At 70.7% G+C, this 98696-nt stretch carries 77 protein-coding genes and 1 pseudogene; 35 read left to right on the top strand and 43 right to left on the bottom strand.

Annotated elements, in window-relative coordinates; translation table 11 throughout:
* From GCN81_RS16055 to GCN81_RS16045, 3 genes are all read right to left on the bottom strand, one after another.
* Positions 1 to 437, bottom strand: a 437-nt coding sequence (locus tag GCN81_RS16055; RefSeq protein ID WP_156725297.1) for a reverse transcriptase-like protein, incomplete at its 3' end; no start/stop codon positions are given.
* Positions 437 to 1180 carry a zinc ribbon domain-containing protein gene (locus GCN81_RS16050; protein WP_197287667.1) on the bottom strand — a complete coding sequence of 248 codons (744 nt, stop codon included), beginning with the start codon at positions 1178 to 1180 and terminating at the stop codon, positions 437 to 439. The genes GCN81_RS16055 and GCN81_RS16050, both read right to left, overlap by 1 nt.
* On the bottom strand, positions 1177 to 2049 hold the full coding sequence (locus GCN81_RS16045; protein ID WP_156725296.1) for a Nif3-like dinuclear metal center hexameric protein: 873 nt from the start codon (positions 2047 to 2049) through the stop codon (positions 1177 to 1179). Before GCN81_RS16045 ends, GCN81_RS16050 begins: the two co-directional genes overlap by 4 nt.
* A 109-nt stretch (positions 2050 to 2158) precedes the next feature.
* On the opposite strand from GCN81_RS16045, the gene GCN81_RS16040 reads away from it, so the two are divergent.
* A complete protein-coding gene (locus GCN81_RS16040; RefSeq protein WP_197287665.1) occupies positions 2159 to 2491 on the top strand; it encodes a GPI anchored serine-threonine rich family protein in 333 nt (110 codons plus the stop codon).
* 56 nt (positions 2492 to 2547) lie between these two features.
* Here GCN81_RS16040 and GCN81_RS16035 read toward each other — a convergent pair whose 3' ends face one another.
* Positions 2548 to 3108: a rhodanese-like domain-containing protein gene (locus GCN81_RS16035; protein ID WP_156725294.1), complete on the bottom strand. Its 561-nt coding sequence runs from the start codon at positions 3106 to 3108 to the stop codon at positions 2548 to 2550.
* Positions 3109 to 3251: 143 nt separating this feature from the next.
* Between GCN81_RS16035 and GCN81_RS16030 the strand changes: the two genes are divergently transcribed.
* Positions 3252 to 5207, top strand: a complete 1956-nt coding sequence (locus tag GCN81_RS16030) for a PhoX family protein (protein ID WP_156725293.1) — start codon at positions 3252 to 3254, stop codon at positions 5205 to 5207.
* Between the two features lie 61 nt (positions 5208 to 5268).
* Here GCN81_RS16030 and GCN81_RS16025 read toward each other — a convergent pair whose 3' ends face one another.
* The 3 genes from GCN81_RS16025 to GCN81_RS16015 are packed head-to-tail and all read right to left on the bottom strand — an operon-like array spanning position 5269 to position 8022.
* Positions 5269 to 6144 carry a PhzF family phenazine biosynthesis protein gene (locus GCN81_RS16025; RefSeq protein ID WP_156725292.1) on the bottom strand — a complete coding sequence of 292 codons (876 nt, stop codon included), beginning with the start codon at positions 6142 to 6144 and terminating at the stop codon, positions 5269 to 5271.
* 42 nt (positions 6145 to 6186) lie between these two features.
* The gene (locus tag GCN81_RS16020) at positions 6187 to 7002 is read right to left on the bottom strand and encodes an SDR family oxidoreductase (RefSeq protein WP_156725291.1); all 816 of its coding nucleotides are present in this window, start codon (positions 7000 to 7002) and stop codon (positions 6187 to 6189) included.
* Positions 7003 to 7035: 33 nt separating this feature from the next.
* The gene (locus GCN81_RS16015; RefSeq protein ID WP_197287664.1) at positions 7036 to 8022 is read right to left on the bottom strand and encodes a Gfo/Idh/MocA family protein; all 987 of its coding nucleotides are present in this window, start codon (positions 8020 to 8022) and stop codon (positions 7036 to 7038) included.
* Between the two features lie 124 nt (positions 8023 to 8146).
* Here GCN81_RS16015 and GCN81_RS16010 point away from each other — a divergent pair, with 124 nt between their 5' ends.
* Both GCN81_RS16010 and GCN81_RS16005 read left to right on the top strand, forming a co-directional pair.
* On the top strand, positions 8147 to 9493 hold the full coding sequence (locus GCN81_RS16010) for a Bcr/CflA family multidrug efflux MFS transporter (protein WP_156725290.1): 1347 nt from the start codon (positions 8147 to 8149) through the stop codon (positions 9491 to 9493).
* On the top strand, positions 9490 to 10596 hold the full coding sequence (locus GCN81_RS16005) for a serine hydrolase domain-containing protein (RefSeq protein WP_156725289.1): 1107 nt from the start codon (positions 9490 to 9492) through the stop codon (positions 10594 to 10596). The genes GCN81_RS16010 and GCN81_RS16005 overlap by 4 nt, the downstream gene beginning before the upstream one ends.
* Here GCN81_RS16005 and GCN81_RS16000 read toward each other — a convergent pair.
* On the bottom strand, positions 10571 to 11908 hold the full coding sequence (locus GCN81_RS16000; protein ID WP_156725288.1) for a hypothetical protein: 1338 nt from the start codon (positions 11906 to 11908) through the stop codon (positions 10571 to 10573). The two genes, GCN81_RS16005 and GCN81_RS16000, sit on opposite strands and share 26 nt — an antisense overlap.
* A 223-nt stretch (positions 11909 to 12131) precedes the next feature.
* On the opposite strand from GCN81_RS16000, the gene GCN81_RS15995 reads away from it, so the two are divergent.
* Positions 12132 to 13118, top strand: coding sequence for a small ribosomal subunit Rsm22 family protein (locus GCN81_RS15995; protein ID WP_156725310.1), 987 nt, complete (start codon positions 12132 to 12134; stop codon positions 13116 to 13118).
* An 87-nt stretch (positions 13119 to 13205) separates the two neighbouring features.
* On the opposite strand, the gene ddaH is transcribed toward GCN81_RS15995, so the two are convergent.
* The gene (ddaH, locus tag GCN81_RS15990; protein WP_407697976.1) at positions 13206 to 14129 is read right to left on the bottom strand and encodes a dimethylargininase; all 924 of its coding nucleotides are present in this window, start codon (positions 14127 to 14129) and stop codon (positions 13206 to 13208) included.
* A 150-nt stretch (positions 14130 to 14279) separates the two neighbouring features.
* Between ddaH and GCN81_RS15985 the strand changes: the two genes are divergently transcribed.
* Entirely contained in the window at positions 14280 to 14915 is a 636-nt protein-coding gene (locus GCN81_RS15985; protein WP_156725287.1) for a TetR/AcrR family transcriptional regulator, read from the top strand.
* Here the strand turns inward: GCN81_RS15985 and GCN81_RS15980 are convergent.
* The gene (locus GCN81_RS15980) at positions 14902 to 15744 is read right to left on the bottom strand and encodes a glycerophosphodiester phosphodiesterase (protein ID WP_156725286.1); all 843 of its coding nucleotides are present in this window, start codon (positions 15742 to 15744) and stop codon (positions 14902 to 14904) included. The genes GCN81_RS15985 and GCN81_RS15980 overlap by 14 nt on opposite strands.
* 150 nt (positions 15745 to 15894) lie before the next feature.
* Between GCN81_RS15980 and GCN81_RS15975 the strand changes: the two genes are divergently transcribed.
* Positions 15895 to 16635, top strand: a complete 741-nt coding sequence (locus GCN81_RS15975) for a bifunctional DNA primase/polymerase (protein ID WP_156725285.1) — start codon at positions 15895 to 15897, stop codon at positions 16633 to 16635.
* Positions 16636 to 16687: 52 nt separating this feature from the next.
* Here the strand turns inward: GCN81_RS15975 and GCN81_RS15970 are convergent, their stop codons facing one another.
* From GCN81_RS15970 to GCN81_RS15955, 4 genes are read right to left on the bottom strand one after another with little or no spacing between them, the layout of a single operon-like run.
* Positions 16688 to 17656, bottom strand: a complete 969-nt coding sequence (locus tag GCN81_RS15970) for a hypothetical protein (RefSeq protein ID WP_231626757.1) — start codon at positions 17654 to 17656, stop codon at positions 16688 to 16690.
* Positions 17653 to 18531, bottom strand: a complete 879-nt coding sequence (locus GCN81_RS15965) for a heme ABC transporter ATP-binding protein (protein ID WP_407697975.1) — start codon at positions 18529 to 18531, stop codon at positions 17653 to 17655. The genes GCN81_RS15970 and GCN81_RS15965 overlap by 4 nt, the downstream gene beginning before the upstream one ends.
* Complete coding sequence (locus GCN81_RS15960) at positions 18528 to 19664, bottom strand: FecCD family ABC transporter permease (RefSeq protein WP_407697974.1); 1137 nt, start codon at positions 19662 to 19664, stop codon at positions 18528 to 18530. The genes GCN81_RS15965 and GCN81_RS15960 overlap by 4 nt, the downstream gene beginning before the upstream one ends.
* Positions 19661 to 20728, bottom strand: coding sequence for a heme/hemin ABC transporter substrate-binding protein (locus tag GCN81_RS15955; RefSeq protein ID WP_231626756.1), 1068 nt, complete (start codon positions 20726 to 20728; stop codon positions 19661 to 19663). The genes GCN81_RS15960 and GCN81_RS15955 overlap by 4 nt, the downstream gene beginning before the upstream one ends.
* A gap of 116 nt (positions 20729 to 20844) precedes the next feature.
* Between GCN81_RS15955 and GCN81_RS15950 the strand changes: the two genes are divergently transcribed.
* The 3 genes from GCN81_RS15950 to GCN81_RS15940 all read left to right on the top strand — a co-directional run bounded on the left by GCN81_RS15950 (position 20845) and on the right by GCN81_RS15940 (position 24890).
* Complete coding sequence (locus tag GCN81_RS15950; RefSeq protein WP_156725283.1) at positions 20845 to 22308, top strand: HtaA domain-containing protein; 1464 nt, start codon at positions 20845 to 20847, stop codon at positions 22306 to 22308.
* Between the two features lie 45 nt (positions 22309 to 22353).
* Positions 22354 to 23961, top strand: coding sequence for an HtaA domain-containing protein (locus GCN81_RS15945; RefSeq protein ID WP_156725282.1), 1608 nt, complete (start codon positions 22354 to 22356; stop codon positions 23959 to 23961).
* Between the two features lie 122 nt (positions 23962 to 24083).
* Positions 24084 to 24890, top strand: a complete 807-nt coding sequence (locus GCN81_RS15940; protein ID WP_156725281.1) for a site-2 protease family protein — start codon at positions 24084 to 24086, stop codon at positions 24888 to 24890.
* Here GCN81_RS15940 and GCN81_RS15935 read toward each other — a convergent pair.
* From GCN81_RS15935 to GCN81_RS15925, 3 genes are all read right to left on the bottom strand, one after another.
* Positions 24880 to 25089, bottom strand: a complete 210-nt coding sequence (locus tag GCN81_RS15935; protein WP_156725280.1) for a hypothetical protein — start codon at positions 25087 to 25089, stop codon at positions 24880 to 24882. The genes GCN81_RS15940 and GCN81_RS15935 overlap by 11 nt on opposite strands.
* 92 nt (positions 25090 to 25181) lie before the next feature.
* Entirely contained in the window at positions 25182 to 25895 is a 714-nt protein-coding gene (gene npdG / locus GCN81_RS15930; protein ID WP_156725279.1) for an NADPH-dependent F420 reductase, read from the bottom strand.
* 19 nt (positions 25896 to 25914) lie between these two features.
* Entirely contained in the window at positions 25915 to 26991 is a 1077-nt protein-coding gene (locus tag GCN81_RS15925) for a sialidase family protein (protein ID WP_156725305.1), read from the bottom strand.
* A 122-nt stretch (positions 26992 to 27113) separates the two neighbouring features.
* On the opposite strand from GCN81_RS15925, the gene GCN81_RS15920 reads away from it, so the two are divergent.
* Positions 27114 to 27725, top strand: coding sequence for a hypothetical protein (locus GCN81_RS15920; protein WP_156725278.1), 612 nt, complete (start codon positions 27114 to 27116; stop codon positions 27723 to 27725).
* A 93-nt stretch (positions 27726 to 27818) separates the two neighbouring features.
* Here GCN81_RS15920 and GCN81_RS15915 read toward each other — a convergent pair.
* Positions 27819 to 28040: pseudogene (locus tag GCN81_RS15915) on the bottom strand (hypothetical protein); the annotation flags it as partial.
* A gap of 67 nt (positions 28041 to 28107) precedes the next feature.
* On the opposite strand from GCN81_RS15915, the gene map reads away from it, so the two are divergent.
* From map to GCN81_RS15900, 3 genes are all read left to right on the top strand, one after another.
* Complete coding sequence (map, locus tag GCN81_RS15910) at positions 28108 to 28965, top strand: type I methionyl aminopeptidase (RefSeq protein WP_156725277.1); 858 nt, start codon at positions 28108 to 28110, stop codon at positions 28963 to 28965.
* Positions 28966 to 29091: 126 nt separating this feature from the next.
* The gene (locus GCN81_RS15905) at positions 29092 to 29742 is read left to right on the top strand and encodes a biliverdin-producing heme oxygenase (RefSeq protein ID WP_156725276.1); all 651 of its coding nucleotides are present in this window, start codon (positions 29092 to 29094) and stop codon (positions 29740 to 29742) included.
* Positions 29743 to 29842: 100 nt separating this feature from the next.
* The gene (locus GCN81_RS15900; RefSeq protein ID WP_156725275.1) at positions 29843 to 33250 is read left to right on the top strand and encodes an ATP-binding protein; all 3408 of its coding nucleotides are present in this window, start codon (positions 29843 to 29845) and stop codon (positions 33248 to 33250) included.
* 20 nt (positions 33251 to 33270) lie between these two features.
* On the opposite strand, the gene GCN81_RS15895 is transcribed toward GCN81_RS15900, so the two are convergent.
* The 4 genes from GCN81_RS15895 to panB all read right to left on the bottom strand — a co-directional run bounded on the left by GCN81_RS15895 (position 33271) and on the right by panB (position 38089).
* A complete protein-coding gene (locus GCN81_RS15895; protein WP_156725274.1) occupies positions 33271 to 34128 on the bottom strand; it encodes an ABC transporter permease in 858 nt (285 codons plus the stop codon).
* Entirely contained in the window at positions 34125 to 35144 is a 1020-nt protein-coding gene (locus tag GCN81_RS15890; protein ID WP_156725273.1) for an ATP-binding cassette domain-containing protein, read from the bottom strand. Before GCN81_RS15890 ends, GCN81_RS15895 begins: the two co-directional genes overlap by 4 nt.
* A gap of 102 nt (positions 35145 to 35246) precedes the next feature.
* On the bottom strand, positions 35247 to 36938 hold the full coding sequence (locus GCN81_RS15885; protein ID WP_156725272.1) for a hypothetical protein: 1692 nt from the start codon (positions 36936 to 36938) through the stop codon (positions 35247 to 35249).
* Positions 36939 to 37162: 224 nt separating this feature from the next.
* Positions 37163 to 38089 (bottom strand): 3-methyl-2-oxobutanoate hydroxymethyltransferase, encoded by a 927-nt coding sequence (gene panB / locus GCN81_RS15880; RefSeq protein WP_156725271.1) that lies wholly within the window; start codon positions 38087 to 38089, stop codon positions 37163 to 37165.
* Between the two features lie 379 nt (positions 38090 to 38468).
* Here panB and GCN81_RS15875 point away from each other — a divergent pair, with 379 nt between their 5' ends.
* Positions 38469 to 39503 (top strand): endonuclease/exonuclease/phosphatase family protein, encoded by a 1035-nt coding sequence (locus GCN81_RS15875; RefSeq protein WP_156725270.1) that lies wholly within the window; start codon positions 38469 to 38471, stop codon positions 39501 to 39503.
* Positions 39504 to 39609: 106 nt separating this feature from the next.
* A complete protein-coding gene (locus tag GCN81_RS15870) occupies positions 39610 to 40830 on the top strand; it encodes an MFS transporter (protein WP_156725269.1) in 1221 nt (406 codons plus the stop codon).
* A gap of 63 nt (positions 40831 to 40893) precedes the next feature.
* On the opposite strand, the gene GCN81_RS15865 is transcribed toward GCN81_RS15870, so the two are convergent.
* The 3 genes from GCN81_RS15865 to GCN81_RS15855 all read right to left on the bottom strand — a co-directional run bounded on the left by GCN81_RS15865 (position 40894) and on the right by GCN81_RS15855 (position 44855).
* Complete coding sequence (locus GCN81_RS15865) at positions 40894 to 42645, bottom strand: NAD+ synthase (protein WP_156725268.1); 1752 nt, start codon at positions 42643 to 42645, stop codon at positions 40894 to 40896.
* A 128-nt stretch (positions 42646 to 42773) separates the two neighbouring features.
* Positions 42774 to 44375, bottom strand: coding sequence for a multicopper oxidase family protein (locus GCN81_RS15860; RefSeq protein WP_156725267.1), 1602 nt, complete (start codon positions 44373 to 44375; stop codon positions 42774 to 42776).
* Between the two features lie 66 nt (positions 44376 to 44441).
* Positions 44442 to 44855, bottom strand: a complete 414-nt coding sequence (locus tag GCN81_RS15855) for a DUF6153 family protein (RefSeq protein WP_231626754.1) — start codon at positions 44853 to 44855, stop codon at positions 44442 to 44444.
* A gap of 65 nt (positions 44856 to 44920) precedes the next feature.
* On the opposite strand from GCN81_RS15855, the gene GCN81_RS15850 reads away from it, so the two are divergent.
* Together GCN81_RS15850 and GCN81_RS15845 are read left to right on the top strand one after the other, a co-directional pair.
* Positions 44921 to 45673, top strand: coding sequence for a DUF998 domain-containing protein (locus tag GCN81_RS15850; protein WP_407697973.1), 753 nt, complete (start codon positions 44921 to 44923; stop codon positions 45671 to 45673).
* On the top strand, positions 45670 to 46584 hold the full coding sequence (locus GCN81_RS15845) for an alpha/beta fold hydrolase (protein ID WP_156725265.1): 915 nt from the start codon (positions 45670 to 45672) through the stop codon (positions 46582 to 46584). The genes GCN81_RS15850 and GCN81_RS15845 overlap by 4 nt, the downstream gene beginning before the upstream one ends.
* A gap of 17 nt (positions 46585 to 46601) precedes the next feature.
* Here GCN81_RS15845 and GCN81_RS15840 read toward each other — a convergent pair whose 3' ends face one another.
* Both GCN81_RS15840 and GCN81_RS15835 read right to left on the bottom strand, forming a co-directional pair.
* Positions 46602 to 47276: a DUF305 domain-containing protein gene (locus tag GCN81_RS15840; protein ID WP_156725264.1), complete on the bottom strand. Its 675-nt coding sequence runs from the start codon at positions 47274 to 47276 to the stop codon at positions 46602 to 46604.
* Positions 47273 to 47956 carry a DUF3105 domain-containing protein gene (locus GCN81_RS15835; protein WP_156725263.1) on the bottom strand — a complete coding sequence of 228 codons (684 nt, stop codon included), beginning with the start codon at positions 47954 to 47956 and terminating at the stop codon, positions 47273 to 47275. Before GCN81_RS15835 ends, GCN81_RS15840 begins: the two co-directional genes overlap by 4 nt.
* A 300-nt stretch (positions 47957 to 48256) precedes the next feature.
* Here GCN81_RS15835 and GCN81_RS15830 point away from each other — a divergent pair, with 300 nt between their 5' ends.
* From GCN81_RS15830 to GCN81_RS15820, 3 genes are all read left to right on the top strand, one after another.
* Positions 48257 to 49618 carry a glutamine synthetase family protein gene (locus tag GCN81_RS15830; RefSeq protein WP_156725262.1) on the top strand — a complete coding sequence of 454 codons (1362 nt, stop codon included), beginning with the start codon at positions 48257 to 48259 and terminating at the stop codon, positions 49616 to 49618.
* 209 nt (positions 49619 to 49827) lie between these two features.
* Positions 49828 to 53124: a DISARM system SNF2-like helicase DrmD gene (gene drmD, locus GCN81_RS15825; protein WP_156725261.1), complete on the top strand. Its 3297-nt coding sequence runs from the start codon at positions 49828 to 49830 to the stop codon at positions 53122 to 53124.
* Complete coding sequence (locus tag GCN81_RS15820; RefSeq protein ID WP_156725260.1) at positions 53124 to 57263, top strand: Eco57I restriction-modification methylase domain-containing protein; 4140 nt, start codon at positions 53124 to 53126, stop codon at positions 57261 to 57263. The genes drmD and GCN81_RS15820 overlap by 1 nt, the downstream gene beginning before the upstream one ends.
* A 57-nt stretch (positions 57264 to 57320) precedes the next feature.
* On the opposite strand, the gene GCN81_RS15815 is transcribed toward GCN81_RS15820, so the two are convergent.
* Both GCN81_RS15815 and GCN81_RS15810 read right to left on the bottom strand, forming a co-directional pair.
* Positions 57321 to 57530 (bottom strand): DUF397 domain-containing protein, encoded by a 210-nt coding sequence (locus GCN81_RS15815; protein ID WP_156725259.1) that lies wholly within the window; start codon positions 57528 to 57530, stop codon positions 57321 to 57323.
* Positions 57527 to 58420 (bottom strand): helix-turn-helix domain-containing protein, encoded by an 894-nt coding sequence (locus GCN81_RS15810; RefSeq protein ID WP_156725303.1) that lies wholly within the window; start codon positions 58418 to 58420, stop codon positions 57527 to 57529. The genes GCN81_RS15815 and GCN81_RS15810 overlap by 4 nt, the downstream gene beginning before the upstream one ends.
* Before the next feature lie 197 nt (positions 58421 to 58617).
* On the opposite strand from GCN81_RS15810, the gene GCN81_RS15805 reads away from it, so the two are divergent.
* Entirely contained in the window at positions 58618 to 60723 is a 2106-nt protein-coding gene (locus tag GCN81_RS15805; RefSeq protein ID WP_156725258.1) for a DUF262 domain-containing protein, read from the top strand.
* Between the two features lie 47 nt (positions 60724 to 60770).
* On the opposite strand, the gene GCN81_RS15800 is transcribed toward GCN81_RS15805, so the two are convergent.
* From GCN81_RS15800 to GCN81_RS15785, 4 genes are all read right to left on the bottom strand, one after another.
* A complete protein-coding gene (locus GCN81_RS15800) occupies positions 60771 to 61277 on the bottom strand; it encodes a PIN domain-containing protein (protein ID WP_156725257.1) in 507 nt (168 codons plus the stop codon).
* A 4-nt stretch (positions 61278 to 61281) separates the two neighbouring features.
* Positions 61282 to 62613, bottom strand: a complete 1332-nt coding sequence (locus GCN81_RS15795; protein WP_231626753.1) for an AAA family ATPase — start codon at positions 62611 to 62613, stop codon at positions 61282 to 61284.
* A 106-nt stretch (positions 62614 to 62719) separates the two neighbouring features.
* Positions 62720 to 63901 carry a hypothetical protein gene (locus GCN81_RS15790; protein WP_231626752.1) on the bottom strand — a complete coding sequence of 394 codons (1182 nt, stop codon included), beginning with the start codon at positions 63899 to 63901 and terminating at the stop codon, positions 62720 to 62722.
* Between the two features lie 5 nt (positions 63902 to 63906).
* Positions 63907 to 64497 (bottom strand): DUF4365 domain-containing protein, encoded by a 591-nt coding sequence (locus GCN81_RS15785; protein ID WP_156725255.1) that lies wholly within the window; start codon positions 64495 to 64497, stop codon positions 63907 to 63909.
* 132 nt (positions 64498 to 64629) lie between these two features.
* Here GCN81_RS15785 and drmA point away from each other — a divergent pair, with 132 nt between their 5' ends.
* The 3 genes from drmA to drmC are packed head-to-tail and all read left to right on the top strand — an operon-like array spanning position 64630 to position 70804.
* Positions 64630 to 68205, top strand: coding sequence for a DISARM system helicase DrmA (drmA, locus tag GCN81_RS15780; protein ID WP_197287662.1), 3576 nt, complete (start codon positions 64630 to 64632; stop codon positions 68203 to 68205).
* Positions 68202 to 70058 (top strand): DUF1998 domain-containing protein, encoded by a 1857-nt coding sequence (gene drmB / locus GCN81_RS15775; protein ID WP_156725254.1) that lies wholly within the window; start codon positions 68202 to 68204, stop codon positions 70056 to 70058. Before drmA ends, drmB begins: the two co-directional genes overlap by 4 nt.
* Entirely contained in the window at positions 70055 to 70804 is a 750-nt protein-coding gene (drmC, locus tag GCN81_RS15770; RefSeq protein WP_156725253.1) for a DISARM system phospholipase D-like protein DrmC, read from the top strand. The genes drmB and drmC overlap by 4 nt, the downstream gene beginning before the upstream one ends.
* Before the next feature lie 38 nt (positions 70805 to 70842).
* Here drmC and GCN81_RS15765 read toward each other — a convergent pair whose 3' ends face one another.
* Positions 70843 to 71271, bottom strand: coding sequence for a VOC family protein (locus GCN81_RS15765; RefSeq protein WP_156725252.1), 429 nt, complete (start codon positions 71269 to 71271; stop codon positions 70843 to 70845).
* A gap of 159 nt (positions 71272 to 71430) precedes the next feature.
* On the opposite strand from GCN81_RS15765, the gene GCN81_RS15760 reads away from it, so the two are divergent.
* The gene (locus GCN81_RS15760) at positions 71431 to 74418 is read left to right on the top strand and encodes a bifunctional [glutamine synthetase] adenylyltransferase/[glutamine synthetase]-adenylyl-L-tyrosine phosphorylase (RefSeq protein ID WP_156725300.1); all 2988 of its coding nucleotides are present in this window, start codon (positions 71431 to 71433) and stop codon (positions 74416 to 74418) included.
* A 56-nt stretch (positions 74419 to 74474) separates the two neighbouring features.
* On the opposite strand, the gene GCN81_RS15755 is transcribed toward GCN81_RS15760, so the two are convergent.
* A complete protein-coding gene (locus GCN81_RS15755; RefSeq protein WP_156725251.1) occupies positions 74475 to 75389 on the bottom strand; it encodes a phosphatase PAP2 family protein in 915 nt (304 codons plus the stop codon).
* A 151-nt stretch (positions 75390 to 75540) separates the two neighbouring features.
* Complete coding sequence (locus tag GCN81_RS15750) at positions 75541 to 76575, bottom strand: LacI family DNA-binding transcriptional regulator (protein ID WP_156725250.1); 1035 nt, start codon at positions 76573 to 76575, stop codon at positions 75541 to 75543.
* Between the two features lie 376 nt (positions 76576 to 76951).
* On the opposite strand from GCN81_RS15750, the gene GCN81_RS15745 reads away from it, so the two are divergent.
* The 7 genes from GCN81_RS15745 to pulA all read left to right on the top strand — a co-directional run bounded on the left by GCN81_RS15745 (position 76952) and on the right by pulA (position 90758).
* Positions 76952 to 78232 carry an extracellular solute-binding protein gene (locus tag GCN81_RS15745; protein ID WP_156725249.1) on the top strand — a complete coding sequence of 427 codons (1281 nt, stop codon included), beginning with the start codon at positions 76952 to 76954 and terminating at the stop codon, positions 78230 to 78232.
* A gap of 198 nt (positions 78233 to 78430) precedes the next feature.
* Positions 78431 to 79351, top strand: coding sequence for a carbohydrate ABC transporter permease (locus tag GCN81_RS15740; protein WP_231626751.1), 921 nt, complete (start codon positions 78431 to 78433; stop codon positions 79349 to 79351).
* 5 nt (positions 79352 to 79356) lie between these two features.
* A complete protein-coding gene (locus GCN81_RS15735) occupies positions 79357 to 80274 on the top strand; it encodes a sugar ABC transporter permease (protein WP_156725299.1) in 918 nt (305 codons plus the stop codon).
* A gap of 111 nt (positions 80275 to 80385) precedes the next feature.
* Positions 80386 to 82089 (top strand): glycoside hydrolase family 13 protein, encoded by a 1704-nt coding sequence (locus GCN81_RS15730; protein WP_156725247.1) that lies wholly within the window; start codon positions 80386 to 80388, stop codon positions 82087 to 82089.
* Positions 82077 to 83150, top strand: a complete 1074-nt coding sequence (locus GCN81_RS15725) for a LacI family DNA-binding transcriptional regulator (RefSeq protein ID WP_156725246.1) — start codon at positions 82077 to 82079, stop codon at positions 83148 to 83150. Before GCN81_RS15730 ends, GCN81_RS15725 begins: the two co-directional genes overlap by 13 nt.
* Positions 83151 to 83479: 329 nt before the next feature.
* Entirely contained in the window at positions 83480 to 85198 is a 1719-nt protein-coding gene (locus tag GCN81_RS15720; RefSeq protein ID WP_156725245.1) for a carbohydrate-binding module family 20 domain-containing protein, read from the top strand.
* Positions 85199 to 85304: 106 nt separating this feature from the next.
* Positions 85305 to 90758 carry a pullulanase-type alpha-1,6-glucosidase gene (gene pulA, locus GCN81_RS15715; RefSeq protein WP_156725244.1) on the top strand — a complete coding sequence of 1818 codons (5454 nt, stop codon included), beginning with the start codon at positions 85305 to 85307 and terminating at the stop codon, positions 90756 to 90758.
* A gap of 81 nt (positions 90759 to 90839) precedes the next feature.
* Here pulA and GCN81_RS15710 read toward each other — a convergent pair whose 3' ends face one another.
* The 4 genes from GCN81_RS15710 to GCN81_RS15695 all read right to left on the bottom strand — a co-directional run bounded on the left by GCN81_RS15710 (position 90840) and on the right by GCN81_RS15695 (position 94309).
* Positions 90840 to 91448, bottom strand: a complete 609-nt coding sequence (locus GCN81_RS15710; protein WP_156725243.1) for a 3'-5' exonuclease — start codon at positions 91446 to 91448, stop codon at positions 90840 to 90842.
* A complete protein-coding gene (locus tag GCN81_RS15705) occupies positions 91445 to 92635 on the bottom strand; it encodes a radical SAM protein (RefSeq protein ID WP_156725242.1) in 1191 nt (396 codons plus the stop codon). The genes GCN81_RS15710 and GCN81_RS15705 overlap by 4 nt, the downstream gene beginning before the upstream one ends.
* A gap of 79 nt (positions 92636 to 92714) precedes the next feature.
* Positions 92715 to 93221 carry a nucleoside-diphosphate kinase gene (locus GCN81_RS15700; RefSeq protein WP_231626749.1) on the bottom strand — a complete coding sequence of 169 codons (507 nt, stop codon included), beginning with the start codon at positions 93219 to 93221 and terminating at the stop codon, positions 92715 to 92717.
* Positions 93222 to 93247: 26 nt separating this feature from the next.
* Positions 93248 to 94309: a thymidylate synthase gene (locus GCN81_RS15695; protein WP_231626748.1), complete on the bottom strand. Its 1062-nt coding sequence runs from the start codon at positions 94307 to 94309 to the stop codon at positions 93248 to 93250.
* A gap of 403 nt (positions 94310 to 94712) precedes the next feature.
* Here GCN81_RS15695 and GCN81_RS15690 point away from each other — a divergent pair, with 403 nt between their 5' ends.
* Positions 94713 to 95096, top strand: coding sequence for an ATP-binding protein (locus GCN81_RS15690; RefSeq protein ID WP_231626747.1), 384 nt, complete (start codon positions 94713 to 94715; stop codon positions 95094 to 95096).
* A gap of 23 nt (positions 95097 to 95119) precedes the next feature.
* Positions 95120 to 95599, top strand: a complete 480-nt coding sequence (locus GCN81_RS15685; protein WP_156725239.1) for a diadenosine tetraphosphate hydrolase — start codon at positions 95120 to 95122, stop codon at positions 95597 to 95599.
* Positions 95600 to 95677: 78 nt separating this feature from the next.
* On the opposite strand, the gene GCN81_RS15680 is transcribed toward GCN81_RS15685, so the two are convergent.
* From GCN81_RS15680 to GCN81_RS15670, 3 genes are all read right to left on the bottom strand, one after another.
* Positions 95678 to 96382, bottom strand: a complete 705-nt coding sequence (locus GCN81_RS15680; RefSeq protein WP_156725238.1) for a 2'-5' RNA ligase family protein — start codon at positions 96380 to 96382, stop codon at positions 95678 to 95680.
* A gap of 28 nt (positions 96383 to 96410) precedes the next feature.
* On the bottom strand, positions 96411 to 97751 hold the full coding sequence (locus GCN81_RS15675) for a hypothetical protein (RefSeq protein WP_156725237.1): 1341 nt from the start codon (positions 97749 to 97751) through the stop codon (positions 96411 to 96413).
* A gap of 200 nt (positions 97752 to 97951) precedes the next feature.
* The coding region (locus GCN81_RS15670) for a transposase (RefSeq protein WP_156721852.1) at positions 97952 to 98696 on the bottom strand (745 nt) is incomplete at its 5' end.

Here is a 98696-nt window from a genome sequence, read left to right as displayed (position 1 = left end):
GTGCTCGCCGACGGCGACCACTGCTTGCCCCGCTTGCCCGCGTCCATCGCCTCGTTGGCCAGCCGGTCCGCGTGCTTGTTCTCCCCACGCGGAATCCACTGGTACGTCACCTGCGCGGGGGAAAAGACCCGCGCGGCCTCGGCGGCCAGTGGCTTCATGTCCGGGTGCTTGATCTTCCAGCGGCCCGACATCTGCTCGACGACCAGCTTGGAGTCCATCCGGACGTGGATCTCAGCCTCGGGGTCGAGGGCCTTCGCCGCCTTCAGACCGGCGACCAGGCCCTTGTACTCGGCGACGTTGTTCGTGGCGACCCCGATGTACTCGGCGGCCTCGGCCAGCGCCTCACCCGACACCGGGTCGATGACGACAGCGCCATAGCCCGCGGGCCCCGGGTTGCCCCGGGACCCGCCGTCCGCCTCGACGATGAACTTCCGCATTACAGGCCGGACTCCGACGTACGGACCAGAATGCGGCGGCAGTTCTCGCAGCGCAGCACCGCGTCCCGGGCCGCGGCCTTGACCTCGTTGACCTCGGTGATGTTCAGCTCCAGCTGGCAGCCCTCGCAGCGCCGCTGGTAGAGGCGGGCCGCGCCGACGCCGCCCTGCTGCTCGCGGAGCTTCTCGTACAGCTTCAGCAGGTCGGCCGGGACCGAACCCGCGACGACCTCGCGCTCCTTGGTGACCGCGGCGGCCTCACCGTCCAGCTCCTGGTACGCGGCCGTCCTGCGCTCCGTCGCGCTGTCGATCTTCGACTGGACGGAGGAGACCCGCTCGGTCAGCTCGGAGACCCGCTCCTGCGCGGACTCGCGGCGCTCCATGATCTCGAGCACCACGTCCTCCAGGTTGCCCTGGCGCTTGGCGAGCGAGGTGATCTCGTGCTGCAGGTTCTCCAGGTCCTTGGGCGAGGTGATCGCGCCGGAGTCCAGCCGCTGCTGGTCGCGGGCCGCGCGCTGCCGCACCTGGTCCACGTCCTGCTCCGCCTTGGTCTGCTCGCGGGCGCAGTCGCTTTCCTCGGTCTGCGCGGCCACCAGCAGGTCGCGCAGCTGGGTGAGGTCCTTGTTCAGCGACTCGATCTCGGCGTGCTCGGGCAGCGACTCGCGCTTGTGCGCGAGCTGCGACAGACGGACGTCGAGGGCCTGGACGTCGAGAAGTCGGATCTGGTCGGCGGGCTCGGCGTTCAGTTGGGGGCTCCAGATGAAGAAGAAGGGGAAGAGGACACAGTAAAGGTGGACGCGGCGTGGGCGGTCCAGGGGTCGGTGGCCGTCGTCGACACATGGACCCGCAGGTCCCAGGCGTGCCGGTCGGAGATCTCGTCGAGCTGCGCGGCGGCCTGCTCGCACCAGGGCCACTCGGTGGCCCAGTGGGCGGCGTCGAGCAGCGCCAGCGGGGAGTGCTGGGTCGCCTCGGAGGCCGGGTGGTGGCGCAGGTCCGCGGTCAGGAACGCGTCCACGCCCGCCGCCCGTACGGCGCCGAAGAGGCTGTCGCCCGAGCCGCCGCTGACCGCGACCGTACGGATCAGGGCGTCCGGGTCGCCCGCGGCGCGGATGCCCTGCGCGGTGGCGGGCAGCCGCTTCGCCGCGTACGTGGCCAGCTCCCGCAGCGGCAGCGGGTGGTCGAGCTCGCAGATCCGGCCGAGGCCTCGGCGGCCGTTCGGGTCCGAGGTGTCGGGGACGAGCGGGCCGACGATCCGCAGGTCAAGGGCGCCCGCGAGAGCGTCGGACACGCCGGGGTCGGCGGTGTCGGCGTTGGTGTGGGCGACGTGCAGCGCGATGTCGTTCTTGATCAGGTCGTGGACGACACGGCCCTTGAAGTGTGAGGCCGCGACGGTCGTCGTACCGCGCAGATAGAGCGGGTGGTGGGTGACCAGCAGATCGGCACTGAGCCGTACCGCCTCGTCGACGATCTCCTGGACCGGGTCGACGGCGAACAGCACACGGGAGACCTGGGCGTCCGGATCTCCGCAGACCGTCCCGACGGCGTCCCATTCCTCGGCCCGCTCGGGGGGCCACAGGGCATCTAGCGCGGCGATGACTTCAGACAGGCGGGGCACGCAGGCAAGGCTACCGCCAGATGGGGCGGCTGCCGGAATCGCTTCCTGGCCCGCCGGGGGGTGGACGCTCGCCGCGCGGGCGGTACCCGGGTGCGCCTACCGTGGACGCATGACCGAGCCCGCGCCCGTACAGGTCCTGAGCCCCGCCGCGGGGGACGCCTGGCGGGTCGGCCAGGATGTGTGCGTCACCTGGCGGCTCACCGGGACGACCGGGGCCACCGGGACGACCGGGGCCACCGGGCACCCCTGCGACATCGTCCTCGTGCGTGGGGAGGGCGCCCAGCTCGAAGGGGTCGCCGAGCTGGCGGTCGGCGTGGACCCTGGCGATCTGTCGACATGGGTGACCGTGCCCGACGTACCGCTGGGCGACGACTACGCGGTGGCGCTCACATCGAGCGAGCCGATGACCGTGTACAGCGGGCGGCTGACGATCGTCCGCTGACGTGCGTCGACCTGCGCTGACGTGCGTCGACCCATGCTGACGTGCGCCGACGTCCGTCAGCCGCGCAGGGCGCGCCGGGCCGAGTCGAGTGCGCTGGCGTCCGGACGGTTGAGGGGGAGCTTGCCGAGGACGCGTGCGAGGCCGCAGGTGTTGCTGAGCCCTGAGTAGACCAGCCCCGCGGCCACCCCGGCGGACAGCAGCCGGGCGCGCGGTGCGCGCCGTCCGAGCGCCAGCCCGAGCAGCACCAGCGACCCGGCGGTGAAGCGCACTTGGCGGTCCATGGCCCACACGGCGCGCTCGGGGTGCGGAGCGGTGGCGACGGGAAGCCCGGTGGCCCGCCACGCGTCGGTTCCGCCCGCCAGGGTGCGGGCCCGTACGCCCGCGAAGGTCAGCCGCTCGCGTGCGATGCCCGCGCGCTGGCCGGTGGCGCAGACGACGACCAGTTCGCATGCCGTGGCGGCCGTACGCAGCTCGGGCAGCAGTGCGTCCAGGCTCTCCAGCGGCACGCAGATCGCGCCGGGTACATGGCCGGTGGCGTACTCACCGGGGGTGCGGACGTCGACGACGACCGTCTTGGCGGTGTCGCGGGCGTCGAGTTCGGCGGGGGTGAACGTCATGGCTGGTGCTCTCCGGATGTGCCGTGGGGGTGTCGCGCGTAGATCCGCCGACCTAGTATCGCCGGACCGTAACTTCTGAGCTACTGTCAGGCGCCTCAGAGGGGCCGGACAGTTGGGTGCATTCTCGACACTGAGGACGGGACATGACTGCTGATCCTTCCGCGCTCCCCGTGGCCGACCCCGACGACGTGAGCTCGAACACCTCCGGAAACCGGCCGTTCAAGGACGTGGTGGCGACGCGGATGTCGCGTCGTGCCGCGCTGCGTGGCGGCACCGCGGCCGCCGTCGGGTTCATGGCGCTCGGAGCGACCCAGGCGGCCGCGGCGGCGGAGCCCGGCAAGGCGGCCGCTGGCCGTGGACCCCATCACGGGGGCGGCCACAGACCGCTGCTCGGCTTCAAGCCGGTCCCCCTCCATGACGTCGATCAGCTGACCGTCCCCGAGGGCTACGAGGCGCAGGTGCTCATCCCGTGGGGCACCCCGATCCGGCCGGGCGGCCCGCAGTGGCACAAGGACGCCTCCAACACCGCCGCCGAGCAGGCCCAGCAGCTCGGCATGAACCACGACGGTATGCACTTCTTCCCGCTGGGGCACGGCAGAAGAGGCAGCCAGCGCGGCATGCTCGTGCTCAACCACGAGTACGTGGACCAGGCGCTGCTCTTCCCCGACGGCCCCGCCGACATGACGCCCGAGAAGGTGGAAAAGGCGCTCGCCGCCCATGGCGTCAGCATCGTCGAGGTCGCGAGGAAGGCGGACGGTTCCTGGGAACGCGTCGCCTCCCGCCGGGCCCGCAAGGTGCATGGCGCGACCCCGGTCACCTTCTCCGGTCCTGTCCCCGCGCACCACCCCGAGCTCCAGGCCAACAACCCGCCCATGGGCACGCTCAACAACTGCTCGATGGGCGTCACCCCCTGGGGGACGTATCTGGCCTGCGAGGAGAACTGGAACTCCTACTTCGGCACCGAGGACGCCTCCTGGCAGCCCACCGAGGCGCAGGCCCGGTACGGCCTGAACACGTTCGGCTTCGGCTACCGCTGGCACCTCGCCAGCCCGCGCTGGGACGTGGCCGTCAACGGCAAGGAGGCCAATCGTTTCGGCTGGGTTGTCGAGATCGACCCGATGAACCCCCGGCACACCCCCGTCAAGCGCACCGCCCTGGGCCGGATCAAGCACGAGGGCTGCGTCACCACCGAGTGCCGTGGCCGGGTCGTCGGCTACATGGGCGATGACCAGAACGGCGACTACATCTACAAGTTCGTCGGCAGGCGGCCGTGGCGCAGCTACCGGCGTGGCCAGAGCCCCCTCGACGACGGCACGCTCTACGTCGCCCGCTTCGACGACGACGGCAAGGGCTGCTGGCTGCCGCTGGTGTTCGGCAAGGGCCCGCTGACGGCCGCAGGAGGCTGGAAGGACCAGGCCGACGTCCTGCTCCGTACCCGCGAGGCGGCGGACGCCCTCGGCGCGACCCCGATGGACCGTCCGGAATGGCTCGCCGTCAACCCGAAGAACAAGGACGTCTACTGCACCCTCACCAACGGCAGCGGCGAGGGCGGCGCGGCCAACCCTCGTACCCCCAACCCGTACGGGCACATCATCCGCTGGCGGGAGAACGGCGGGGACAACACGGCCACCGCCTTCTGCTGGGACATCTTCCAGCTCGCCGGTGACCCGGCGTACGACGACGCGGTCGACCTGACCGAGGAGACCATGTTCGGCTCGCCCGACGGCCTCTGGTTCGACGCCGACGCCCGGCTGTGGATCCAGACCGACATCTCCAACTCCGCGCAGAACCTGCCGCAGAAGGGATACGACCGGCTCGGCAACAACGCCATGCTGGCCGCTGACCCGAGGACCGGCGAGATCCGCCGCTTCCTGGTCGGGCCGCGCGGCTGTGAGATCACCGGTGTGGTCACCACACCGGACCAGCGGACGATGTTCGTCAACATCCAGCATCCGGGCGAGGCCACCGTCGCCTGGGGCGCGCCGACCCCGGAGAATCCGCGGGCGGTCAGCAACTGGCCGGACTACGACCCCGATGGCCGTCCGCGCTCGGCCACCGTGGTGATCCGCAGGACGGACGGCGGGAAGATCGGCGCCTGAGCCCTGGAGAGCGTGGCCCCCGCCGCCCGAGTGGATTCGGGAGGCGGGGGCCACGCGCGTGTCAGGCGCTGATCGGCACGGCCGTACCCGAGACATGGACCCGCGGGTCGCCCGCCCGCAGCGTCACCGTCAGCTCGCCCGGGCGCCCCATGTCCTCGCCCTGGTGCAGCGTGAGCACCGCCTCTTCCTTCGCCAGGCCGAGTTCGCGCGCGTACGCCCCGAACGCGGCCGCGGCGGCACCGGTGGCCGGGTCCTCGACCACGCCGCCCACCGGGAACGGGTCACGGACGTGGAACACGGACTCCGAGGCCCGGTACACCAGTTGCAGGGTGGTCAGGTTCAGCCGCCGCATCAACGCCTCAAGGCGGTCGAAGTCGTACGACAGGTCCGCCAGCCGCTCCCGGGTACCCGCCGCGATGACCAGGTGGCTGGCGCCCGCGAACGCGATGCGCGGCGGCAGCGCCGGGTCCAGGTCGGCGGCGGGCCAGTCCAGGGCGGCCAGCGCCTCGGTGAGGTCGGCGTCGTCGACCGGCTTGACCTGGGGTTCGACGCTGCTCAGCGTGGCCCGCAGCGCGCCGTTCACCTCGGCGACGGTCACCGGGACGGTCCCGGCCGGGGTCGCGAAGAGGTAGTCGCCGGGTCCGCCCGCGTGCTCGGCCAGCGCCACCGATGTGGCCACGGTGGCGTGCCCGCAGAAGGAGACCTCCGCCTTCGGGCTGAAGAACCGCAGCGTGTACGCGCGGCCGGTTTGGCCGCCCAGCCCCTCGGGCGGCGCCGTGAGGAACGCCGACTCGCTGTAGCCGAGTTCGGCCGCGATACCGAGCATCGCCGCGTCGTCGAGCCCGGACGCGTCCAGGACGACTCCGGCGGGGTTGCCGCCGTCCGGGTCGCTGGAGAAGGCGGTGTAGCGCAGGATCTCGGTGCTGTTCTGTGTCATGCCCGCACCTAACCATGGTGCTGGCTCACGCATTCCCTGACGTCAGCCCCGCCCGATGTACGGCATGTTGGTGGCCATCACGGTCGCGAACTGCACGTTGGCCTCCAGCGGCAGTTCCGCCATGTGCCGTACGGTGCGCGCCACATCGGCCACGTCCATCACCGGCTCCACGGCCAGCTGACCGTTCGCCTGGAGGATGCCCTGCCGCATCCGCTCGGTCATGTCGGTGGCGGCGTTGCCGATGTCGATCTGGCTGGCGGCGATGCGGTACGGGCGACCGTCCAGGGACAGGGACTTCGTCAGGCCCGTCATGGCGTGCTTGGTCGCGGTGTACGCGACCGACTGCGGGCGCGGCACATGGGCGGAGATCGAACCGTTGTTGATGATCCGCCCGCCCTGCGGGTCCTGGTTCTTCATCTGCCGGAACGCGGCCTGGGCGCAGAGGAAGGCGCCGTTGAGGTTGGTGTCGACGACGTGCCGCCACGCGTCGTAGTCGAGGTCCTCCAGCGGTACACCGCCGGGGCCGAACGTGCCCGCGTTGTTGAAGAGCAGGTCAAGGTGGCCGAATCGTTCACGCGCGGTGGCGAAGAGGGCGGCCACCTCGTCCTGCCGCACCACGTCGGTGCGTACGCAGCACACCTCACCGGCACCGGCACCGGCACCGGTACCGGCACTGGCGTCGGCACCGGCTTCGGCGGCCGCGGCTTTCGCCAGGGCCGCGGACTCCTCCAGCGTCTCGACGCGGCGCCCGGCGAGAGCCAGCGACCAGCCGCCGCGCGCCAGCTCCACCGCGACCGCCCGGCCGATACCGGAGCCCGCTCCCGTCACTACCGCCGTCTTCGTCCGCAGATCACTCATGAGCCGCAGCGTACCCACCTGGCGGTTACCGCCCTACCCTTCGCCCGGGTAGCGCACCCCGATCCGCTCCCGGACCGCGTCCAGGGTGCGCATGACCGCGAGCGTGCTCTCCCACGGGACCATCGGCGACTGGGTCTCCCCCGCGCGCAGGCAGCGCATCACCTCGGCCGCCTCGTGCCGGAGGGAGTCGCGGGGGCCCTCGCCGGTGAACACCTCCGGCTCGTGGCCAGGCCGGTGCAGGACGAGGCGGTCAGGGAAGAAGAAGCCGTCCGGGAGGTCGAGCCGGCCCTTGGTGCCGGTCACCGAGGCGGAAACCGGAGTCCCGCCTTCTATAGAGCAGTGCAACACGGCGTGAGCACCGCTCTCCCAAGAGAGCAGCATTCCCGTTTGGAGATCGATGCTCTCTTCCGAGAGCGTCGCACTCGCCGCCACGGCGGACGGCTCCCCGAGCAGGAGCTGAGCGAACGACACCGGATAGACCCCCAGGTCGAGCAGCGCACCCCCGCCCTGCGCCGGGTCCCGCAGACGGTGCCCCTGGGCGAACGGACCCGCGAGCCCGAAGTCCGCGTGAACCGTGCGGACGTCCCCGATCGCGCCGCCGCGCACCAGCGCGGTCAGCCGCCGGATCAGCGGATGGCAGTACATCCACATCGCTTCCATCAGGAAGCGGTCGTGCCGCTCGGCCAGTGCGATCAGCTCCGCCGCCTCCCGCGCGTTGAGCGTGAACGCCTTCTCGCACAGGACCGCGCGCCCTGCCTCCAGACACATTCCGGCCGCCACCCGGTGCGTCGAGTGCGGAGTGGCGACGTACACCACATCCACGGCGTCATCTGCCGCGAGCGCGGCCCAGTCGCCGTACGCCCGCTCGATCCCGAACCGCCCGGCGAACGCCCCCGCCGCCCGCTCGGTACGCGAGCCGACCGCCACGACCTGGGCATCCTCGCCCATCGTCAGCAACTCCGCCGTGAACCGCTCGGCGATCCAGCCGGTCCCCAGCACACCCCACCGCACCTGCCCCATACCTGTTCCCCACCTGTCCCTTGATCGGGTTCGCCGGTCCTGCGGCCGCACTCGAACATATGGTCTCGGCCACCGTGGTCAAGCTGAGAACATAGGGGCAGACGTGACCCACAGGGGAGGGCTAATGCCGAAGCGCGGCAAACAGGGAACAGCCGTGCCTACGGCGCCTTCGACCACCCCGGCCGTCACCGCCGCCGCCCGGCGCCGTACCGCCCGGACCGGCCTGCTCGTCACCCTGGTGCTCGGTGGCCTGACCGCTATGCCGCCGCTCTCCATGGACATGTATCTCCCGGCCCTGCCGGAAGTCACCCGCTCGCTGAGCGCGCCCGCCGCGACCGTGCAGCTCACGCTCACCGCCTGCCTCGCGGGGATGGCGCTCGGCCAGCTCGTCGTCGGTCCGATGAGTGACAAGTGGGGGCGCCGTCGCCCGCTTCTGGCCGGACTGCTCATCTACATACTCGCCACCGCGATCTGCGCCTTCGCCCCCACCGTCGAACTGCTCATCGGCTTCCGGCTGCTTCAGGGCCTGGCGGGCTCGGCCGGGATCGTCATCGCTCGCGCGGTCGTCCGCGACCTCTACGACGGCATGGAGATGGCCAGATTCTTCTCCACGCTGATGCTCATATCCGGCGTCGCGCCCATCATCGCGCCGCTGATCGGCGGCCAGGTCCTGCGCGTCACCGACTGGCGCGGCGTCTTCTACGTCCTCACCGGGATCGGCATCGCGCTGACCGTCCTGGTCTGGCGCAAGCTGCCGGAGACCCTGGCGCCCGAAGCCCGGCAGGACGGCGGTGTCGGCGCGGCGCTGCGCACCATGCGCGGACTGCTCTCGGACCGGGTCTTCACCGGCTACACGCTGGCCGGTGGCTTCGCGTTCGCCGCGCTCTTCGCGTATATCTCCGCCTCGCCGTTCGTGATCCAGGAGATCTACGGGGCGTCGCCGCAGACCTTCTCGCTGCTCTTCGGCATCAACTCGGTCGGGCTGATCGTGGCCGGGCAGATCAACGGCAAGGTACTGGTCGGCCGGGTCAGTCTGGACAAGGTGCTCGGCGCGGGGCTCGCGGTGACCACCCTCGCCGCCACCGCGCTGCTGCTGATGGCCAGCGGGGTCTTCGGTGACGTCGGGCTGGTCCCGATGGCGACCGGGCTGTTCTTCCTGATGTCGGCGATGGGCCTGACGCTGCCCAACACCAACGCCCTGGCCCTGATGCGTACCCCGCACGCCGCTGGCTCCGCCTCCGCGCTGATCGGCAGCTCGTCCTTCCTGGTCGGCGCGATCGCCTCGCCGCTCGTCGGGATCGCGGGCGAGGGGACGGCCGTGCCGATGGCGGTGGTGCAGCTGACGAGCGCGCTGGTGGCCGTGGGCTGTTTTGTGGGACTGTGCCGACCTTGGAGCGGAAAGGCGAGCGCGAGCGCGACCGCGACCGCGAAGGTCACGACGGACACTGAGACGGAGGGAGCGGAGCGCTGAGAGCGGCACGACTGCGCAACGGACCCCCGAGCAGGGCCGGACTCGACCCCGAGGAGCTGCGACTGCTCGCGCGGGAGGTGAGCCGACTGCCGGATCACTGGTGCGCGGGCGCCGTCGTCATCGCCGGGCGCGGCCCGGTGATCGCCGTCGAGGAGGCGGTCGGCTGGGCGGTGCGCTACCGGTCCCACGACGAGGAGCTGCCCGAGCACCGCCGGGTGCCGATGGCCACCGGCACCCCCTTCGACCTGGCGTCCCTGACCAAGCTGTTCACCACGGTCGCAGCCGTCCAGCAGGTGGAGCGCGGCAGCCTGGAGCTCGACGCGGGCATCGGCAGGTACGTCCCCGACTTCACGGCCGCCGCCGAGTACGGCCTCACCCTGCGCCAGCTGCTCACCCACACCTCCGGGCTACGGCCCGAACTCCCGCTGTACGACCTCCCGGACCACACCGCCCGCCTCGCGGCGCTGCGCGCCGAGCGGCCGATCGCCGCACCCGGCGCGGGCTACCGCTACTCGGACCTGAACATGCTGCTGGTCCAGCAGGTCCTGGAGCAGGTCACCGGGCAGCGCCTGGACCAGCTCGTACGGGAGGGGATCACCCGGCCGCTGGGCATGCGGCACACCGGCTTCGGCCCCTGCGCGTTCGCCGCCGCCACCGAGGACCAGCGCAGGCCCTGGGCGAAGCTGGACCGTGGCATGGTGCGGGGCACCGTGCACGACGAGAACGCCTTCGCGCTCGGCGGGGTCGCCGGGCACGCCGGGCTGTTCTCGACCGCCCGTGACCTGGCGGTGTTCTGCCGGACCCTGCTGAACGGCGGCACCTACGGCACGGCGCGGATACTCGGCGCCGACCATGTCGACCTCATGCTGCGCGCGCCCGGCCTCGGCTTCCGGGTCGACGAGCCGTGGCTGATGGGCGAGCTGGCGGGCCAGGGCGCGGCCGGGCACGCCGGGTTCACCGGGACCTCGCTGGTCCTGGACCGGGCCACCGATACGTACCTCATCCTGCTGGCCAACACCGTGCACCCGCGCCGGAGACCCCCGGACAGCGCGCCGCGCGCGGCGGCCGCCACCCGGCTCAGCCGCGCCGCTCGTATCCGATGAGGTGCAGCACGTCCTTGCTGTCCGTCCAGCGGAAGACGCCCACGCCGCCCTGGTCGTGACTGGGCAGCCTCAGGCCCGGGGCGAGTGCTCGGGGCTCGCCGGTGGCCAGCCGCACCTCGACCGGCGTTCCGCCGCCGGTGAGCGCGTCGGCCGCGCTACGCGCACCGGTCGCGCCGTAGGCGACGCCCTCGTCGGTGACGGTGGCCAGTGTCAGGGGTTTCGCGCCGTCGTTCTCCTCGAAGCAGTGGCCGGACTTCTCCCACAGGTCGAAGGCGAGATTTCCGGCGACGAGGTAGCGGCCGGTGGGGGAGAGCGTCAGCTCCGGGTAGCGGCCGGGCCTGATCGCGGGCCTGTGGCACTCGGTGGTGATCAGCGCCTTGCCGTTCACCGCGTCGTGCAGCGCCCACACGTCGAGCTTCGCCGCCTCCCGCTTCTCCTCCTTCTCCTTGCTGCCGGGCTTCTTGCTCCACTTGGCGAGGACATGGTCCGCCGTCACCGAGGTCGGCGTCCCGGACCCGGGCTTGGTGCCCTTGGGCGCGACCTTCCGGCCGTGCCAGGCGCCCGGCACCCAGAACTCACCGGCCCCGCTGACCAGGAGCCCCTTGCTGGTCAGGCCGCGTATCTCGGTGAGCTCGCGGCAGTTCTCGCAGCCCTTGGGGTCCTTGAGGTCGGAGCGCTCGACCGGGGTGGTGTCACCGCTGCGAGGGTCGACGAGTGCCGCTCGGGTGGTGCCTTGGCCGATCAGGACGGCGGGGCCAGAGCCGGTCACGCTGGGCGTGCTGGGCCAGGGCAGCTCGACGCGCCGCAGGGAGCCGTCGGCCGCGTCGTACATGTCGAGGGACAGGATCTTGCTGGTCTCGCTCAGCGGGTCGTTGTCGCCGCCGTCGGACTTGCCGTACGACCAGGTGACGAAGTACTGGCGGCGGTCCTTGGTGAGCGCGAACAGCTTGGGGAAGACCCGGGACGGATCGCCGAGCGGCTTCCAGGGCGCGCTGCTCCAGAGCCGCTCGCCGGTCCTGGTGTCCACCGTGCGCAACCGGAAGCGCCGCTCGTCGACCCGCTCCACATAGGCGAGCCGGCCCGCGCCCTGGGCCAGGGTGTTCTCCCGGGCGAGGCCGGATATCTCCCAGCCGCGCTTGGGGTCGTACGCGGCCGGGATGTCGAGCCGGGTCGCCGGGCCTTGGCTGGTCGGCGCGGCCTTCTTCGTCTGGGCGCTGGACGGGGTGGCGTCGTCCTCGTCGGCCGCGCCACCGGCGAAGGCGGCGAGACCGAGCAGCAGCGCCAGGACGACCACACCAGCGACGAGCGTCACGCGCACAATCCTCTGTCTCACTGGTCCCCCCAGGAGCATGACAGTCGGTGGTCACCGGTGGCTTTCTGTGTCCATCGGCGGTCGCCAGCGTAGCAACGCCCCCTGACAACGCAGCAGTTCTCAGACGCCCCAGGTGATGGCACAGGTGGCGCCATAGGTGACGGCACCGGTCGTCGCGGGCCGTGCCGCGCTGACCACCTAGAATTTCCGGGTGAACGTCCCCATGACCCCCGCCGCCCCGGCGGAGACCCTCCGCGCCGCCCTCGCCGGGCTGCTCGCCGGGCTGCCGCCGAAGCAGGCGGCGCAGGCCGTCGAGCGGCTGATCGCCAACTACCGGGGGCGCACCCCGACCGACGCGCCGGTGCTGCGCGACCGCTCGGACGTCGCCGCGTACGCCGCGTACCGGATGCCCGCGACCTTCGAGGCGGTGCGCTCCGCCCTTGCCGCTTTCGCGGAGGCGGTGCCCGAGGGGTGGGAGCCGTCCAGCCATGTCGATGTGGGTGGGGGCACGGGCGCGGCTACCTGGGCGGTGAGCGCGACGTGGGAGTCCGCGCGCCCGGTGACGGTGCTGGACTGGGCGGAGCCCGCGCTCGCGCTGGGCCGTGAACTGGCGGCGGCGAACCCGCTGCTGAGCGAGGTGCTGTGGCAGCGCTCACGGATCGGAGCGGCGCTCTCGATTCCGAGCGCTGATCTCGTCACGGTGTCGTATGTGCTCGGCGAGCTGACCGCGGCCGACCGCGGTTCGGTGGTCGCCGAGGCGGCCCGCGCCGGTCAGGCCGTGGTGATCGTCGAACCCGGCACCCCCGAGGGCTACGCGCGCGTCCTTCAGGCGCGGGACCAGCTCATCGCGGCCGGGCTGCGGATCGCCGCACCCTGCCCGCATGACGCGGGGTGCCCGATCGTGCCGGGCCAGGACTGGTGCCACTTCTCCGCCCGGGTCAGCCGGTCCTCGCTGCACCGGCAGGTCAAGGGCGGCTCACTCCCGTACGAGGACGAGAAGTTCAGCTACGTCGCCGCCACGCAGGGCGAGGTGAGCCCGGTCCAGGCGCGGGTCGTACGCAAGCCGCAGATCCGCAAGGGCCAGGTGCTCCTGGACCTCTGTACCCGTGAACCAGGCCTGACCCGCGACACGGTCACCAAGCGCCACGGCCCCCTGTACCGGGCGGCGCGGGACGCCGAGTGGGGCGACGGGTGGAGCCGGACGGACTGAGGAGCCGGACGGACTGAGACGCCGGACGGGCTGCGAGGCCGGACGGACTGAGGCCTCAGCCCGTCCGGCGTCGGGTCCCGCGACCGGCTAACTCCCCTCCGCCCCGCGCAGCTCCTGGGTGCAGCACTTCACGCTGCCCCCGCCCTTCAGCAGCTCTCCGAGATCCATGCCCATCGGCACGTAGCCACGCGCCCGCAGCGGCTCGAACAACCCCAACGCGGCCTGCGGCAGCAGCACATGGCGGCCGTCCGACACCGCGTTCAGGCCCAGCGCCTCCGCGTCCGCGCGCGTGGCGATCAGCGCGTCAGGGAACAGCCGCGCCAGCACCGCCTGGCTCCCGGGGGAGAACGCGCCCGGGTAGTACATGATGTCGTCCCGCGCGTCGTCGAGCACGGCCAGCGCCGTATCCAGGTGGTAGAAGCGGGGGTTGACCAGGTCAAGCCCGATCACCGGGCGGCCGAAGAACTCCTGCGCCTCGCCATGCGAGAGCGGACTGGCCCGAAAGCCCCGCCCGGCCAGAATCCAGGACGAGGTGACGGCGAAGTCGCCCTCACCCTCGTTGATATGCGCCGGTACGTGGATGTCGGTGTAGCCGTGGGTGTGGAACCAGTCCAGGTGTTCCTCGGCCTCGGGCGCCCGCTCGCGATACGCGAAGCGCGCCCCGAGCACCCGGCCGTCGAGCACGGTCGCGCCGTTCGCGGCGAACACCATGTCGGGCAGTTCGGGGCGGGGACGCAGCTCGTGGACGGTGTGCCCGAGCGAGCGGTAGCGGTCCCTGAGGTCCTCCCACTGCGTGACGGCGAGGGGGACGTCCACGGGTTTCGCGGGGTCCATCCAGGGGTTGATGGAGTACGTGACCTTGAAATGTGCCGGTGGGCACATCAGATAGCGCCGGGGTGTGGCGTGACGTGGCAAGGAAGGGCTCCTCACGGTCGGCTGAGTGCTGCTGATCGCTGCTGAGTGCTGCTGAGTTGCTGCTGAGTGTGCTGCGGTGTGTCCTGTGCTGCCCATGGTGCGGTGTGCGGAGCCGTTGTGGGATGGGACGAACGGGTTGTTTACGCGCGGCGGGGCGGGAGTTCAGCACGCGACGTCGCACAGTTCGCTCACCGTACGACTTTCAAGACGATACGTATCGCCTCAGCGCGCTGCTACATTCGACCTATGGCCACCAAGACCGCTCCCGACCAGAACCGCCGCAGCGAACGCTCCCGCCGCGCCATCTACGACGCGGCCCTCTCCCTCGTCGGGGAGGTGGGCTACCCCAAGACGACCATCGAGGCGATCGCCGCCCGCGCGGGCGTCGGCAAGCAGACGATCTACCGCTGGTGGTCATCGAAGGCGGAGGTGCTGCTCGAAGCCTTCCTCGACCTGGGCGAGCAGGCCGCCGACGCCGCCGCCGAAGCGGCCGGGAAGGAGCCGGGCCAGGCCTACGCGATCCCGGACACCGGCGACCTCGAAGCCGACCTGAAGTACGTCCTGCGGGCCACCGTCGACGAACTCCTCGACCCCAGGTACGCCGCCCCGTCGCGCGCGCTGGCCGCCGAGGGCATCGTCAACCGTGAGCTGGGCGCCCGCTTCGTGGAGCAGCTCCTGGAGCCGTCGCTCCAGCTCTACGTACAGCGGCTGCGCGCCGCCCAGGACGCCGGAGACGTACGCGCCGACGTCGATCTGCGCATCGGCCTCGAGCTCTTCGTCTCACCGCTCGCGCAGCGCTGGCTCCAGGGCACCGGACCGCTCTCGCACGACTACGCCGACCGGGTGGTCGAGTACGCGCTGTACGGGCTCATCCCGCGCTAGCCGGAGTGCGGGCGAGCAGCCCCGGGCTGTCGGTGAGTACGCCGTCGCAGCCGAGCCGCAGGACCCGGTCGAGCTCCTTCGGGGTGTTCACGGTGTGCGCCCACACCCGCCCTATGCCGGAGCGCACGGCGCGCAGCAGATCCTTGTCCCTGGCCTCATGGTTCACGTCGAGAATGTCCACGAAGTCCCGCCACTGACGGGGATCGTCGTCGCGCAGTTGCCTGGCGGAGCGCCATAGCTGGGCGATCAGGCCCAGCTCGTGCGCCTGCCGGGCGACCGCGGGTTCGTTGGAGTTCACGAAGACGCTGCGGGTGAGGCCGCGCGCCCGCAGCTTCTCGGCCAGGACCGGCAGGCTGGCGGGGTCCTTGGCCTCCAGCATCAGCAGCACCCGGCCGCCGAGCCGGTCGAGCACCTCGTCCACCGTCGGCGGGCGCTCCGCGCGCCAGCGGCCCGGCAAGGCGGGGTCGGGGCGTAGCCGGACCCGCTCCCAGTCCTCGCGGGTCAGGTCCCGCACCGGCCCGGTCTCGTTGGTCGTACGGTCCAGGGTCCGGTCGTGCAGCGCCACCAGGGTGCCGTCCCGCAGCATCCGGAAGTCCACGTCGAGGACCTGGGCGGTCCCGCGCAGATAGGTGGCCATCAGCCCCGACATGCTGTTCTCCGGTACCTCGAGCGCCCCGCCACGGTGGGCCGTGTAGGTGACGGAGGAGGAGAGGGAGTCGACGGTCAACGGGCTGCCGCGCCATTCCAGGGGAGTGGGGGCTCCGCCCGATCCCGCCGGTCCCGTGAGAGTCATCGCCATGAGCATGACGGACACGGTGGAGGTGACCATGGCGACCAAGCTAGGGGGACGAATGGGGTTATGCCAGACAAAGGCACCCGGTGACTGGCATCACCCCAGGTACCCCGGATGTGGACTCCGGCCACCCGGGGAGCAGGATGGTGGCACCATGGACGGAACGAGGGCGAGATGAGGGGTTAAATGGGCGCGGAGTTCGACCGACCGGCTGGTGGACAAGGCAGGCTTTCCCAATGGCTGCGAGGCCGCCGCCCACAGGCCGCCGTCGCCGCCGCGGCATCGGCCCGGGAGACCCAGCTGCTGGCCGCCGCCGGAGCCGGACTGCCGCTCGCGCCCGCCGCCTACCCGTCCGGATATCGCTGCTCCTGTGACCGCGTCGGCTGCCCCACGCCCGCGCGACATCCCGTCTCCTTCGCCTGGCAGACGCAGTCCACCACGGACGCCGCCCAGGTCGAGCGCTGGGCGAAACACCAGCCCCAGGCCAACTTCATCACCGCGACCGGCATGGTCCACGACGTACTCGACGTACCCGTGGAGGCCGGTCGCAGTGCGTTGGAGCGGCTGCTCCAAGCGGGCGTCGAGGTCGGCCCGGTAGCGGAGGCCTCCGCACCGGACGCCCACGGGCGGATGCTCTTCTTCACCCTCACCCGGGGCACGCCAGCGGACGAGGACGAGTGGTGGCCCTGCGAGCTGGACTGCCACCCCGAGACGATGGACGAGCATCCCGGGCTGCGCTGGCACTGCCGGGGCTCCTATGTGCTGGTGCCACCGGCCCAGCTGCCCGACGGGCAGCGGGTGAGCTGGGTACGCGGCCCCGAGCATCCGCTACCGGAGCCGCTGACCCTTCTGGAGACGCTCACCGACGCCTGCGCCCGCTTCGTGGGCAACTCCGAGCCGGTGGCCGCCTGGCCGCCGCGCGGCTGAGAGCGGGTAGCCCCGACGGCGGGCCCGCGTCGCTGTCCCGCCCTTGGTCGCGTTACTCGCCCTTGGCGCCGGTGGTGCCCTGGATGCGGTTCAGGACCGTCACCTCCGTGGTGTCGGCGGTCTTCGCCGGAACCCGCACGATCTGGTTCGAGGTGTACTCCGTGGTGACGGAGCGCTTGGCCTCGCCGGTCATCAGTGCCTTCAGGTCGGGCGGGACGCTCAGCCGCACGCCTTGCGCGGCGGTCCGCTTCTCGTAGTGGCGGCTGGCGAAGAACACCACCGCGCCCCCGTCCTTGGTGCGCAGCCCCCGTGGGGCGAACCCCTCATCGGACAGCGGCTGGTCGACCCACTGCGTGGACATACCGGGACGGCTGGAGTTCTTCTCGCGCGCCGCACGCCACACGGTGGTGTTCTTGCCCGGGGCGAAGCCGTCGCCGCCGTCCTTCAGATACGTGGTGTACCTGCGGCTCAGTGACTCGGGGGCCGCGGCGAACTCCGTGGAGTCCGGCGCGACCGGCTCCGCCCAGCCGTCGTCGTCCGTCGTGAACTCGGGCACCCGGTCGGTGCCCAGGATCGTCAGATACGAGGCCTGCCACAGCTGGTCCGGGCCGCCACGGGTGAAGATCAGGAACCAGCGGGTGCGCTCACCGCGGTTGCTCTTGGTATCGGCAACGAACCACCGGGGCCACCCGGCCTGCTGGGGTATCGCGAACTTCGCGTCGGTCAGCTCCAGCGGCGAGTGCCCTGGGTTGCCGTCCGGGTTGTTCTTCTGCTTGGCCCGCAGACCGGCCTGGTTGATGGCGCCGAGCGGCCCGGTCACCCGCCCCGCGGAGAGCGCCGGATCGTACGCCTTGTCCGCCTTGTTGTAGGCGGTCGTGAAGTCCTCCAGGGCCTGGGCGGCCTCTTCCTCGGTCGCCGTCGGAACGATCGCTCGCTCCCCGTGCACCGTCACACAGCCACTCGCCAACGCGGCCAGCGCCAACACCGCCGCCACCCTGGTCAGCCGACTCACCTTGCTCATGGTTCGCCTTCTGTCTCGCCCTGCCTGATGCACGGACGCACCTTACCGTCGCGCACCGGCACGACCAGCGGAGCCCCTGTGCGAGGGTGCGGCAGCACCTCCACCGGCTGGCGGTACACGCGGCTGAGCAGCTCGCCGTCCAGGACGTCGGCGGGTACGCCGTCGGCGGCGATCCGGCCCTCATGCAGTACGGCGACCCGGTCCGCGTACGCCGCCGCGAGACCCAGATCGTGCAGGACGACCACGACCGCGTCCCCCGCGGCCGCCCGCTCCCGGCAGACCCCCAACACCAGTTCCTGGTGGCGTAGATCGAGCGCGGCGGTCGGCTCGTCGAGCAGCAGCAGGGGTGCTCGCTGAGCCAGTACGCGGGCCAGCGCGACCCGGGCCCGTTCGCCCCCGGACAGCGCCGAGAACGGCCGTGCGGCGAACTCGGTGACCTCCGCCCTGGCCATCGCCTCGGCCACCACCGGGTCGTCCTCGTCCTCACGCGGCGTCCCGGCCCAGGGCGCCCGGCCCATCCGTACCACCTCCTCGACCGCGAACGGGAAGGAGAGCGTGGCGGACTGCGGCAACATCGCCCGCCGCAGCGCGAGTTCGGCCGCCGTCCAGGCGTCGGCGGGGCGGCCACAGATACGTACCGCCCCATCCGACGCCGGAAGGTCGGCCGCGATCGCCGCCAGGAGCGTGGACTTACCCGCGCCGTTGGGCCCCACCAGAGCCAGCACCTCACCGGCACGCGCGGCCAGCGACACCCCCGCCAGCACCTCACGCGCACCCAGCCGCACCCGCAGCCCGTCCGCCTCCGCCACCGTCTCACCCGGCGCGACGGCCTCCGGAAGCTCCCGCGCGCGCACCGCGAACCACGACCTGATCACGCCCAACCTCCTTGCCTGCGGCGGGTCCTGCGCAGCAGCCAGAAGAAGAACGGGCTGCCGAACAGCGCGGTCAGCACCCCGAGCGGCAGCTCGGCGGGCTGCGCCACCGTACGGGCCGCCAGATCCGCCCCGACCAGGACCACCGCACCGCCGAGCGCGCTGCCCGGCACCAGGAAGCGGTGTCCGGGACCCGCCGCCATCCGCAGCAGATGCGGTACGAGCAGCCCGACGAAGGCGATGATCCCGGCGACCGCCACCGCGGCGGCGGTGAGCAGCGCGACCACCAGGACCAGCGTGATCCGTAGCCGCTCCACGTCGACGCCCAGGTGGCGGGCGGGCCGCTCGCCGAGCGCCAGCAGGTCCAACTTCCGCGCGTGCAGCGGCGCGACGGCCAGACCCGCGAGCGCGCACGGCAGCACCGCCAGCACCTTCGGCCAGGTGGCCTGGGAGAGCGAGCCAAGCTGCCAGAAGGTGATCTGGGTGAGCTGCGCGTTGTCGGCGAAGAAGATGAACAGGCCGATCAGGGCGCCCGCGAAGGCGTTCACCGCGATACCGGTGAGGATCAGCGTGACGACCTCGGTACGGCCACCCGAGCGGGACAGCGAGTAGACGAGCAGCACCGTCGCGAGTCCGGCGACGAACGCGCAGCACGTCACCGTCCAGTTGCCGAGAAAGTTCAGCCCGAACGCGATCGCCGCCACCGCGCCGACCGCCGCGCCCGCCGAGATGCCGATCACTCCCGGCTCGGCGAGCGGATTGCCGAACACGCCCTGCATCAGCGCGCCCGCACAGCCGAGCGACGCCCCGACCAGCAGCGCGAGCGTCACGCGCGGCAGCCGTACGTTCCACAACACGCTCTCGGCGACCCGGTCGAGCGAGTACCCGCCGAGGCCGACGCGGTGCTGTACGGAGCTGAGGACGTCGCCGAGCGGGATCGGGTAGGCGCCGAATCCGGCCGAGAGCAGGCAGAGCAGCGCGAGTGCGGCGATGAGGCCGAGGGTCAGCAGGGCGGCGGTACCGCGCCGTTGGGGCGTGACGGCGAGGACGGATGCCTTCGTGGACGCTTTCGTGGGCGCCTTCGCGGATGCCTTGGGTGCCTTGTGTGGCTTGCGCGGCTTGGACAGCAACGTCACTTCTGGTCCCCGTACAGCTGCTCCACCAGCGATTCCAACGCCTGGTCGGTACGCGGCCCGTAGTTCAGCAGCACCCCGTCGTCCACCGCCACCACGCGGCGGTCCAGGCCAGCCGGGGTCTGAGCGACGCCCGGGATCTTCACCAGGCCGTCGACGCCGTCCACCGACTCCAGGCCCTTGCTCATCACCAGGATCGCGTCCGGTGCCGCCTTGGCGAGTGCCTCGCTGGTGATGGGCGTGAAGTCCTTCTTCAGTCCTGACGCCTTGCCCGCGTCGACCGCGCCCGCCGCCTCAAGCAGCGAACTGGCCCCGGAGTCACGGCCGCCGAGCAGATACACGGAAGCCGTACCGCGCAGATACAGGAACGCGACCCGCGGCTTGTCCCGGCCGTCCTCGCCCGCCGGAATGTCCTTCTGTACGGCGGCGACGCGTTCTTCGGTACGGAGCCTGAGCTCGTCGCCCGCCTGGTCGACGCCCAGCGTGTGGGCCACGGCGTCGATCCGGGTGCCGACGTCGTCGAGGCTCTTGGCCGGGTCCAGGACGACCAGTGCGATGCCCGCGTCGCGGATCTGGTCGATCGCCTCGGCGGGCCCGGTGGTGGTCTCGGCGAGTACGACGGTGGGCTTCAGGGACAGCACGCTCTCGGCCGAGACGTCATGCGCGCGGGTCACCACCGGGAGTTTCGCCGCCTGTTCGAAGGTGGCGGTGATATCGCGGGCGACGACGTTGTCGCCGAGGCCCAGGGTGAAGACGATCTCGTTCAGCGCGCCGGTGAGCGGCACGATCCGGTCGGCCGACGTCACGGTGACCCGCTGGCCGTCCGCCGACTCGACGGTGACCGGCAGCTTGGGCTTCGGCGTCGTCTTCAGCGGCTCCACTCGGTCCGGCACGGTCCTCGCCTTGGCGGCCGCCGCTGAACCGTCCTCGCCGTCACCGCCACCGCTGCCACTGCCGCTGGTGCTGCTGCATCCGGCGAGGGTGAGGCAGAGGACGGCGAGCAGGGCGCTGGCCGCCCTGAAGGGGCGGAGTCGGTGGAGCGGGCGGAGTGAAGGGGCCGTTGCCACTGTGAATTCCACCGTCCTGTCGTGCGGTTGGTGCGCGGGGGTTCCGCGCGGAGCCGAGCATAGTTTAGGTTAGCCTTACCTTATTAACTAGGCCTCGGACGTGTGAAGGATGACCCATGCTGTCGTGGACAAGCGCCGCCCGCGCCACTGCCATGGCGGGCCTCACGGCTCTCGTGGCGGTCCTGCTCCCGGCGGCCACCGCCCAGGCCCAGGACCGTACGGTGCAGGGCGGCAGGCTCGACTGGGGCATCAAGTCCTCCTTCCAGAGCTATGTCACCGGCCCGGTCGCGCAGGGCAGATCGACCCTCCAGGGCGGGGCCGCCACGGTCGGCGGCACCCAGTTCCGCTTCCACTCGGCCAGCGGTACGTATGACCCGGCCAACGGGTCGCTGCGGGCCGCGTTCTCCGGGGGAGTGCGCTTCACCGGGCACACCAAGCCCGACGGCTCACACGAACTGGACCTGACGGTCAGCCGCCCCACGGTCAGAATCGCCGGGGGCTCCGGCACCCTCTACGCCGACATGGCCAGCAAGGACAAGGGGAGCGGAAAGGTCACCTCAACCGCGGAGGTGCCGCTCGCCTCGCTCAGCCTCTCCGGCGTCGACATGCGCGGCGGCACCGGACCAATCGCCCTCAATAACCTCCCCGCCACCCTCACCGCACAGGGCGCGAAGGCGTTCGCGGGCTATTACGCGGCCGGTACGGCGCTCGACCCGGTGAGCCTGTCGGTGGATCTGGCCGCGGCACCCACGGCGACCAAGGACCCGGCCAAGGACCCGGCCGATGAGCGGACCGAGGAGCCAACCAAGGAGCCGTCGACCAAACCGTCCAAGAAGGCCGAAGCGGGCCGCATCGAGGACGCCGCAGTCGACTGGGGCGTACGCCGCACCTTCCGTGAGTACGTCACCGGCGCCATCGCCCAGGGCAAGTGGACCCTGTCCGGCGGCGCCCAGGACGGCGGCGCGCTCTTCCGCTTCCCGAAGGGGTCGGGCACGTACGACGCGAAGAAGCGGACCCTGGACGCGGACTTCACCGGAAGCGTCCGCTTCACCGGCGCGCACGATCTCGATCTCGCGCTGAGCAAGGTCGCCGTCACGGTCGAGGACGGCAAGGGCTCGCTCTCCGCGGACGTCGCCAGCGCGGACTTCACCCAGCGGAAGACCCCGCTGATCACCTTCACGGTCAAGGACAGCGACCTCGCGCCCCAGGACGGCCTGGTGACGGTGACGGAGGCCCCGGCCAAGCTCACCGCCGACGGCGCGAAGGCCTTCGGCTCGATGTACAAGGCGGGCACCGAGATGGACCCTGTCTCGCTCGCCATCGCCCTCACCAAGGACGCCGAACTCCCGGCCCTGCCCGACCTGGGCTCGTCGGCGGCCCCGACCACCGCGACTCCCGACCCAACCGCGACCGCGACCCCGACGGCGACCGATGCCACCACACCGGCCGCCAGCTCGTCTTCCTCATCGCCCGCGGTGCCGCTCGGTATCGGGGCCGGGGTGCTGCTCGCCGCCGCCGCGGCGGTCGCGTTCGCGGTCGTACGCAAGCGGCGTACGGCGCCGTCCCCCGACCACCCGTAAACGACCCGACCGACCACCCACGCCTGACCAAGGAGCCACCTGACCATGGCAGCCATCCGCCGCCCCATAGCCCTCACCGCCGCCGTGTTCACGGCGGCCGCCCTGGGCACCGCCGCGCTCGCACTCCCGGCGCTCGCCGCCGAACAGGCGCCCGGCGCACCGAAGCTGGAGCTCAAGGACGGCACCCTGGACTGGGGCGTGAAGGAGTCCTTCCGTAAGTACGTGACCGGGATCGCCCACGGCGAGATCGAGGTCTCGGACGGGGCCAGGCAGGCGGACGGCAACGGTCCGTTCACGTTCACCGACGGCAAGGGGACGTACGACACCGGCACCCACGAGAACGAGACCGCCTTCAAGGGCAGCGTCCGCTTCTCCTCCAAGATGCACGGCTTCGACATCACCATCGCGGACGTGAAGGTGCGCACCGACCGCACCAGCGGCGCCATCGAGGCCGATGTGACCCTCAACGGCACGACCCAGGACGACATCGAGCTGGCCGCGCTCGACCTGAGCGAGGTGAAGCCCGGTCGTGGTGAGGGCGGCGCGATGACCTTCGCGGACATCCCGGCGACGCTCACCGCCGACGGCGCGGAGGCCTTCAACGGCATGTACAAGGAAGGCGACGCGCTCGACGCGGCCAGCCTGTCAGTGACAGCGGTCAGGGCGCCCACCACCCCGCCGACCAGCCCTGACCCGACCGCCACGGCCACGACGAGCCCCGACCCGACCGCCACCGCGACGACCAGCCCGGACCCCACCGCCACCGCGACGACCAGCCCCAAGCCGACCACTACGGCGACCACCAGCCCCAAGCCGACCAGCAGCCCCGACCCCACCACGACGGCGACGACCAGCCCCGACCCCACCAAGCGGCCCACGGGCGAGATCGTCGACGGCACCCTCTCCTGGGGCCTCAAGGAGTCCTTCCGTCGCTACGTCACGGCAGGCGGCGAGGTCCAGACGGCGGGCGGCGCCAAGAAGACCGCCAGCGGCTACGACTTCCCGTACGCCAAGGCCGACGTGGACGCCAAGGTGCGGAAGGTCGACGCGTCCTTCGACGGCAGCGTGCGCTTCCTGTACCAGGCGCACGGCATCGACATGAAGTTCAGCGACATCAAGGTCAAGACCGCGGGTGCCAAGGGCACCCTCCTGCTGGACGTCACCACGCCCGAAGGCACCAACGACGACGTGGAGTTCGCCGCACTCGACCTCGCCAAGGCCTCGTACGCGGCCCAGGGCGAAATCCTCCTGCTGGACAAGATCCCGGCGACCCTCACCGCGGACGGCGCCAGGCAGTTCGCCAACGAGACGACCGGCTCCCCGTACAAGGAGGGCGAAGCCATCGACCCGGTGACGGTCGCCCTGGCCCTCTCCGACGACGCCAAGCTCCCCGACGGCACCGGCACTTCGGGCGGCACCGGCACCAACACCACGGGCGGCACGGGCACCACCACCGGAGGTACGGGCACCACCACCGGCGGCACCGGAAGCGTCGGGAACACCGTGGGTGGCTCGGTGGGCGGCTCGGGCTCCCTCGCCTCCACCGGCTCGGACCTCCCCGTCGGCGCTCTCGCTGGCGCGGCCGGACTGGTCGTGGCCGCGGGCGCGGGCACGGTCCTCCTGGCCCGTCGCCGCTCGGACGCGCAGGGGTAGTTCGCTGCCCCGGTGGCTCAACTCGACGTGCGGCCCCCTGCGTGNGTGGGGGCCGCCCGACTCGCAGCCGCCTGCCTCACGACCACGTACCGGCGACCGCCGACAAGCCGTAGGGTCGCCCCATGGGAAGTGGCGGCAGGGGTTTCAGCAGGGCCGAGCGGCGGATCAGCCCCGTCTTCCTGGGGCTGCTCGCGGTCATGGCCGCGAGCGGCTGGGCGGTGTGGGCGGACGTGTCACCGCGCGTCGGGATCGCGATCTTCCTGTTCGTCACCGCGTCCTGGGTCGTCTCGCTCTGTCTGCACGAGTACGCGCACGCCCGTACCGCCCTGCACAGCGGCGACATCTCCGTCGGCGCCAAGGGGTACCTCAAGCTCAACCCGTTCGCGTACACGCACGCCCTGCTGAGCATCGTGCTGCCCGTACTGTTCGTGATCATGGGCGGGATCGGCCTGCCAGGCGGCGCCGTCTTCATCGAGCGCGCCCGCATCCGTGGCCGCTGGCGGCACAGCCTGATCTCGGCGGCCGGCCCCCTCACCAACGTGCTGTTCGCCGTGGTGTGCACGGCGCCGTTCTGGCTGGACGCCCTGGACGGTGTACCTAGGCCCTTCCGGTACGCGCTCGGCTTTCTGGCGCTGCTCCAGGTGACCGCCGCGATCCTGAACTTCCTGCCGGTCCCGGGACTCGACGGGTACGGGGTGATCGAGCCCTGGCTCTCGCACTCCATCCGCCGCCAGGTGGAGCCGTTCGCGCCGTTCGGGCTGCTCGCTGTCTTCGCGTTCCTGTGGATTCCGCAGGTCAACGAGGTGTTCTTCGACGCGGTGTACGCGCTGCTCAGGGGCCTTGGGGTGACCGACCTGGACTCGTACTGTGGGCTGAACCTCTACCGCTTCTGGCGGGAGGAGCCCTCGTTCTGCCTGGTCAGTCCGTAGTAGCCGTACCCGTAGCGGACTCCGAGGACGCCTCGCGCTCGGCCTTCGCCCGGCGCAGGTAGTACCAGGCCATGTTCGACGACAGCCCGGCCAGCAGGATCCACACGACGCCGAGCCAGCTGCCCTGGACGAAGGACACCACGGCCGCGGCCACGGAGAGCAGGCAGACGGCGAGGGCGTACAGCGCGAGGCGGGGCATGGGGGTCGGCTCCTGTCCGAGGTACTGGCGGTGTTTCCCCTCCAGTGTCCCCCATGCCCGGACCGCGCCCGGACCGCGCCTGTCCGACTTGCCTATACGTCGGTCACGCGCAGGCCCGCGTGCGCCTTGTACCTGCGGTTCACCGAGATCAGGTTCGCGACCAGCGACTCCACCTGGTGGGCGTTACGCAGCCGCCCCGCGAAGACGCCCCGCATCCCCGGAATACGCCCGGCCAGCGCCTGCACCACGTCCGTGTCGGCGCGGGACTCGCCGAGCACCATCACGTCGGTGTCGATCTCTTCGATGGCCGCGTCCTGGAGGAGCACCGCCGACAGATGGTGGAAGGCCGCTGTCACCCGTGAGTCGGGCAGCAGGGCCGCCGCCTGTTCGGCCGCGCTGCCCTCCTCGGGCTTCAGCGCGTACGCGCCCTTCTTGTCGAAGCCGAGCGGGTTGACGCAGTCGACGACCAGCTTGCCCGCCAGGTCATCGCGCAGCGCCTCAAGGGTCCTGGCGTGGCCGTCCCACGGCACGGCGACGATCACGATGTCGCTGCGCCGCGCGCACTCGGCGTTCTCCGCTCCCTCGATCCCCAGGCCCAGCTCGTCCGCGGCGGTCCGCGCCCGCTCCGCGGCCCGGGACCCGATGATCACCTTCTGGCCCGCCCTGGCCAGCCGGTAGGCGAGGCCACGTCCCTGGTCACCGGTGCCGCCGAGCACGCCGACCACGAGACCCGACACATCAGGCAGGTCCCAGGGGTCCTTGGCCGGGACCTTCGCAGCATCAGAGGAGGAGGAAGAAGAAGTCATACGGCGACGATACTTCGGGTCAGCTCAGCTCTGACAGCGGGACGCGTCGGAAGGTCACCGTCTCGTACGGGCCGAAGTCCCCGGTCTCGTAGAGCAGTCCGACGGTGTCCTCGTCGACCCGTACGAGATCGGAGTACGCGGCCGGGAGCCCGTCCACCGTGTGCGCGACCCGCCAGGTGGTGCCGGAGTCGGTGCTCGCGCGCACGGTCATCAGCGCGCGGTGGCCGGGGTCGGCGGGGCCGGAGAAGAGCAGCGGGCCGCCGTCTGGGAGTTGCAGCACACAGCCCTCCACCACCGGGCCGGTGAGCCCGGCCTGCGGGCGGAACGGTTTGACCAGCGAGGCGCCGCCGTCGGTGGACAGGGCGTCGGCGCGGGTGCCGGGGGCGGGGGAGTCCGTGCGGGTGTTGAAGTAGAGGCGTCCGTCCGGGAGTTCGGCGGCAGTGGTCTCGTTGACGTTCACGATGCCGCTGGCGGTGCTGTCGACGTACCCGATGCGCCAGCTCACGCCGCGGTCGTCGCTGAGCAGGCAGTGGCCGCCGTTGTACTTGGCCTCGGTGCCGACGTCGGAGCCGGTGGGCGGCAGCGAGTGGTTGGCGGGTACGACGACCCGGCCACCGCTCAGCTGGAGGGCGTGCCCGGGGACGGTGGCGTACCAGCGCCAACCAGGCTCCTTGGTCTGCGCGGTGATCTCGCGCGGGACGCACCAGGTCGCGCCCTCGTCGTCGCTGTGGGTGATCCAGATCCGGCGTCCGTCGGCGGCGGAGACCTGGCCGCGGCGGATCCGCGTCTCGGTCGCGGCGGCGAGGTTGCGGACGTGGACGAGGAGGATACGGCCGGTGTCCAGGACGACCGGGGCCGGGTTCCCGGCGAGGTCGGGGCCGTTCTCGGCGGCGACCTGGAGCGGCCCCCAGGTGCGTCCGCCGTCCGTGGAGCGCTTCAGCACGATGTCGATGTGGCCGAAGTCGTGGCGGGAGTCGACGCGGCCCTCGCAGAAGGCCAGGAGCGTGCCCGACGCGGTGGCCACCACCGCCGGGATACGGAAACTGGCGTAGCCCTCACGGCCCGCCGTGAACGGTACGGACATCTCGATCGGCATCGAGCCACTCTCGCAAGCCGAGTCGAACATGGGGTGAACAATGGGGTGAACAGCGGGCGACAGGGCGGCACTTCACCGTTTCCAGCCCTCTGGCCGCCCGCTCTGCGGCAGGATGCGGGGCCATGGACGCCGTACGGGTCGCGCTGCTGCGCGAAGTGCTGGCCGGGACCCGGTGGCTGGCCGACACCCGCCACTTCGCCCGGGCCCTGCGCACCTCCGTGGTGCCGCATGGCGGCGGTCTGCTGCTGGTCGGCACCGAGGCGTACGAGCCCTGGCATCTGACCGCGCACCTGGTGGACGAGGCGGCCTGGTCCGGCACGCCGGAGCTGACTCCGACGCTCGTACGGCACCGGGTGCGGCCTGGTGACCCGGCGCAGCTGTCGGTGGGTCTTGGCCGGATCGAGGCGGCGCGGCGCGGCGAGACGCTGCTGGTGGTGGCGCCGGACGAGCCGGGGGCGGGGCTGCTTGAGCGGGTGGGGGACGCGCGGCGCGCGGGGGCGACCGTACTGGCGCTGGACGCGGGGGGACGCGAGCTGCGGGCCATGTCCCACGAGGCGCTGTCCGTGCCGGACGAGCCTGACCTGGAGCTGGACCTGGACACGGTCCAGCACCTGGTCAGCGCGGCGGCGGGGGAGAACAGCCTGCCCGCGCCCGCGCCGCGCGGGCGGCGGCTGCGGGACCGGCTCTCCCGGCTCGCGGATCAGCTGACGGCGCCGCCGCCCGCGCGGTGGTGAGCGGGGTCAGCCGTGTTTCCCGTCACCTTTTCCGGTGCCGTCGGTGCCGTCGGTGCCGTCCGTGTCGGTGTCAGCTGGCGTGGCGGTGCCCGTACCAGCGTCATCGCCGCTCTCATCGTGCCAGCGGGGGTCGTTCTCCCATTTGAGGTTGCGCTCGCGGGCCGTCTGGAGCGCGTGGCCCGCCTCCTCGCGGGTCGTGTACGGGCCGAAGCGGTCCAGGGCCCGGCACTCGGGGCCCTCCTCGACCGTTCCGTGCCGCAGGCAGAAGTACCACTCGCCGGGCTTTCCGACCGTCCGCTTCTTGAACAGGGCCATCGTCGGCTCCCTCTGTTTGACGTTCCGCCGCCATGGTGCCCGAAAGGCGCTGGATACACTCGTGGACATGTCTGGCCAGTCACTGCTTGTACCAGGGGAGCTCTCTCCCGTCCGTTCCGTTCCCGGCAACATCCGGCGTCCCGAGTACGTGGGCAAGCCCGCGCCCACTCCGTACACCGGCCCCGAAGTCCAGGACGCCGACACGATCGAACGGATGCGCGTCGCCGGGCGGGTGGCGGCGCAGGCGATGGCGGAGGCCGCCAAGCACATCGCGCCGGGCGTCACCACCGACGAGCTGGACCGGGTCGCGCACGAGTTCATGTGCGACCACGGCGCGTATCCGTCCACGCTGGGCTACCGGGGCTTTCCCAAGTCGCTCTGTTCCTCGGTGAACGAGGTCATCTGTCACGGTATCCCGGACTCCACGGTGCTGCGGGACGGCGACATCGTGAACCTGGACGTGACCGCGTACCTGAACGGCGTGCACGGTGACAACAACGCCACGTACCTGTGCGGTGAGGTCGACGAAGAGTCGAAGCTGCTGGTCGAGCGGACCCGGGAGGCCACCCACCGGGCGATCAAGGCGGTCAAGCCCGGCCGCCAGATCAACATCATCGGGCGGGTCATCGAGTCCTACGCCAAGCGCTTCGGCTACGGCGTGGTCCGCGATTTCACCGGGCACGGAATCAACTCGTCCTTCCACTCCGGGCTGATCGTCCCGCACTACGACAGCCCGCACGCGACGACCGTCATCCAGCCCGGCATGACCTTCACCATCGAGCCGATGCTCACTCTCGGCACCCATGAGTACGACATGTGGGACGACGGCTGGACCGTGGTGACCAAGGACAGGAAGCGGACCGCGCAGTTCGAGCACACACTGGTGGTGACCGAGACCGGGGCGGAGATCCTCACTCTCCCCTGAGAGCCGTCTGGGAACTTTCCGGCCCCGGGCCGTTTTACCGACAGGACGTCGGGAACACATTGACTTAGGCATGCCTAAGTAGGATGATCGGTCCTGGTTCTCGCCCCTTCGGTATCGGAGGTCCCTGTGGACACCCCGTTTTCCACGCTCATCCGCACCGCGTCCCATGAGCAGCACACCGAGGCGGAGACCTCGACGTTCATGGGCGACCTCCTTGGCGGGCGGCTGGGCGTGGACGCCTACGCCCGGTACACGGAGCAACTCTGGTTCGTGTACCGCGCCCTCGAGGACGGCGCGCGGGAGCTGCGGGACGACCCGGTGGCGGGGCCGTTCATCCAGCCCGAGCTGATGCGGGTCGCTGAGCTGGAGCGTGACCTGACGCATCTGCGCGGCGCCGACTGGCGCGCCGGGGCACGACCGCTGGCGGCGACCGCGGCGTACGCGGCACGGGTGGCGGAGTGCGCGCGCGACTGGCCGGGCGGCTATGTCGCGCACCACTACACGCGCTACCTGGGCGACCTCTCCGGGGGCCAGATCATCCGCGACAAGGCCGAGAAGGCCTGGGGCTTCGCCCGCAAGGGCGACGGTGTCCGCTTCTACGTCTTCGAGTCGATCCCCAACCCGGCCGCGTTCAAGCGCGGATACCGTGAGCTGCTGGACGGTGTGGCCGTAGACGACCTGGAGAAGCAGCGGATCGTCGACGAGTGCAAGCGGGCGTTCGCGCTGAACACGGAGGTGTTCCGGGCGCTGGGCGAGGAGTTCCCGCTCAGCGCGTAGGCCGGGCTCGGGCTGACGCATAGGCCGGGCTCGGCTGACGTAGGCGGGCTCGGGCTAAAAGGTACGGACGTTCGGGGTTGGTACGGGGACAATGGGCGGAATGCGCTTCACGATCCTCGGCACCACCCAGGCCCACCTCCCTGATGGCACCCCCGTTCCGGTCGGCGGGGCGCGGCTGCGCGCGCTGCTCGCCGTACTCGCGCTGCGCGCGGGGCGGGCGGTGCCGGTCGCCGTGCTGATCGACGAAGTGTGGGACGGTGCCCCGCCCGCCGACGCGGCCGGGGCCCTACAGGCGCTGGTCGGGCGGCTACGGAGGGCCCTGGGGCACTCGGTGGTGGTCTCCGCCGACGGTGGCGGCTACCGGCTGGCGGCCGAGCCGGACGACGTCGACGCCCACCGCTTCGAACGGCTCGCGGCCGAGGGTGCGCGGGCGTTCGCCGAGGGGGCGCCGGAGAAGGCGGCCGGTCTGCTGGGTGACGCGCTGGCGCTGTGGCAGGGCCTCGCCCTCGCCGACCTGCCCGGCCGTACGGCCGACGCGGCACGCTGGGACGCGCTGCGGCTTGACGCCCGCCGCACCCGGCTGGCGGCCGGGCTCGCCCTCGGGCAGGCGGACACCGTACTCCCCGAACTCACCGCGCTCTGCGCCGCCCACCCGCTGGATGAGCCGCTCCAGGTGCTCCGCCTGCGGGCGCTGCGCGACGCGGGTCAGGCGGCCGAGGCGCTGGCCGCGTACGACGCCGTACGCACCGAGCTCGCGGACCGCCTGGGCACCGACCCCGGCCCCGAACTCCGCGCCCTCCACACGGAACTCCTCCACCCACATCCACGCCCACACCACACCGCGCCGGTTGAGGGGGCCGGGGTGCGGGCTGTCGGGAATCTGCGGGCCCGGCTCACCTCCTTCGTGGGGCGGGAGGCGGAGATCGAGGCCATCAGACGGGATCTGCGCACGGCGCGACTGGTCACGCTGCTGGGGCCCGGTGGCGCGGGCAAGACGCGGCTGTCGCAAGAGGTCGCCGAGCGGGTGGACGGCGTCCCGGACGGCGTGTGGCTCGCCGAGCTCGCCCCGGTGGAGGCGGCCGCTGATCCCAAGGCCGTGCCCGAGGCGGTGCTCACGGCGGTCGGTGCTCGCGAGACCGTACTGCACAGTGCGGGTGCCGAGGAACTGCGCGCCGCCGACCGACGCGGCGACGACCCGCTCACCCGGCTCGCCGAACACTGCGCGGGGCGGCGCATGCTGCTGCTCCTGGACAACTGCGAGCATGTCGTGGCGGCCGCGGCCCACCTGGTGGAACACCTCCTGGCCCGCTGCCCGGGGCTCACCGTCCTCGCGACCAGCCGGGAACCCCTCGGCGTACCAGGTGAGGTGGTCCGACCGCTGGACCCGCTGCCGGAACCCGTCGCGCTGCGGCTGCTCGCCGACCGCGGCGCCGCGGCCAGCCCCGGCTTCCGCGTCGACGCCGACGAGGCCACCGCCGCCGCGGCCGCCGAGATCTGCCACCGCCTGGACGGCCTGCCGCTGGCCATCGAACTGGCCGCCGCCCGGCTGCGGATGTTCACCCCGCGCCAGATCGCCGACCGCCTCGACGACCGCTTCCGGCTCCTCACCAGCGGCAGCCGTACGGCCCTGCCCCGCCAGCAGACCCTGCGCGCCGTCGTCGACTGGTCCTGGGACCTGCTCGCCGAAGACGAACGCGCCGTGTTGTGCCGCCTCTCCGTCTTCGCGGGCGGCAGCGATCTGGCGGCGGCCGAGTCCGTCTGCGGCGGCGCATCGGGCGGCGGTGCGTGGGGCGGCAGCGCGTCGGGCGGCGGCGCCCGCGTGATCGACCCGAGCCAGGTCATGGACCTGCTGGGGTCCCTCGTCGACAAGTCCCTGGTCGTCGCCGCCCCTTCGTCCCAAGGGCAGATGCGCTACCGCCTCCTGGAGACCGTCGCCGAGTACGCCGCCGAGCGGCTCGACGAGGCCGGGGACCGGGCCGCCGCTGAGCGGGCCCACCTGGTGCACTACCGCGAACTGGCCCGCACGACCGACCCCGAGCTACGCGGCCCAGGACAGCGCGCCGCGATCGCCCGCATCGAGGTCGAGTACGAGAACCTGCGCACCGCGCTGCGCCGGGCGACCGCCGCCCGCGACGAGCAGGAGGCGCTCTGTCTCGTCCTGTCGCTCGCCTGGTACTGGCAGATGCGCGAGCTGCGCAGCGAGAGCTGCTACTGGGCCACCACGGTCGCCGAGCTGGGCCCTGACCCCTTCGATCCGCCGGTCAAGGCCGCGCCGCCGCTGCACGAGCGGAGTATCGACGCGCCGCCGCCGATGCCGCCCGAGCAGCTGTGGGAGGCACGGCGCGGAGTGCGGCTGATCCAGCTCGTGGGCATGGACCACACCAGCAACGCGTGGCTCTCGGGCGAGAACAAGGCCCGGATGCGCCGGATCGGTGAGGCCTACCGCCCCGGACTGCCGCAGACCTGCCGTTCGCCCGGCGCGCTGTGGATCTACGTGGAGATGCTGACCGGTGACCCGGACGGCCTGGTCGCCCTGATCAGCGAGACCATCGACGCCTGCCGTGCGTACGGCTACCGCTGGGAGCTGGCGGGCAGCCTGCAGATGCGCGCCAACGTGATGGCCAACCGCACCGACTGGGCGGCAGCGGCGGACCGTGACGCCGACGAGGCGCTCGGGCTTTTCCTGGAGCTCGGGGACACCTGGGGCGCGGCCGAGGCGCTGTCCGCGCGCGGCGAGGCCCGGGAGCGGCGCGGCGACCTGGCGCGCGCCGGGGCGGACTTCAGCGCGGCCATCGAGCTCGCCGAAGAACTCGGGGCGCCGACGCAGGTCGGCATCCTCAAGGCACGGTTCGCCGGGGTCCTGCTGGAGACGGGACAGGCCGAACGAGGCGAGGCGATGCTGCGCGAGGTGATCGCCCAGCAGGGCCGCGGGGTGATGGACGCGCTCCCCGCGGCGCGGCTCTACCTGGGGATCTGGCTGGGCCGTACGGAGCGCACCGCCGAGGCACGGGAACAACTGGTCCTGATGCGGCAGCAGTACCCCGCCGGTCCCGTGGTGTTCTTCGAGGGCCTGGTACGTGGCCTGCTCGGCTGGCTGGACAACCAGGAGGGGCGCTACGACACCGCCCTGGAGCACGCCCGCGCCGCCCTCACCTACTCCAACGAGCCGCTGGCCGTGATGATCGCCCCGCAGCTGCCCGCGGTACATCTGGTGACCGTGGCACGGGCGTTGGTGGGTCTCGCGGCAGCGGACGGCGAAGGCGCGCCCGGCCGGGTACGTGACGCGGCCCGGCTCGGCCGGGTACGTGACGCGGCCCGGCTGCTGGGAGCGGGCGACGCGCTGCTGCCGCCAGGTCACCGTGCCGACACCCTGGAGCGCGAGAACCGAGCGGCGGCCGAGGCCGCCGTCCGGGCGGTCATCGGCGACGCGGCGTACGAGCGGGCCTACGCGCAGGGCGGCGGCCTCAGTGTCGAGGAGGCCACCGCCCTGTTCGCGGACGGGCGGTAGAACCTGCCTTTCGCGCCTGGTCAGCTCTCGCTGCGGAACTTCCGTATCGCCAGCGGGGCGGTCACCAGGGTGATACCCGCCGCCCAGGCCAGTGTGACCAGCGTCGGGTGGGCGATCGCCCCCGTGCCGTTGATCAGCGCCCGGGACGCGTCCGCCAGGTTCGACAGGGGATTGACCGCGGTGAAGCCCTGTAGCCAGCCCGGCATCGTCGAGGTCGGGGCGAAGATCGAGGAGCCGAACTGCAGCGGCATGATCACGATCATCGCCACGCCCTGCACGGCCTGCGGAGTGTTCATGGAGAGCCCGAGCAGGATGAAGATCCACATCAGTGAGGCGCCGAACAGGGTCGCCAGCGCCACCGCCGCGAGCAGGTCGACGACCGAAGTCTTGATCTCCAGGCCGAGCAGGAAGCCCATGCCGAGCAGGATCGCGGTGGCGACCAGCATCCGGCCTATCTCCACGACGATCTTGGCGATCAGCACCGACGACCGGGCGATCGGCATCGTCCGGAAGCGGTCCATCACTCCCTTCTTGAAGTCCTCGTTGACCCCCGTGCCCACCGCCATGGCGATGTTGATGCCCATCATCGCCATCATGCCGGGCACCACGTAGTTGACGTACTCCTGCTGGTTGCCCTTGCCGGAGATCGCGCCGCCGAAGACGTACACGAACAGCAGGATGAAGATGACCGGCATCAGCACGACGTCGAACATCGACTCAGGGTTCTGCTTGATCTGCAGGGCGTTGCGCCGTGCCAGCGCGCCGATGTGGCGGACGTTGTCCCGCAGGCCGATCCGGCCCTCGTCGGTCAGTTTCCCTCGGTCGCCGGGGGCCTGCTGGGTGCCCTGACCGGGGGTGGTGACGGTTGCCGCGCTCACGCCGCGACCTCCTCAAGCTCGGAGTGGGCCGTGGCGTCGGCGGTCTTCTGGCCGGTGATGGCCAGGAACACCTCGTCCAGGCTGGGAAGTTCGGTGCCGATGTCGGCGATGCCGTAGCCGCGGGCGCCCAGCAGGCCGACCACCGCGGTCAGTTGCTCGTCGCTGAGGATCGGCACATAGAGCAGCCCGTCATCGGGAATGGCCTGTGAACCGGTTGCACCGTCAAGCCCCGCCTCGGTCAGCGCCCGGGCCATCGAGCCGAGTACGGTCGGGTCGGTGGGGCGGATCTTCAGGGTGCGGCCGCCGACCCTGGCCTTGAGCTCGGCTACCTTGCCGCCCGCGATCACCTTGCCGCGGTCGATGACCGTGAGCTCGTTCGCCAACTGCTCGGCCTCCTCCATGTACTGGGTGGTGAGCAGTACGGTCGCCCCCTCGGCGACCATCCGCCGCACCTCGTCCCAGACCTCGTTACGGGTACGGGGATCAAGGCCGGTCGTCGGTTCGTCCAGGTAGAGCACGGCGGGCTGCCCGATCATCGAGGCGGCCAGGTCCAGCCTGCGGCGCATCCCGCCGGAGTACTGGCTCACTGGCTTGCGCGCGGCCTCGGTCAGGGAGAAGCGCTCCAGCATGGCGTCGGCCCGCCCCCGCGCGGCCGACCGGGACAGGTCGAGCAGCCGCCCGATCATGTACAGGTTCTCCCAGCCGGAGAGCCGCTCGTCGACCGACGCGTACTGCCCGGTGAGGCCTATCCTGCGGCGCAGGGCGCGCGGTTGGCGTACCACGTCGAAGCCCGCGACGGTGGCGTACCCGGCGTCCGGGGTGAGCAGCGTGGACAGGCAGCGTACGAGGGTGGTCTTGCCCGCGCCGTTGGGGCCGAGCACGCCGAGCACGGTGCCCTCGCGGACGTCGAGGTCCACGCCGTCCAGCGCCTTGGTCTCGCCGAAGTGCTTCACCAGGCCCCGCACCGCGACGGCGTTGGTGCCGCCGCCCGCCGGGTCGTTGTCGAATCGCGTCATGCCGTCAACGGTGCACTACGCCACTGACAATCAGCCGACAGACCGCCGACAAGCCGCCGACAGGCTGCCGAGAGGGGCGTGGACACGACTGCCGAGAGGGGCTCAGTTTCCGCAGCAGCCGTCCGCGTCGCCTGTTCCGGAACCCGTGTCGAGGCGGCAGTAGCACGACGCCTCGACGGGTACGTCGGCCCACGCGGTGGCGATGCGCAGCTGCTGGGCGATGATCCGTGCCTCACCCGCCTTGCCCAGGCGCAGGAGGCACTCATGGAGGCCGTGCAGGGCCCAGACGTTGCCCGGGTGCTGGAGGGGCCTGGGGAGCGTGCCGTCGAGGCCGAGGTCGGCCCGGTAGACCGCCTCGGCCTCGGCGACGCGTCCCTGTTCGAGGAGCAGGGCGCCGTAGGCGTGGCGGGTGGGCTGCATCCAGCCCCAGGGCTCGTCGTAGGGGAGGTTGTCGTCCAGTTCGATCGACCGTTCCAGCGCGGCGAAGGCGGCGTCGTGGTGGCCCTTGCGGTATTCCAGTTCGCCGTCGAGCATCGCGGAGGCGATCGCGAGGATGTCGGCGCACGTGTTGTTGAACAGCATGCGCGTCTCGGGGACCCGGGCGACTGCCGCGTGGAAGAGCTGACGTTCGGCCTCCGCTTCGGGGACGCGATGGGTGGCGGAGAGGGCGACGCCTCGGGCGTAGTGGAGCATCGCGGTCGTCACGCAGTACAGGTCCGGGTCGACGGGCAGTGGCAGCGCCAGGATGGCGTCCCAGCGGCCGAAGCGGATCAGGGCGTGCACCCGCATGGCCAGGAAGGACTCCAGCCAGTCGGCCATGGGCGGGCTCGGTACGCGCAGCAGGTCCTCCGGGATGGATGCCTCCAGCTGTGCGGCGGTCTCCAGGGCGACCTCGGACTGGCCGAGGAACATCGCGCCGTAGATCTTGAAGTGGTAGTTGTGCGACCGGTACAGCGTGTAGAAGTTCATCGCCCCGGCCCGTGCGTGGACCTTCTCGTCGGCGACGATGGCGACGCTGTTGTCCGACACCACGCGTCGGTAGTCGCCGCAGAGCACCTCCAGGTGCGACGGCATGTGGTGGAGGTGGCCGGCATCGGGCACCAGGCCGCGCAGCCGGTCGGCGACGGGCAGGGCCGCCTCGGGGGTCGGGGACATCTCCATCAGGTGGATGTACAGGTGCAGGACGCCTGGATGCCGCCGCCCGGCGTCGGTGGCGAGTGCGCGGTCCAGGACGGCCTTGGCTTCCCGTGTGCGGGCGCCCTCGGCCGGTTCACCGGTACGCAGGTCCCACAGCTGCCAGGGCGTGAGGTTCATCAGAGCGTCGGCGTACAGGGTGGCGAGGTCCGGGTCGTCGGGGGCGAGGGCGTGGACGACGCGCATGCTGTCGGCGTACGGCGCGTTCCACACCGAGCAGTCGGCCACCGGCTCGGCCTGCGGATAGCGAGCGCGCAGCACGTCGATCAGCGCGCGCTCCACGGGGGTGGCGTCGGCGGCTTTCCCGTGGGCCAGTTCCACGGCGGTGTGGGCGCGTTCGACGGTCGTGGTCAGGTCACGGTCGTCGAAGAACTCCCAGGGCTTGTTGTAGTTCGGGCCGAGGGCGTAGGCGATGCCCCAGTACGCCATGGCACAGTCGGGATCGTCCTCGGCGGCCGCCTCGAAGCAGGCGACGGCCTCCTCGTGATGGAAGGCGTACGTCCACAGCAAGCCGCGGTCGAACCACAGTTGGGCCTCGGGGGATGAGGTGGTCACCGAGCGGCTGTAGGGGCCGAGGTCGTAGTAGTCCAGGTGATCCATGCGTCGCGACTCCTGACGGTGCTGCGGCTGGGCAGGCAGGTGCTGTCCGGAGTTGATTTTCCCAGGTCTGGGCCTCTTTGCGCCGGAAGTGACCGGTGTTGTGTCAGCGGTGACCGGCTTTGTGCCAGCAGCGACCGACAGCCCGCCGACGGGGGAAGATCGGCGGGCTGTCGTCTGTGCCGCAGTGGATCAGGTGTGGCTGAGCGGCGCCTCAGCGGTGTGTGTCAGTGGAAGGTGTGTTCCGCCTGAGGGAACGTTCCGCCTACCACGTCGTCGGCGAACGCCTTCGCCGCGTCGCCCATGGTCTGGCGCAGCTGCGCGTACTGCTTCACGAAGCGCGGCAGCTTGCCGCCGGTGAGGCCCATCATGTCGGTGTAGACCAGCACCTGGGCGTCGCACCCGTCCCCGGCGCCGATCCCCACGGTCGGGATCTGCAGCGAGCGGGTGACCTCGGCGGCCAGCTCGCCCGGCACCAGCTCCAGCACCACGCCGAACGCGCCCGCGTCCTGCGCGGCCTTGGCGTCGCGCAGCAGCCGGTGGGCGTCCTCGTCGCCGCGGCCCTGGACCCGGTACCCCATGGTGTTGACGGACTGCGGGGTGAGGCCGAGGTGCGACATCACCGGGATGCCGGACTGGACCAGGAGTTCGGTCTGCGCCAGCGAGCGCTCACCGCCCTCCAGCTTCACCGCGCCGACACCGGCCTCCTTCACCAGGCGGGTGGCCGAGCGCAGGGCCTGCACCGGGCCCTCCTGGTACGAGCCGAACGGCAGGTCGCCGATGACCAGGGCGCGCTGGGTGCCCCGGACGACGGCGGCCGAGAGCATGGTCATCTCGTCGAGGGTGACGGGCACGGTGGTGTCGTACCCGAGGTGGCAGTTGCCCATCGAGTCACCGACCAGCAGCACCGGGATACCCGCCTCGTCGAAGACGGAGGCGGTCATCGCGTCGTAGGCGGTGAGCATGGGCCACTTCTCGCCCCGCTCCTTGGCGAGGCCGAGGTCGCGAACGGTGATGCGGCGGGTGCCCTTGCCGCCGTACAGCGCTTTGCCGCTGTCGGCGGGCGGAGTGGCGGGCTGGGCGGTGGGCTGAGCGGTGGGCGGAGTGGCGGACTGCGCTGCGGCAGACTTCTGGGCAGCCGAAAGCTGCGTCATGGCGACGGCTCCTTCTGTCATCTCGTGGCGCCCTTACGGCGTCCCCGGATCACGTCCATGGTGGCACCTCGGCCCTGGCTCCGGCTAGTGCGGGCGGGGAGGGGCGGACGGGAGGGCCGCCCTGGGGCCCTCCCGTACGGGAGGGCTGCGGGTGATGTGCGCCATGTGGGCCGTGTGAACCATGTAGGCCATGTGGGGCAATGTGCCCGTTCTGTCACAGACCCCACCCGCGCCACGCCTCAAGGAACCCGGACGCCGACTCCACTCGTCCTGTAGGCAGTACGGCCGCCACGGCAGGCGGCGGAGAAGGGCACGCCCCGTATCGCCTAGGGTCTTGGCAGGGGACGTGTGCACGGCAGTTGGGCAGTGAGGCGGCGGTATGGCGCGGGTGGACATCACAGAGGCGGACAGCGAAGGCGCGGAGCCCGACGGTCCGCCGGCACGGCCACGCCCGCGTGCGCTCCGCCTGCTCGACGGCTGGCGGGGGGACCGGGGCATCTGGCGCCGTGGCCTCGTGCTGGCCGCCCTCGCGTTCCTGATCGCGCTGGTGATGGCGCTGCACGCGCACATCCCCAACCGCGTGGGCAGCCTCGGCAGCCTGACCGAGACCTTCCTGCCCTGGCTGGGCCTGGGCGTCCCGCTCCTGCTGATCCTGGCCGTGGTCCGCAAGTCGGCCACCGCGCTGATCGCGGTGCTGCTGCCCGCCGTGGCCTGGGTGAGCCTGTTCGGGGGCCTGGTCACCGACAAGGCGGGCAGCGGCGGCGACCTCACCGTCGCCACCCACAACGTCGATGCCGACAACCCCGACCCTGAGGGCACCGCCCGTGACATCGCCGCGTCCGGGGCCGACGTGGTGGCCCTGGAGGAACTGACGCGAGCCGCCGTACCCACGTACACGAAGATCCTGGAGGGTACGTACAAGCACCACAAGGTCGAGGGCACCGTGGGCCTGTGGAGCAAGTACCCGATGCGCGACACCCAGGCCGTCGACATCAAGATGGGCTGGACCCGGGCGCTGCGCTCCACGGTCGAGACCCCCCAGGGCGAGGTCGCCGTCTACGTGGCGCACCTGCCGTCGGTGCGCGTCCGGCTGAACGCGGGCTTCACCGCGGGTCAGCGCGACGACAGCGCCGAGGCGCTGGGTCTGGCGATCAGGTACGAGCCGCTGCGCCGGGTCATCCTGCTCGGCGACCTCAACGGCACGATGAACGACCGCGCGCTGTCCCCGGTCACCTCGCAGCTGCGCTCCACGCAGGGGGCGGCGGGGGACGGCTTCGGGTTCAGCTGGCCCGCGGCGTTCCCGATGGCGCGGATCGACCAGATCATGGTGAAGGGCGTACAGCCCGAGGCCTCCTGGACCCTGCCGCGTACGGGCAGCGACCACCGGCCGCTCGCCGCGTCGGTCAGCTTCTGACGTCTGGCGGTTACCCCTCCTGACGCCTGCCGGTTACCTCGCGGAATACTTCGTCTGAGAGACTTTGTTTCGTACCGAAACATATTCGCTCGTGGAAGGTCTCTCCATGCCCCTGGCGCCGCTCCTCGCGCTGGCCATCTCCGCCTTCGGGATCGGCACCACGGAGTTCGTGATGATGGGCCTGCTGCCCAATGTCGCGGACGATCTGGGCACCTCGGTGCCGACCGCGGGGCACCTGGTGGCCGCCTACGCGATCGGCGTCGTCCTCGGCGCCCCTCTGCTCACCGCCCTCGGCTCCCGCGTCCCGCGCAAGCGGATGCTAGTGCTCCTGATGGCCGTCTTCACGGTCGGCAACCTGGCCACCGTGCTGGCCCCGAACTTCGAACTGCTCGCCGCCGCGCGGGTGCTCGCCGGTCTGCCGCACGGCGCGTTCTTCGGCGTCGGCGCGGTGGTCGCGGCCCGGCTGGTCCGCGAGGGACGCCAGGCCCGCGCGGTGGCGACCATGTTCCTCGGCCTCACCGTGGCCAACGTCGTCGGCGTACCGGCCGCGACACTGCTCGGCCAGCACCTCGGCTGGCGGGCCACCTTCCTGGTGGTGACCGCCATCGGCCTGGTCTCGATGGCCGCGCTGGTCCGGCTCATCCCCGACATACCGCTGGACGCCACCCAGCGCCTGCGCCACGAAGTGCGCGCACTGGGCAACCGGCAGGTGGTGCTCGGGCTGCTCACCGCCGTCTTCGGCTTCGCGGGCGTCTTCGCCGTCTACGCCTACCTGGCCTCGATGACCACCGAGGTGATGGGCTTCGCCGAGTCCTCGGTGACGCTCGTCCTCGCGCTCTTCGGCATCGGGATGACGCTCGGCGCGCTCGCCGCAGGACCGCTCACCGACCGGGCCCTGCGCCCCACCCTGTACGGCTCGCTGGCCGCCCTCGCCCTGACGCTGGGCGCGTTCTACTTCACGGTGCGTGTCCCGTGGGCGGCGCTGGTGACGGTGGTGGTCCTGGGCGCCGTCGGCTTCCTGACCACGACGCCGCTTCAAATGCTGGTGATGCGGGCGGCCGACCAGGCCCCGACCCTCGCCTCCGCCTCCAACCACTCCGCGTTCAACCTCGCGAACGCGGGCGGCGCGTGGGCGGGTGGCGCGGCCATCGCGGCGGGCTGGGGGTGGATGTCGCCGACGCTGGTGGGCGCGGTGCTCGCCGTACTCGGGCTGACGATCGCGGGCGCGGCGGGCCTCTTGGACCGGGGTTCGCGCGTGGGGGCGTCCCGGGTCGTGACGGGCAGCCCCTCGGTCGCGACGTCGGCCGCCGCGGAGCGGGTGGGCTGAGGCTACGGACTGGCCCGCGCCCCGCCTCGCCCCACCCCTGCCCGTGCGGTTTCGCCTCCCGCCTCAGCCCAGTTCGCGCCAGCGATTGGTGATCGGCAGGCGGCGGTCCTTGCCGAAGCCCTTCGCGGAGATCTTGGTGCCCGGCGGGTACTGGCGTCGCTTGTACTCCGCCGTGTCCACCAGCCGCAGCACCCGCGCCACGGTCTCCTCGTCGAACCCCGCCGCCGTGATCGCCCGCGCGCCCTGGTCGCGGTCCACGTACAGCTCCAGAATCCCGTCCAGGACCGGATAGTCGGGCAGCGAGTCCGTGTCGACCTGGTCGGGCCGCAGCTCAGCGCTCGGCGGCTTGGTGATCGAGTTCTCCGGGATGGGCGGCACCTGGCCGCGCTCGGCCGCCGCGCGGTTGCGCCACTCGGCGAGCCGGAAGATGGCCGTCTTGTAGACGTCCTTGATCGGCCCGTACGCACCCACCGAGTCGCCGTACAGCGTCGAGTACCCCACCGCCAGCTCGGACTTGTTGCCCGGAGCCAGCACGATGTGGCCCTCCTGGTTGGAGATCGCCATCAGCATCGTGCCGCGCAGCCGGGACTGGAGGTTCTCCTCGGCGAGCCCGGTCAGACCCAACGAGCCCATGTACGCGTCGAACATCGGCTCGATCGGCACGGTACGGAAGTTCAGCCCCGTACGCCGCGCCAGCTCGGCCGCGTCGTCCTTGGAGTGGTCCGACGAGTACTTCGACGGCATCGACACGCCGTACACCTGCTGCGCGCCCAGCGCGTCACAGGCGATCGCCGCGACGAGCGCCGAGTCGATACCACCGGAGAGACCGATCAGCACGGACCGGAAGCCGTTCTTCGCGGCGTACGCGCGCAGGCCGACGACCAGCGCCGAGTAGACCTCCTCGGCGTCGTCGAGCCGCTCCGCGTACCCGCCGGTCAGCTCGGCCTCGTACGGCGGCAGCGGCTCGTCGGAGAGCACGACATGCTCGATCCGCAGCCCGTCGTCGACGACGCCCTCGGGAACGGCCCCCGCCGCGGGCAGCTCCAGGTCGAGCACCACACACCCCTCGGCGAACTGCGGCGCCCGCGCGACGACCTCACCCGCCGCGTCCACGACGATCGAGTCACCGTCGAAGACCAGCTCGTCCTGGCCGCCGATCATCGCCAGATAGGCCGTGGTGCACCCGGCCTCCTGAGCGCGCTTACGTACCAGCTCAAGCCGCGTGTCGTCCTTGTTCTGCTCATACGGCGAGGCGTTGATGGAGACCAGCAGACCGGCCCCGGCGCTGCGCGTGGCCGGGACCCTGCCACCGTCCTGCCACAGGTCCTCACAGATCGCGAGCGCCACATCCACGCCGCGCACCCGCACTACGGGCAGCGTGTCGCCCGGTACGAAGTAGCGGAACTCGTCGAAGACGCCGTAGTTGGGCAGGTGGTGCTTGGCGAAGGTCAGCGCCACCTCGCCACGGTGCAGCACCGCCGCCGCGTTCTGCGGCGCCCCGGCCGGCTGTCCGTACTTCGGCTGCGCGGTCTCGCAGCGGTCGAGATACCCGACGATCACCGGGATCTCGCCGTATCCCTCGTCGGCGAGCTGCCCGGCCAGCGCGCGCAGCGCGGTGCGGGAGGCCTCGACGAAGGACGGCCTGAGGGCCAGGTCCTCGACGGGGTAACCGGTCAGCACCATCTCGGGGAACGCCACCAGATGGGCGCCCTGCTCGGCGGAGTGCCGGGTCCATTGGACGATCGACGCGGAGTTCGCGGCGAGGTCGCCGACGGTCGCGTCGATCTGATTCAAGGCGAGGCGTAGTTGAGGCACGCGCCCCAGTGTAATCGTCAGTCCGACACGATGCCCCGATGGGGCCTGGGCTGTCCCGATGGGGCGCGGGCTGCCCCGATGGGGCCCGGCGGCGGGCGCCGGACCCCGTCGGTCGGTGAGAGCCTCTCTCAGCGCCGGTAGCCCAGCACCGTCATCATGCCCGCCTCCGCGTGGTACACGTTGTGGCAGTGGATCATCCACAGCCCCGGATTGTCCGCGTCGAAGTCGACCGTCAGCGTGCCGTTCGGCAGCACGACGGCCGTGTCCTTACGCGGCCCGCCCGCCACGTTCGCCAGGGCGAAGGTATGGCCGTGCAGATGGAGCGGGTGCCACATCATCGTGGAGTTCTGGAACACCAGCCGCACCCGTTCCCCGCCCCGGACCGCATGGCGGACCGACGGGTCGTAGGCCCGCTTGTCGAAGGCCCAGTCGTACTTGGCCATGCCTCCGGTCAGTTGCAGCTTGATCGTACGATCCGGCTTCTTCCCGGCGATGGCGACGGAGTCGGCGGCCTTCAGCCGCTCCGCGGTCAGCAGCTTTCCGGAGAGTTCCTTGGGCCGTACGTCCGCCTTCGGGGCCGCCCCCGAGCTCGTACGCAACAGGGCCAGCGCCGACGCCTTCTTCCCCTCGGCCGCCGCGACCAGCGGAAAGACCCCGTCGCCCACGGTGACCACGACGTCGTACCGCTCGCCCATGCCGAGCAGCAGCGCGTCCGTGGTGGCGTGCTCCACCGGGAAGCCGTCCGTGTGCGTCACCGTCATCCGGTGACCGCCCAGGGCGACCCGGAAGGCGGTGTCGCCACCGGCGTTGATCAGCCGGATGCGGACCCGGTCGCCCGGCTTGGCGCGAAAAGACGAAGGGTCATCGGGAACCCTCCCGTTGACCAGGTAGTGGGGGTAGGCCACATCGCCCGCGTCACCGCCAAGGAGATCGCTCCTCGCGCCCATCATCATCCGCGAGGGCCCGGCCGGACCGGGCGACGGGGACTTCTCCGTACGGACAGACATCCCGGACATGCCGTGACCCTCGTGACCTCCGCCTCCCATGTCCATGCCGCCGCTCAGCTCGTCCAGTACGGCGTCCGGCGTGGACCCGTCGACCCCGTCCACCCAGTCGTCGAGGACGACGACCCACTCCTTGTCGTACTTCAGCGGCTCCTTGGGGTCCTCGACGATCAGCGGGGCGTACAGCCCGCGGTCCTGTTGGGTGCCGGTGTGCGGATGGAACCAGTACGTCCCCGGGTGCGGGGCCGTGAACCGGTAGGTGAAGTCGGCGCCCGGCTTGATGTCCCGCTGGGTCAGCCCCGGGACGCCGTCCATGTCGTTGCGCAGGGCGAGGCCGTGCCAGTGCGCGGAGGTGGGTTCGGGCAGGTGGTTGACGAGGGTCAGCGCGAGAGTGTCGCCCGCGGTGACCCTGACCTCCTTGCCGGGGAGTTGGTCGCCGTACGCCCACGAGGCGACCGTACGGCCGCCGCCCAGGTCGAGCGTGGTCCTGGCGGCGGTGAGCTTGACCTTGCGTACGGGCCCTCCGCCGCGCTTGGCCTCGGCGGCGGCGACTTCCTCGCTGTCCGGGGCGATGTACCCGCCAGGGGTCGACTGGGGCGGCTTCGCTTCGCCTCCGTGCGAGCCGTGATCCGAACCTGAACCCGAGCCCGAGCAGGCGGACAGAACCCCGGTCCCGGCGACGGCGATGGATGCACCGAGCACGGTGCGGCGCGTGTGAGAACGCATGACTGAATAACACCTCGTCATCAGTGGTGTGTACAGGTCTGAGCGCGTCTACTACGCCGCGTCGGCCTATATGCGCAGCACGGACAACTGAGACAGGACGGAACGGCGTGGGGGAGGGGGTCGTAGGGCGTACGGCGCCCATGTCCTGGGCGCCAGGCGGGCACCGGCCCGCCGCCACGGCAGCCCTGCGGCGGCCAGCAGGGCGAGGGTGAACGCACTCAGCACGGCGAGGCACACGCTCATCGGGTCCATGCCGTGGTCGGCGGGCGCGGGGGACTCGGTGGCCCCGTGGGACTCACGGGGCGTGCCCGCGTCCTCGGCAGTGTGCATATGCGCCACTGCCTGTACGTCGGCCGTGGCGGTGGCCGCGCCGGACGCCTCCGCCGGGTGCCCCAACGTGTGCATCGTGACCAGCCCGACCAGCAGCGCGGCGAGCAGCAGAAGCTGCCCCCACCTCGCCTTCGCCGCAGCCCTCACCATGCTCCGCATGGTACCCATACCGGGTAACCGCCCACGGCCCTCAGGCCCCGTAAGCTGGGCGCACGATGTCCATGGTCGGGTCTCCGCGCGCTGTGCGCCTCACCGCTGTCCTGCTGGGGCTCGGTGCCGCCGCGTACACCGTCTGGGTGCTGGAGTTCGTCCTGCCCACCGGACTCGATCCCCTGCGGACCTACGTCAGCGAACTGGCCGCGCGAAGCGAGCCGTACGGCGGGCTGTTCCGGGGCGTCGACCTCGCGGCCGGGGTGCTGGTGTGCGCCGGAGCGCTGTACGGGCTGCGGCGGCTAAGCAGCGGCCGCTGGGCCACCGTGGGCTGGGCCGGGCTGCTGTTGTTCGGCGTGGGCACCGCCGTCGACTCACGGCTGCCGCTGAGCTGCACCCCGACCGCCGACCCGGACTGCGCGGCCCGCGAGGCCGAGGGCCTGGTCCCGTCCACCCACGCCGCGCACGCCGTCAGCAGCTCACTCGCCGTGACCGGCGCGCTCATCGCCATGGTGGCCCTCACCGTCGCCGCGCGCCGCTACGGCGGCTGGGCGCCGCTGGCCCGTACCGGCCCCTGGCTCACCGCACTCGAACTGGCCGCCACGGCGTGGACCCTGGCGTCCGCCGCCGCCTTCGAGGCAGGCCACGGAACGTGGCTGCTCGGTCTTGGCCAGCGCCTGCAGGTCGGGCTGGTCGCGCTGTGGCTCGGCGTGCTCGCGCTGTCGCTGGTACGGGGCGGGGCTGGCCGGGGCTGGGCGGGGGCGCGAGCGGCGTCGGCGCGGGAAGCGGCGGCGGGGGAAGCGGCGGCGGGGCGATGACCTTCGTACGGATCGACGGGGTACCCCACCACGTCGTGGTGGAAGGCAGCGGTCCGGTCTGCGTCCTGTCCGGGGGCCTGGGCCTGGCTTGGTTCGACTGGGATGAGGTGGCCGGACTGCTCGCCCCCCACCGCACCGTCATCCGCTTCGACCGCCCCGGCCTCGGGCTCAGCGCTCCCGCGCGGGTGGCCCCCACCCTGACCGGCGAGGCCGACCGCCTCCTGCGGATCATCGACGCCTGCGCACCCGAACCCGACCGGCACGGCCACCACTACGGCCACCACCACGGCGACTGGCACCCGCCCCGGGACCGCCACCACCGACCCCAGCAGCCCGCGACCGTGGTCGGCCACTCCCTCGCCGGGTTCCACTGCGAGGCCTTCGCCCGGCTGCACCCGTCCCGCACCGCGGCCCTGGTCCTGGTCGACTCCAGCGTCGAGGAGGTCGAGGTGAACGCGCGCCCCCGGCCCGGCCCGGCCCTGCGGACCGCCACGGCCAGCATCGCCGCCGCCGCACTCAGCGCCGTCGGCGCACCACGCGCGCTCGGCCCGCCCCTGCGCCGCGCCGCGTGGCGGGCGGGCCGCGTGACGGGTGGCGACCCGGCGCCGTACGACCTGGTGCGCCGGGTGTACGGCACCAGCCGCTCCGTACGGGCGATCCTCACCGAGTACGCCAGCTACCCCGACCAGGCCGCCGAACTCGCCTCACTGCGCCGGGAGTTCCCGCTCTCCGCGCGAACCCCTGTCACGGTGCTCGCCGCCGGGGGTGGCCGCCGCTGGCTGGAGCGTCAGGCACGGCTCGCCGCCGCACTGGACGCACGCTTCACGGTCGCCGCGCCGTCCGGCCACCTGGTGATGCTGGACCGCCCGGCCGATGTGGCGGACGCGGTACTGGCGGCCGCCGCCCCATAGCGAGACACGCCAGGCTCTCAACGAGGCTTGGCGCCCCGCTCCTTCAACAGACGGGCCATCAGCTTGAGTTCGGACTCCTGCCCGTCCACCATGCCCTGCGCCAGCTTCCGTTGGGCGGCGACCGAACACTGGTCCACACAGCCCTGGGCCATCGTGACCCCGCCCTCATGGTGAACGGTCATCAGCTGAAGGAACAGGATCTCGGCCTTCTCGCCGTTGGCTTTGGCGAGCTGAGCCATCTCGGCCTTGGTGGCCATCCCCGGCATCAGCGCCCCCTCCTTGGCCTGATGCCCAGCATGCCCACCGTGCCCGCCATGGCCATCGTCACCCTGCTTCATCCAGGCCATCGGCGCGTCAGTGGACGCGTACGACAACCCCCACAGGTCAAGCCACCCCAGCATCATCCCGCGCTGGTTCGCCTGCGTGTTGGCGATGTCGTACGCGAACCGCCGGATCTCCATGTCATCCGTACGATCCCGGATGACGAAGGACATCTCGACCGCCTGCTGATGGTGCACGGCCATGTCCCGCGCGAAGCCCGCGTCCGCCGAACCGTCCGTCGGTCCCGCCGACTCCGTCGACTCCGCCCGCGCCGCGGGCTTGGGCGGGCCGTCCGCGACGGCGACGGCCACACCCCCCACGGCGGCCGCGAGCACGGTCGCGCCCGCCGCGACCCAGCCCGCGGGCCTCACTGCGTGACCCCACCCGTACAGGCGGCGCCCTTCTCCGGAGTCTGCTCGCCCAGCACGTACTTGGCGAGGAACGTCTCGACGCGCGGGTCGTCCGCGCTGTCCACGGAGACCTGCTTGCCCCAGGCGCTGAGCGTGATCGTGCCCTCCTGCTCGTGGTGCGGGCTCATCAGCGTGTACGGAGTCTCGCTGACCTCCTTCGCCAGCTTCTTCACGTCAGCGGGCGCGGCTTTCTCGTTGTACGTGACCCAGACGGCGCCGTGCTCCAGCGAGTGCACGGCGTGCTTGTCCGGGATCGGCTCCTTGTAGACGTCGCCGTTGCAGTTCATCCAGGCCTGGTCGTGGTCGCCGCCGACCGGAGGCGTCATGGGATAGCTGACCGGCTTGGCCACATGATCACGCCCGAGCTTCTTGGCATCCCAGGTCTGCTCGTCCGCGATCGGCCGTTTGGCGGCCTTCTCGCGCGCCTTGGCGTCCGCCTGGACCTTGGCGTCCTCGGCCTTCTGCTTGTCCTGTTCCTTGATGAACAGGTACGAGCCGAAGCCGACCAGACCCGCCACTACGGCGGTGCTGGCGACGATCGCGATGATGCGACCGCGACGCTCACGCGCGCGCTCGGCCCGGCGCATCTCCTCTATCCGGGCCTGGCGGTCGGCGGAAGCTCTGTTCTTGGCGGAACCCATGCTGTGTGTCCTCGCGGGGATATCGGGGATGGACGGGCTAGACGGGCTGTCGGGCTAGGCGTGACAGACCGGCTGGGCGGGCTAGGCGGGCAGGCAAGTGGGCCGATCGTAGTAGGAACCCGGAAGGGGCCGCAGGTCGACCCGGGTAGACACCGTGCTCCACAATGAGGGGCATCGAGGGTATTCAGACGCGCGTGCGCAACACCGAGGAAACCGTGTGGTGGGATGCTCAGGTGCCCGTCGGTACCTTCCAGGCGCGGGACAGGCGGACTGACCAGCAAGGATGGGTAGGACCTGAACATGGATAAGCAGCAGGAGTTTGTGCTCCGCACGCTCGAGGAGCGCGACATCCGGTTTGTGCGCCTGTGGTTCACAGACGTCCTCGGGTTCCTCAAGTCGGTCGCCGTCGCCCCCGCCGAGCTGGAGCAGGCCTTCGACGAGGGCATCGGGTTCGACGGCTCCGCGATCGAGGGCTTCGCGCGGGTCTATGAGTCCGACATGATCGCCAAGCCGGACCCGGCGACCTTCCAGATCCTGCCCTGGCGCGCGGAGGCGCCCGGCACGGCCAGGATGTTCTGCGACATCCTGATGCCGGACGGCTCACCGTCGTACGCCGACCCGCGGTACGTACTGAAGCGGGCCCTCGCCAGGACCTCCGACCTCGGCTTCACCTTCTACACCCACCCCGAGATCGAGTTCTTCCTGCTGAAGGACAAGCCGGTGGACGGCACCCGCCCCACCCCGGCCGACTCCTCCGGCTACTTCGACCACACCCCGCAGAACGTGGGCATGGACTTCCGCCGCCAGGCGATCACGATGCTCGAATCCATGGGCATCTCGGTGGAGTTCAGCCACCACGAGGGCGCGCCGGGCCAGCAGGAGATCGACCTCAGGTACGCGGACGCGCTGTCCACCGCCGACAACATCATGACCTTCCGCCTGATCATGAAGCAGGTGGCGCTGGAGCAGGGCGTCCAGGCGACGTTCATGCCCAAGCCGTTCTCGGAGTACCCGGGCTCGGGCATGCACACCCACCTCTCCCTCTTCGAGGGCGACCGGAACGCGTTCTACGAGTCGGGCGCCGAGTACCAGCTCTCCAAGGTCGGCCGCTCCTTCATCGCCGGGCTGCTCAAGCACGCCGCCGAGATCGCGGCCGTCACCAACCAGTGGGTCAACTCGTACAAGCGCATCTGGGGCGGCTCAGAGCGCACCGCGGGCGCGGGCGGCGAGGCCCCCTCGTACATCTGCTGGGGCCACAACAACCGCTCCGCCCTGATCCGCGTCCCGATGTACAAGCCCGGCAAGACCGGCTCCGCCCGCGTCGAGGTCCGCTCCATCGACTCCGGCGCGAACCCGTACCTGACCTACGCCGTACTCCTCGCCGCAGGCCTGAAGGGCATCGAGGAGGGCTACGAGCTGCCGCCAGGCGCCGACGACGACGTCTGGGCCCTCTCCGACGCCGAGCGCCGCGCGATGGGCATCGAGCCGCTGCCCCAGAACCTCGGCGAGGCCATCGCACTGATGGAGCGCAGCGAGCTGGTCGCCGAGACCCTGGGGGAGCACGTCTACGACTTCTTCCTCCGCAACAAGAAGCAGGAGTGGGAGGAGTACAGGTCGGAGGTCACCGCCTTCGAACTCCGCAAGAACCTCCCGGTCCTGTAGTCGCACAGGCACTGGCCGCCGCACACCCGTCACCAGCCACCTGTCACACCCGCGAAAACCAGCCACACGGGCCCTCGCCCCGGCTGGCTTGTTCTGAGACTCGGGCAGGCCGGGACTGACCTGGTCGTAGGCTTCTCTCTGTCATATGTCGATGCGTGGTCACGCGACCACGCATCGGCAGGGGAGCGACAGGTGAGGCTGGGGTGCGGATGACGACGAACGGGACCACGGGCGGGACCACCGGGACCAACGGGACCGCTCAGGACCTTCGGGAGCCCGTGGATCTCCCCGCGCCCGGCCAGCTCGTCACGGTACGCAACCGCAAGTGGGTGGTGACCGAGGTGACCCGGTCGTCGGTCGCCTCGGAAGACCCGGCCCGTTCGGCTCACGCCTCGGCGCCGCACCTGGTCGAGATGGTGTCCATCGAGGAAGACGCCAGAGAAGAGGAACTGCGAGTCGTCTGGGAGCTGGAGCACGGGACCCTCGTCCACGACCAGCACGCCCTGCCGAACCCCACCGCCGGATTCGACGACCCGGACCGCCTGGACGCCTTCCTCGACGCCGTCCGCTGGGGCGCCATCGCCTCCGCGGACAAGACGGCGCTCCAGGCGCCCTTCCGGTCCGGCATCGAGATCCAGGACTACCAACTCGACCCGGTCGTACGCGCCCTGTCCATGCCCCGTACGAATCTGCTGATCGCCGACGACGTCGGTCTCGGCAAGACCGTCGAGGCGGGTCTGGTCATGCAGGAGCTCATGCTCCGGCACCGTGCCCGCACCATGCTGATCGTCTGCCCCGCTGGTCTCACCCTTCAGTGGCGCGACGAGATGCGGGACAAGTTCGGCCTGGACTTCCGCATCGTGGACAGCCGTCTGCTGCGCGACCTGCGGCGTTCCCGTGGCCTGTACACCAACCCGTGGACCCACTACCCGCGGTTGATCGTCTCCATCGACTGGCTCAAGCGGGAGCGCCCGAAGCGGATGCTGCGTGAGCTGCTGCCACAGGTCCCTCAGTATCCGCGTGCCTTCGACCTCCTGGTCGTCGACGAGGTCCACACCTGCGCGCCCTCGGGCACCGGCGAGTACGCGGTGGACTCTCAACGGACGGAAGCCATCCGGCTGCTCGCCCCGCACTGCGAGCACCGCCTCTTCCTCTCGGCCACCCCGCACAACGGCTTCCTGAACTCGTTCACCGCGCTCCTTGAGCTGCTGGATGACCACCGGTTCGCGCGGGGCGTACGCCCGTCGCCGGAGCAGCTGAGCCGGGTGATGGTGCGCCGCCTGAAGTCCGAGCTGCCCCCGGACTGGGACGGCCGCCCGCGCTTCCCCCACCGTGTCGCGCACGCTCTGGAGGTCGGGTACCCGGAGGGCACCCGCGACGCGTACGCGAAGCTCGCCGCCTACGCCCGCTCCCGGAGTGGCGGCGGCAGCGGCGGCGCGGAGCGCACCGCCGCCGAGTTCGTCACCACCCTGCTCAAGAAGCGCTTCCTGTCCTCGCCGAAGGCCTTCGCCGAGACCATCGACGTCCACCTGAAGACGATGACCACACGCGGCACCGGAGGCGACGGGCCGCGCCAGGAGGTCCGGCAGCGGGGCGGCGGCGAGAAGGTACTCCGCCCGCTCATCGACCGCGTCGAGGAAACGGCTGAGAGCGACGAGCAGCACGAGGAGGCGGCGACCGAGGCGCTGACCGCCGTACGCGACTTCACCCGCCCACTCACCGTCGAAGAGCACCGGCTCCTCAACGACCTCAGGACCTGGGCGTCGACAGCCAAGACCCGTCCGGACGCCAAGTTCGCCGCCTTCCGTGCCTGGCTGGACCCCGAGGTCTGCCCCGACGGGCCCCAGGGTGACTGGGAGCCACACCGGGTGATCGTCTTCACCGAGTACCGGGACACCCAGCGCTGGATCTTCGAGCGGCTCATCCAGGCCGGATTCCCCCAGGACCGCATCGCCCAGCTCTACGGCGGCCAGGACGAGCACGAGCGCGAGCACATCAAAGCGGTCTTCCAGGAAGACCCCGAACTCGCCCCGGTCCGCATCCTCCTGGCCACCGACGCCGCCAGCGAGGGAATCAACCTCCAGGCGCACTGTCACCGCCTGCTCCACTGGGAGATCCCCTGGAACCCCAACCGCCTGGAGCAGCGCAACGGCCGTGTCGACCGCCACGGCCAGCGCGCCGAGCAGGTGGACGTCTTCCACTTCGTCCCCGAAGGCTGGCGTGCGGCACCGGCCGAGCCCGGCCTCGACCCCGAATCCTCCTTTGCGGACGGCACCCTGGAGGACGAGCTGCACTTCCTCGCCGTCGCTGCCCGTAAGACAGAGACCATCCGCGAGCACCTGGGCAGCGCCGGAGAGGTCATCGCCGCACAGGTCGAACGGAAGATGCTGGGCCGCCGCTCCGACTGGACCGCCGCCGACACGGAGATCAACAAGCGCTCCGGCCGGGCTGTCCTCAAGGTCGAGCGGGACCTCGCCCGCGACCTGGAGAAGCTCGTCGCCGAACTCGCGGGCTCCCGCGACGCCCTGCACCTGACCCCCCAGACCGTCGAGCGCGTCGTCCGCACGGCACTGGGCCTGGCCCACCGCAAGGACCTCACCGAGGTCCCGGACCCCGCAGGGGAGGGCGCCCGCTGCTTCAGGCTCCCCGAACTCCCCGACGCCTGGGCCTACGCCCGCAACGAGGGCCTGCGCCACCCGCTGACCGGCAAGGAGCGCCCCGCCGTCTTCGACCAGAGCGAGGCGCGGGGCCGCACCGACGTCGTCCTGCTCCACCTCGGCCACCGCCTGGTCCAGATGTGCCTGCGCCTGCTGCGGGCCGAACTCTGGTCGGACACCGACCGGCCCGACGGCACACGGATGCTCACGCGCGTCACCGCCAAGACCGTCCCCGGCGACCTGCTGCGCACCCCCGCGGTCGTCGCCCACGGCCGGGTGGTCATCACCGGCAGCGGCGGCGCCCGCCTGCACGAGGAGATCATCACAGCGGGCGGACTGATCACCGAGGGCCGACTGGAACAGGCCAGGGGCGAAGAGATCGACTCCTGGCTGGCCGCCGCCCACGACGAACTCCCCGACCCCTCGGTACTCGACCGCCTCACCGGCCTCTGGGACCAGACGCCGCACCCGCTGGGTGCCCGCCTCGCCCGCGCCCTGCGCACCCGCGCCAACACCCGCTTCCGCAGCCTGGAATCCCTCCTTGCGAAGCGCTGTGACGAAGAGGTCGACGGCGTACGCAAGGTACTTGCCGAACTGGACGACTCCATCCGCGACCGTCTCGACGACAAGGACCACTGGGAGCAGGTCAGCCTCTTCGAAGTCGCCGAACGCACCCAGCTGCGCGCCGACCGCCAGGCGCTGAAGGACCGCCTCGCTGAGCTGCCCGCCCTCGTCGAGTCCGAGACCGCCGCGCTGCGCCGCCGCTGGGCCGACCCGACCCCGCGCTGGTTCCCAGTCGCCGTCACCTTCCTCGTCCCGTCCGCCCTCGCCCGTGGAGCCCGTCGCTGATGCCGCCCGTCACCCGCCGTTTCCCACCGCGCGGAGCCCACTCCGGCTCTCCGGCACAGCAGCACGAGGAACTGCTGCAACTGCTGCGCCCCGACGGCCCGTTCATCGCCCTGCCCGTACTCACCGAGGCGTTCGCCCAGGGCCTGGACACCGTGTCCACCGACGTGCGTCAGCGCCTGCGGGACGCCTGGTCGCAGGTCGAGCAGGACCCGGCGCTCCTGAACCACCGCTGGCAGCAGCTCGTCCTGGACGAACTCCTCGGCTGGACCCCCGGTCTCCGTGAGGGCGCGGCCCTCCCCGAGACCCTGCGCGCGGGGGCCAACACCCCCGATGCCGCGCTCGTCGTCCCCGGTGGCCCCGACGGTCCCCAGGCCCGCATCCTGCTGTTCCGCCTGCCCTGGGGCGAACCCCTCACCCGCGCCCGCAAGAACCAGGCCGCCCCCACCGAGCGTGCCGCCGACCTCGCCCGCTGGCGCGGAGTCCCCCTCGCCCTGGTCACCAACGGCCGCGAGTGGGCCCTGGTCCACGCCCGCCCCAAGGAAGCCACCTCCGTCGCGGTCTTCGACGCCTACCTCTGGCTCGAAGAACCCCTCCTGCTGCGCGGCTTCGCGAGCCTGCTGCACGCCCGCCGCGCCGCCGCCCCGCCGCTCACCGCCACCGGCGAGCACACCGATTCCCTCGCCGCGCTGTTCGCCCGCACCGCCGACCAGCAGTCCAAGGTCACCGACACCCTCGGCCGCCAGGTCCGTGCGGCGGTCGCCCTCCTCGTCGCCGAGGTGTCCCGGCTCGACCGCGCCTCGGACGGCCAGTTGCTGCGCCGGGCCTCGGACAAGCAGGTATACGAGGGCGCCCTGACCGTCATGATGCGCCTGGTCTTCCTGCTGTACGCGGAGGAACAGCGACTGCTGCCCGCGGGCGACCGGCTCTACTCCGAGTCGTACGCCGTCTCCCCGATGCACGCCGAACTGCTCGCCGCCCGCGAGCACGGCGGCGGCGAGATCGGCGACCTGCGGGCCGCCGCCTGGCCGCGCCTGCTCGCCGTGTTCGGCGCGGTGCACGGCGGCTCTACCCACCCCGACCTGTGGATTCCGCCCTACGGCGGCTCACTCTTCGACCCCGCCCGCTACCCCTGGCTGGCCGAGGCCAAGGTCACTGACCGCGTCGTCTACGAGATCCTTGACGCCCTGGTCACCCTGCGGCGCGGCGGCAAGGGCGTCGAGGCACTGTCGTACAAGGGCCTGGACGTCGAGCAGATCGGGCATGTCTATGAGGGCCTGCTGGAGTACGGCTGCGTACGGCCCGCCGAGCCCTACCTGGGCCTCAAGGGCAAGTACGAGGCCGTACTACCGCTAGCCGACCTGGAGCGGTGGCGCCGCGAGGGCACGGGCACGCTGGAGCGTGAACTTCGGGACGTCAGCGGGGCCACCGCCCGGCAGATCGAGAAGGCACTCGCCGGGCAGACCGACGCCAGCGCGCTGGCCGACCTGGACGCCGCCTGCGACAACGACGACGCCCTGGCCGCCCGCATCGCGCCCTACGCCGGGCTGGTACAACCTGACCTGCGCGGGCGGCCCATGGTCTTCCCGGGCGGCTCGGTCGTCATGGTCCGCTCCGGCGACCGGCGCGACAGCGGCACCCACTACACGCCGAAGGAACTGGCGGAGGAGGTCGTCCAGCACACCCTCGCGCCGCTGTGTTACGCGCCGGGCCCGGCGGAAGGCGCGGAGCCGGGCGTGTGGCGGGCCAAGTCTGCCAACGAACTCCTGGAGTTGAAGGTCCTCGACCCGGCGATGGGGTCGGGCGCCTTCTTGGTCTCCGCGTGCAGGTACCTGTCGGAGCGGGTCGTGCAGGCCTGGGAGCGGGACGGGCTTCCGGACGCCATACGGCGTGACGTGGGTGACGGTGACCGGGATGAACTGCTGCGGGTGGCGCGGCGGTTGGTCGCCGACCGGTGCCTGTACGGGGTTGACCGGGACGCGATGGCCGTGGAGCTGGCCAAGCTGTCGCTGTGGCTGGTCACCCTGTCCAAGGGGCGGCCGTTCTCCTTCCTGGACCATGCGCTGCGGTGCGGGGACTCGCTGGTGGGTGTCATCGACACCGAGCAGATCAAGGCGTTCCATCTGGACTCGGGCGCACGGCAGTTGAGCCCGGAGGTGTCGCGGGCACTGGACGTCACGGAGACGCTGCTGTCGCGGGCGGCGGGTCTGCGGCGCGAGATTGAGGCCACGCCCGTCAACGACATCCGGGAGGTACGGAACAAGACGGACAAGCTGCGCGAGGCCGAGGAACTGGCGGAGCGGCTGCGGCTGGCGGCGGACGCGGTTGTGGGGGCGGCGCTAGCGGCGGAGGGCATCTCGGATGAGGAGGCCACCGAGCTGAGTGGCGAGGAGAAGGTCGGGGGTAAGCGAGGCGCCGCGCAGTTCCGGGACGCTAAGGAGAACGCGAAGGAGCGGGCTTACCGGGAGCGGCTGGAGTCGGTTGCTGGGTTGGTGGAGCGGGCGCTCGCGGGGGATGAGGACGCGGGGGCCAGGGCCCGGCTGAGGGTGGACGAGTGGTTGGAGGGGGAGGGGGTGCGGTCGGTGGCGGTCCGCCCGCTGCACTGGCCGTTGGAGTTTCCGGAAATCATGGGGGTGGGAGCTCGGGTCGGGTTCGACGCGGTGGTAGGGAACCCGCCGTTCATCGGCGGCCAGAAGCTCACCGGCAACCTGGGGACGGACTACCGCGAATACCTGGTCAACCGGTTGGGCGGTGGGCAGCGCGGGAGCGCGGACCTGTGCTCATACTTCCTGCTGCGGAACCTGGCGCTGGCGCCGGGGCGGCGCACGGGGATCATCGCCACGAACACGATCGCCCAGGGGGACACGCGGGAGGTCGGACTGGACCAGGCGACAGCGGCAGGGTGGAAGGTCTTCCGGGCGATCAAGTCGCAGCCGTGGCCGGGCACGGCTGCCCTGGAGGTGTCGCTGTTGTGGCTGGGCAGAAGCGTGGGCGAGGGCGAGTCGCCGATACTGGACGGGGTCGCGGTGCGGGGGATCACGCCGGGGCTTGATCCGGAGTCGCGGGTGCAGGGGAAGCCGTACCGGCTGGTGGCGAACTCGGGGCAGTCCTACATCGGGTCCTATGTCCTGGGCAAGGGGTTCGTCCTCCAGCCGGAGGAGGCGCGGGGGTTGATCGAGAAGGACCCGCGCAACGCGGACGTGCTCTTCCCGTATCTCAACGGGGAGGACCTCAACTCTCGTCCGGACTGCTCCGCTAGCCGGTGGGTGATCAACTTCCATGGGTGGCCGCAGGAGAAGGCGGCCACGTATGAGGACGTGTTCGCGATCATTGAGCGGGATGTCAAGCCCGTCCGGGCGACCAATAATCGCAAGGTGTACCGGGATTACTGGTGGCAGTACGGGGAGAAGCGTCCCGCGATGGTTGAGGCCATTGAGGGCCTTGACCGAGTGATCGTGATTGCTTTGGTGAGCCGCACGGTGATGCCTGCACGAGTACGAGGGAACCAGGTGTTCGCGCACAAGCTGTGCGTTTTCGCCACCGATGGGCTAGGACGACTCGCGTCGCTGTCCAGCAACTTTCACTCGGCCTGGGCCTGGAAGCACTCATCGACCATGAAAGCCGACCTCAACTATTCGCCCTCCGACGTATACGAGACCTTCCCACTGCCCAAGGAGACCAACCGCCTCAGTGCTGCCGGGGCAGCGCTGGAGAAGGCACAGCGCGACGCCATGGCCGCCCGGACCATCGGCCTGACCAAGCTCTATAACCTCGTGCACGACCAGTCCGAGCAGTCCGCCGACATCGAGGCCCTACGCACGGACCACATTTGGGTAGACGAAGCTGTCGCCGAGGCATACGGCTGGACTGATCTCGACCTGAAGCACGGGTTCTACGAGACCCGGCAGGGCCCGCGCTTCACCATCGAGCCCACCGTCCAGACCGAAGTGCTGGACCGGCTCCTTGAGTTGAACCACGCCCGCCACCAGGAGGAGATGGAGGCCGGGCTGCACGTAGCAGGGGCGAAGAAGAAGGTCGCCGCCGCGAGGAAGCGCAAGGCCAAGCAGAAGCCGGAGCCCGAGGCCAAGCCGGAGGACGGCATCCAGGATGGGTTGTTCAGCCCGCCTGACGCACTCTTCTGACCGCGACGCGCCCCGCTCCCGGAAGTGGCCAGGACGCGGGGATCGAAGGGGTGAGGCTCAGTCTTCGGAGGCGTACGCCACGAAGTCGCCCCAGGCGGCAGGGGCGAACGCCAGCCGGGGACCCCGTACGTTCTTGGAGTCGCGGACGTGGATCGTGCCGGGGGCGGTAGCGACCTCGACGCAGTCATTGGGGTCGCTGCTGCTGCTGAAGCTGCTCTTGAACCACTCCAGCTCGGACGCGTCCCCGGCAGCGGCCTTGTGGATCATGTTTCTCCCAGCATTCGTTCGATGAAGGCCAGTGACTCTCCTGGCGGGAGAGCCTGAGCCCGGATGATGCCATACCGCAGCTCAAGGATTCGGACCTGCCTCAGATTGAAGACCGGGCGACTCGCGAACGCTCCTTCCGAGCGCCCTACGGCGGTTCCGTCCCCGAACTTCAGGACCTCGATGAGGCCAGCTGTTCCGGGATGGTCCCAACGTGCCATGGGCATCACCTGGATCTCGACGTTCCGAAGCTTGCCCACCTCCAAGAGGCGTTCGAGCTGCTGACGCATCACCATCGTCCCACCTACAGGCCGTCGCAGGGTCACCTCCTCTAGGACAAAGCTGAGTTCGGGGCCGGGCGAGCGGTCGAAGATCGACTGCCGCGCCATTCGGGCGGCCACCGCGCGCTCCAGATCGCCCTGTGACAGCGCGGGCCGCCACGTCCCCAAGAGCGCCCGCGCGAACTCCTCCGTCTGCAACAGCCCATGCACGTTGTGGTTGCTGTACAGGGACAGCTCGACCGCCCGCTCCTCCAGCTTCGCCAACTCCCGGACCTTCTTCGGGTACCGGGCCTTGGCCATCTCTTCCTTCATCGCCGAGATGAACCCGCCCGCCCCGAGTACCTCATCCGCCTTGTCCAGGTACTCCGGCCTCGGAATGCGTGCCCCGCGCTCCACCTTCCGGACGAGGTCCTCTCCGTACCCGACCGCCTCGGCGAACTCGACCACGCTCAGCCCGCGCTTCTCCCGCCAGCGCTTCTGCTGGCGCCCCAACGCCTCGACCACCGAGGCGATCTCGTCGTCCGGATCGACGTCCCAGCCGGGCTCGTCCGCCGCGCCCGCCGCCCCGTCTGTCCGCTGCTGCCCACGTTCCCCGCCGTCGCCACCGTCCATGCCCATACCGCGCCCACCTCCGACGTACCGTTCACTGCCCAACGCGCACCCGTACCCGCCCGTCACCCCGGACAGTCGGGACAAGCCAGGACAACGGCGGGACAGTTCAGTCGCTGTCAGTGGCGTGTCATACGGTGTGCGTGTCGGTGAGGGAGGGGCGGCGGAGCAGGTCCGTCGGCCAGAATCGGGGGTGTGGAGTGAAGGCGTCGGAGACGATCCTGGCGAACCTGATGCAGGGCAGGGCGCAGCAGTTCCAGATTCCGCTGTACCAGCGCACCTACACCTGGCAGGACCGGCAGAAGCCCCGGGGCGAGGAGCGCAATCACCTGCTCCAGATCTGGGCGGACATCCTGGAACAGGCACGGATGCTGAAGGAGGGGCGGGAGGGGACGGCGCACTTTCTGGGTTCGATCGTGCTCGCGCCCTCGCCCGACCACGAGGCGACCTTCCCGCGCCATATCGTCGTAGACGGGCAGCAGCGGCTGACGACGCTCTCTCTCGCCCTCGCCGCCATACGCGACCATGTGGAGGCCCGTGACGCGGACGCGGCCGAGCGGATCAACGAGGACTACCTGATCAACAAGCGGGAGAAAGGCGACGACTTCTTCCGCCTCCTGCCCACGCAGGCGGACCGGGCCGCCTACGCGGCCTGCATCCGGTCCGGACATTCGGCGGGAGACGACCGCGTCAGTCGTGCCTACCGGTTCTTCCGGGGGCGGCTCGAAGCCGTGGAGGCCCCGGCCGACCCAGCAGACCGGCAGGAGATCGCCCTGATCGAACAGGCCATCACCACCCGGTTGAACCTGGTGTCGGTCACGGCGGACCCGGAGGACAACGTCCACCGGATCTTCGAGTCCCTCAACAACACGGGCGAGCGGCTCAGCCAGGCTGACCTGTTGCGCAACGACCTATTCATGCGCCTCCCGGGGCGGGCCGACAGGGTCTACGAGGCCTACTGGCTGCCCATGCAGGAGCTGCTCCCGGAGACCTCCGACCTTGAGCACCTCATGTGGCTTCAGCTGGTCCTCGACGGCGATGACGGGGTGCGTCGCCAGGACCTGTACACGGCGCAGCGGGAGAGGTTCAACCGTGGTGGTGGCGGTGAGGACGAGATCGAGACGTACCTCAGGGAACTGCACCGGCGGGCCTTCCACCTCAAGGCCGTCCTGGAGCCGGACCGCGAGCCGGACTCGGGGGTGCGTGCGTGCCTGAAGCGCCTGGAGGAGTGGGACACACGCCCCGCCCACTGTGTGGTCATGCTGTTGCTGGACCTGCGGGAGAAGGGCGAGCTGGACAGTCACGGTGTGGTCCAGGGACTGTCGTATCTGGAGAGCTTCCTCGTCAGGCGCCTGATCTGTGGTGTTCGAACCAGCAATCTTGGCCGCATCCTCCAGTCGGTCCCGGTGAAGATGCCGGTTGGGGTGGCTCCGGTGGAGGGGCTGCGGCGGGTGCTCTCATCCGACCAGCGCCTCTGGCCGGATGACGACCAACTGCGTGACCACATCCGGCACACGCCGTTCTACGTCAAGGGCGGGCACGGTGGCTCCCTGCGGCAGTTCGTCCTGCGGCGGCTGGAGGAAGCACACGGACACCCTGAGCCGGTCGACTTCACGAAAGCGGCGCTGACCATGGAGCATGTGATGCCGCAGACTGCGGGAGCCGAGTGGCTTGAGGTCCTCGCCGAGGAGTGCGAAGCAGACGAGACATCGGGCGAGTTGCACGCACGCCTGCTGCACACGCTGGGCAATCTCACCCTCACCGCGGTGAACTCGACTCTCTCCAACCACCCCTTCGAGCGCAAGCAGGAACTTCTGCGCGCGAGCGGGCTGGAGATGAACCGGCGCATCGCCGCCGCCGACCGCTGGGGAGCGGCGGAGATACTCGCCCGAGCCGACGAACTCGCGCTGCTGGCGGTCAAGGTGTGGCCGGGCCCTGCCGAGAGTGGGGGCAGAGTGCAGCGCGGCCGGGACTGGGGGCAGTTGCATCAGGCGCTGGCGGTTATGAAAGAGGGCACCTGGACCACATACGGTGCGCTCGCGGCGCTGATCGGGTCGAGCGCCCAGGCCGTGGGAACGCATCTGCTCAACACGCCGGGGGTGCCGAACCCCCACCGTGTGCTGACGGTGGAGGGCCGGGTGGCCGACGGGTTCCGCTGGGCGGACGGCAGGACGACCGAGGACGCGCTGGAGCTGCTGCGGGCCGAAGGCGTGGCGTTCTCCTTCACGGGCGTGGCAGACCCCGGACAGCGGCTTTCCGCCGCCGACCTGGCACGGCTGCTAGACGTGGACGGTACCGAGGACTGAACCCCGGCGTGCGGTCGGAGTGCTGCGCGGGTGACTGTACGCCGGGTTCAGTCCGCCTGTGCCCAGGTGCTCATCGTGTCCTCCAGGGTCCAGATGCGGACTCTCGCCTGGACCTTGGAGGCGTACAGGTCGCGCTCCGCGACGATACTCAGGTCGCCGGTGCCCAGGAGCTGGCTCTCGGCGTGCTGGGTGAGCGTCATAGCCGTACTGCCGCCGTCGCAGAGGGACGTGAGAAACGCGGCGTCCCAGGTGCGCTCGTGCAGCCGCCAGGGGGCCTGGCCCTGGGCGGTCTGCCGCAGCGCGCTCATGAACCGGTCCGCGCACTGGCGCCGGGCCTGGCCGTTCTTGACCTGGAAGACGTGGTTGCCGGTCTCGATGACCGTCGCGGTGGGCAGGACGAAGCGGACCCCGTCCCGTATCCGCTGGTCCATCTCGGCCAGCACCTCGGCGCGGTGGTCGTTCAGGAACGGTACGTCGAGGATCTCCACGAGGACAGACGTGTCGAGGAAGTCGACGACCGGCAGCCGCAGGCCCCCCTTCTGCTGCTTGCTCACCGGTTCACAGGCTCCTCAGGAAGTCCTCGACACTGGCTACGTCGCGCTCGCGCGGCCGTACCGCCTCGGGCAGCCGGTCCTTGGTCACCGCGTCACCCAGGTCACCGGCCGCGAACAGGTCCACGTATCCGGGAAGTTCGGTAAGCGGGGTGAGGCTGGAATCGCCGCTCTTCGGGTCCCTGGAGCAGACGACCACGCCCGAATGGTCCTGCGCGGTGAGGGAGTTGAGCAGCGCGGGGCTGTGGGTGGTGAACAGGACATCGATGCTGCGGCGCTGTGACTCGTCCTTGATGAGCTGGAGCACACGGGCGGCCTGCGTGGGGTAGAGACCGTTCTCGATCTCCTCGATGACCAGATGGCGCTGGGCGTCGAGTCCCAGGTTCCCGCGATTGGCGGTGGGCGCGCTCAGCAGGGCCGTACCGAAGGCGAGGAAGCGGAGCATGCCGTCGCTGAGCAGCCGGGCGGGCACGTCGTGCACCCGCCCGTGGAAGCCCTCCTCGCGCAGCACCAGCTGGACGTCGCCGAGCGGGGTCTCGGCGCTGGTCACGCCCCGGACCGGGAACTCGGGCATGCCCGCGATGAGGCTAGTGAGCCGGTCGAAGGCGTCCGGGTCCGTCTCGCTCAGCCCGGCCACGGCGGCGCTGAGGTTCTCGGCGTTGCGGCGCAGTTCGGCGTCGCGGGCGTTGACGTACTGCCGCATCAGATGCGGGACCGGGTCCAGGAGGAAGACCTCCCGGAGTACCGCCAGCACATGCGACGCGGCCTGGTGCACCAGGCGGGTGGCCTCGCTGGTGAGGGGGACGCGGACCGCGATCTGGCTGGTCAGCAGCCGGTCCGCGGCGAAGGACGCGCTCGGGTCGGGGCCCCGGCCTCCGTTGAAGTACTTCGCTTTGATGTCTCCGCCCAGCGCCGCGCCGCTGGTCAGCAGAGGTCGACCCGCGGCCAGCCGGCGCCCGGCGTAGCGGACGCCTTCGACGGCGGTCAGCCGCTCGCTCAGGACGCGGACATCTGGGAAGACCCCGATCTCGACATCGAGATCGAAGGCGGCCTCTCCCAGCCGGACCCGGCAGCCGACTGTAAAGCTGTCCTGGCCCAGCGGGGCGCAGCCCGCCGCACCGCCCCGGATCTGCTCCTGGCCGACGCGGGTGCTGTCCAGGGCCTCGCGCAGGGGCTCGCCCAGGGCGAGGCGGGACAGGACCATCAGGGCGTCCAGGGCGTTGGACTTGCCGCTGGCGTTACGGCCGATCATGACCGTGAGGTCGCGGAGCGGCAGCCGCTGGTCGGTGAAGCTCTTGAAGGAGGTCAGGCGGACCTCCTCCAGACGGGGCGTCTCCACCAGGCACCTCTCTTCCCTCAGCTCGCTGACGAACCCCAGCTAACCAGGAGCTTCCCGTGGTCGTCCAACGGCGCTGGGCCGTATACCGGCGGGTTAACGCCGTTGGTCAGTCCTCGAAGTGCCCCACGACGAAGCTGCTGACGTGCCGCAGGCGGGCGGAGGTTCCCTGAACCTCCAGGTCGCCCTGCACCATCACCTCGTGGCGTTCACGGTGAGCCAGGGCCGCCTTGTCGTAGTCGGCGGGGTTGAGTTCCATACGGAAGCGGCGTGGGTGGCCCCGGTACTCGTACATCCCATACTCGTCCTCAGTGAGGAGCACTCCTAGAACGGTGACGTCACCCCACTCATAGGGACGCTCCCGGCGCAGCCGCACCACCGTCCCGGCCACCAGCGCGTCGCGGCGGCCCAGGCGGGCGCGGAGGTCCTTGGCGCCCTCTTCGAGGACGGTCAGCATTGCCGACGACAGGGCGATATGGGGTGTGCGCTGATTGACTGGGAGCTCTGGCGACCAGGCGAAGCTGAGCGAGAAGCCGCGCTGTTCCTCGCCGCCGATCCGTACCAGCGACTCGCAGAGGTTCGCGGACAGACCGGCGACGGTGTAGGCGTCGAAGTCCGCCAGGGAGTCGTTCCTCAGACTGGTGGCCGCGGCCCGCCGGGCGCAGGACAGTCCGGCGTACAGCCGCCGGGTCACCAGGCGCTCGAAGGGCTCCGGGGCGGACGGGGAGCCGTCGAGGGACAGCTGCTCCGCCTCGGGGGCGGCGGGCAGCGGGGTGTGGGCCGCCAGGACGTAGCTGCCCACCCTGGTCTGGTCGAGCCGTACCGAGCTGACGAAGTCCTTCACCCGCTGTGGCTTCTGCGAAGGTTGTACCGGTTGTGGCTGAGGGGACGCGGCGGCGGCCGCCGCCGAGGTCATCAGGTCGCGCAGCCCCGTGAGCGCGGGCACCAGGTCGACCAGCGGGGCGGTACCAGAGGGGCCGGGCGGTGTGAGCCGCAGATACTGCCAGTCGGCGGACGGCAAGGCCATCTCCCGCAGGACGTCAGAGGGACGGCGCTCCTCGACCACCGACAGGGTCTCCAGTACGTCCACGACCCGCTCCGCGTAGTCGCGCAGCTCCCGACGGGTGGGTACCAGGACCTCGAAGGCGGGGCCCGGCTCATGCGGGACCGGCAGGGTCCACAGCCGCCCCGGACCGAAGTCGCGCATGTAGCGCCAGCCTCGGCCGCGCAGATAGCGCAGCAGGTGGGCGGGTGTCAGCTCGCCCGCCTGACGGAACTCCGTGTCGTTCATCGGCGTCATGACGTCACCAGCATTTCCCGGTACTCCCCGCTGAAGAGTCCGTGCAACGCGTCAACGGTCAGCAGGTTCGCCTTCGGAACCGCCACCCGACGGTATCCAGTCGTACGGGTCTCGTCAGGTTCTTCGTCGTGGAAGCAGGCCCAGTACGCCGCGTTGCGCATCAGAAGCCGGTCGTGGGTCACATCGACCCAGTCCGCCACCTCGTAGGGCGCGATCACCAGGAACAGGAAACGGGGATGCTGCCACCCTCGGCCCGCGAGCAGGTTGAAGTTGCGCCGCTTGAGCTGGAAGTCCCACGCCGCGTCGTCGCCTTTGGGCGTGCCCCAGCACTTCACCTGCGCGACGATCTTGGGGAAGCGGATCGTGCCGGAGCGTCCGGGATGCCCGAACTCCCAGTCCGTACCCTGTCGGTCGCGCCAGGGTTTCGACGAGACGTCGAGGTTGGCGGCGACGGCCAGCGCCTGGACGAACTGCTCGCCGTAGTCGCCTCGGTGGCCGTTGTCTCCCATGGCAGGTGTCAGCGGAACGCCGTAGTTGCCCCTGTAAGGCTGCTGGCGCGGGACGCCGTCGGCCGCGTGCTCCGTCATATGCTCCCCGCATCACCCCGTGCGCAACTGATGGCACACAGTAACGTCCGTGGCCGGGGGCTGAGAAGGGCGGGGTCACGTTCCGCAGACGGGCCGCAGCCCGCTGTCAGTGGGCCTCGTTAGGGTGGGCCCGTGAGCGAGCAGAGCAGGACCACACCGTCGTCGGGCTCTTCCGGGGAACAGAGGGGGGACCGCGGGGACCAGCAGCAGGTCCTCGCCATGCCCGAGCCACAGGACATCCGCGAGGAGCTGGAGCGCCTCGTGGTCACCGACCTGCTTGGTCCCATCGGGGGCGAGGAGGAGGAGCTGTCCGGCAGCCCGTCGGACCACTACATCATCGGGCGGCTCGCTCCTGGTGGCGCCCAGATCGACCCGGACGAGCTGGACCAGGGGCGCCTGGCCGAGACGCCGGACGCCGAGGAAGGGGACCGGGAGCCGGACGCGCCCAACGTGCCCAGCCTCCAGCCGTCCGCGATGGGCCTCACCGCGCGGGTTGACGGGAGCGTGGCGGAGCTGCGCGTGCACTGCTCGTGGGCGGCGTACAAGGCGGGGCCGTCCAAGGACCCGGAGCGCTCCGGCGCCGTGTGGCATCGCACGCCGTTCTCGGGCGCGGTGACGGTCAAGCTGCTGGAGGGCCTGGTCGAACCACAGGTCGTCCTGCCGGACGTGTTCCCGGGCATCGTGGTACGCGGCAGGGTGCGGCGCTATGAGGACGACTGGCTGATCTCCCTCTTCCTCGTCAACGGGCAGAAGGACACTCGCGGCCCCGGGAACTGGATCTTCCAGGCGGGGCTGACGGTCCAAGGGCCCACGGAGACCGCCGCGTTCAAGCCGCGCAAGGACGCTGTGTCGCGGGGCGGGGACCCAGCCGACCGCGCTGAGCAGCGGGCGCTGGCCATGACCTACCGTTACCACCCCGAGTTCGCCGTAGGGCACGGCACTGGTGTGCACGCGGTCGCGGACCAGGCGGACCCGCTGCGGGCGGTCGAGATCTCCACGGTCGCCGCGCCCTCGTACGAGGTGCCCTTCACCGACGTGCCGCACCCGGACACCGAGGGCGACGAGGACCTGGCCGAACTGCGTGACCTCGTCGTGGATATGAAGTCCCTCGCCGAGTTGGACGCACAGACTCTGCGGGACTCGCTGATGCCCCTGGTGGTGGGATACCGGGCCTGGATCGAGCGCACCCGGCGGCAGATCGACGACCCGGACGCCCGGCTGGAGGGCTACGAGGGTGAGGCGCGGGAGAACCTGCGCCGGGCGGGCGTCGCGGCGGACCGGATCGAGTCGGGCATCGCCCTCCTCGCGGACGGTTCCGCCCTGGACGCCTTCCGTTTCGCCAACCGGGCCATGTGCCTCCAGCGCGTCCACACCATAGCGGCGGCGGCGCGTCGCCGGGCCCCTGGCACCACCCTGGCCGAGGCCGTCGAGCGGGCCGACGTACCGGGCAACCGCAGCTGGCGCCCCTTCCAGCTGGCATTCCTGCTGCTGAACCTGCCCGCGCTCGCCGACCCCGGACACGACGAGCGCAGGGCCGACAACGGACACGCGCTGGCCGACCTGCTGTGGTTCCCCACGGGTGGTGGCAAGACCGAGGCCTACCTCGGGCTGACCGCTTTCACCCTGGGCATCCGCCGCCGGATGCCGCGCCTCGGCGGCCTAGACGCGGAGAACGGCGTGGCGGTCCTGATGCGCTACACGCTGCGGCTGCTCACCATCCAGCAGTTCCAGCGTGCCGCCGCCCTCATCTGCGCCTGCGAGACCCTCCGCCGCGAGGACCCCGCGCAGTGGGGGGACGTGCCCTTCCGGATCGGCCTGTGGGTGGGCGGCGGGGTCACCCCGAACACCACGGAACAGGCCCGCGAGTGGATCAGGGACCGCCGCAAGGACCGGGGGCGCGGCCGACGCGGCCTCAAGGGCTCCCCGCACCAGCTCACCGGCTGCCCCTGGTGCGGCAGTAAACTCGACGCGGGGCGCGACATCGACGTCGAGACCACCACCCGGCGCACCCGGATCACCTGCCCGGACGCCTTCGAATGCCCCTTCGGAGCCGCCGCCTTCGGGGTGGCGGAGCCCGGCCTTCCGCTGGTCGTCGTCGACGAGGAGATCTACCGGCTGCTGCCGTCTCTGATCATCGCCACCGTCGACAAGTTCGCCCAGCTCCCCTGGAAGGGCGAGACCCAGACTCTGTTCGGCCAGGTGTCCCGTCGCTGCACCCGGCACGGCTATGTGACCGCCGACGCCGTCGACAGCGACTGGGAGCGGCCCACCCACCCCCCGCACGGTGACCATCCGGCGGCCCGCACGGAGAACGCCGCGCGGGTGCGCCCACCGGACCTGATCGTCCAGGACGAGCTGCACCTGATCTCCGGCCCGCTCGGCTCCCTCGTCGGGCTGTACGAGGCGGCCGTCGACAAGCTGGCCACCTGGGACATCACGCCCGGCACGGCCGTGCGGCCCAAGGTGATCGCCTCCACCGCGACCGTCCGGCGCGCCGACCGCCAGATCAACGACCTGTTCGACCGGCGCACCGCGGTCTTCCCGCCACCCGGACTTGAGGCGGGTGACAACTTCTTCGCCCGGCAGCGCCCCGTCGGCCAGCGGCCCGGACGCCGCTATGTGGGCATCTGCGCCCAGGGGGTGCGCACCAAGGCGGTCTACATCCGGGTGTACGTGGCGCAGCTCGCCGCCGCCCAGCTCCTGCACGAGAAGTACGGGCAGAACGACATCACCGACCCCTATATGACCCTGGTCGGCTACTTCAACAGCCTGCGCGACCTCGGGAGCATGCGCCGCCTCGTCGAGGACGACGTCTCCACCCGCCTCACCCGGGTCAGCCAGCGTGGCCTCGCGGTGCGCTTCCCCGGCGAACCCGCCGAGCTCACCTCACGTATGTCGTCGGACGCGATCCCGGACATCCTGGAGAAGCTCGACCTCTCCTTCGCCGGGTGGCGGAAGGGAATGCCGCGCCCCATCGACGTACTCCTCGCCACCAACATGATCGCCGTCGGCGTGGACGTGTCGCGGCTCGGTGTCATGGTCGTCGCCAACCAGCCCAAGTCCACCGCCGAGTACATCCAGGCGACCAGCCGCGTCGGCCGACGCGCGCCCGGTCTGGTGTTCACCGTCCTCAACTGGGCCCGCCCGCGCGACCTCTCGCACTACGAGACCTTCGAGTCCTTCCACGCCACGCTCTACCAGCACGTGGAGGCCCTGTCGGTCACGCCCTACTCCGAGCGGGCTGTGGACCGCGGCCTCACCGGGGTACTCACCGCCCTCGTCCGCAACCTGAAGCAGGAGTACAACGGCAACCGGGGCGCCCAGTTCTTCGACGGCCGGGGTGAGCTGGGCGACCATGTCGTGCAGTACCTTCGCCGCCGGGCCAGCACGGTCACCAGCGACCGGCGGGTGGGCCAGGCGGTCCAGGAAGGGCTCGACGCGCGCCTCGACTACTGGGGCGGCAAGCGCAACGCGCCCGCGGCCGTGCTCGGATACCGTGCGGCGCGCAGGCAGGGCGATGTCACACCGCTACTCAAGGAGCCGGACGGCTCCCGCTGGCAGCTCATGACCTGCCCGACGTCCCTGCGTGAGGTCGAGCCGCCGATCCGGCTGATGTTCGTCGGCGACGCCGGAGCGGACGACACCGCCGAGCCGCCCTTCACGCCCCGTCCCGACGACCAGGCCGACATCCGCCAGGAGAACCAGTGACCGCCCCCGCCAACGGGCCGCTGCGCGTCGGCGAACTGCGCCCCAGCCAGCTGCTGCACACCTACGGCGTCGGCTCCGTCGCCGACCTGCCGAACCTCTCGGTCATGGTGCTCGGTCTCGACCGCTGGGAGCTGGACCGGGCCACGGTCCTCACCGAGGACCGGCTGCTCGCCGCGGTCCGCCGCCGTCTCGGGCAGCAGGTGACCACCCTGCGCACCCCGCCCCATATGCAGGAGACCACCGACCCGTTCGGGGACTGGGCCCGGGTCGGCGTGCCGGTTGGTCTCTTCCCCCGCTGGCTGCGCTGCTCGCGCGAACAGTGCAACCAGCTGTCCCCCGCCTCCTCGGGCCTGTTCGAACTGGAGGAGCAGTACTTCCGGCCCGAGAACACCCGCTATGTGCACAACTGTTTCGGTCAGGGGCGGCGCAGGCCCACCGCCGTACCGGCGCGGTTCCTCATCGCCTGCCGGGCCGGGCACATGGACGATTTCCCCTGGATGTACTTCGTCCACCGGGGAGCCGATCACCCGGCGGGGTGCACCCTGTCTCTCGTCGAACGGGGCACCACAGGCGAGGCGGCGAACGTCTTCGTCCAGTGCTCCTGTGAGAAGGTCCCCGCCCGGTCCATGGCCGAGGCCATGGGCCTGCGGGGCGAGCGGGTGCTGCCCGCCTGCCGTGGACACCACCCGCACCTGGGCACCTTCGACACCTGCGGCGAGCAGGTCCGCACGATCGTCCTCGGCGCCACCAACAGCTGGTTCCCCGCGCAGCTGAGGGTATTCAGCCTGCCCAAGGCCGACGAACCCCTGCTTCAGGCCGTGCGCGAGAACTGGCAGTACCTCCAGCCGCTCGCGGCGGTTCCGCAGGAGGCCGCCAAGATGCTGCTCCCGACACAGCAGTGCTGGCTCGAACTGGAGCAGTACGGGCTGGACGCGGTCTGGGACGAAATCACCAGGGAAGTCCAGCGGCAGACGGAACAGCACCTGGCACCTGGCGCCGACGACGGGGAGGACTTCGACCTCGCCACCCCCGAGTGGGAGGCCTTCACGGCCGCCAGGACACGGCAGTTGCCCGACTTCACCACCGTGCGCGAGCCGGTTCCCGACGAGGCCGGTGACTGGCTCGAACAGGTCGTGCTGGTGCACCGGCTGCGCGAGGTGGCCGCCCTCACCGGATTCACCCGTATCGACGCCCCGGAATGGATGCCTCAGGACTACCTCTCGCAGCAGTCCGCGCCGCTCACCGCCGAGGCGGCCACCTGGGTGCCGTGTGCTGAACTGCGGGGGGAAGGCGTCTTCCTGAAGTTCCGTGAGCAGCCGCTGGCCGCCTGGGAGGCCAGGGACGACGTACGCGCCAGGGAGGGCCACCTCAAGCGGGCGTACGAGAAGTGGTGCGCCGCGCGCGGTGTCGAGCCGAGGTGGCCCGGCATCCGCTACATACTGCTCCACTCCTTCTCCCACGCCCTGATCCGCGAGTTCGCCCTGGAGTGCGGCTACGGAGCCTCCGGCATCGCCGAACGGATCTACGCCCGCTCCGGCAGCCAGCCCATGGCAGGCATCCTGCTCTACACCGCGGCACCGGACAGCGAGGGCACCCTGGGCGGCCTGGTCTCCCTGGGCCGTCGCGGCAGGCTCGGCGCCTCGCTCGACCAGGCGCTGGCCGCGGCACGCCTGTGCAGCTCCGACCCGATGTGCGCGGAACACGACCCGACCGTCCACGGCCGCCTGCACGGCGCCGCCTGCCACGCCTGCCTCTTCGCCGCGGAGACCTCGTGCGAGCGCGGCAACCACTTGCTGGACCGCGCCCTGCTGGTGGAGACACTCGCGGGTCGCCACGGCGCGTTCTTCGGATGAGGCCCCGGCTTCCGGGCGTACTCGCCGAGCTCGGGCGCCGCCTGCCCAGCGCGCAACTGGCCGAGTGGGCCGAGATCCTGCGGGCGTCGCCACGGCCGTCACCGGACGTGGAGCTCAACCTGGCGCGGGTGTCCCCGGCGGCGGGCCTCAGCGCTCAGGCCGCCGCACTCTGCCGGGCGTGGAGCGCCGAGGAGCCCACGCTCCACGGACGTGCCCTGGCCCTGGCCCTGACGACGGCGGCCGCCCAGTACGAGGAGTGCCGCCCCGACCGGGTGGCCCAGGTGGTGGTGAGCGGGCCGGTGAGCGCGGCCGTGCCGGTACGGCTCACCGCCAGCGTGGTGACCGAGGTGATCCGGTCCGCGCGGGAGACCGTCCTCGTGGTCAGCTTCGCCGCCTACGGCGTCAGGGAGGTGATCGAGGAACTACGCCGTGCGATGCGGCGCGGGGTCCGCGTGGAGATCCTGCTGGAGGAGTCCACCGCGGCGGCGCGAGTCTTCGACCCCCTGAAAGGCCAGGCCCACGTGGTGCAGTGGGGCACCGACCGCGACGCGTCAGGGACCGGCGCGCGAGGCGCGCTGCACGCGAAGCTCATCGTGGCCGACCGGCACACGGCGCTCGTGGGCAGCGCGAACCTCACGGACCGGGCGCTTGGCCAGAACATAGAAGTCGGAGTCATCCTCCGCGACCGACAAACCGTCGGCCGCATAGTCGACCACTTCCACGAGCTGACAAGCCGACGAGGCTAACCGGCCTCGCCAGCCTCACTCCGGCACCGTTCGCGCGATCAGGCGGCGATCACGTCGCGCAGCGGCTGGGTGGCGCGGGTGCGGTACTCCTGGATCGCCCAGCCGTTGCCGTCCGGGTCCTTGAAGTACATGAACGTGCCGCCGTCCTCCGGCGCGAACACCACCGGCTCCGACACCTCCAGGCCACGCTCGACGAGTTCGGCGCGGGCCTGCTTGATGTCGGAGACGCAGAGCTGGAGGCCCTGGTACGAGCCGGGTTCCGGGTTGGGGCCGTCCATCATGTCCCAGAGCTTCTCGCTGAGCGCGATCGAGCAGCCCGAGCCCGGTGGGGTCAGCTGCACGATGCGCAGGCCTTCCGCGACCTCGGCGTCGATGTCGACGTGGAAGCCCAGTTTGTCGCGGTAGAAGTCCCGGGCGCGGTCGACGTCGGAGACGGGCAGCGGGATCAGTTCGAGGGTGTAGTGCATGGTGCGTTCCCTGGGTGGTCGGAGCAGTGGAACCGCCAGCGCGTGGCACTACCGAGTACACCAGGGATCGTCGGCGCCCGCCTCTGGGCGGACGGGCGTGACCCGCTGGACAGGCTCTAAGCTCAGCCCACACGTGTGAGCGAAACGGGAGGCCGGATCATGACCTCGGGTGGGCGCAGGAGCAGTACCTTCACCCGGCTGCTGCGGCACGGCTTCACCGACCCCTCGTCCGCCGAGCGGCTCCTGGACACCCCGGAGCTGGGCCCGGTGCGCGCTGACCCCGTACTGCTCGACGCGCTGGGGGCCGCGGCCGATCCGGATCTCGCGCTGCTGGGCCTGGTGCGGCTGGTGGAGGCCCAGCCTGACGACGAGCGGCAGATGTTGCTCGACACGCTGGTGTCCGCGAAGCCGCTGCGGGACCGGCTGCTGGGGGTGCTGGGCGCCTCCGAGGCGCTCGCGGACCACCTGGCCCGGCACCCCATGGACTGGCAGGCCCTGGTGACGTACGAGCCGTCGGATCTGCACCCGGGCGTGGAGGAGTTCGAGTACGGCCTGGCCGCGGCCACCGACCCGGTGTCGCTGCGCGTCGCCTACCGCCGCTGTCTGCTGTCCATCGCGGCCCGCGACGTGTGCGGGACGACGGATGTGGCCGAGACCGCTGCCGAGCTGGCCGACCTCGCGACGGCGACGCTGCGCGCCGCGCTGGCCATCGCGCGCGCCGCCGCGCCCGAGGACGACGCGCTGTGCCGGCTGGCGGTCATCGCGATGGGCAAGTGCGGGGGGCACGAGCTGAACTACGTGTCGGACGTGGATGTCATCTTCGTGGCGGAGCCCGCGCCCGCCGCCGACGAGGGCAAGGCCATGCAGGCCGCCACCCGGCTCGCCGCCCACCTGATGCGGATCTGCTCCGAGACGACTGTCGAGGGCACCATCTGGCCGGTCGACGCGAACCTGCGGCCCGAGGGCAGGAACGGCCCCCTGGTACGTACGCTCTCCAGCCATCTCGCCTACTACCAGCGCTGGGCCAAGACCTGGGAGTTCCAGGCGCTGCTGAAGGCGCGGGCGGTGGCGGGCGACCCCGAGCTCGGCGAGGAGTACGTCGCCACACTCGCCCCGCTGGTGTGGCAGGCGGCCGAGCGGGACAACTTCGTGCCCGACGTGCAGCGGATGCGGCGCAGGGTGGTCGCCACCATCCCGGCCGCCGAGATCGAGCGCGAACTCAAGCTGGGGCCCGGCGGCCTGCGGGACGTCGAGTTCGCCGTCCAGCTGCTCCAGCTGGTGCATGGGCGGCACGACGCGTCGCTGCGGAGCGGTACGACCCTGGACGCGCTGCAGGCGCTGGCCGCGGGCGGCTACGTCGGCCGCGCGGACGCCGCGCAGCTGGACGAGGCGTACCGCTTCCTGCGCGCCATGGAGCACCGCATCCAGCTGTACCGGCTGCGCCGCACCCATCTGGTGCCCGAGGGCGAGGACGACCTGCGGCGCCTGGGCCGCTCCCTCGGGCTGCGCACCGAACCGGTCGCCGAGCTCCACCGAGCCTGGCGCAAACACGCGTCGGTGGTGCGGCGGCTGCACGAGAAGATCTTCTACCGGCCGCTGCTGGACGCGGTCGCCCAGCTCGCCCCGGGCGAGACCCGGCTGCGTACCGACGCCGCCCGCGAGCGGCTGGTCGCCCTCGGGTACGCGGACCCGGCCGCCGCGCTACGCCACCTGGAGGCGCTCGCCTCCGGGGTGAGCAGAAAGGCCGCGATCCAGCGGACCCTGCTGCCGGTGCTGCTCGGCTGGTTCGCGGACTCCGCCGACCCGGACGCGGGCCTGCTGGGCTTCCGCAAGGTGTCCGACGCGCTCGGCAAGACCCCGTGGTACCTACGGCTGCTGCGCGACGAGGGCGCGGCGGCGGAGAATCTCGCCCGGGTCCTGTCCGCCGGACGGCTCGCCCCCGACCTGCTGCTGCGCGCCCCGGAAGCGGTCGCGCTGCTCGGCGACCCGCGCGGCCTGGAGCCCCGCGACCTCGCCCACCTGGAGCAGGAGATCCTGTCCGCGGTCGGCCGGGCCGACGACGCCGTCCAGGCGGTCACAGCGGCCCGTGGGGTACGGCGGCGGGAGCTGTTCCGTACCGCGGCCGCCGACCTGATCGGCTCGTACGGCACCGAGGAGAGCCCCGCGCAGGAGGACCCGGGCGCGCTGGTGGACCGGGTCGGGGACGCGGTGTCGGACCTGACGGCGGCGACCCTGGCCGGGACGCTACGGGCCGTCGTCCGCGAGGGCTGGGGTGACGAGCTGCCCACCCGGTTCGCGATTATCGCGATGGGGCGCTTCGGCGGACACGAACTCAGCTATGGCTCGGACGCGGACGTGCTCTTCGTCCACGAGCCCCGCGAGGGCGTCGACGAGCAGGAGGCGGCCAAGGCCGCGAACACCGTCGTCTCCGAGATGCGGCGGCTGCTCCAGGTACCGAGCGCCGACCCGCCGCTGCTCATCGACGCCGACCTGCGGCCCGAGGGCAAGACCGGGCCGCTGGTGCGGACATTGAAGTCGTACGAGGCGTACTACCGCAGGTGGTCCCAGGTCTGGGAGAGTCACGCCCTGCTGCGCGCCGAGCCCGTCGCGGGCGACGCGGACCTCGGGCGGCGGTTCATCGAGCTGGTCGACCCGCTGCGCTATCCGGCCGAGGGGCTCAGCGACGATCCCGTACGCGAGATCCGCCGCCTGAAGGCCCGGATGGAGGCCGAGCGGCTGCCGCGCGGCGCCGATCCCACGCTGCACGCCAAGCTGGGCCGCGGCGGGCTCTCCGACGTCGAGTGGACCGTACAGCTCCTCCAGCTGCGGCACGGCTGGGTGGAGCCGGGGCTGCGGACCACCCGGACCCGTACGGCGCTGGCGGCGGCGCGGGCCGCGGAGCTGATCGGCACCGAGGAGGCCGCGATCCTCGACGAGGCGTGGGTGCTGGCCACGCGGGTGCGTAACGCGGTGATGCTGGTCCGTGGCCGCGCGGGTGACACCTTCCCGGCGGGCGGCCGGGAGCTCGCGGCGGTGGCCCGCTACCTGGGATACGACCCCGGGACGGTGGGGGAGATGCTGGACGACTACCGGCGTACGACGCGGCGGGCTCGGGCGGTGGTGGAGGAGCTGTTCTACGGGGCGTAGGGGGCGGCCTGAGCCGTCGGGCCGTAGGCGCGGCGGACTGGTGCGGAGGGGACCGGCTAGCCGACCCGGTCGCCGGACTCCGCCAGCTCGTACGTACTCTCGCGCTCAGCGGCCCGCGCCCGCGCCGACGGCGCCCCCGGCCCCGGCACCTCACGCGAGAGCCGGTGCGGCAGCGCCCCGTACCAGGCGCGGGCGTAGGCGAACCCGGCGCCGAGGCAGAGCACGCCGCCCACCGCGTCCAGCCAGAAGTGGTTCGCCGTAGCGACGATCACGACCAGTGTGGCCACCGGGTAGAGCAGCCCGAGTACCCGCACCCACGGCACCCGCGCCAGCGCGAAGATCGTCACCCCGCACCACAGCGACCAGCCGATGTGCATCGACGGCATCGCCGCGTACTGGTTGGTCATGTCCTTCAGGTCACCGGAGGCCATCGAGCCCCAGGTCTGGTGGACCAGGACCGTGTCGATGTAGCCGTGGCCCTCCATCAGCCGGGGCGGGGCGAGGGGGAAGAGGTAGAAGCCGACCAGGGCGATACCGGTGGTCACGAACAGCACGGTGCGGTGGGCGGCATACCGCCCGGGGTGGCGGCGGTAGAGCCAGACCAGGACGCCGATCGTGACGATGAAGTGCAGCGTCGCGTAGTAGTAGTTCATGCCGACGATCAACCAGGTCACGGAGTTGATCGCCTGGTTGACGCTCTGCTCGAAAGCCAACCCGATCGAGTGCTCGGCCCGCAGAATCCAGTCGGCGTTACGCATCGCCTCGGACTCCTGCTCCGGCACCGCGTTGCGCACCAGCGAGTACAGCCAGTAACTCACCGCGATCAGGGCCAACTCGTACCACAGGCGCGGCCGGCGCTGAGTGCGCAGGCGGCGCACGAAAGCTCGCGCCGGGCGGTCTTGCGCGTCGTTGGCATCGGGTGACGAGGCTGCCGTCCGGCCTTCCAGTGCTGTCACAGTCGTCTCACCCATGGAGCGAAAGTTTGCCAGATGTGGCCCGCCATCTGATCATCCCTCGGTTGGTTCCTGAACGCACGCCCTACTCCTTGGGGACGATGATCGGGCCCCTAGGAACCCCCTAGGAACTCTGGGAAAACCGGGAGCCCTAGGAGCCCTAGGAGCCCTAGGAACTCTCGGAGCCCCGGGGGGCAGAAGCAGTTGAACCTCGTACCACCAGCTCCGGCATGAACACGAACTCGCTCTGCGGCGCTGGCGTCCCGCCGATCTCCTCGAGCAGCGTACGCACGGCCGCCTGCCCCATCGCGGGCACCGGCTTACGCACCGTGGTCAGCGGGGGATCGGTGAACGCTATGAGCGGTGAGTCGTCGAAGCCGACCACCGAGATGTCGTCCGGCACCTGGAGACCGCGCTGGCGGGCCGCTCGTATGGCGCCGAGCGCCATCATGTCGCTGGCGCAGACGACAGCGGTGCAGTTCCGGTCCATCAGGGCGGTCGCCGCCGCCTGGCCGCCCTCCAGGGTGTAGAGGGAGTGCTGGACGAGGCGCTGCCCGACGTCGTCGGGGCTCAGGCCTAGCTGGTCGCGCATCGCGGCGACAAAGCCCTCTATCTTCCGCTGGACCGGGACGAAGCGCTGCGGGCCCAGGGCGAGCCCGATCTCCGTGTGGCCGAGCGAGACGAGGTGGGTGACGGCCAGCTGCATGGCGGCCCGGTCGTCGGGCGAGATGAACGGCGCCTGGACCTTCGGGGAGTAGCCGTCGACCAGGACGAACGGCACCCCCTGGCCGCGTAGCTGTTCGTAGCGGTCCATATCGGCGCTGGTGTCGGCGTGCAGCCCGGAGACGAAGATGATCCCGGAGACCCCGCGGTCCACCAGCATCTCGGTGAGCTCGTCCTCGGTGGAACCGCCGGGCGTCTGGGTCGCCAGTACGGGGGTGTACCCCTGCCGGGTCAGGGCCTGGCCGATGACCTGGGCGAGCGCCGGGAAGATGGGGTTGTCCAGCTCGGGCGTTATCAGGCCGACGAGGCCCGCGCTGCGCCTGCGCAGCCGCGTGGGCCGCTCGTAGCCGAGCACGTCGAGTGCGGCCAGGACGGATTCGCGGGTGGCCGGGGCCACACCGGGCTTGCCGTTGAGCACGCGGCTGACTGTGGCTTCGCTGACCCCCGCCTGGGCTGCGATGTCGGCAAGCCGTGCGGTCACAGGCCTGGACTGTACCGGTCACCGGGCGGATTGCCCACCAGGCCTCGGCAGGTTGACGTGCTGCTTGCAAGGGCTTGCGGGAGGTTGTTGCAGAGCCGTAAGCCGGTCGTGACGGGGTCGCGAGGGGGCGCGAGGGGGTCGCGAAGAGGTCGTGGGTGCGTGCGGATTCCCGACCTCGTCGCTGTCAAGTGATCCACCGGCAACCTTCGGGACACGCGAAGGTAACGATCACCCGGTCTTGCAGAAAATTGCCGCAAGGTCTTTCGGTCGGCTTTCATCGTTGTTACGTTCCTGCCGAACCCGGCGCCGCGAGGGGCGCGGTAGCGGGAGGCACGCTCGCCTCCGAGACGTCCCGGGGACCTTTGAAGGAGTTCACATGCGGCGTGGCATAGCGGCCACCGCGATGATCGCGAGCCTGGCGCTCGCGGCAACGGCTTGCGGTGGCGACAGCGACAGTGGCGACAAGGCCGACGGCCCGGTCACCATCACCTGGTGGGACACGTCGGATGCCACGAACGAGGCGCCGACCTACAAGAAGCTGGTCAAGGAGTTCGAGAAGGCGAACGACGGGATCAAGGTCAAGTACCAGAACGTCCCGTTCGCCGAGGCCGAGCAGAAGTACAAGACCGCGGCCCAGGCCGGCAAGGCCCCGGACGTGCTGCGCGCCGACGTCGGCTGGACCGCCGGGCTCGCGAAGAACCAGTACCTCGCCCCGCTGGAAGGCACCCCCGCGGTCAAGGAGCTCGACTCCTTCAACCAGGGCCTGGTCGACGGCGCCAAGGTCGACGGCAAGCTCTACGGCGTGCCGCAGGTGACCGACGCCCTCGCGCTCCTCTACAACCAGGACGTCTTCGACAAGGCCGGTGTGGAGGTTCCCACCACCTGGGAAGAGCTCTCCAAGGCCGCCAAGACCATCAAGAAGAAGACCGGCGTCGACGGTATCTACCTCAACCCGGACAGCTACTTCGCTCTGCCCTTCCTGTACGGCGAGGGCGGCCAGATGGTCGACGTTGACGGCGAGAAGATCACCGTCAACGACAAGGCGGGCCAGAAGGCCGTCCAGACCGTGATGGACCTGATCAAGGACGGTGTGGCGGTCAAGCCCGACTACACCGACGGCTACAACAACATGCAGGCCGCCTTCAAGGACGGCAAGGTCGCCATGGTCATCAACGGCCCGTGGTCCACGGCCGACGACCTGACCGGCAAGGCCTTCAAGGAGAAGGAGAACCTCGGGATCGCCTCGGTCCCGGCCGGTTCCAGCGGCAAGGCGGGCACCCCGACCGGCGGCCACAACCTCGTCGTCTACAACGGCTCCAGCGCCGCCAAGAAGACCGCGGCCCAGAAGTTCGTCGCCTTCATGACCTCCAAGAAGTCGCAGGAGTTCGCCTCCACCGAGACGGGCGTCCTGCCGACCCGCGACGACGCCTACACCGCGCCGGTCGTGGCCGACCCGATCAAGGGCGCCTTCAAGGACGTACTGGCTGACGCCACCGCGCGCCCGAACGTCGCCGGAGTCAGCGACATGTTCGCCGAGTGGACCAAGCAGTACATCGAGACCCTCAAGGGCAACACCTCCGTCGAGAAGGGCCTGGACACCACCGCCGACAAGTGGAAGTCCAACGTCCAGTCCCTCAAGGACTACGCGACCGAGTAAGCCCCTCCCGTCCGGTCCGGCAGCGCTGACACCCGCGCTGCCGGGCCGGACCAGAGCCGTATACGAGCAGGTACGAGCAGGGAAACCATGAAGAAAGCCACCGCACAGCCCGCGCAGGCGACGGGGTCCGCCGCGTCTGGGTCCGCCGGGTCTGGGTCCGCCACGTCTGGGCCTTCCAAGGCTGGGCTTCTCACCCGCATGAAGCGCTCCTATGACCGGTACTGGTACGCCTGGGCCATGGTGCTGCCGGTGGTGCTGGTGATCGGCGTGCTGATCGGATACCCCCTGGGTCGGGGGATCTACCTGTCCTTCACCGACGCCAACGAGCTCAACGTCGCCAAGCAGATCGGCGAGACCACCATCCCGGCGACCTACGAGTTCATCGGCCTGGACAACTACTGGCGCATCCTGTCCGGCGCCGACGGCGAGTTCTACCCCAAGCTGTGGTGGACGGTGGTGTGGACCGCGTCCTGTGTCTTCTTCCACTACACCATCGGTCTGGGCCTCGCCCTGCTGCTCAACCGCAAGCTCAAGGGCCGCTCGCTCTACCGGGTCATGCTGATCCTGCCCTGGGCGGTGCCGCCGTTCGTCGCCACGTACATCTGGCGCATGATGTACAACAGCGAGTCGGGCGTCTTCAACGCCCTGCTCGGCAAGCTGGGTTTCGCCCCCGTCGACTGGCTCGGTGACACCTTCACTCAGAAGGTCGCGGTCATCGGCGTCAACGTCTGGCTGGGCGTCCCCTTCATGATGGTCGCCATTCTCGGTGGTCTCGCGTCCATCTCCAGCGACCAGTACGAGGCCGCCGAGATGGACGGCGCCAGCCCCTGGCAGAGATTCCGGCATGTCACCCTGCCGGGTCTGAAACCGGTCAGCTCCACGGTGATCCTGCTGGGCACCATCTGGACCTTCAACATGTTCCCGATCATCTATCTGATGCTCGGTGAGGCCAACGCCATGAACAGCGAGATCCTGGTGACCTACGCCTACCGGCTCGCCTTCGGTTCGGTGCGCGACTACGCGGGCGCGGCCACCTACGGAATCATCATCCTCTCCATGCTGCTGGTGTTCGCCGTGTTCTACCGGCGCCTGCTCAACCGTCAGGAGGCCGCCCAGTGAGCGCGATGACCGAATCCCGGCACGACAGCGCCCGACCAGACCGCGCCGCCGTCAACCCCACCCAGGCGCACCGCCCGCACCGCAAGATCCGCGGCCGCGACGAGCGGTCCCCGCTGGCCTCGCTGGGGCTGCACGCCGCGCTGATCGGCGCGGCCGTGATCGCGGTCTTCCCGATCGCGTACATGATGTTCATCTCGCTGCGCGGCCGGGACGGCTGGACCACGCCGACCAGCGCCGAGGGCGGCCTGGAGATCAGCAACTACACCTACGTACTGACCGAGACGGAGTTCCCGCGCTGGTTCGCCAACTCGGTGCTGATCGCCCTCGGCACCACGGCTCTCGGTGTCTTCATCGCGGCCTCTACCGGCTACGCCATCTCGCGGATGCGCTTCCCCGGCCACAAGTCGCTGATGTGGGTCCTGCTCGTCACTCAGATGTTCCCGGTGGCCGTACTGATCGTCGCCCTCTACAACATCCTCGGCGGCCTCGGACTGCTCGACTCCTACGTGGGCCTGATCCTCACCTACTGCTCGGTGTCCGTGCCGTTCTGCGCCTGGATGATGAAGGGCTACTTCGACACGATCCCGTACGAGATCGACGAGGCCGGGCGGGTGGACGGACTCACCCCGTTCGGCACCTTCTACCGGCTGATCCTGCCGCTGGCGAAGCCGGGCCTGGCGGTGACGGCGTTCTACTCGTTCATCACCGCTTGGGGTGAAGTCGCCTTCGCGCGGGCCTTCCTGAGCAGCGACTCGATGCTCACGCTCTCCGTTGGCCTACAGAGCTTCATCGGCCAGCACAAGGCGGAGTGGGGCTACCTCGCGGCGTCCGCGGTCATCATCACCATCCCCGCGGGCCTGATATTCCTCCTGGTGCAGCGCAACCTGGTGGCCGGTCTCACCGCAGGCGGCACCAAGGGCTGAGCCCCCCGCCACGTCCCTTTCCACCCGTACGAACAAGACGTCGGCCGCGCCGGTCCGGACCGCACCCGGACCGGCCGCGGCCCCACCACCTTCACCACACCCAGGGATGACATGACCCAGCACCTCGCTGACGCCACCGCCGGTACGGAATCCGCTGCCGACCGCAGCACCGCCGACCGCCCAGGCTGGTGGCGGGACGCGGTCATCTACCAGGTCTATCCGCGCAGTTTCGCCGACGGCAACGGCGACGGCATGGGCGACCTCGAGGGCGTACGCGCGCGGCTGCCGTACCTGCGCGACCTCGGCGTCGACGCCGTATGGCTGAGCCCCTTCTACGCCTCGCCGCAGGCCGACGCGGGCTACGACGTCTCCGACTACCGGGCGATCGACCCGATGTTCGGCACCCTCTTGGACGCCGACGCGCTGATCCGCGACGCCCACGAACTGGGCCTGCGCATCATCGTCGACCTGGTGCCCAACCACTCCTCCGACCAGCACGAGTGGTTCAAGCGCGCCCTCAAGGAGGGCCCGGGCTCGGCGCTGCGCGACCGCTACCACTTCCGCCCCGGCAAGGGCACGGACGGCGAACTCCCGCCCAACGACTGGGAGTCCATCTTCGGCGGCCCCGCCTGGACCCGTACCACCAACCCCGACGGCACCCCGGGCGACTGGTATCTGCACCTGTTCGCGCCCGAGCAACCCGACTTCAACTGGGAACACCCGGCCGTCGCCGACGAGTTCCGCTCCATCCTGCGCTTCTGGCTGGACATGGGCACCGACGGATTCCGGGTCGATGTCGCCCACGGCCTGGTCAAGGCCGAAGGCCTGCCGGACATCGGCGGCGACGGCGAGCAGCTGAAGCTCCTTGGCAACGACGTCATGCCGTTCTTCGACCAGGACGGCGTGCACGAGATCTACCGCAGCTGGCGCCGCATCCTCGACGAGTACCCCGGGGACCGGATCGCCGTCGCCGAGGCCTGGACGCCGACCGTGGAGCGCACCGCGCACTACGTACGCCCGGACGAGCTGCACCAGGCCTTCAACTTCCAGTACCTGGGCACCCACTGGGACGCCGCCGAACTGCGCGAGGTCATCGACACCTCGCTCGGCGCGATGCGCCCGGTCGGCGCCCCCGCCACCTGGGTGCTGTCCAACCACGACGTCACCCGGCACGCCACCCGCTTCGCCAACCCGGCGGGCCTGGGTACCCAGCTGCGCGAGGCGGGCGACCGTGCACTCGGTCTGCGCCGGGCCCGCGCGGCGACGCTGCTGATGCTGGCGCTGCCCGGCTCCGCGTATCTCTACCAGGGCGAGGAGCTGGGCCTGCCGGACGTCACCGACCTGCCGGACGAGGTGCGCCAGGACCCGTCGTTCTGGCGGGCCAGCGGCCAGGACGGCTTCCGCGACGGCTGCCGGGTACCGCTCCCGTGGACCACCGAGGGCAGCTCGTACGGCTTCGGGACCGGCGGGAGCTGGCTGCCGCAGCCCTCCACCTGGGGCGCGCTGAGCGTCGAGGCCCAGACCGGTGACCCGGACTCCACCCTTGAGCTGTACCGCAGCGCCCTCGCGGTGCGCCGCGAGCAGCCCGCGCTCGGCGCGGGCGACGCGGTCGCGTGGCTGGACGCGCCCGAGGGCGTACTCGCCTTTCGCCGCGCGGGCTCGTTCGTCTGCACCGCCAACACCACCGGTGAAGCCGTACGCATCCCGCGCCCAGGACGCCCGCTCCTGGCCAGCGCCGAACCGGTGGCCGACGGCGCCGAGGACGCGGCCGAGGTGGAGCTGCCCGCCGACAGCACCGTCTGGTGGGCGGTGTGACGATCCCTCCGCCGCGGGGTGCCGGTGCCGGTACCGAGCCGTCCGGCACCGGCACCCCGCGGCTCGCGGACATCGCGGCCCAGGCCTCGGTCAGTGAGGCCACCGTCAGCCGGGTGCTCAACGGCAAGGCGGGCGTCGCGGGCGGCACCCGGCACCGGGTGCTGGCCGCGCTCGACGTGCTGGGCTACGAACGCCCCGTACGGCTGCGGCAGCGCAGCGCGGGCCTGATCGGGCTGGTCATCCCGGAGCTCACCAACCCGATCTTCCCCGCCTTCGCCCAGGTCATCGAGCAGGTGTTGGCCGGGCACGGCTACACACCCGTGCTGTGTACGCAGATGCCAGGAGGCGCCACCGAGGACGAGCTGGTCGAGCAGCTGGAGGCGCGCGGCGTCACCGGCATCATCTTCCTCTCCGGGCTGCACGCCGACACCACGTCCGACCCCACCCGCTACCGTGAACTCGGCGCGCGAGGCACCCCGTTCATCCTGGTCAACGGCTTCAACGACCAGGTCAAGGCGACCTTCGTCTCGCCCGACGACCAGGCGGCGGTCCAGATGGCGATGCGCCATCTCTCCGAACTGGGGCACGAGCGCATCGGCCTGGCCGTCGGCCCGGCCCGCTATGTGCCGTCCCGCCGCAAGGCTGAGGGCTTCGCCCAGGCCCTGCGCACCACCTCCCCCGGCACGGACCCCGAACCTCTGACGCGGCACACGCTGTTCAGCGTCGAGGGCGGCCACGCGGCGGCGGGCTCGCTGCTCGACCAGGGCTGTACGGGGATCGTGTGCGGCAGCGACCTGATGGCGCTCGGCGTCGTACGGGCCGTCCGGGAGCGGGGACTTGACGTGCCCCGGGATGTCTCGGTGGTCGGCTACGACGACTCCCAGCTGATCGCCTTCACGGACCCGCCGCTGACCACGGTGCGCCAGCCGGTACGGGCGATGGCGACCGCGGCGGTCGGCGCCCTGCTGGAGGAGATCCACGGAAATCCCGTACAGCGCACGGAGTTCGTCTTCCAGCCGGAACTGGTGGTACGGGGCTCGACGGGCGCCGTACGGAGCTGACGCGGAGCGGACGCGGCGTACCGGGCCGACCGGCCGGGCGCGTAGGACCCGGCGTGGCCGGGAACCCTCGGCCGGTCGGTCCGGATGTGGTTGAACGTAGCACCACTGCAATGTCTTGCGGAAGGCTTTGCGGCTGTGTGAGGTCGGGATTTCAGGGTGATGACGCGAGTGTGTCCAGAGGGTTGACCGGGACCTGGCGGGATCGTACGGTCACGTCCGCAAGAACTTTCTAAGAACTTGCAGCAAGAACCCACAGGCCTTACGGGCATGGCGCGTTGCCGTACAAGGCTGCACCGTCACCCGTACCTCCCCCCACAGCTGGAGGAAGCATGGCCCGCAGACCCCTTGCTGTCGCACTCGCCGCCGCACTCGCCCTCGTGGCAGGCGCGGCCGCCGCGGTCGTCGCCCCCGCAGGCACCGCCCAGGCCGCCCCGCCCGGCGAGAAGGACGTGACCGCCGTCCTCTTCGAGCAGACCTTCGCCTCGGTCGCCACCGCGTGCACCGAGAAGCTCGGCCCGGCCGGATACGGCTACGTCCAGGTGTCACCGCCCCAGGAACGTATACAGGGCTCCCAGTGGTGGACCGCGTACCAGCCGGTCAGCTATCAGATCGCCGGTCCGCTCGGGGACCGCGCCGCGTTCAGGAGCATGGTCGACGCCTGCCACGGCGCGGGCGTCAAGGTGGTCGCCGACACGGTGATCAACCACATGACGGCCCGTTCCGGCACCGGCACCGGCGGCACGTCGTACAGCAAGTACGACTACCCGGGCCTGTACTCGGGCGCCGACCTCGACGACTGCCGGTCCGAGATCGGAGACAACTACCAGGACCGGGCCAACGTCCAGAACTGTGAGCTCGTCGGTCTCGCCGACTTGGACACCGGTGAGGAGTACGTCCGCGAGCGCATAGCCGGATACATGAACGACCTGCTGTCGCTCGGCGTCGACGGCTTCCGGGTCGACGCGGCCAAGCACATGCCCGCCGCCGACCTGGCCGCCATCAAGTCCCGGCTCAGCGACCCGAACGTGTACTGGAAGCAGGAGGCGATCCACGGCGCGGGCGAGGCCGTCTCGCCCAGCGAGTACCTCGGCAACGGCGACGTCCAGGAGTTCCGCTACGCCCGCGGCCTCAAGCAGGTCTTCAATGGCGGGAGCCTCGCCGACCTGAGGAACTTCGGCGAGGGCTGGGGCTTCATGGAGTCCGGCGAGTCCGCCGTCTTCGTGGACAACCACGACACCGAGCGCCACGGCGACACCCTCACCTACAAGGACGGCGCCCACTACACCCTGGCCAACGTCTTCATGCTGGCCTGGCCGTACGGCTCACCGGACGTTCACTCGGGCTACGAGTTCACTGACTTCGACGCCGGGGCGCCGAACGGCGGCACGGTGAACGCCTGCTACCAGGACGGCTGGACCTGCCAGTACGACTGGCGCGAGATCTCCTCGATGGTCGGCTTCCGGAACGTGGCGCGCGGTCAGGGCGTCACGAACTGGTGGGACAACGGCGGCGACCAGATCGCCTTCGGCCGCGGCGACAAGGCGTACGTCGCCATCAACCACGAGGGGTCATCGCTGACCCGCACTTTCCAGACCTCGCTGCCCGCGGGCGACTACTGCGACGTCCAGAGCGGCAAGGGTGTCACGGTCGACGGCTCCGGCCAGTTCACCGCGACGCTCGGCGCCAACACCGCCGTCGCCCTGCACGCGAACGCCAGGAACTGCGACGGCGGCGGCGACCCGGACCCCGGTGTCACCGGCGCCTCCTTCAGCGTCGAGGCCACCACCGCCTGGGGCGAGAACATCTACGTCACCGGCAACCGCTCCGAGCTGGGTGACTGGAACCCGGCGAACGCCCTCAAGCTCGACCCGGCGAGCTACCCGGTCTGGAAGCTTGACGTCTCGCTGCCCGCGGGCACGGCGTTCGAGTACAAGTACGTCCGCAAGGACGCCGACGGCAACGTCACCTGGGAGAGCGGCGACAACCGCACCGCCACCGTGCCGTCCGACGGCGGACTGGTCACGCTGAACGACACCTTCCGCAACTGATCCCTCCGCCGCCGTCTGATCCCTCCGTCTGAGCCCCGTCCAGGGCCGCCCCGCGCTCCCCCGTGGGGCGGCCCGGTCTCCACACCCTCACGAGGAGAGCCGTACCGTGATACGCCCGCCCACCCCGCGCAGAGCGGCCACCGCCGTCCTGGCGCTGGCCCTCTGCGGCACGCTCGTATCGGCCGCGCCCCCCGCGGCCCAGAAGCCACCCAGGCCGCCGTCGGACGCCAAGCTCGCCGCCGAGCCCGCCCGACACGACCTGACCCGGGAGCAGTTCTACTTCGTCCTCCCGGACCGCTTCGCCAACGGCGACCCGAAGAACGACCGGGGCGGCCTGACCGGCTCCCCCCTGAAGACCGGCTACGACCCCACCGACAAGGGCTTCTACCAGGGCGGCGACCTCCAGGGCATCACCGACCGGCTCGACTACATCAAGGGCCTGGGCACCACCGCCATCTGGATGGCGCCGATCTTCAAGAACCAGCCGGTGCAGGGCGAGGGCAAGGACGCGTCGGCCGGATACCACGGCTACTGGATCACCGACTTCACCCAGGTCGACCCGCACTTCGGCACCAACGACGACCTTGAGAAGCTGATCGACAAGGCCCACGACAAGGGCATGAAGGTCTTCTTCGACGTCATCACCAACCACACCGCCGACGTCGTCGACTACGAGGAGAAGTCCTACGACTACCTCTCCAAGGGCGCCTTCCCGTACCTGACCAAGGACGGCGTCCCGTTCGACGACGCCGACTACGCGGACGGGGGTAAGCGACGGTTCCCGAAGGTCGACAAGAACTCCTTCCCGCGCACCCCCGTCGTCCCGGACGCCAAGAAGAACCTCAAGGTGCCCTCCTGGCTCAACGACCCGACGATGTACCACAACCGGGGCGACTCCACCTTCGCGGGCGAGTCCAGCCAGTACGGCGACTTCGTCGGCCTGGACGACCTGTGGACCGAGCGCCCCGAGGTCGTCGAGGGGATGGAGAAGATCTACAAGAAGTGGGTCAGGGACTTCGACATCGACGGCTTCCGGATCGACACCGTGAAGCACGTCAACACCGAGTTCTGGACCCAGTGGGCCACCACACTCGACGCGTACGCCGCCAAGAAGGGCCGCGAGGACTTCTTCATGTTCGGTGAGGTGTACTCCGCCGACCCGGCCATCAACGCCGAGTACGTCACCGAGGGCCGACTCGACGCCACCCTCGACTTCCCCTTCCAGGAAGCCACCCGCCAGTACGCCTCCCAGGGCGGCTCGGCGGCCGGGCTCCGCGACGTCTTCGCACAGGACTACCGCTACACCACCGACAAGGCCAACGCCTACGAGCAGGTGTCCTTCCTCGGCAACCACGACATGGGGCGCTTCGGCACCTTCCTCAAGCAGGACAACGCGGGCGCCGACGACGCCGAGCTGATCAAGCGGTACGGGCTCGCCAACGAGCTGATGTTCCTGTCCCGGGGCAACCCGGTCGTCTACTACGGCGACGAGCAGGGCTTCACCGGCGCGGGCGGCGACAAGGACGCCCGCCAGACCCTGTTCGCGTCGAAGACCGCCGACTACCTCGACACAGACAAGAACGACCAGCTCGGCACGGACCGCACCCACGCGGACGACGCGTACGACCCCAAGCACCCGCTCTACCGGCAGATCGCCGAACTGTCGAAGCTCACCGCCAAGCACCCGGCCCTGCGCGACGGCGTCCAGACCGAGCGCTACGCCGCCGACGGCCAGGGCGTCTACGCCTTCAGCCGCACGGACGCCAAGGCGAACACGGACGCCAAGGCGAACACGGACGCCAAGGCGAAGACGAAGAACGGGCCCGTCGAGTACGTGGTCGCCACCAACAACGCCGACACGGCGCGGACGGTGGAGTTCCCGACCGAGTCGGCGGGCACGGACTTCCGTACGCTCTACGGCGATTCGCCAGCGGCCACCGTGACCAGCGGCTCCGACAAGAAGATCAAGGTCACCGTCCCGGCGCTGTCCTCCCTCGTCCTCAAGGCCGCCGACCCGCTCGACGCCCCCACCACAAAGCCTTCCCTCACCCTGAAGGCCCCGAAGGCAGGCGCCACCGGCACCGTAGAGATCTCCGCCGACGTCTCCGGCGGCCAGCTCAACCGCGTCGTCTTCGCCGCCCAGCAGGGCAACGGCAAGTGGCGGACGCTCGGCTCCGCCGACCACGCCCCGTACCAGGTGACCCACAAGATCGACGCCCGCGAGGGAACGGCCCTGCGCTACAAGGCCGTCGTCGCCGACTCCCAGGGCCATACCGCCAGCGACCTCGCCACCAGCACGGCGGGCGCGCCCCCCGCCGAAGAGGTACCCGGCGCGGTCGAGCGCGACTACGCGGTCGTGCACTACCAGCGCGCCGACGGCGACTACGACGGCTGGCAGCTGAAGTCCGGTGACTCCGCGGCCCCCGTCACCGCTCCCTTCACCGGCCGCGACGCCTACGGCGCCTTCGCCTGGCTGAAGCTGGACAAGGGCGCCACCAGCGTCTCGTACACCGTCGAGAAGGACTCCGCCGCCGAAGGACCCGAGCGCACCATTGCCCTCGCCAAGACCGGCGAGGTGTGGATCGAGCAGGGCAAGGACGGCCAGGCGGACACGGCACCCGACGGCGCCTATCCGCCGCAGGACGAGAGCAAGGCGGTCCTGCACTACCAGCGCGCCGACGGCGACTACGACGGCTGGGGCCTGCACGTCTGGACCGGGGCGGCGAACCCGACCGACTGGTCCAAGCCCCTTCAGCCCGTCCGCACCGACGCCTACGGTGCCGTGTACGAGGTGGAGCTCACCGACGGCGCCACATCCCTCAGCTACATCCTGCACAAGGGTGACGAGAAGGACCTCCCGTCCGACCAGTCACTCGACCTCAAGGCCAACGGGCACGAGGTGTGGATGCTGAGCGGTCAGGAGAAGTACCTGCTGCCGCAGCCCAAGGGCGGCGGCGCCAACCTCGACCTGACCAAGGCCGAGGCGGTCTGGATCGACCGCGACACCCTCACCTGGAACGGCAGCCCCAGCGCGGCATCCACCCAACTCCTGTACTCCCGCCGCGGCGACATCGCCGTCCAGGACGGCGCCCTCACCGGCGACGCCCGCTGGCTCCGGCTGACCGAGACCACACTGACCGACGCCCAGAAAAGGCGGTTCCCGCACCTGGCCGACCAGCGCGCCTACTCCGTGGACCCGCGTGACCGGGACCGCGACCGCGTCCGTAAGGCCCTGAAGGGCCAGATCGTCGCCACCCAGCGGGCCGTGAACGGCGCCGTGCTCAGCGCGACCGGCGTACAACTCGCGGGCGTACTTGACGACCTGTACGCGGGCAAGGCCGCCAAGGCCGACCTCGGCGCGACCTTCGACCGTAAGGGCCGCCCCACGCTGCGCGTATGGGCCCCGACCGCACAGAAGGTCTCCCTCCAACTGGACGGCAGGCGCAAGGCCGTCGCCATGAAGCGCGACCACGCCAGCGGCGTCTGGTCCGTCAGGGGCAACAAGTCCTGGCGGGGCAAGCAGTACCGGTACGCCGTCAAGGTGTGGGCGCCGAGCGTCCAGAAGGTCGTGACCAACAAGGTCACCGACCCCTACTCGGTAGCCCTGACCGCCGACTCCAAGCGCAGCATCATCACCGACCTCAGCGACCTCACCGACCGCAAGCTGGCCCCCAAGGGCTGGTCGAAGCTGAAGAAGCCCGCCGCCGTACCGCTCACCAAGGCCCAGATCCAGGAGCTGCACGTCCGCGACTTCTCCGTCGAGGACGCCACGGCCTCCGCCAAGAACCGCGGCAAGTACCTGGCCTTCACGGAACCGAACACCGAGGGCTCACAGCACCTGCGAGACCTCGCCGCGTCCGGCACCTCCTACGTCCACCTCCTCCCCACCTTCGACATCGCCACCATCCCCGAGCAGACCAAGGACCAGGCCACCACCGACTGCGACCTCGCCTCCCACCCGGCGGACTCCGCCGCACAGCAGGAGTGCGTCGCCAAGACCGCCGCCAAGGACGCCTACAACTGGGGCTACGACCCCTACCACTACACGGTCCCCGAGGGCTCCTACGCCACCGACCCGGACGGCACCCGGCGCACCGTCGAGTTCCGGAAGATGGTCCAGTCCCTCAACAAGAGCGGGCTGCGCGTGGTGCTGGACGTCGTCTACAACCACACCACCGCGTCCGGCCAGAACGACACCTCCGTACTCGACAAGATCGTCCCCGGCTACTACCACCGCCTGTTGGCGGACGGTTCCGTGGCCACCTCCACCTGCTGCGCCAACACCGCGCCCGAGAACGACATGATGGGCAAGCTGGTCGTCGACTCGATGGTCACCTGGGCCAAGGAGTACAAGGTCGACGGCTTCCGCTTCGACCTGATGGGCCACCACCCGAAGGACAACATCCTCGCCGTGCGCGAGGCGCTGGACGCGCTGACCCTCGCCAAGGACGGCGTCGACGGCAAGAAGATCGTCCTGTACGGCGAGGGCTGGAACTTCGGCGAGGTCGCCGACGACGCGCGCTTCGTCCAGGCCACGCAGCAGAACATGGGCGGTACCGGCATCGCCACCTTCAACGACCGGTCCCGCGACGCGATCCGCGGCGGCGGCCCCTTCGACGCCGACCCCGGCGTGCAGGGCTTCGCCTCCGGCCTCTACACCGATCCCAACTCCTCCAAGGAGAACGGAACTCCAGCCGAGCAGAAGGCCCGCCTCCTGCACTACCAGGACCTGATCAAGGTCGGCCTGACCGGCAACCTCCGCTCATACACCTTCACCGACACGCGTGGCCGTACGGTCAAGGGCTCCGAGGTCGACTACAACGGCGCCCCGGCCGGATACGCCGACGCGCCGGGCGACGCCCTCTCCTACGCCGACGCCCACGACAACGAGACCCTGTACGACGCACTCGCCTTCAAGCTGCCGCCGGACACGTCCGCCGCCGACCGCGCCCGAATGCAGGTACTCGCCATGGGCACAGCCGCGCTGTCCCAGGGCCCGGCCCTCTCCCAGGCCGGAACCGACCTGCTGCGCTCCAAGTCCCTGGACCGCAACTCCTACGACAGCGGCGACTGGTTCAACGCCATCCACTGGAACTGCCGCGCCGGGAACGGCTTCGGCCGAGGCCTGCCGGTGGCGGCCGACAACGAGGACAAGTGGCCCTACGCCAAGCCCCTGCTGACCGCCGTCCCGAAGGCGGGCTGCCCACAGATCGAGGGCGCGACGGCCGCGTACCAGGACCTGCTCCGTATCCGCACCACCGAGAAGTCCTTCTCACTCGGCACGGCGGAACAGGTACAGCAGGCGCTCTCCTTCCCTCTGTCCGGAAAGAACGAGACCCCCGGGGTCATCACCCAGCGGGTCGGTGACCTGGTCGTGGTCTTCAACGCCACGCCGGACCGCCAGACCCAGAAGATCGCGGACCTGGCCGGAACGGACTACCGCCTCCACCCGGTCCAGGCCGACGGCTCGGACTCCGTAGTGAAGTCGGCGTCCTACAAGAAGGAGTCGGGAACCTTCACGGTCCCGGCCCGCACGGTGGCGGTGTTCACTACCCGCTGACGCACGCGCGCTCAGCTCAACGACCGTGCCCCGCACCGGATCATCTCCGATGCGGGGCACGGCCATAGGTGGGGTCGTTGTTCACCACAAGGTGGCTTCCCGTTCTGGTGGTTGCGGGGCGCCGGGGAGGCCAGGTGGCACCGCCCGGGACGCCAGGTCGGACCAGGTCTCGTAGTGGTCGGCCATCGTGAGGAGGAGCAGGGCGGTGGCGTACGCGTCGTAGGTCGCCCGGTGGCGTTGAGCGGGGGCGGCTGAGAGGTCCAGGTGGGTGTGGTTGATGAGGGCGTCGAGGGAGTGGGAGGGGGCGTCGGGGTAGGTCGCGCGGGCCAGGCGCAGGGTGTCGATGACTCCGGTCGGTTCCCAGCCCGGGAGGTGGCGGGTGAGGACGCGGTGGTCGACGCAGGCGTTGTGGGCGCAGATCCAGGCGCCTGTGAGGAACGAGCGGACGCCGTCGCGGACTTCGGGCCAGGTCGGGTACGTGGCGAGGTGGTCGTTCGTCAAGCCGTGGACCTTCTCGGCGAAGGGGGCGACGGGGACGGGTGGGCGGATCAGCCAGGCTCCGGCCGTGGTGGTGTCCGGGTGGCCGTCGCGGATGGGGAGGGCGGCGACTTCGACGAGGTCGGGCGGGTTCGCGCCGTTGCCCTCGACGTCGACGACGAGCAGGCGGTCAGGCCAGGTGGTGGGGTTCACGGGGACTCCCTAGGTGGTTGCTCGGCCGGGGACCAGCCGACGTCGGCGCGGCCGTGCCGACGGTGGTGGTGCGGTTTCGCGCGGTCGTGGCACTGATAGCCGAAGCCGTGCTGCAGGTAGTAGCGCGGCGGTTCGTCCAGTCCCTCGACGATGATGGCGCGGTCCGTCACCTCGACGTCCCCGGCCGCACCGAGAGCGCGGGCCTCGCGGGTTGCCTCGGCGGAGTCCGGCTTCTGCCAGGCGCTGGCGCACAGGCCGAGTTGGGCGGTTGGGCAGATGTCGCACAGTTCGCGGATGCCGTAGTGGCCGTTGTAGTCGGGCTCGCCGTGGGCGTACGCCACGCCGCAGCTGGTCTTGCGGAAGAGCGGGCCGTACGGGGCCTCGGTGTTGGTGGGGTCGTGGAAGGCGCGGAGGATTCGCTGTTCGGAGTCTTCGGGCATGATCTTGCGTCGGGCAGTGCCCTCGTACGGTGCGGGGATGCCGTGGGCCTTGTAGTACGCGGCGATCTCGGCGCGGAAGAACAGACCCGTGAAGACCGTCGCGTGTGCGTGCCCGGCGAGTTCGCGGGCTTGGTGGAGGTGTGCGTCGGTGTCGTTGAGGCCGGGGACGACCGGGCGCCAGTAGAGGACGGTGCGGTAGCGGTCGGCGTGGGCGTACAGGGTGCGCAGCCTGGCTTCGGCGATGGCGGAGTCGACGGGCTCGATGCGCTGGTCGGTGATACCGGAATGGGTGACCAGGATCGTCAACCTGATGTTCCGGAAGCTGTTGAGGACGTCACAGTCCTCGGGCTCGACGCGCCAGCGAGTGATCACGAGGACGTGGTTGGTCAGGCCCCGTTCGTCCAGGAGGCGCAGCACATTGAAGGTGTGCGGTTTGACGACCGGGAGCATGGGGTCGGTGGCCCGGTTGAAGAGCTGTACGGGGGTGCGGTGTGGGCGGAAGTAGGCGTGGCCTGTGAGCGCTGTGACGGCCTCCTCGTCGGTCATCAGGGCGCGCGGCACCTTCATCTCGAAGTTGCCGAAGAGGTGTCGTACGCAGTAACCGCAGTCCAGTGGGCAGCCCACGACGTGATTGAGGGAGAGGCCGGACTTGCGGTACTCGATCACCGTGGCAAGTTCGGGTTTGAGGGAGCGGAGCTGCTCCGTGGTGAGCAGGGGGAGCGGGCGGCGGGTGGGTGTCGTCGCCATGGTGGATACCTCCAGAGGGCGTGTGCGGCGGTCGGACGCGCGGCCGGAGCCACGCGGTCGGAGCCTCGTCGTCGTCGGGTCAGGTGCTGAGCAGGTGGTGCTGTCTCGCGCCGTACCAGGTGCCGAAGTCACGTCGTGTGGCCGCCGCGTCGTCGGAGGAGTGGACGAGGTTCTCGACGAGGCGGTCTTCGGTGAGGGCCGCGACGAGGCTGTCCGCGCCGAGGTCACGGCGGAGGGCGCCGCGCCGGGCCCTGGCCGGGTCGTAGTGGCCGAGCAGGTCACGTACGCGGCGGGGCGTGCCGGGCGCGCCGTGAACGAGGGCTACGGCGACCGAGCGGCCGACGTACATCTCGTGCAGGGCGGCCGGGATGTCGATGTCGAACCAGTCGGCGCCGACGAGCAGGTCCCAGTAGTGGACGTGGATCTGCCAGGCCGCGACCTCCGGCACATCCGTCCGATCGCGCACGGACGCAACCTGGGCGATCCGGTCCAGGACGGTGTCGACCAGACCACGGCGTACGCAGTCGGGCTTGAGGAGGACCACGCTCCAGCGGTCCCAGTCGACGTCGGCGACCACGTCACCCATCGCTACGGGGCGCCGACAAGGCGCGCTCATCGGACCGGCTCGAAGCCGCGAGGCATACGCGACGGCCAGCGGTGGGCGAGCAGCCAGCGCGGGCCTGCGTCGAGCGAGGTGAGGACGTCCTTCTCGACCGGGTCGGCCGGGCAGTGGGTGAGCTGCCGCTGCGCCTCGAAGAGGAGCAGGACCTGCTGCCAGTACGGGGCCAGGCCGAGCTCGGCGAGGTCGGCGGGCCGGTACGGGGCCTGGTTGGTGCGTAGCGCCTCCTCGTGCCGCAGCACGGTGGCGAGGGTCGTGGGGGCGGTGTCGGCGGGCATCGGTGGGAACGGGAAGCGTGAGGTGGAGGCGGCCGGGCGGTCGGCGGCCTCGGTGAGGACGCGGTCCACCCGGTCGAGGTCACGGTCGCCGAGGTGTGCCGAGCCGATGTGGTGGATGTACGTGCCGAGTTCCAGGCCGAGTTGGACGGCGGCATACTCCTGGATCATCGTGAACGAGAACACGTCCGCGAGCAGCCCGCGGTCGCAGTCGTTGGCGCGCATGTAGCAGACCATGTGCAGTCGGCCTGCCCGTACGAGGAGGTGGAGCGCGATCGCGCAGGACATGTCGGGGTTGTCGGGGACAGTCATTTCGTGGGCCTCGAAGATCGGTAGCAGGCCGCGTTTGCTGGCTGTCTCGGTGCGGAGCAGCGACAGCACACGGTCGAAGGGCGAGACAGCGTCGTCCCGGTCTCCGTCCCCCTCGCGGTCCCCACCGCCGATGGGTTGGAAGATCCGGGAGCCGTAGGCGGAGCCGCGGACCGTCTTGCCGTCTTGTGAGACGGCACGCATCCGCGGCGCGTAGTACTCGATCATCTCGACGTCGTCGCGGCCGCTGAGGTACCAGAGCGCCTCGGCGAAGTGGAATGCCGGATTGACCTTGCGGGCGGCGAGGTAGGGCAGTCGCTCGCGCGGGTTGGCCAGCTCGAAGCTCAGCCCGAGGGACTCGCGGCTGGCGTTGCCACGTGGGGCGTTGCGGTACTGGTGGGCGTACGTGATGTGGCGGAGCACGTCGACGTACGCCTGCTCGAAGTCGGGGTAGACGGGCGGTGCGAGCACCGGGGCCTCCTGGGGGCCGACGGATGGCGGATGGGCCCGCGCGCACTGAGGGAGAGCCGCATGTGTCGTGGCGACCGGTCGGCGCGGGCTGGGGCTGTGGGGCTGCCCTGGTGAAGACCCTTGCCGAGGCCGGGCGGCGTCGGTACGTCGTCGATCCGCCGTCCGTACGCCGTTCGTACGCCGTCTTCGGGCGGGCGGAAAGCCGGCGCGGCGGCGGTGACGCGTCGTATCGCTGCGACGTACGCGGACCGATGCTTGCTGTTTCCAGCGGCTTGGGACCGGGAGGGATTGTGACGAGACGATGTACATGCCGACACGCACGGAGGCGGACACAGGCCGAGGGCGGGCCAGGCCGCTCCAACAGAGGTGTTGGGTGAACCTGGCTGAGGCGGAGGAACCTCTCTTGCTTGCCCGAGATCGAGTGCGGGGCGCACTGACCGGGTGCGTGTCGCCGTCATGCGTCGACGACGCCGTGCTGGTCGTCTCGGAGCTGGTCGGCAACGCCCTGTGGCACACGGGCGGCGGCCCCGACTGCCTGGTGCTGGAGGCCTACCGTGACGTCGTGGTGCTGTGGGTACACGACGGGGGTGGAGACGTTGACACCGTACGGACTCGCACAGACGTGGGATCGACTGCCGATCTGCTGGCGGAGAGCGGGCGCGGCCTGCTGCTCGTAGAGGCGCTGACGGCGCGTTGGTACGTCCAGCCGACCTCGCTGGGAAAGGCGGTTGTGGCCATGCTTGACCTGGTCTACTGCGAGTTCGGTAGAGGTGAGAGAGCCTCTTGATCGCTGGCAGGTAAGTTTCGGTCATGAATGGTGACTGGCGGATGGACCGGATCGGGAGTGCTCTGCGGGGTGAGAACCCTGCCGTGTTGCGGCGCTTGGACGCGGGGTTCGCGGTGATCGGGGATGTGCAGTTCCTCCCGGGCTATTCGGTGCTCCTCGTGGATGACCCTGATGTGCAGCGGCTGTCGGACCTGCCGAGACCCAAGCGCTTGTCCTTTCTGTCCGACATGGACCGGCTCGGAGAGGCGGTTGAGCGCGCATCTCGGCGCCTGGACACGGCCTTTCGCCGCGTCAATCTGGAAATCCTGGGAAACACCGACGGGTTCTTGCACGCGCATGTGTGGCCGCGGTTCGAATGGGAGTCGGCCGATTTGGTGGGCATGCCGGTATGGCTCTATCCGCGCGACCGGTGGAGCGACGAGCGGTTCACACTCGGCCCACAGCATGACGGGCTACGGGAAGCCATCGGCAGTGAACTGGACCGGCTGCGCTCGACGGACTGACGGACTGACCTCGCCGTCAGGCCCGAGACCAGGGAACCGAGAGGGGCAGTCATGATCTGCCCTCGCAGCGTGATCACCTCAGCCAAGTGGGAGGCTCTTCACTACGTCCCAGCGGTACGTGCGCTGTTCCCGCCGCAGCTCCACCAACTGGACCTCGCTGATCCGGGTTTCGATGCCTTGGAGGGAGCGAAGTCCGGCCACCGTCTCGATCACCGGGGCGGCGGGGCGGGGACGGTTGTTGTACGCGAGGCTGAGGTGTGGCCGGAAGACTGCTGTCGGCTTCCGGGGCGTGAGGTTCATGGCGCGGCCGGACTCGGCGAGGGCTGCGTGCAGGTGCAGGAGTGGCTCCCACGGTCCGAGGGAGAGGCGAACGGCTCCCCGTGACCCGGCGAGCGGCATGGCGCGTACGGAGAAGGGGGCGGGCAGAACCGGCTCGGCGGCCCGGAGCAGGTCGTCGAGGTGAGCGGGAGTGACCGTGTTCGGGGTGCCCACTCGGGCCAGGGTGATGTGGAGGCCGCCGCCCGGGACCGGGTCGAGACCGAGCGGTGCGAGTCCCGCCTGACAGCGTGCGGCCAGGGCTGTGAGGTCGGAGTCGGTGGGGAAGGTCAGCAGCCAGTAGTAGGCGCGGGTGCCGTCGGGCCAGCCGGGGCGGGCCCAGTGGTCGGTCATCTTATCCAGCGCGCTGAACGCGGCCCAGTCGTGCGCCGCGATCGCCGCCGGGCTATGGATGTCCGCCGGGGGCTCAGCGGGGAACGTGTCGGGGTCGGCGCTGAGCAGGGGCACTCGGGCGTACTCCTTCGGATCGGCTGCCTCACACTGCTCTGGCGGGGCGCGACATGGCCAGCGCTGTCGGCTGGGAGCTCCAGGCGCGGAGCTCCTCGCCATACTCACGTACTGCGGGATGGTTCCGCCATGCCCCAGCCAGGTCGTACAGATCGCGGGAGCGCTGGAACACCGAACTGATCGGCGAGGCCCCGCACAGATGTAAGGCCTCGCGGCCGAGTGCCATGGCGTGGTCGAGGTCGGGGGAACGCTTTTGGAGGAGGGCCGTGGAGACGTCGAGGCGTACGAGGGAGCGGCTCCACGTCGAGTCGGAGTGCTCGACGAGGTCGTCGATGCGCTCGGCGTCGTGCAGCACCTGGGCGGTGTCGCCGAGCGCTGTGTGCGCGGTCACCGCGTTCGCCAGGGTCCTGGCCCGCCCGTACGGAGAGAAGGAGATGCAGGAGGTGAGGCCAACCGGGGCGTCGTGGTGGTCGGAGAGGTCGAGGGCCCGGCCGATGGCCTGTTCGGCGGCGCGGCGATCGCCGGTCTTGGCCAGGGCGCGCGCCCGGCCGTTGACGAGGAGGCGGATGGACTGGGCATCGTGCGGGGCCCGTTCGACGGCTGCGGCGGCGCAGGCGTCGGCCTCGTCGTAGCGGGCGGCGTAGTAGAGGCCGAAGGACAGGGTGCCGCTCGCCCACAGCTCGGTGTCCAGGTCATCGATGGCCCTGCTGAGGTCCAGGGACTCGGTGCAGTACGCCTCCGCGAGCGCGAAGTCCCCGGTGTTCACGGCCATGTAGGCGAGGAGGCCGGAGGTGCGGGCGGCGAGACGGAAGAGTTCCTGGCGTACACGCGGGGGCTGGCGGCCGTCGAGGAGGGTGTGGGTGAGCTGACGCAGGTTGCGGGTCTGCGGGCGCAGAGCGTGCGGGCCGTGCTGCTCGTACTGAGCGGAGACGTTCTCCAGGGCGTTGGCGAGGAAGGTGAGGGTGGCGTCGTCGGCGTTGCTGGTGGTGAGTTCGTGGGCGCGGGCGACGATCTGGAGGGGGTCGTCGCCGGTGTCCCGGGGGAGTGGGACGTGGGGCGGCGGCACCGGTGTCGGTGTCGTACGTGCGGCGGCGTCTCCATCGCCGCCCGCCCCGGAGAACAGCTCGGAGACCGGCCTGCCCAGTAGGTGTTCCAGCACCCGGCAGGCGTCCGGGCGCGGAAGGGTCCGCAGGTCACCGCCCATCCAGCGGTCGAACTGCCGGGCGGAGACCCGGAGCGAGGCGAGCCGCAGGTCACCGTCGAGTTCCGCGAGTCTGACAGCCACCCGTTCGAACTGGGTCGCGAAAGCTCCGTACGTCGTCAGATGCCGCTGCTGAAGTAACTGCCGGAACACGGTCGTCCGGGGCATGGCACACCCTCCCGGTGTGGCGAGCGGGCCGACCCGGAGGCAGTGCGCGCCGATGGCGGTGCGTCGCACCTCGCACTCATCGGTCGGCGGGGCGCGCGCCCGGAAGGTGCACGCCGTGACCACAGGCAGAATGCCGGTGGCGGAGTCAACTAGGCAATATGTCTGCCGAAGTTGACCCGATTGGAAGCCCCTATGTTTCGTCAAGCCACAGAAGGGGTCTGGTTGGCGGCTCGGGGCTGGATGTGCCGGTAGAGCTCGCGGGCGACGTACCGCTTCAGACACCGGATGATCTCGCGCTTGGACATGCCCTCGGCGGTGCGTCGCTCCAGATACTTCTGGGTGCGTTCGTCCCAGCGGATGCGGGTCTGCACGATGCGGTAGAGGGCGGCGTTGGCCTGGCGGTTGCCTCCGCGGTTCAAGCGTCGGCGTTGTGTCTTGCCGGAGGACTGCTCGACCGGGCTGACGCCGCACAACGCGGCGAAGGACGTTTCGTCGACGAGTCGGTCGGGGTTGTCACCTGCGGCGATGAGGAGGACTGCGGCGCTGTCGGGCCCGACGCCGACCAGGTCCAGCATCTGGGGCCGGCAGGCGCGGACGGCCCTGGTGGTGCGGCGGGTGAGCTCTTTGACCTCGTCGGACAGGTGCTGGACTCTGCGGGCGAGCAGGCGCATCGTGAAGACGGCCTCGCCGCGGTGATCCACGTCGAGGGCCGCGCAGGTGGCGACCAGCGCAGGGTTGCTCAGGCCGGTGAGGAGTTCGCGCAGATCCGGGTCGATGGACATGAGGACGGCCTTGAGCTGGTTCAGCGCCTGAGTGCGGGCCTTGACCGCCGATTCCTTGGCCAGCCGCAGGACCCGCATGTCCTCCACAGGCCCGTCCGCGCTCTTCGGCACGGTGGTGGCCCGTCCGGACAGCACGGCACGAGCGGCCGCGTCCGCGTCGATG

Source organism: Streptomyces apocyni (assembly GCF_009739465.1).
GTDB lineage: Bacteria > Actinomycetota > Actinomycetes > Streptomycetales > Streptomycetaceae > Streptomyces > Streptomyces apocyni.
Note: the sequence above shows the minus strand (reverse complement) of the source record. Positions and strands in the feature narration are given on the sequence as shown.

Coding starts and splice junctions, on each gene's coding strand:
- GCN81_RS15835 (WP_156725263.1), bottom strand. CDS start 47,956: ATGGGTTCCGCCAAGAACAGAGCTTCCGCCGACCGCCAGGCCCGGATA.
- GCN81_RS15760 (WP_156725300.1), top strand. CDS start 71,431: ATGACCTCGGGTGGGCGCAGGAGCAGTACCTTCACCCGGCTGCTGCGG.
- GCN81_RS15925 (WP_156725305.1), bottom strand. CDS start 26,991: ATGCCGATCGAGATGTCCGTACCGTTCACGGCGGGCCGTGAGGGCTAC.
- GCN81_RS15870 (WP_156725269.1), top strand. CDS start 39,610: ATGCCCCTGGCGCCGCTCCTCGCGCTGGCCATCTCCGCCTTCGGGATC.
- GCN81_RS15830 (WP_156725262.1), top strand. CDS start 48,257: ATGGATAAGCAGCAGGAGTTTGTGCTCCGCACGCTCGAGGAGCGCGAC.
- GCN81_RS15765 (WP_156725252.1), bottom strand. CDS start 71,271: ATGCACTACACCCTCGAACTGATCCCGCTGCCCGTCTCCGACGTCGAC.
- ddaH (WP_407697976.1), bottom strand. CDS start 14,129: ATGGGCAGCACAGGACACACCGCAGCACACTCAGCAGCAACTCAGCAG.
- GCN81_RS15850 (WP_407697973.1), top strand. CDS start 44,921: ATGTCCATGGTCGGGTCTCCGCGCGCTGTGCGCCTCACCGCTGTCCTG.
- GCN81_RS15700 (WP_231626749.1), bottom strand. CDS start 93,221: ATGGGTGACGTGGTCGCCGACGTCGACTGGGACCGCTGGAGCGTGGTC.
- GCN81_RS15890 (WP_156725273.1), bottom strand. CDS start 35,144: ATGACGCGATTCGACAACGACCCGGCGGGCGGCGGCACCAACGCCGTC.
- GCN81_RS15875 (WP_156725270.1), top strand. CDS start 38,469: ATGGCGCGGGTGGACATCACAGAGGCGGACAGCGAAGGCGCGGAGCCC.
- drmD (WP_156725261.1), top strand. CDS start 49,828: ATGACGACGAACGGGACCACGGGCGGGACCACCGGGACCAACGGGACC.
- GCN81_RS16035 (WP_156725294.1), bottom strand. CDS start 3,108: ATGACGTTCACCCCCGCCGAACTCGACGCCCGCGACACCGCCAAGACG.
- GCN81_RS15950 (WP_156725283.1), top strand. CDS start 20,845: ATGCTGTCGTGGACAAGCGCCGCCCGCGCCACTGCCATGGCGGGCCTC.
- GCN81_RS15980 (WP_156725286.1), bottom strand. CDS start 15,744: ATGGTCACCTCCACCGTGTCCGTCATGCTCATGGCGATGACTCTCACG.
- GCN81_RS16010 (WP_156725290.1), top strand. CDS start 8,147: ATGCCGAAGCGCGGCAAACAGGGAACAGCCGTGCCTACGGCGCCTTCG.
- GCN81_RS15945 (WP_156725282.1), top strand. CDS start 22,354: ATGGCAGCCATCCGCCGCCCCATAGCCCTCACCGCCGCCGTGTTCACG.
- GCN81_RS15940 (WP_156725281.1), top strand. CDS start 24,084: ATGGGAAGTGGCGGCAGGGGTTTCAGCAGGGCCGAGCGGCGGATCAGC.
- GCN81_RS15885 (WP_156725272.1), bottom strand. CDS start 36,938: ATGGATCACCTGGACTACTACGACCTCGGCCCCTACAGCCGCTCGGTG.
- GCN81_RS15785 (WP_156725255.1), bottom strand. CDS start 64,497: ATGACGGAGCACGCGGCCGACGGCGTCCCGCGCCAGCAGCCTTACAGG.
- GCN81_RS15730 (WP_156725247.1), top strand. CDS start 80,386: ATGACCCAGCACCTCGCTGACGCCACCGCCGGTACGGAATCCGCTGCC.
- GCN81_RS15740 (WP_231626751.1), top strand. CDS start 78,431: ATGAAGCGCTCCTATGACCGGTACTGGTACGCCTGGGCCATGGTGCTG.
- drmC (WP_156725253.1), top strand. CDS start 70,055: ATGAGGCCCCGGCTTCCGGGCGTACTCGCCGAGCTCGGGCGCCGCCTG.
- GCN81_RS15975 (WP_156725285.1), top strand. CDS start 15,895: ATGGGCGCGGAGTTCGACCGACCGGCTGGTGGACAAGGCAGGCTTTCC.
- GCN81_RS15735 (WP_156725299.1), top strand. CDS start 79,357: ATGACCGAATCCCGGCACGACAGCGCCCGACCAGACCGCGCCGCCGTC.
- map (WP_156725277.1), top strand. CDS start 28,108: ATGTCTGGCCAGTCACTGCTTGTACCAGGGGAGCTCTCTCCCGTCCGT.
- GCN81_RS15860 (WP_156725267.1), bottom strand. CDS start 44,375: ATGCGTTCTCACACGCGCCGCACCGTGCTCGGTGCATCCATCGCCGTC.
- GCN81_RS16040 (WP_197287665.1), top strand. CDS start 2,159: ATGACCGAGCCCGCGCCCGTACAGGTCCTGAGCCCCGCCGCGGGGGAC.
- GCN81_RS15920 (WP_156725278.1), top strand. CDS start 27,114: ATGGACGCCGTACGGGTCGCGCTGCTGCGCGAAGTGCTGGCCGGGACC.
- GCN81_RS15995 (WP_156725310.1), top strand. CDS start 12,132: ATGACCCCCGCCGCCCCGGCGGAGACCCTCCGCGCCGCCCTCGCCGGG.
- npdG (WP_156725279.1), bottom strand. CDS start 25,895: ATGACTTCTTCTTCCTCCTCCTCTGATGCTGCGAAGGTCCCGGCCAAG.
- GCN81_RS15705 (WP_156725242.1), bottom strand. CDS start 92,635: ATGGCGACGACACCCACCCGCCGCCCGCTCCCCCTGCTCACCACGGAG.
- GCN81_RS15815 (WP_156725259.1), bottom strand. CDS start 57,530: ATGATCCACAAGGCCGCTGCCGGGGACGCGTCCGAGCTGGAGTGGTTC.
- panB (WP_156725271.1), bottom strand. CDS start 38,089: ATGACGCAGCTTTCGGCTGCCCAGAAGTCTGCCGCAGCGCAGTCCGCC.
- GCN81_RS16030 (WP_156725293.1), top strand. CDS start 3,252: ATGACTGCTGATCCTTCCGCGCTCCCCGTGGCCGACCCCGACGACGTG.
- GCN81_RS15675 (WP_156725237.1), bottom strand. CDS start 97,751: ATGCCCCGGACGACCGTGTTCCGGCAGTTACTTCAGCAGCGGCATCTG.
- GCN81_RS15985 (WP_156725287.1), top strand. CDS start 14,280: ATGGCCACCAAGACCGCTCCCGACCAGAACCGCCGCAGCGAACGCTCC.
- GCN81_RS16020 (WP_156725291.1), bottom strand. CDS start 7,002: ATGAGTGATCTGCGGACGAAGACGGCGGTAGTGACGGGAGCGGGCTCC.
- GCN81_RS15820 (WP_156725260.1), top strand. CDS start 53,124: ATGCCGCCCGTCACCCGCCGTTTCCCACCGCGCGGAGCCCACTCCGGC.
- GCN81_RS15900 (WP_156725275.1), top strand. CDS start 29,843: ATGCGCTTCACGATCCTCGGCACCACCCAGGCCCACCTCCCTGATGGC.
- GCN81_RS15720 (WP_156725245.1), top strand. CDS start 83,480: ATGGCCCGCAGACCCCTTGCTGTCGCACTCGCCGCCGCACTCGCCCTC.
- GCN81_RS15935 (WP_156725280.1), bottom strand. CDS start 25,089: ATGCCCCGCCTCGCGCTGTACGCCCTCGCCGTCTGCCTGCTCTCCGTG.
- GCN81_RS15755 (WP_156725251.1), bottom strand. CDS start 75,389: ATGGGTGAGACGACTGTGACAGCACTGGAAGGCCGGACGGCAGCCTCG.
- GCN81_RS15810 (WP_156725303.1), bottom strand. CDS start 58,420: ATGGACGGTGGCGACGGCGGGGAACGTGGGCAGCAGCGGACAGACGGG.
- GCN81_RS15685 (WP_156725239.1), top strand. CDS start 95,120: ATGAATGGTGACTGGCGGATGGACCGGATCGGGAGTGCTCTGCGGGGT.
- GCN81_RS15855 (WP_231626754.1), bottom strand. CDS start 44,855: ATGGTGAGGGCTGCGGCGAAGGCGAGGTGGGGGCAGCTTCTGCTGCTC.
- GCN81_RS16025 (WP_156725292.1), bottom strand. CDS start 6,144: ATGACACAGAACAGCACCGAGATCCTGCGCTACACCGCCTTCTCCAGC.
- GCN81_RS16015 (WP_197287664.1), bottom strand. CDS start 8,022: ATGGGGCAGGTGCGGTGGGGTGTGCTGGGGACCGGCTGGATCGCCGAG.
- GCN81_RS15790 (WP_231626752.1), bottom strand. CDS start 63,901: ATGAACGACACGGAGTTCCGTCAGGCGGGCGAGCTGACACCCGCCCAC.
- GCN81_RS15845 (WP_156725265.1), top strand. CDS start 45,670: ATGACCTTCGTACGGATCGACGGGGTACCCCACCACGTCGTGGTGGAA.
- GCN81_RS15970 (WP_231626757.1), bottom strand. CDS start 17,656: ATGAGCAAGGTGAGTCGGCTGACCAGGGTGGCGGCGGTGTTGGCGCTG.
- GCN81_RS15745 (WP_156725249.1), top strand. CDS start 76,952: ATGCGGCGTGGCATAGCGGCCACCGCGATGATCGCGAGCCTGGCGCTC.